The 115,343-nt window shown below is 48.9% G+C and carries 104 protein-coding genes (2 of these 104 running past the window's edge); 59 read left to right on the top strand and 45 right to left on the bottom strand.

Going from position 1 to position 115,343, the window contains the following annotated elements:
* The 3 genes in view from MKA69_RS03580 to MKA69_RS03570 are tightly spaced (at most 28 nt apart) and all read left to right on the top strand, a layout consistent with a single transcriptional unit that may run on beyond the window.
* Window positions 1–702: the 3' end of a sugar ABC transporter ATP-binding protein gene (locus tag MKA69_RS03580; RefSeq protein WP_305847508.1), read on the top strand. The gene continues 780 nt to the left of window position 1, outside the view; the window shows 702 of its 1,482 coding nt (coding positions 781–1,482); its start codon lies off the left edge, out of view; it ends in the stop codon at window positions 700–702.
* Window positions 703–716: 14 nt separating this feature from the next.
* The gene (locus MKA69_RS03575; RefSeq protein ID WP_005524291.1) at window positions 717–1,700 is read left to right on the top strand and encodes an ABC transporter permease; all 984 of its coding nucleotides are present in this window, start codon (window positions 717–719) and stop codon (window positions 1,698–1,700) included.
* Window positions 1,701–1,728: 28 nt separating this feature from the next.
* Window positions 1,729–3,336, top strand: coding sequence for a glycoside hydrolase family 3 N-terminal domain-containing protein (locus MKA69_RS03570; protein ID WP_305847507.1), 1,608 nt, complete (start codon window positions 1,729–1,731; stop codon window positions 3,334–3,336).
* A gap of 57 nt (window positions 3,337–3,393) precedes the next feature.
* Here the strand turns inward: MKA69_RS03570 and MKA69_RS03565 are convergent, their stop codons facing one another.
* Window positions 3,394–4,353 (bottom strand): diguanylate cyclase domain-containing protein, encoded by a 960-nt coding sequence (locus tag MKA69_RS03565; protein WP_305848220.1) that lies wholly within the window; start codon window positions 4,351–4,353, stop codon window positions 3,394–3,396.
* 298 nt (window positions 4,354–4,651) lie between these two features.
* Here MKA69_RS03565 and ompR point away from each other — a divergent pair, with 298 nt between their 5' ends.
* The gene (gene ompR, locus MKA69_RS03560; RefSeq protein WP_000230026.1) at window positions 4,652–5,374 is read left to right on the top strand and encodes a two-component system response regulator OmpR; all 723 of its coding nucleotides are present in this window, start codon (window positions 4,652–4,654) and stop codon (window positions 5,372–5,374) included.
* 68 nt (window positions 5,375–5,442) lie between these two features.
* On the top strand, window positions 5,443–6,759 hold the full coding sequence (envZ, locus tag MKA69_RS03555) for a two-component system sensor histidine kinase EnvZ (RefSeq protein ID WP_055029171.1): 1,317 nt from the start codon (window positions 5,443–5,445) through the stop codon (window positions 6,757–6,759).
* Between the two features lie 24 nt (window positions 6,760–6,783).
* On the opposite strand, the gene MKA69_RS03550 is transcribed toward envZ, so the two are convergent.
* The 5 genes from MKA69_RS03550 to gmk all read right to left on the bottom strand — a co-directional run bounded on the left by MKA69_RS03550 (window position 6,784) and on the right by gmk (window position 13,756).
* A complete protein-coding gene (locus MKA69_RS03550; RefSeq protein WP_055029172.1) occupies window positions 6,784–8,184 on the bottom strand; it encodes a uracil-xanthine permease family protein in 1,401 nt (466 codons plus the stop codon).
* Between the two features lie 218 nt (window positions 8,185–8,402).
* The gene (gene recG / locus MKA69_RS03545; RefSeq protein WP_055029173.1) at window positions 8,403–10,481 is read right to left on the bottom strand and encodes an ATP-dependent DNA helicase RecG; all 2,079 of its coding nucleotides are present in this window, start codon (window positions 10,479–10,481) and stop codon (window positions 8,403–8,405) included.
* 118 nt (window positions 10,482–10,599) lie between these two features.
* Complete coding sequence (spoT, locus tag MKA69_RS03540; protein WP_055029174.1) at window positions 10,600–12,717, bottom strand: bifunctional GTP diphosphokinase/guanosine-3',5'-bis pyrophosphate 3'-pyrophosphohydrolase; 2,118 nt, start codon at window positions 12,715–12,717, stop codon at window positions 10,600–10,602.
* 35 nt (window positions 12,718–12,752) lie between these two features.
* Window positions 12,753–13,025, bottom strand: coding sequence for a DNA-directed RNA polymerase subunit omega (gene rpoZ, locus MKA69_RS03535; protein WP_000135052.1), 273 nt, complete (start codon window positions 13,023–13,025; stop codon window positions 12,753–12,755).
* A gap of 107 nt (window positions 13,026–13,132) precedes the next feature.
* Complete coding sequence (gene gmk, locus MKA69_RS03530; protein WP_000515788.1) at window positions 13,133–13,756, bottom strand: guanylate kinase; 624 nt, start codon at window positions 13,754–13,756, stop codon at window positions 13,133–13,135.
* 367 nt (window positions 13,757–14,123) lie between these two features.
* Between gmk and MKA69_RS03525 the strand changes: the two genes are divergently transcribed.
* The gene (locus tag MKA69_RS03525) at window positions 14,124–14,795 is read left to right on the top strand and encodes a 7-cyano-7-deazaguanine/7-aminomethyl-7-deazaguanine transporter (RefSeq protein ID WP_001015352.1); all 672 of its coding nucleotides are present in this window, start codon (window positions 14,124–14,126) and stop codon (window positions 14,793–14,795) included.
* A 142-nt stretch (window positions 14,796–14,937) separates the two neighbouring features.
* Here MKA69_RS03525 and MKA69_RS03520 read toward each other — a convergent pair whose 3' ends face one another.
* Together MKA69_RS03520 and MKA69_RS03515 are read right to left on the bottom strand one after the other, a co-directional pair.
* Entirely contained in the window at window positions 14,938–16,641 is a 1,704-nt protein-coding gene (locus MKA69_RS03520) for a sodium:solute symporter family protein (RefSeq protein ID WP_305847506.1), read from the bottom strand.
* Between the two features lie 10 nt (window positions 16,642–16,651).
* Window positions 16,652–16,918, bottom strand: coding sequence for a DUF4212 domain-containing protein (locus tag MKA69_RS03515; protein ID WP_000505987.1), 267 nt, complete (start codon window positions 16,916–16,918; stop codon window positions 16,652–16,654).
* Between the two features lie 474 nt (window positions 16,919–17,392).
* On the opposite strand from MKA69_RS03515, the gene MKA69_RS03510 reads away from it, so the two are divergent.
* Entirely contained in the window at window positions 17,393–19,138 is a 1,746-nt protein-coding gene (locus tag MKA69_RS03510; RefSeq protein ID WP_081020300.1) for a potassium/proton antiporter, read from the top strand.
* A 101-nt stretch (window positions 19,139–19,239) separates the two neighbouring features.
* On the opposite strand, the gene MKA69_RS03505 is transcribed toward MKA69_RS03510, so the two are convergent.
* The 4 genes from MKA69_RS03505 to aspA form a co-directional block, all read right to left on the bottom strand.
* Window positions 19,240–19,869 carry a response regulator transcription factor gene (locus MKA69_RS03505; protein WP_055029175.1) on the bottom strand — a complete coding sequence of 210 codons (630 nt, stop codon included), beginning with the start codon at window positions 19,867–19,869 and terminating at the stop codon, window positions 19,240–19,242.
* Window positions 19,870–20,040: 171 nt separating this feature from the next.
* Complete coding sequence (locus tag MKA69_RS03500; RefSeq protein WP_305847505.1) at window positions 20,041–21,849, bottom strand: protein-disulfide reductase DsbD; 1,809 nt, start codon at window positions 21,847–21,849, stop codon at window positions 20,041–20,043.
* Window positions 21,850–21,970: 121 nt separating this feature from the next.
* The gene (locus tag MKA69_RS03495; RefSeq protein ID WP_000638380.1) at window positions 21,971–23,278 is read right to left on the bottom strand and encodes an anaerobic C4-dicarboxylate transporter; all 1,308 of its coding nucleotides are present in this window, start codon (window positions 23,276–23,278) and stop codon (window positions 21,971–21,973) included.
* A gap of 131 nt (window positions 23,279–23,409) precedes the next feature.
* A complete protein-coding gene (gene aspA / locus MKA69_RS03490) occupies window positions 23,410–24,861 on the bottom strand; it encodes an aspartate ammonia-lyase (RefSeq protein WP_000224047.1) in 1,452 nt (483 codons plus the stop codon).
* Window positions 24,862–25,105: 244 nt separating this feature from the next.
* Between aspA and MKA69_RS03485 the strand changes: the two genes are divergently transcribed.
* Together MKA69_RS03485 and MKA69_RS03480 are read left to right on the top strand one after the other, a co-directional pair.
* The gene (locus tag MKA69_RS03485) at window positions 25,106–26,044 is read left to right on the top strand and encodes a GGDEF domain-containing protein (RefSeq protein ID WP_000248219.1); all 939 of its coding nucleotides are present in this window, start codon (window positions 25,106–25,108) and stop codon (window positions 26,042–26,044) included.
* 91 nt (window positions 26,045–26,135) lie between these two features.
* Window positions 26,136–26,621 carry an FxsA family protein gene (locus MKA69_RS03480; RefSeq protein ID WP_000483994.1) on the top strand — a complete coding sequence of 162 codons (486 nt, stop codon included), beginning with the start codon at window positions 26,136–26,138 and terminating at the stop codon, window positions 26,619–26,621.
* 22 nt (window positions 26,622–26,643) lie between these two features.
* Here the strand turns inward: MKA69_RS03480 and trmL are convergent, their stop codons facing one another.
* The 3 genes from trmL to MKA69_RS03465 form a co-directional block, all read right to left on the bottom strand.
* Window positions 26,644–27,120 (bottom strand): tRNA (uridine(34)/cytosine(34)/5-carboxymethylaminomethyluridine(34)-2'-O)-methyltransferase TrmL, encoded by a 477-nt coding sequence (trmL, locus tag MKA69_RS03475; RefSeq protein WP_000459567.1) that lies wholly within the window; start codon window positions 27,118–27,120, stop codon window positions 26,644–26,646.
* Window positions 27,121–27,210: 90 nt separating this feature from the next.
* A complete protein-coding gene (cpxA, locus tag MKA69_RS03470) occupies window positions 27,211–28,599 on the bottom strand; it encodes an envelope stress sensor histidine kinase CpxA (RefSeq protein WP_154139009.1) in 1,389 nt (462 codons plus the stop codon).
* On the bottom strand, window positions 28,599–29,285 hold the full coding sequence (locus tag MKA69_RS03465; protein ID WP_000940147.1) for a response regulator: 687 nt from the start codon (window positions 29,283–29,285) through the stop codon (window positions 28,599–28,601). The genes cpxA and MKA69_RS03465 overlap by 1 nt, the downstream gene beginning before the upstream one ends.
* A 186-nt stretch (window positions 29,286–29,471) precedes the next feature.
* Here MKA69_RS03465 and MKA69_RS03460 point away from each other — a divergent pair, with 186 nt between their 5' ends.
* The 3 genes from MKA69_RS03460 (at window position 29,472) to pfkA (ending at window position 32,208) form a co-directional block, all read left to right on the top strand.
* Window positions 29,472–29,972: a CpxP family protein gene (locus tag MKA69_RS03460; protein WP_055027445.1), complete on the top strand. Its 501-nt coding sequence runs from the start codon at window positions 29,472–29,474 to the stop codon at window positions 29,970–29,972.
* 106 nt (window positions 29,973–30,078) lie between these two features.
* Window positions 30,079–30,984 carry a CDF family cation-efflux transporter FieF gene (gene fieF, locus MKA69_RS03455; protein ID WP_009355365.1) on the top strand — a complete coding sequence of 302 codons (906 nt, stop codon included), beginning with the start codon at window positions 30,079–30,081 and terminating at the stop codon, window positions 30,982–30,984.
* 261 nt (window positions 30,985–31,245) lie between these two features.
* On the top strand, window positions 31,246–32,208 hold the full coding sequence (gene pfkA, locus MKA69_RS03450; RefSeq protein ID WP_000591797.1) for a 6-phosphofructokinase: 963 nt from the start codon (window positions 31,246–31,248) through the stop codon (window positions 32,206–32,208).
* A 71-nt stretch (window positions 32,209–32,279) separates the two neighbouring features.
* On the opposite strand, the gene glpX is transcribed toward pfkA, so the two are convergent.
* Window positions 32,280–33,287 carry a class II fructose-bisphosphatase gene (gene glpX / locus MKA69_RS03445; protein WP_305847504.1) on the bottom strand — a complete coding sequence of 336 codons (1,008 nt, stop codon included), beginning with the start codon at window positions 33,285–33,287 and terminating at the stop codon, window positions 32,280–32,282.
* A 320-nt stretch (window positions 33,288–33,607) separates the two neighbouring features.
* Here glpX and zapB point away from each other — a divergent pair, with 320 nt between their 5' ends.
* Window positions 33,608–33,850, top strand: a complete 243-nt coding sequence (zapB, locus tag MKA69_RS03440; protein ID WP_000007388.1) for a cell division protein ZapB — start codon at window positions 33,608–33,610, stop codon at window positions 33,848–33,850.
* Between the two features lie 62 nt (window positions 33,851–33,912).
* Here the strand turns inward: zapB and metF are convergent, their stop codons facing one another.
* Window positions 33,913–34,800 carry a methylenetetrahydrofolate reductase gene (gene metF / locus MKA69_RS03435; protein WP_000542400.1) on the bottom strand — a complete coding sequence of 296 codons (888 nt, stop codon included), beginning with the start codon at window positions 34,798–34,800 and terminating at the stop codon, window positions 33,913–33,915.
* A gap of 408 nt (window positions 34,801–35,208) precedes the next feature.
* Here metF and tnpA point away from each other — a divergent pair, with 408 nt between their 5' ends.
* Complete coding sequence (gene tnpA / locus MKA69_RS03430; RefSeq protein WP_055027481.1) at window positions 35,209–35,667, top strand: IS200/IS605 family transposase; 459 nt, start codon at window positions 35,209–35,211, stop codon at window positions 35,665–35,667.
* A 130-nt stretch (window positions 35,668–35,797) separates the two neighbouring features.
* On the opposite strand, the gene MKA69_RS03425 is transcribed toward tnpA, so the two are convergent.
* Both MKA69_RS03425 and MKA69_RS03420 read right to left on the bottom strand, forming a co-directional pair.
* A complete protein-coding gene (locus MKA69_RS03425) occupies window positions 35,798–38,209 on the bottom strand; it encodes a bifunctional aspartate kinase/homoserine dehydrogenase II (RefSeq protein ID WP_305847503.1) in 2,412 nt (803 codons plus the stop codon).
* A gap of 12 nt (window positions 38,210–38,221) precedes the next feature.
* Window positions 38,222–39,388, bottom strand: a complete 1,167-nt coding sequence (locus MKA69_RS03420; RefSeq protein WP_305847502.1) for an O-succinylhomoserine (thiol)-lyase — start codon at window positions 39,386–39,388, stop codon at window positions 38,222–38,224.
* Between the two features lie 267 nt (window positions 39,389–39,655).
* Between MKA69_RS03420 and metJ the strand changes: the two genes are divergently transcribed.
* On the top strand, window positions 39,656–39,973 hold the full coding sequence (gene metJ, locus MKA69_RS03415; RefSeq protein WP_000796267.1) for a met regulon transcriptional regulator MetJ: 318 nt from the start codon (window positions 39,656–39,658) through the stop codon (window positions 39,971–39,973).
* 82 nt (window positions 39,974–40,055) lie between these two features.
* On the opposite strand, the gene MKA69_RS03410 is transcribed toward metJ, so the two are convergent.
* Window positions 40,056–41,333, bottom strand: coding sequence for a malic enzyme-like NAD(P)-binding protein (locus tag MKA69_RS03410; RefSeq protein WP_055029186.1), 1,278 nt, complete (start codon window positions 41,331–41,333; stop codon window positions 40,056–40,058).
* 310 nt (window positions 41,334–41,643) lie between these two features.
* The gene (rpmE, locus tag MKA69_RS03405; RefSeq protein ID WP_000643443.1) at window positions 41,644–41,862 is read right to left on the bottom strand and encodes a 50S ribosomal protein L31; all 219 of its coding nucleotides are present in this window, start codon (window positions 41,860–41,862) and stop codon (window positions 41,644–41,646) included.
* A gap of 254 nt (window positions 41,863–42,116) precedes the next feature.
* Here rpmE and priA point away from each other — a divergent pair, with 254 nt between their 5' ends.
* The 7 genes from priA (at window position 42,117) to rraA (ending at window position 50,049) form a co-directional block, all read left to right on the top strand.
* Window positions 42,117–44,321 carry a primosomal protein N' gene (priA, locus tag MKA69_RS03400; RefSeq protein ID WP_305847501.1) on the top strand — a complete coding sequence of 735 codons (2,205 nt, stop codon included), beginning with the start codon at window positions 42,117–42,119 and terminating at the stop codon, window positions 44,319–44,321.
* Between the two features lie 307 nt (window positions 44,322–44,628).
* Window positions 44,629–45,636, top strand: a complete 1,008-nt coding sequence (cytR, locus tag MKA69_RS03395) for a DNA-binding transcriptional regulator CytR (protein WP_032469940.1) — start codon at window positions 44,629–44,631, stop codon at window positions 45,634–45,636.
* A gap of 167 nt (window positions 45,637–45,803) precedes the next feature.
* The gene (locus MKA69_RS03390) at window positions 45,804–46,352 is read left to right on the top strand and encodes an SPOR domain-containing protein (RefSeq protein WP_000013359.1); all 549 of its coding nucleotides are present in this window, start codon (window positions 45,804–45,806) and stop codon (window positions 46,350–46,352) included.
* Window positions 46,353–46,486: 134 nt separating this feature from the next.
* A complete protein-coding gene (gene hslV / locus MKA69_RS03385; RefSeq protein WP_000208248.1) occupies window positions 46,487–47,038 on the top strand; it encodes an ATP-dependent protease subunit HslV in 552 nt (183 codons plus the stop codon).
* Window positions 47,039–47,094: 56 nt separating this feature from the next.
* On the top strand, window positions 47,095–48,429 hold the full coding sequence (hslU, locus tag MKA69_RS03380) for an HslU--HslV peptidase ATPase subunit (protein ID WP_305847500.1): 1,335 nt from the start codon (window positions 47,095–47,097) through the stop codon (window positions 48,427–48,429).
* Window positions 48,430–48,535: 106 nt separating this feature from the next.
* Window positions 48,536–49,453, top strand: coding sequence for a 1,4-dihydroxy-2-naphthoate polyprenyltransferase (locus MKA69_RS03375; protein ID WP_055064336.1), 918 nt, complete (start codon window positions 48,536–48,538; stop codon window positions 49,451–49,453).
* Window positions 49,454–49,527: 74 nt separating this feature from the next.
* Window positions 49,528–50,049, top strand: a complete 522-nt coding sequence (gene rraA / locus MKA69_RS03370; RefSeq protein ID WP_000456239.1) for a ribonuclease E activity regulator RraA — start codon at window positions 49,528–49,530, stop codon at window positions 50,047–50,049.
* An 83-nt stretch (window positions 50,050–50,132) separates the two neighbouring features.
* Here rraA and MKA69_RS03365 read toward each other — a convergent pair whose 3' ends face one another.
* Together MKA69_RS03365 and tpiA are read right to left on the bottom strand one after the other, a co-directional pair.
* Entirely contained in the window at window positions 50,133–51,509 is a 1,377-nt protein-coding gene (locus tag MKA69_RS03365) for an MATE family efflux transporter (protein ID WP_095469640.1), read from the bottom strand.
* A gap of 117 nt (window positions 51,510–51,626) precedes the next feature.
* Window positions 51,627–52,400 (bottom strand): triose-phosphate isomerase, encoded by a 774-nt coding sequence (tpiA, locus tag MKA69_RS03360; protein ID WP_055029191.1) that lies wholly within the window; start codon window positions 52,398–52,400, stop codon window positions 51,627–51,629.
* Between the two features lie 243 nt (window positions 52,401–52,643).
* Between tpiA and MKA69_RS03355 the strand changes: the two genes are divergently transcribed.
* Both MKA69_RS03355 and MKA69_RS03350 read left to right on the top strand, forming a co-directional pair.
* Window positions 52,644–52,991, top strand: a complete 348-nt coding sequence (locus tag MKA69_RS03355; protein ID WP_001133283.1) for a 5-carboxymethyl-2-hydroxymuconate Delta-isomerase — start codon at window positions 52,644–52,646, stop codon at window positions 52,989–52,991.
* Window positions 52,992–53,013: 22 nt separating this feature from the next.
* On the top strand, window positions 53,014–53,454 hold the full coding sequence (locus MKA69_RS03350; RefSeq protein ID WP_305847499.1) for a DUF805 domain-containing protein: 441 nt from the start codon (window positions 53,014–53,016) through the stop codon (window positions 53,452–53,454).
* 62 nt (window positions 53,455–53,516) lie between these two features.
* Here the strand turns inward: MKA69_RS03350 and MKA69_RS03345 are convergent, their stop codons facing one another.
* Both MKA69_RS03345 and MKA69_RS03340 read right to left on the bottom strand, forming a co-directional pair.
* On the bottom strand, window positions 53,517–53,876 hold the full coding sequence (locus MKA69_RS03345) for a DUF3135 domain-containing protein (RefSeq protein ID WP_000188674.1): 360 nt from the start codon (window positions 53,874–53,876) through the stop codon (window positions 53,517–53,519).
* Window positions 53,877–54,008: 132 nt separating this feature from the next.
* Window positions 54,009–54,626 (bottom strand): metalloregulator ArsR/SmtB family transcription factor, encoded by a 618-nt coding sequence (locus MKA69_RS03340; protein ID WP_055033441.1) that lies wholly within the window; start codon window positions 54,624–54,626, stop codon window positions 54,009–54,011.
* Window positions 54,627–54,932: 306 nt separating this feature from the next.
* Between MKA69_RS03340 and MKA69_RS03335 the strand changes: the two genes are divergently transcribed.
* The 3 genes from MKA69_RS03335 to MKA69_RS03325 all read left to right on the top strand — a co-directional run bounded on the left by MKA69_RS03335 (window position 54,933) and on the right by MKA69_RS03325 (window position 57,682).
* Complete coding sequence (locus MKA69_RS03335; RefSeq protein WP_001026274.1) at window positions 54,933–55,223, top strand: co-chaperone GroES; 291 nt, start codon at window positions 54,933–54,935, stop codon at window positions 55,221–55,223.
* Between the two features lie 53 nt (window positions 55,224–55,276).
* Window positions 55,277–56,911 (top strand): chaperonin GroEL, encoded by a 1,635-nt coding sequence (gene groL / locus MKA69_RS03330; RefSeq protein ID WP_000729139.1) that lies wholly within the window; start codon window positions 55,277–55,279, stop codon window positions 56,909–56,911.
* A 210-nt stretch (window positions 56,912–57,121) separates the two neighbouring features.
* Window positions 57,122–57,682 (top strand): VC2662 family protein, encoded by a 561-nt coding sequence (locus MKA69_RS03325; protein WP_055027436.1) that lies wholly within the window; start codon window positions 57,122–57,124, stop codon window positions 57,680–57,682.
* A 37-nt stretch (window positions 57,683–57,719) separates the two neighbouring features.
* On the opposite strand, the gene epmB is transcribed toward MKA69_RS03325, so the two are convergent.
* Complete coding sequence (epmB, locus tag MKA69_RS03320) at window positions 57,720–58,742, bottom strand: EF-P beta-lysylation protein EpmB (RefSeq protein WP_305847498.1); 1,023 nt, start codon at window positions 58,740–58,742, stop codon at window positions 57,720–57,722.
* A gap of 32 nt (window positions 58,743–58,774) precedes the next feature.
* Here epmB and efp point away from each other — a divergent pair, with 32 nt between their 5' ends.
* Complete coding sequence (efp, locus tag MKA69_RS03315; RefSeq protein ID WP_000246892.1) at window positions 58,775–59,341, top strand: elongation factor P; 567 nt, start codon at window positions 58,775–58,777, stop codon at window positions 59,339–59,341.
* Between the two features lie 124 nt (window positions 59,342–59,465).
* Here the strand turns inward: efp and frdD are convergent, their stop codons facing one another.
* Genes frdD through frdA form a run of 4 tightly spaced genes read right to left on the bottom strand, consistent with a single transcriptional unit; the run spans window position 59,466 to window position 62,791 of the window.
* The gene (frdD, locus tag MKA69_RS03310; protein ID WP_000611150.1) at window positions 59,466–59,828 is read right to left on the bottom strand and encodes a fumarate reductase subunit FrdD; all 363 of its coding nucleotides are present in this window, start codon (window positions 59,826–59,828) and stop codon (window positions 59,466–59,468) included.
* A gap of 10 nt (window positions 59,829–59,838) precedes the next feature.
* Window positions 59,839–60,222, bottom strand: coding sequence for a fumarate reductase subunit FrdC (gene frdC, locus MKA69_RS03305; RefSeq protein ID WP_000071092.1), 384 nt, complete (start codon window positions 60,220–60,222; stop codon window positions 59,839–59,841).
* Window positions 60,223–60,224: 2 nt separating this feature from the next.
* On the bottom strand, window positions 60,225–60,983 hold the full coding sequence (locus MKA69_RS03300; RefSeq protein ID WP_001276015.1) for a succinate dehydrogenase/fumarate reductase iron-sulfur subunit: 759 nt from the start codon (window positions 60,981–60,983) through the stop codon (window positions 60,225–60,227).
* A complete protein-coding gene (gene frdA / locus MKA69_RS03295) occupies window positions 60,983–62,791 on the bottom strand; it encodes a fumarate reductase (quinol) flavoprotein subunit (protein ID WP_305847497.1) in 1,809 nt (602 codons plus the stop codon). The genes MKA69_RS03300 and frdA overlap by 1 nt, the downstream gene beginning before the upstream one ends.
* A gap of 306 nt (window positions 62,792–63,097) precedes the next feature.
* On the opposite strand from frdA, the gene epmA reads away from it, so the two are divergent.
* The 5 genes from epmA to cysE all read left to right on the top strand — a co-directional run bounded on the left by epmA (window position 63,098) and on the right by cysE (window position 67,381).
* Entirely contained in the window at window positions 63,098–64,069 is a 972-nt protein-coding gene (gene epmA / locus MKA69_RS03290; protein ID WP_371131852.1) for an elongation factor P--(R)-beta-lysine ligase, read from the top strand.
* 129 nt (window positions 64,070–64,198) lie between these two features.
* The gene (locus MKA69_RS03285) at window positions 64,199–64,633 is read left to right on the top strand and encodes a rhodanese-like domain-containing protein (protein ID WP_001158892.1); all 435 of its coding nucleotides are present in this window, start codon (window positions 64,199–64,201) and stop codon (window positions 64,631–64,633) included.
* A gap of 166 nt (window positions 64,634–64,799) precedes the next feature.
* Window positions 64,800–65,264: a protein-export chaperone SecB gene (gene secB / locus MKA69_RS03280; protein ID WP_000796509.1), complete on the top strand. Its 465-nt coding sequence runs from the start codon at window positions 64,800–64,802 to the stop codon at window positions 65,262–65,264.
* Window positions 65,265–65,452: 188 nt separating this feature from the next.
* The gene (gpsA, locus tag MKA69_RS03275) at window positions 65,453–66,487 is read left to right on the top strand and encodes an NAD(P)H-dependent glycerol-3-phosphate dehydrogenase (protein WP_305847496.1); all 1,035 of its coding nucleotides are present in this window, start codon (window positions 65,453–65,455) and stop codon (window positions 66,485–66,487) included.
* Between the two features lie 72 nt (window positions 66,488–66,559).
* Entirely contained in the window at window positions 66,560–67,381 is an 822-nt protein-coding gene (gene cysE, locus MKA69_RS03270) for a serine O-acetyltransferase (protein WP_055027432.1), read from the top strand.
* 79 nt (window positions 67,382–67,460) lie between these two features.
* On the opposite strand, the gene MKA69_RS03265 is transcribed toward cysE, so the two are convergent.
* From MKA69_RS03265 to argE, 3 genes are all read right to left on the bottom strand, one after another.
* Complete coding sequence (locus tag MKA69_RS03265; protein ID WP_000056567.1) at window positions 67,461–68,000, bottom strand: PadR family transcriptional regulator; 540 nt, start codon at window positions 67,998–68,000, stop codon at window positions 67,461–67,463.
* A gap of 359 nt (window positions 68,001–68,359) precedes the next feature.
* Entirely contained in the window at window positions 68,360–70,990 is a 2,631-nt protein-coding gene (gene ppc, locus MKA69_RS03260) for a phosphoenolpyruvate carboxylase (RefSeq protein WP_055032066.1), read from the bottom strand.
* Between the two features lie 206 nt (window positions 70,991–71,196).
* Window positions 71,197–72,333, bottom strand: coding sequence for an acetylornithine deacetylase (gene argE, locus MKA69_RS03255; RefSeq protein ID WP_001130856.1), 1,137 nt, complete (start codon window positions 72,331–72,333; stop codon window positions 71,197–71,199).
* Between the two features lie 155 nt (window positions 72,334–72,488).
* Between argE and argC the strand changes: the two genes are divergently transcribed.
* The 4 genes from argC (at window position 72,489) to argH (ending at window position 77,061) form a co-directional block, all read left to right on the top strand.
* Window positions 72,489–73,490, top strand: a complete 1,002-nt coding sequence (gene argC, locus MKA69_RS03250; protein ID WP_305847495.1) for an N-acetyl-gamma-glutamyl-phosphate reductase — start codon at window positions 72,489–72,491, stop codon at window positions 73,488–73,490.
* A 9-nt stretch (window positions 73,491–73,499) separates the two neighbouring features.
* Window positions 73,500–74,288: an acetylglutamate kinase gene (gene argB / locus MKA69_RS03245; protein WP_001281565.1), complete on the top strand. Its 789-nt coding sequence runs from the start codon at window positions 73,500–73,502 to the stop codon at window positions 74,286–74,288.
* A 75-nt stretch (window positions 74,289–74,363) separates the two neighbouring features.
* The gene (locus tag MKA69_RS03240) at window positions 74,364–75,578 is read left to right on the top strand and encodes an argininosuccinate synthase (protein ID WP_000049170.1); all 1,215 of its coding nucleotides are present in this window, start codon (window positions 74,364–74,366) and stop codon (window positions 75,576–75,578) included.
* Between the two features lie 106 nt (window positions 75,579–75,684).
* On the top strand, window positions 75,685–77,061 hold the full coding sequence (argH, locus tag MKA69_RS03235) for an argininosuccinate lyase (RefSeq protein ID WP_305847494.1): 1,377 nt from the start codon (window positions 75,685–75,687) through the stop codon (window positions 77,059–77,061).
* 277 nt (window positions 77,062–77,338) lie between these two features.
* Here argH and MKA69_RS03230 read toward each other — a convergent pair whose 3' ends face one another.
* From MKA69_RS03230 to MKA69_RS03220, 3 genes are all read right to left on the bottom strand, one after another.
* Complete coding sequence (locus MKA69_RS03230) at window positions 77,339–77,593, bottom strand: DUF3624 domain-containing protein (RefSeq protein WP_000742073.1); 255 nt, start codon at window positions 77,591–77,593, stop codon at window positions 77,339–77,341.
* A 233-nt stretch (window positions 77,594–77,826) separates the two neighbouring features.
* Window positions 77,827–79,281, bottom strand: coding sequence for a dihydrolipoyl dehydrogenase (locus MKA69_RS03225; protein WP_305847493.1), 1,455 nt, complete (start codon window positions 79,279–79,281; stop codon window positions 77,827–77,829).
* A 67-nt stretch (window positions 79,282–79,348) separates the two neighbouring features.
* The gene (locus tag MKA69_RS03220; protein WP_198301215.1) at window positions 79,349–80,080 is read right to left on the bottom strand and encodes a glutathione peroxidase; all 732 of its coding nucleotides are present in this window, start codon (window positions 80,078–80,080) and stop codon (window positions 79,349–79,351) included.
* Between the two features lie 139 nt (window positions 80,081–80,219).
* On the opposite strand from MKA69_RS03220, the gene oxyR reads away from it, so the two are divergent.
* A complete protein-coding gene (gene oxyR / locus MKA69_RS03215) occupies window positions 80,220–81,113 on the top strand; it encodes a DNA-binding transcriptional regulator OxyR (RefSeq protein WP_001025913.1) in 894 nt (297 codons plus the stop codon).
* 96 nt (window positions 81,114–81,209) lie between these two features.
* On the opposite strand, the gene MKA69_RS03210 is transcribed toward oxyR, so the two are convergent.
* A complete protein-coding gene (locus tag MKA69_RS03210; protein WP_305847492.1) occupies window positions 81,210–83,687 on the bottom strand; it encodes a penicillin-binding protein 1A in 2,478 nt (825 codons plus the stop codon).
* 141 nt (window positions 83,688–83,828) lie between these two features.
* On the opposite strand from MKA69_RS03210, the gene pilM reads away from it, so the two are divergent.
* From pilM to xds, 14 genes are all read left to right on the top strand, one after another.
* Complete coding sequence (pilM, locus tag MKA69_RS03205) at window positions 83,829–84,845, top strand: type IV pilus assembly protein PilM (protein WP_305847491.1); 1,017 nt, start codon at window positions 83,829–83,831, stop codon at window positions 84,843–84,845.
* A complete protein-coding gene (locus tag MKA69_RS03200) occupies window positions 84,835–85,413 on the top strand; it encodes a PilN domain-containing protein (protein WP_000903040.1) in 579 nt (192 codons plus the stop codon). Before pilM ends, MKA69_RS03200 begins: the two co-directional genes overlap by 11 nt.
* On the top strand, window positions 85,406–85,996 hold the full coding sequence (locus tag MKA69_RS03195) for a type 4a pilus biogenesis protein PilO (protein ID WP_000135851.1): 591 nt from the start codon (window positions 85,406–85,408) through the stop codon (window positions 85,994–85,996). Before MKA69_RS03200 ends, MKA69_RS03195 begins: the two co-directional genes overlap by 8 nt.
* Window positions 85,986–86,504 (top strand): pilus assembly protein PilP, encoded by a 519-nt coding sequence (locus MKA69_RS03190; RefSeq protein ID WP_095469632.1) that lies wholly within the window; start codon window positions 85,986–85,988, stop codon window positions 86,502–86,504. The genes MKA69_RS03195 and MKA69_RS03190 overlap by 11 nt, the downstream gene beginning before the upstream one ends.
* Before the next feature lie 25 nt (window positions 86,505–86,529).
* Window positions 86,530–88,245: a type IV pilus secretin PilQ gene (locus tag MKA69_RS03185; RefSeq protein ID WP_055029207.1), complete on the top strand. Its 1,716-nt coding sequence runs from the start codon at window positions 86,530–86,532 to the stop codon at window positions 88,243–88,245.
* A 186-nt stretch (window positions 88,246–88,431) separates the two neighbouring features.
* On the top strand, window positions 88,432–88,956 hold the full coding sequence (gene aroK, locus MKA69_RS03180) for a shikimate kinase AroK (RefSeq protein WP_000818614.1): 525 nt from the start codon (window positions 88,432–88,434) through the stop codon (window positions 88,954–88,956).
* 27 nt (window positions 88,957–88,983) lie between these two features.
* Complete coding sequence (gene aroB / locus MKA69_RS03175; RefSeq protein ID WP_305847490.1) at window positions 88,984–90,069, top strand: 3-dehydroquinate synthase; 1,086 nt, start codon at window positions 88,984–88,986, stop codon at window positions 90,067–90,069.
* A gap of 53 nt (window positions 90,070–90,122) precedes the next feature.
* Entirely contained in the window at window positions 90,123–91,601 is a 1,479-nt protein-coding gene (locus MKA69_RS03170; protein ID WP_305847489.1) for an AAA family ATPase, read from the top strand.
* A 69-nt stretch (window positions 91,602–91,670) separates the two neighbouring features.
* Window positions 91,671–92,504, top strand: coding sequence for a Dam family site-specific DNA-(adenine-N6)-methyltransferase (locus MKA69_RS03165; protein ID WP_305847488.1), 834 nt, complete (start codon window positions 91,671–91,673; stop codon window positions 92,502–92,504).
* 126 nt (window positions 92,505–92,630) lie between these two features.
* Window positions 92,631–93,305 (top strand): ribulose-phosphate 3-epimerase, encoded by a 675-nt coding sequence (gene rpe / locus MKA69_RS03160; protein WP_000651336.1) that lies wholly within the window; start codon window positions 92,631–92,633, stop codon window positions 93,303–93,305.
* A gap of 19 nt (window positions 93,306–93,324) precedes the next feature.
* Window positions 93,325–94,005 carry a phosphoglycolate phosphatase gene (locus MKA69_RS03155; protein WP_113590941.1) on the top strand — a complete coding sequence of 227 codons (681 nt, stop codon included), beginning with the start codon at window positions 93,325–93,327 and terminating at the stop codon, window positions 94,003–94,005.
* 127 nt (window positions 94,006–94,132) lie between these two features.
* The gene (gene trpS, locus MKA69_RS03150; protein ID WP_305847487.1) at window positions 94,133–95,149 is read left to right on the top strand and encodes a tryptophan--tRNA ligase; all 1,017 of its coding nucleotides are present in this window, start codon (window positions 94,133–94,135) and stop codon (window positions 95,147–95,149) included.
* A 137-nt stretch (window positions 95,150–95,286) separates the two neighbouring features.
* The gene (locus tag MKA69_RS03145) at window positions 95,287–96,051 is read left to right on the top strand and encodes an ABC transporter substrate-binding protein (protein ID WP_001249577.1); all 765 of its coding nucleotides are present in this window, start codon (window positions 95,287–95,289) and stop codon (window positions 96,049–96,051) included.
* A gap of 288 nt (window positions 96,052–96,339) precedes the next feature.
* Entirely contained in the window at window positions 96,340–98,949 is a 2,610-nt protein-coding gene (xds, locus tag MKA69_RS03140) for a GlyGly-anchored extracellular endonuclease Xds (RefSeq protein WP_305847486.1), read from the top strand.
* A gap of 73 nt (window positions 98,950–99,022) precedes the next feature.
* On the opposite strand, the gene rimO is transcribed toward xds, so the two are convergent.
* Both rimO and MKA69_RS03130 read right to left on the bottom strand, forming a co-directional pair.
* A complete protein-coding gene (gene rimO, locus MKA69_RS03135; RefSeq protein WP_305847485.1) occupies window positions 99,023–100,435 on the bottom strand; it encodes a 30S ribosomal protein S12 methylthiotransferase RimO in 1,413 nt (470 codons plus the stop codon).
* A 207-nt stretch (window positions 100,436–100,642) separates the two neighbouring features.
* On the bottom strand, window positions 100,643–101,914 hold the full coding sequence (locus MKA69_RS03130) for an NAD(P)/FAD-dependent oxidoreductase (RefSeq protein WP_305847484.1): 1,272 nt from the start codon (window positions 101,912–101,914) through the stop codon (window positions 100,643–100,645).
* Window positions 101,915–102,215: 301 nt separating this feature from the next.
* Here MKA69_RS03130 and MKA69_RS03125 point away from each other — a divergent pair, with 301 nt between their 5' ends.
* The 5 genes from MKA69_RS03125 (at window position 102,216) to MKA69_RS03105 (ending at window position 107,958) form a co-directional block, all read left to right on the top strand.
* Window positions 102,216–102,794, top strand: a complete 579-nt coding sequence (locus MKA69_RS03125; protein ID WP_055029212.1) for an aminodeoxychorismate/anthranilate synthase component II — start codon at window positions 102,216–102,218, stop codon at window positions 102,792–102,794.
* Window positions 102,795–103,189: 395 nt separating this feature from the next.
* A complete protein-coding gene (locus MKA69_RS03120; protein ID WP_000215473.1) occupies window positions 103,190–104,401 on the top strand; it encodes an aspartate aminotransferase family protein in 1,212 nt (403 codons plus the stop codon).
* A gap of 131 nt (window positions 104,402–104,532) precedes the next feature.
* A complete protein-coding gene (gene astA, locus MKA69_RS03115; RefSeq protein ID WP_000962038.1) occupies window positions 104,533–105,552 on the top strand; it encodes an arginine N-succinyltransferase in 1,020 nt (339 codons plus the stop codon).
* Between the two features lie 9 nt (window positions 105,553–105,561).
* Window positions 105,562–107,019 (top strand): succinylglutamate-semialdehyde dehydrogenase, encoded by a 1,458-nt coding sequence (gene astD / locus MKA69_RS03110; RefSeq protein WP_305847483.1) that lies wholly within the window; start codon window positions 105,562–105,564, stop codon window positions 107,017–107,019.
* 147 nt (window positions 107,020–107,166) lie between these two features.
* Window positions 107,167–107,958: a DUF1338 domain-containing protein gene (locus tag MKA69_RS03105; RefSeq protein WP_055030908.1), complete on the top strand. Its 792-nt coding sequence runs from the start codon at window positions 107,167–107,169 to the stop codon at window positions 107,956–107,958.
* A gap of 62 nt (window positions 107,959–108,020) precedes the next feature.
* On the opposite strand, the gene crp is transcribed toward MKA69_RS03105, so the two are convergent.
* The 6 genes from crp to MKA69_RS03075 all read right to left on the bottom strand — a co-directional run bounded on the left by crp (window position 108,021) and on the right by MKA69_RS03075 (window position 113,566).
* On the bottom strand, window positions 108,021–108,653 hold the full coding sequence (gene crp, locus MKA69_RS03100; protein ID WP_000242749.1) for a cAMP-activated global transcriptional regulator CRP: 633 nt from the start codon (window positions 108,651–108,653) through the stop codon (window positions 108,021–108,023).
* A 242-nt stretch (window positions 108,654–108,895) separates the two neighbouring features.
* A complete protein-coding gene (locus tag MKA69_RS03095) occupies window positions 108,896–109,765 on the bottom strand; it encodes a phosphoribulokinase (RefSeq protein ID WP_001274669.1) in 870 nt (289 codons plus the stop codon).
* A gap of 94 nt (window positions 109,766–109,859) precedes the next feature.
* A complete protein-coding gene (locus tag MKA69_RS03090; protein ID WP_000586572.1) occupies window positions 109,860–110,069 on the bottom strand; it encodes a YheU family protein in 210 nt (69 codons plus the stop codon).
* A 108-nt stretch (window positions 110,070–110,177) separates the two neighbouring features.
* Entirely contained in the window at window positions 110,178–111,167 is a 990-nt protein-coding gene (locus MKA69_RS03085) for a hydrolase (RefSeq protein ID WP_305847482.1), read from the bottom strand.
* Window positions 111,164–111,649, bottom strand: coding sequence for a TIGR02444 family protein (locus tag MKA69_RS03080; protein WP_305847481.1), 486 nt, complete (start codon window positions 111,647–111,649; stop codon window positions 111,164–111,166). Before MKA69_RS03080 ends, MKA69_RS03085 begins: the two co-directional genes overlap by 4 nt.
* Entirely contained in the window at window positions 111,650–113,566 is a 1,917-nt protein-coding gene (locus tag MKA69_RS03075; protein WP_305847480.1) for an ABC transporter ATP-binding protein, read from the bottom strand. It abuts the gene before it with no gap.
* Between the two features lie 122 nt (window positions 113,567–113,688).
* On the opposite strand from MKA69_RS03075, the gene kefG reads away from it, so the two are divergent.
* Both kefG and kefB read left to right on the top strand, forming a co-directional pair.
* Window positions 113,689–114,279: a glutathione-regulated potassium-efflux system ancillary protein KefG gene (gene kefG, locus MKA69_RS03070; RefSeq protein ID WP_001245310.1), complete on the top strand. Its 591-nt coding sequence runs from the start codon at window positions 113,689–113,691 to the stop codon at window positions 114,277–114,279.
* Window positions 114,260–115,343, top strand: the 5' portion of a protein-coding gene (gene kefB / locus MKA69_RS03065; RefSeq protein WP_055043507.1) for a glutathione-regulated potassium-efflux system protein KefB. 719 nt of this gene lie beyond the right edge of the window; 1,084 of the gene's 1,803 nt are visible here — the first part of the coding sequence; its start codon is at window positions 114,260–114,262; the stop codon falls past the right edge of the window. The genes kefG and kefB overlap by 20 nt, the downstream gene beginning before the upstream one ends.

Here is a 115,343-nt window from a genome sequence, read left to right as displayed (position 1 = left end):
GAGCTGCGTGATGTGACCACCGAAGAATTAGATGCGATTTCGCTCAAAGTGATGCCGGGACAAGTCGTGGGCTTGGCGGGCTTGCTCGGCAGTGGTCGCACGGAAATTTTGCAAGCTATCTACGGTTTAACTCCTTTAGTGAAGGGCGAAGTGCTGGTGGAGGGAAAACCAGTTCAGATCCGTTCCCCGCGGGATGCGATTGAAAATGGCATCAATATGGTGCCGGAAGAGCGACGCTCTCAAGGATTAGTGCTCGATTTTTCTGTGTTCGATAACCTACTGATGGCCTCTTTTGATCGCATCTCCCACTCCTTGGTGATTGATAAACATCAAGGGCAAGACATTGTGGATACCGCGATTCGTCGCTTAGGCGTGAAAACCTCCGGTGCCTCGCAGGCGGTACGTTATCTCTCAGGGGGCAACCAGCAGAAAGTGGTGATTGGGAAGTGTTTATCCACTCAAGCCAAAGTGCTGTTGCTTGATGACCCGACATTTGGCATCGACATCAATGCCAAATACGAAATTATGAAAATCGTGAACCAGTATGTGCAACAAGGCAATGGAGTGATTTTTGTCTCCAGTGAATACGCCGAAGTGGGCAGTTTTTGCGATGTGATTTATGTAGTGAATAAAGGCCGGATTGTGAAGCAAATCCAGGGACAACGAATGACAGAAGAGGAGTTGCTGGCGGCCGTCCAGTAATAAGGAAATCAGCTATGAGCGAAAAAACCATTCCCAAACCAACGCCAAAGGCAAAGCCGATTCAGTGGCGCGACTATATTATCTACTTTGTGTTTGTCGGCATCTTCATCTTCTTCTCGGTGATGTTGCACGATAAAGGCTTTTTGAGTTCGGTGAACTTAATGAACATCGCACGTCAAACGGCCACTATCGCAATCATGGCGGTGGGGATGACTTTTGTCCTCAGCGCGGCAGAAATTGATCTCTCCTTTGGTGCAACAGTGGCCTTGGCGGCCATCGTCTCCGCGCTGACCTTGCAAGAAACCGACAGCATTTTAATGGCGGTTTCGGCTGCGTTACTGGTTGGCACTATGATTGGTTTTATCAATGGCATTTTTGTCACTCAAGTTGGCATTCCGTCTTTTCTCGTCACGTTAGGTACCACCGGCATCATCACGGGGATTGCTCGTTGGTCTACGTCTTTGCAATCCATCCCGATTGATAACGACACTTACGCTTTCATTTTCGGTTCTGGTGATATCGGCCCCTTCTCGGTGTTGTTTATCTGGACGTTATTGGTTGCGGCAGTGGGCGCTTTTGTGCTGCGTAATACCACTTTTGGCAAGCATGTGCTGGCAACGGGCGGTAATAAAGTCTCGGCCATGTATTCAGGGATCAACGTCAATCGCATCAAGCTGTATGTGCTGATGCTCAACGGCTTTCTCGCTGCATTAGCGGGCATTCTTTATTCCGGTCGTCTTTACAGCGCTCGTTACACCTTGGGTGAGAGTGACCTGATGCTGGTGATAGCCGCAGTCATTATCGGTGGAACCAGCTTGTTTGGCGGTAAAGGGACGGTGATTGGCTCGGTGATTGGTGCGCTGATCATGGGCATGGTGAATAACGGATTGATCTTGATGGGGCTTAACGTTGACCAGCAATTAATCCTGCGCGGCATCATCGTCATTGTCGCCGTAACCTTCACCATGGGACAGATTCGTCAGCTGCGTAAAAAATAGCAGCACAAAAAATTAAGGAGAATAGACAATGGTAAACCAACAACAGATCACTGAGCAGATTGCCAAATGGAGCCTAAAGGAAAAAGTCGGTCAACTTTTTATCTTGGCGTTTCCCGGTAAATCGGCGCAGGCGGCGCAGCAGATGATTGCGGAATACAACCTAGGCGGCTGCTATTTAAGCCAAGATAACGCTGAAACTTTTGTGCAGGCACAAGAGCTAAACCGAGGCTTGCAACAGATCCTCGATCAACATCAGCGTTTGCCTTTGCTGCTGGGTGTCGATCAAGAAGGGGCATGGGGCGTGTTGGTGGGCGAATCCACCACGGGGCCGGGCAATTTAGCGTTAGGAGTGTCAGATCAAACAATTGGTACTGAACGCATGTATCAAGTGTTTGGTGAAGAGATGCGTGGGGCGGGTTTTAACTGCATTCTTGGTCCTTGCTGTGATGTGAACTTAAACCCCGCATCACCGATTATTGACACTCGCTCGTTTGGTGACAAGCCGGAGAAAGTCGCTCTACACTCAGCGGCCGCGGTGCGTGGGTTGCATCAAGGTGGGATCACGGCTTGTGCGAAGCATTTCCCCGGTCACGGAGATACGCATGGTGATACTCACCGTGATATTCCACGCGTGGATAAATCTTACGCAGAACTCAAACTCAATGACTTAGCGCCATTCCAAGCCGCGATTGATGCGGGTGTGGATCTGGTGATGACCAGTCATATTCTCTACCCACAGTTGGATGCCAATGCGCCCGCAACCTTATCGGCGACGATTTTGCAGCAAGTGCTGCGTCAAGATATGGGCTTTGATGGCGTTATCATTTCAGACAGCATGAACATGGGCGCGATTGTAAACCACTACACGCCAGTGGATGCGGCGGTAAAAGCGGTGCAGGCGGGCATTACCATGATTATGCTCTCTGAAGAACATTACGATCACTCCGATGCTTATCTTGATAAGCAATTAGCGATGATTCATGGCGTGATCGATGCCGTTGAGCAAGGTGTGCTGGCAGAATCGGTGATTGATCAAGCCTTGGAAAAAGTGGTACGTCTCAAACTGGAAAAACTGGTGCCTATGGCACTTTATGGTGAGTGGAACACTCTTAATAATCAGAAAGTGGCGGCCGAAGTTTCTCAAGCCGCTGTGACTTGGGTGCGTGGTGGCTTAGATTTAAGTGACAAGAAACTTTACCTACTCAACGCGACGCCTTCATCCAACTATCACAATTTAATGAACCCACGCGGCATAGGCCCTAACCAAGCGCTGCCCGCATTTAGCGCTTTATGTCAGGCATTAAATGCGCTGAATGCAGACTGGCAGCCGATTACCCTTGATCAGCTTGAGCTGATCCAAAACGGGTATTTGGTGGTGGTGACCGAAAATCATCCATTACCGGGAGAGGATTTCGCTCAAACGGAAGCACAAGCCAGAGTGCAGCAGTTGATTCAGGATTTCTCCAATCTGGTGGTGCTTGCTTTGCGCAGCCCTTACGACGTATTGCAATACCCTCAAGTACAGCATTATCTGTGCGCGCACTCCGCAAGACCCGAGAGCGCGTTTGCTGCCGCCCTTGTATTGACTGGCGAAGCATTGCCAGCTCAGGGTTGTGCAGTGAGTCGCGTCGAGTAAAAATAACACAGTTATTTTGAGCTTATCAGGTTGAACGAATTACTGAAGACCACAATCTTAGTCAATCAGCTCGTTACCTAAAGCTTCGGCGGCTACTGTGTGAGGGGCGGTGGAGAGAGTGGTCAGTAAGTAGCTGTTTTTTGTACCTCGTTTGACCTGATAGAGGGTCTGATCGGTTTCATTTATCAATAAGTGGCTACTGATTTGAGTCTCACCTGAGATAAATATGCCGCCAATACTGGCGGTGACTTGCAGTTTGTTGCCGCACAGTAATCTTAATTCTTGGATGCGTTGGCTGACGCTTGCAGCGATATCTTGGCTTTGTTGTTGTGTCAGGTGAGAAAGCAACAAGGCAAACTCGTCACCGCCTAACCGATAAGCGGTACAAGGTACAGAAAAGTTATGTTGTAGAGTTGCGGCAATCCTTACTAAACAAAGGTCGCCCGCTTGATGTCCATGAGTATCGTTAAAGTGTTTGAAGTTATCCAAATCAATCATCATTAAACAGAGCCCTGCCTGTTGCTGCTGATTTTCCAATAGTAAGGCTTCGAGTTGTTGATGAAAGTGGCGTCGATTGGCTAATCCCGTCAGTGGATCGTGAGTGGCTTGGAACTCACTGCGCATTTCCGCTAATTTACGCTGAGTGATGTTGTGATGAGAAAGAACCCAATACTGATATTGCTCGATCTTCAAGGGTACAACACGCATGAGAAACCAACGCTGCTCGTTAGGACTATGGCATGGATACTCATGATAATAGCTGTCGGATTGGCCTTGGATGACGGCTTGTATGCCTTGATAAGCCTCGAAAGCTCGAGTTTCTCCGGCCTGTGAAGCTTTATAGAGAGCGTCTAAATAATTGATGTTTATCCAATCATACTGTTCATCGACACCATTATTTTGTCCAAACTCAATCCACGCACGGTTCACATCCACGATTTGACCTTGTGCATTAATTACAGCAATTTGCTCCATCAACGAGTGATAGATTGCAGTGTGTAAAGAACAGATATCCATAGTCGCCAACGTTTTATCTTATATCCCTTTACCAGCATGAAACTGGTGGGAGGAATCTCATCTAGCCTGACAACGCTTATGCTCTTTTTTGCGTATAGATTTGGTTGTCAGTATGAGTGTAGATTATTTTTTAAATAGTCATTAAAGAAATAATCTGCGGGTGAGTGAGCTTGCTAGTCAGTATCTATTCCGCTACAAAGACATAAAGATTAACAATTCTTTATGCGCGGTGAGCGGTAACGATGTTACATTTTACTCGCCCGAAGAGTCGGGAATTGAACAACAGTTAGGTGGGATCATGGTGGAAAATCATAAAGTTTTAGTGGTAGATGATGATGCGCGTTTGCGTGCGCTGCTTGAGCGTTACCTGTCAGAGCAGGGGTTTCAAGTTCGCAGCGTTGCTAACGGCGAGCAGATGGATCGTCTGCTGACGCGCGAAAACTTCCATTTGATGGTGCTTGATTTGATGTTGCCGGGTGAAGATGGCCTTTCTATCTGTCGTCGTCTGCGCAATTCCAACAACATGATCCCGATTCTGATGCTCACAGCTAAAGGTGATGAGATTGACCGCATTGTCGGCCTAGAAGTTGGCGCGGATGATTATCTGCCTAAGCCGTTTAACCCGCGTGAACTATTGGCGCGTATTAAAGCGGTGCTGCGCCGTCAAGTGATTGAAGCACCAGGAGCACCAAGTTCGGAAGAGACCATCATTGAATTTGGTGATTTCCGCCTGAACCTTGGTACCCGTGAAATGTTCCGAGGTGAAGAGGCGATGCCACTCACATCGGGTGAATTTGCCGTATTAAAAGCCTTGGTGACCAATGCCCGTGAGCCTTTGTCGCGTGATAAACTGATGAACATGGCGCGTGGCCGTGAATATTCAGCAATGGAGCGCTCGATTGACGTACAGATTTCGCGTCTGCGTCGTATGCTCGAAGTTGATCCAAGCAAACCGCGCTATATTCAAACCGTCTGGGGGCTGGGTTACGTCTTCGTCCCCGATGGTAAAGCCGCCAACTAACTTCTTTTAGGCACGCCGAGCAAGGGCGTCCTCGCTCCGCGCGTGCCCTTGCTATATCTAGGTGCCTTATGCGAATTCGCAGCTCATTTACTCAATCGATCCTGCTGTTTTTTTCTCTGCTGATCGCTAGTCAAATCTATTCCTACTACGCGGTATTCAACTACGCCTTGCTGCCGAGTTTGCAGCAGTTCAACAAAATTCTCGCCCATGAAATCAGCTTAATGCTGGATGACACCAGTAATCCTGAAGTGAGTTCGGAAATGGATGCGCTGCTGAAACGGCGCGTACTGGATCAGCTTGGGGTGACGATTCACAGTGAGAGTAGCCCCGAATCTTTGGATTTTCAGCACGCCATCAGCCTTGATTTGATGAGTGAAGAGATGAGCAGCGAGCTGGGCTCGCCCACCGAAGTGCGCATGGCGCTGGGCGAGGAGAGCTACATCCTGTGGATGAAGATCGATTCACTGCCCGGCCAGTTGCTGCGTATTCCGCTCTCTGAACTACAAGAAGAAGATTTTGCTCCGCTGTTTCGTAACAGCATCATCATGGCACTGTTAATTGTGATTGGTGGCTGGCTGTTTATTCGTTTGCAAAACCGGCCACTGATTGCGCTAGAAAAAGCCGCCAAATTGGTTGGGCGGGGGGAAACGCCCCCACATCTGCCAGAACAAGGGACGTTAGAAATCCGCTCGGTAACGCGCGCGTTTAATCGAATGTCGAAAGGCATTCAAGCTCTGGAAGAAGATCGCGCGCTGCTAATGGCGGGGATCAGTCATGATATCCGCACCCCCTTGACCCGAATTCGCTTGGCAACCGAGATGATGTCGCCAGAAGACAGCTATCTTGCTGAGAGCATCATCAGTGATACCGAAGAGTGTAACCAGATCATCAGCCAGTTTATGGATTACTTGAAACCGGTGAACCGTGAAGCGTTTGAGGCGGTAGATCTGAATGATATTGCCAGCGATGTGGCAAGCTCTGAAGGGGGCTACGAAGTGCGGATTGAAACCGATCTGCAAGCGGATCTCACGCCCGCCTTTGGTAACCCGATTGCGATTAAACGTTCACTGAGTAACTTGGTCGTGAATGCGCTGCGCTACGGCAACGGTTGGGTCAAAGTGAGTAGCGGCATGACGGCCGATAAGAAGCTAGTGTGGCTGTCAGTGGAAGACAATGGGCCGGGTATCGATCCAAGCCAAGTCAATAAAGTGTTTGAGCCTTTTACTCGTGGGGATACCGCGCGCGGCAGTGAAGGAACTGGCTTGGGGCTGGCGATTGTGAAACGGATTGTCAGCCAGCATCATGGTGCGGTGTCGGTGAGCAACCGCAGCCAAGGTGGGTTACGTGCTCAAATCAGTTTCCCAACTAAGCAGCAAAAGGGCTAACTGAAGTTAGCCCTGAATAAACTGTTAGTTTGATTCTTGCGCCGTTTCGGTTACCGAAGCGGCGTTTTCATCTCGGCGCACTTCGGGCAGTAGCAGGTTAAGCAAAATTGCAGTAATGCCGCCAGCCGCGACACCTGAAGAGAATAAATTCTTAATAAATTCAGGCATAAACTGCAGAATTTCTGGTTTTTGTGCAATACCCAAACCCATCGAGAAAGACAGTGCCATGATCAGAATCGCGCGGCGATCTAAGTCGACACGAGAGATGATGCGTACGCCTGCGGCAGCAATCGTACCAAACATTACGATGGTCGCACCACCGAGTACAGGCTCTGGGATCAATTGAACAAAGCTTGCTACGCCGGGGAATAAGCCAAGCAGCACTAGCATACCCGCAATAAAGTAACCCACATAACGGCTGGCAACGCCGGTCAGCAGGATCACGCCGTTGTTTTGGCTGAACGTTGAGTTCGGGAAGCTGTTAAACACGGCGGCTAATGCGGAATTGATGCCATCCGCCAGTACGCCACCTTTGATGCGCTTCATATACACGGGGCCTTTCACGGGTTCACCAGAGACTTCGGAAGTCGCAGTTATATCACCAATCGCTTCGAGTGCGGTGATCAGGAAAATCAGCACCAGAGGGATAAACAGCGACCAGTCAAAACCTAAGCCATATTGCATCGGGATAGGCAGTGCGATGAGCTGGGTTTCCGCCAAGTTGTCGGTATTGATCATGCCCATTAGGTACGCCATCACATAACCCACCAGCATCGCAATCACAATCGAAGCCACACGTACGTAAGGGTTGTGCGCTCGGTTCAGCAGCACAATGATCGCTAATACGGTTCCAGCCAGTGCGAGTTTATCAAGGCTACCAAAAGTGCCTTCCGCCATTGCAGCGTAGCCGCCACCCATTGAAATCAAACCAACTTGTACTAGCGTCAGGCCAATCAAGGTCACCACAATCCCAGAGACCAGCGGCGTAATCACGCGTTGGGCAAATTGCAGGACGCGAGAAAGTAAAATTTCAGCGAATGAAGCGACCAAAATCGTCCCGAAAATCGCGGCCATCATGGTTTCGATGTTCGCCCCACCGGCTTTGAGCGCGAGTCCTGCACCAATAATTGGGCCTAAGAAGTTAAAGCTGGTGCCTTGAATCGAAAGCAAACCTGAGCCAATTGGGCCAAAGGTGCGGATTTGAATAAAGGATGACAAACCCGAAGCAAACAGTGACATGCTGATGATGGTGTTGGTTTGATCCGCAGGCACACCAAGGGATTGGCAAATGATCAGTGATGGCGTTATCACCGCGACAAACATCGCCAAAAGATGTTGCAAAGCGGCAAAGACAGTTTGTGGTAGAGGTGGACGATCATTGAGTTGATAGACCAGATCTGCCTTGCGCGAAGTGGATTGTGTCATAACGATTTTCCTGATGGTCAGTAACACCTTGTGCACGCTGAATGGGTGGTTAAGGTGGAGCAGAAGCCGCATCTGTGATTGCTGTTAATCAGACTCTGCTCTAGGTAGAGAGGTAAACGTTTGCGTCTACCAGAAAATGGCGGCGATTATAGAGGTTTTACTCAAGAAAGCAAACGTTTGCTCACGAGGTTTTCGATCGATTTGATGAGGATCAAAAGCTAAGCTTTGGCGTAAATATCGCGTTCGCCTAACCAACGGTCGATGATGGCTTGTGCATTCTGTGGGTAGCGCTCATGGATATGGCGTGCGATGCGTTGCACTTGCGGAACCAGTTGTTGGTCGCGTACTAGATCGGCAATTTTGAAATCGGCCAAACCGGTCTGTTTAGTGCCTAATAGCTCACCTGGGCCACGAATTTCTAAGTCGCGCTGCGCGATGACGAAGCCGTCATTGCTTTCACGCAGAACACCTAAGCGTTTTTGTGCGGTTTTGGAAAGCGGGGCATGAAACAGTAGCACACAATGACTGGCGATGGTGCCACGCCCAACACGCCCACGTAGCTGATGTAGTTGAGCCAGCCCCAAACGTTCCGGGTTTTCAATGATCATCAAGCTGGCATTGGGGACATCCACGCCCACTTCAATCACGGTGGTGGCGACGAGCAGATGTAGCTCATTATTTTTAAACGCTTGCATCACAGCTTGCTTCTCGGCCGGTTTCATCCGGCCATGCACTAAGCCAATGTTGACTTCGGGCAGTTTACGTTGCAGCTCTTCTGCCGTTTCTGCGGCCGCTTGTGCTTCCAGTACTTCGGATTCGTCAATTAAAGTACACACCCAATACGCTTGCTTGCCTTCATTGAGGCAGGCGTGACGAATGCGCTCAACAATGTCGTCGCGTTTGGTATCAGGAATTGCCACAGTTTGGATCGGAGTGCGTCCGGGTGGCAACTCATCAATCACTGAGGTTTCCAAATCGGCATAAGCCGTCATCGCCAAAGTACGCGGGATCGGAGTAGCAGTCATGATGAGCTGATGCGGATACGCGCCTTGTTTTGCGCCTTTCTCGCGCAGCTCTAAACGCTGATGCACCCCGAAGCGATGCTGCTCATCAATAATGACCAAGGCAAGATGGTCAAACGACACTTGCTCTTGAAACAGAGCATGGGTGCCAACCACCATTTTCACTTCGCCACTGGCGATGCGTGCCAGCTCCGTTTCCCGCGCTTTGCCTTTAAGCTTACCCGCGAGCCACCCCACTTGAATGCCCATCGGCTCTAGCCACTGCGCAAAATTGAGCGCGTGCTGCTCGGCCAGTAGCTCGGTAGGAGCCATCAAGGCGACTTGATAGCCATGCTCAATCGCCCGCACTGCCGCAAGCGCTGCGACTAAGGTTTTGCCTGAGCCGACATCGCCTTGCACTAAGCGCATCATTGGATGTGGTTTTTCTAAATCCGCTTCAATTTCGGCGACCACGCGCTGCTGCGCCTTAGTCGGTGAAAAGGGCAGTTGTGCCAAGAGTTGTTGTTTGAGTTGGTGGACGGGGGCCAGTGGCAAGGCCACATCTTGCTGGCCTTGGCTGCGAATCGCCAGCATCGAGAGATTCTGCGCCAGCAGCTCTTCCATGATCAGCCGAACTTGCGCCGGATGTCGCCCTTGTTCAAACAGACGTAAATCGATATCCGCCGATGGGCGATGAATGATCTTCAGCGCTTGGGCTAAGGTCATCTGCTGATCGTAAAGCCCTGACGGCAGTAATTCTTGCACAGCGGATTTTTCTAGTAGCGCCAACGCTTGGTCGGTGAGATTACGCAGGGTGAGTTGGCGTAGCCCTTCGGTGGTCGGGTAAACCGGAGTCAGGTTCGGTTCGACATCGGGTGTTTGCGCAGGGGCAAAGAATTTGTAGTCAGGATGGATGATCTCTAAGCCTTGATTACCGCGTTTGATCTCCCCATAAGCATGCACAAATTTGCCTTCCGCAAAGTTGTTTTTCATCGCCGCCGTGAAGTTAAAAAAACGCAGTGTCAGCGTGCCGTTGCCATCACTGATTTTCACGGTGAGCATTTTGCGTTTGCCAAACAGGGTATCCACCGCCATCACTTTACCTTGCACCGCAGCCCATAAACCGTGGTGCAGTTGGACTATCGGATAAACGCGAGTGCGATCTTCATAACGCAGCGGAAGATGAAACAGCAGATCCTGCACGGTGTGCAAGCCGACTTTCTCCAGTTTTTCGGCGACTTTGGCCCCGACACCGGAGAGTTCACAAAGAGGAACGGCTGAGAGGAGTTGTGACATGCGCGTTTGATCTAACCATTTGACTTAACGGCTATTCAAACATCGAGCTGTGTTTTTGTACAGGAAAAATTGCCCAAGAGAGGCATGAAACGCGGGTCTATCCCTCTCTTGGTGTTGATCAGTTCTTACGGCGTCGTACTTTAAGCGCGTGGGGCATGGTGCGAATTTTGCGCATGATGCCAGCTAAATGCACCCGATCTTTGGTGGTGAGCAGAACGGTGACTGTGTACAAGCGACCGTCGCGTTCTTCCGTTGACAGGCCATGAATATTTGAGCCGGTTTTGGAGATCACATTGGTCAGTTCAGCCAATGCACCTTGGCGGTTGTGCATATCGACTTTCAGCTCAGTAATGAACTCTTGATCGTAATCTTTGGTCCATTCTACAGCCATGTACTTGTCTGGCTCTTTTTGGTAGCCACGTACGTTTGGACAGGTTTCACGGTGTACTACTAAGCCGCGACCCGGTGAAACGTGAGCGATGATGTGATCGTCTGGGATCGGGTGACAACAGTTGGCAAAGGTGAGCAGAATGCCTTCTGCCCCACGGATCGGCAGTTTATTTTTATTACCATCTTGTTTGCTGGTTTCCGTCAATTCGTCGGCATTGCCAAGCAGGCGGCGAGCAATCACGATGCTCATCAGTTCACCCAAACCAATGGCGGCCAACAGGTCATCCATCGAGGCGATTTTTAGATCGCTCAAGACTTTGCTGATGTTCTCAGGTGCAATCTCGTTGATCGAATGTTCGCCTAAAGCATGGTTAAGCAGGCGACGGCCCAGAGTAATCGAGTCTTCGCGGCGCATGGTTTTCAGCACTTGGCGAATTTTGGTACGCGCGCGGGAGGTCACCACATAGTTGAGCCATGCTGCGTTCGGGCGTGCGCCTGGTGCGCTGATGATTTCTACCGTCTGACCACTTTTCAGTGACTGACTGAGCGGATACGGCGTGCGATCCACTCGCGCACCCACACAAGTATTCCCGATGTCGGTATGTACCGCGTAGGCAAAATCGACCGCAGTGGCGCCCATTGGCAGTTCAACGATACGACCTTTGGGGGTGAACACGTAAATCTCATCTGGGAACAGATCGGATTTGACGTTTTCGATAAATTCAAAGGAGTTACCCGCACTTTGCTGTAACTCAAGCAGGCTTTGCATCCAACGCTGCGCTTTAATCTGCGCAGTGGTGCCGCCTCGTTCACTATTGGCCTTGTACGACCAATGTGCCGCCACCCCTTTATCTGCCATCTGATCCATATCTTCGGTACGGATCTGCACTTCTACGGGAACACCGTGGGGGCCAACCATGGAAGTGTGCAGCGATTGATAGCCGTTGGCTTTCGGGACGGCAATGTAGTCTTTCATCCGTGCTGGGCGTGGCTTGTACAAACTATGCACCTGACCCAATACGCGATAGCAAGTATCCGCCGTGTCTACCACGATGCGAAACGCGTAAATATCCATAATGGTGTGAAAGCGCTGCTCTTTGGTTTTCATCTTGTTGTAGATGGAGAACAGGTTTTTCTCACGACCCACGACGCGAGCGGGTAAGCCGACATCTTGCAGACGACCTTCGATTTCACTGTGGATGCGTTGGATCATCTCTTTCCGGTTACCACGCGCGGCTTTCACCACCTCTTTGAGGACGCGATAACGATTCGGATAGAGTGCTTCAAAGCCTAACTCTTCGAGTTCGGTTTTGATGTTATGGATACCCAAACGATGGGCGAGGGGGGCATAAATTTCTAAGGTTTCTCGGGCAATGCGGCGTTTTTTATCCGGACGCAGTGCACCGAGTGTACGCATGTTATGCGTGCGGTCGGCCAGTTTGATCAGGATAACCCGAATATCCTGCACCATGGCCAACACCATTTTGCGAAAGTTTTCCGCCTGAGCCTCTTTGCGATCGCGAAATTTGAGCTTATCGAGCTTAGAAACCCCATCCACCAATTCGGCGACAGAGTTGCCAAAATGGGCATCTAAGTCTTCTTTGGTGACATCACAATCTTCAATCACATCATGCAGCAGTGCCGCTTGTAGTGTTTCCAAGTCGAGACGCATCTCAGCGAGGATCCGTGCCACAGCAACAGGGTGAATGATATAAGGTTCGCCGCTTGAGCGGGTTTGCCCTTCATGGGCATCTCTGGCTACCACATAAGATTGGCGCAGAGCCTCAATTTGAGGCTCTGTGAGGTATTCTTGGGCAACGTCTTTTAGACTATCGAATAGATACAAATTTCAGGCCCGGCGGGTTAAATCGCGATTGGTGATTAACGGTTGTGCATGATGCTGCTAACTGCAGCCAGCTCTGCCGCTTCTTGCTCTTGCTGTTCTTGACGCTCACGTGCATCCAGAACATCTTTCGTGATCAGCCCTTCTTCGATTTCGCGTAGAGCGATAACCGTTGGCTTATCGTTCTCTTCCGGCACTAGAGCATCTTTACCGCCAGATTGCATTTGACGAGCGCGGCGAGCCGCAACCAGAACTAGGTCGAAACGGTTGCCAATTTTTTCAACAGCGTCTTGAACTGTTACGCGTGCCATGAGAACTCCAAAATTTAGTTAACTGATAAGTTGAATGACGAGAAAGTATACAGCCTAACCTGTTGAGATTCTAGCAACGGGCTGAGCTTATAACCCACGTTGGCTTATTAATCCGCCAACAGAGCAGAAAGCATAGAGCTATATTTAGCAGCTTGCTTGTCCTGCTTCAATCTTTCTGCACGAATGATGGCTTTGAAATCCATTAACGCGACATCAAAATCATCATTAATGATGACGTAATCGTATTCGCGGTAATGGGAAATTTCTGATTTTGCCTCACCCATGCGTTTAGCAATGACCGCTTCGCTGTCTTGGCCGCGCGTATTTAAGCGGCGTTCCAGCTCTTCTTTGGAAGGCGGCAGGATAAAGATGCTTTTCGCTTCTGGCATTTGGGTGCGGATTTGACGCGCGCCTTGCCAGTCGATATCGAGAAACACATCAATCCCTTTATTGAGCGTGTTTTCAATCCATACCCGTGAAGTGCCGTAGTAGTTACCAAACACTTCAGCGTATTCGAGGAATTCTTTTTTGCCGATCAGCTCTTCAAAGTGCTCTTTTTCGACAAAATGGTAATGAACGCCATCTTGTTCACCTGGGCGCATACCACGTGTGGTATGTGAGACCGACACTTTCATTGCATAGGTTGGATTTTGCTCCAACAGGGCTGCAATTAAGCTCGATTTGCCTGCGCCACTGGGTGCAGAAACGATATAAAGAGTACCTTTGCCCATCGATTCGGTTCCACTTAGGTTGGGATTGAGTCTTTGCCTTAGCTGGCAATGATTTAAAGATAGCACTGGCTGGATCCAGATTGGATGATTTTTCAGCCAGAAAAATGGAGGCGAAGAGTAGCACGATCTACAGGATCTTCTCAAGCTCTGCTATAGCTTGCTCGCTAAAGTTGCTTGGCAAAAAGATCATGAATGAATGGGAAACGGCATCATTATTTGTTCAAGAAATACCCTTGCACCCAATAGCGTTTGGGATATAATCGCCGCCCTTGTGAATTGGCCGTTGGCCAACCACGTAAAATTTGAGCCGGAAGCGTGCTTCCAATTTGGGTTCCCTCGCCCCCAAACCAAACTAAAAAGGTACAGTATGAATCACTTTACCCCTGCGCAGCAGCGCAAAGCCCTTGGCTATCTTGTTTTGTTTCACCTCGTGATCATTGCGTCAAGCAATTATCTGGTGCAAATCCCGTTTACCATTTTCGGTTTCCACACTACGTGGGGCGCATTTACTTTTCCGTTTATCTTTTTAGCCACCGATCTCACCGTACGTATTTTTGGTGCTGGCTTAGCACGTAAAATCATTTTTTTTGTGATGCTCCCTGCATTGGCGGTCTCTTACTTGCTTTCCGTGGTGTTTTTTGAAGGCCAATATCAAGGCTTAGCACCGCTGAGTGAGTTCAATTTGTTTGTCGCGCGAATTGCGATTGCAAGCTTTATGGCGTACCTGCTTGGACAAATACTGGATGTGCACGTGTTTAACCGCTTGCGTCAAATGAAGCAGTGGTGGGTTGCGCCAACCTGTTCGACTCTGTTTGGTAATGCGCTGGATACTATCGCTTTCTTCTCGATCGCTTTCTACCAAAGCAGCGATCCATTTATGGCTGAGCATTGGACTGAAATCGCATTGGTGGACTACACTTTCAAGCTCATCATTAGCTTAGGTCTGTTTGTGCCTATGTATGGTGTATTGCTCAACTACCTGATCAAAAAGCTGACTGCGGTAAACCCAAATTTTGCGGTAGCGAGCGCTAAAGCATAGTGAAGTTTACGGCTCCAGCAACGCACTCATTTTATGAGCGCGTTACTCAGGAGAGGCGAGGAAAAAGAAAAGCCCGAGCAGTTGTCTCGGGCTTTTTGCTAGTAGAATCCCTACCATTCTTTAGCTCTGTACATTTTAAGCATTAGTGGTCGTGAGCCGCGCCCGCGCCTTTTGGATAGCGGATGGATTCCACCATTTCCTGTACATCTGCAGGGACTTCTGCAGTGAATTTGTTCACGACAATCGCTACCACAAAGTTCAAGCACATACCGAGTGTACCAATGCCTTCTGGGCTGATACCGAACCACCAGTTGGCTGGAACGCTCGCGGTTGGGTTAATGAACTTAAAGTAGATGATGTAAGCCGCGGTAAAGGTAATACCTGCCAACATACCGCTGATCGCCCCTTCTTTGTTCATCTTCTTGTAGAAGATGCCAAGAATGATGGCTGGGAAGAAGGAGGAAGCGGCTAAACCGAAGGCGAAGGCTACCACCTGAGCCACGAATCCGGGCGGGTTAATACCCAGATAACCGGCACCGACGATAGCAAGCGCTGCAGCAACCCGTGCGGCGAGCAACTCCTGTTTATCGGTCATGTTGGGTTTAAAGCCTTTCTTCAACAAGTCATGAGAAATCGCGGTTGAGATAACCAGTAGCAGACCCGCTGCGGTAGAGAGTGCTGCCGCAAGGCCACCCGCTGCCAGTAGCGCGACAACCCAGTTCGGCAGTTTAGCAATCTCAGGTGAAGCCAAAACGATGATGTCGTTATTGATGGTCATCTCGTTGCGCGCATCGCCTGAGTAGAACAAGCGTCCGTCGCCGTTCTTATCTTCCCATTTCACCAGACCTGTACTTTCCCAGTTGTGGAACCATGCTGGAGCTTCAGCTGCAGGCACACCTTGGAGATCTGGGCCGTTTAACGTATCAATCATGTTCATACGAGCAAACGCGGCAACCGCAGGTGCTGTGGTGTACAAGAAGGCGATAAACACTAACGCCCAACCTGCAGAGATACGAGCATCCGATACTTTTGGTACCGTGAAGAAACGGATAATTACGTGAGGCAGACCCGCAGTACCTACCATTAAGCCAGCACAGATGAAGAACACGTCAACCATACTCTTCGAGCCGTCGGTATAGGCAGTAAAGCCGAGTTCTTGGGTTAAACCGTCCAGCTTGGTCAGCAGATATTGATCCGTGCCTGAGAGGGTAGAACCAAAACCGATTTGTGGAATTGGGTTGCCAGTCATCATCAGTGAAGTAAAGATCGCCGGAACCAAGAAAGCGAAGATCAGTACGCAGTACTGCGCAACTTGGGTATAGGTGATGCCCTTCATGCCGCCCATAACCGCATAGAAGAACACGATTGCCATACCGATCACGATACCGACGTTGATGTCGACTTCAAGGAAGCGCGCAAACACCACGCCTACACCACGCATTTGGCCTGCAACATAGGTGAACGATACGAAAATGGCACAGAATACGGCAACCATACGCGCAGTTCTTGAGTAGTAACGATCCCCGATAAAATCAGGCACAGTAAACTTGCCGAACTTACGCAAGTAAGGGGCTAGGCAAAGTGCAAGCAGCACATAACCGCCCGTCCAACCCATTAGGTAAACGGTGCCGTCATAGCCGATAAAAGAGATGATGCCTGCCATGGAGATGAAAGAAGCGGCTGACATCCAGTCGGCAGCGGTCGCCATGCCGTTGGCGACAGGGTGTACACCACCGCCCGCGACATAGAATTCACTAGTCGATCCCGCACGCGCCCAAATCGCAATACCGATATAGAGCGCAAAAGTGATGCCGACCAGAATAAACGTCCAGGTTTGAATATCCATGTTCAGCCCCTTAGTCTTCTTGTACGTTATATTTTTTGTCGAGCGCATTCATGCGCGCAACATAGATAAAGATCAGAGCAACGAAGGTGTAGATAGAGCCTTGTTGCGCGAACCAGAAGCCGAGTTTAAACCCAGCAAATTGAATCGTGTTGAGCGCATCGACAAACAAAATTCCCGCGCCGTATGAAACTAAAAACCACACTGCAAGCAGTGAGCCCATGATCCCCAAGTTTTCCTTCCAGTAGGCTTGAGCATGTTCAGTTGATTTGAACCCCATGGCCTTCTCCTTTGTTTTGTTATCCCGTAAAAGCTGTTAACACAATGTTACGCATCTTAGGTTAGCAGCCGAATGGCAAGGGATCTGTGCAACTTTAGTCGGGGGAGAGGAGGAGAAAAATAACCTGAAATCGAGAGCTTACGAAAACGTGTTTTTATGTGGCACAGGGGTTCTGCCAGCTAGATTTTTGGGTGCATTGTCATCATAGGCTTATATTGATAGTGAGCATTATTACTCGTGATATTGCGGCATTTTTACCACCGCTTGCTGAGGATTTTATTGTTAATTAAATGTTAAATTAGCCAAAAGTATAAGAGTAAAGGGATATTCATTGGCGTTTTATCGATAAAAGCTCGGTAAAGCGTGATTTGTTTACATAAACTTTTCTCAGTGACGTCACAAATTCGTGCACAATAGACGCTCAAATGACTTGATTAAACAAGACAATCTGTTGATAGCTGATTGGGAGGGAGAGTGGACGCCGTTACGATTAACAGTTTTTTTATGATAGGTGCCTTACTAATAGGCATCAGCGTATTGCTCAGCCCGGTATCTTCCAAGTTAGGGATCCCGATTCTGTTGGTGTTTCTCGCGGTTGGAATGTTAGCGGGAGAAGATGGCATCGGACAGATTGCCTTTGATAATTATCCCGTTGCGTATTTAGTCAGTAACTTGGCTTTGGCGATTATCTTGCTTGATGGCGGGATGCGTACTCGAGTGGCGAGTTTTCGGGTCGCATTTTGGCCTTCTGTATCACTGGCGACTTTAGGTGTTGCCGTGACCACCTTGCTGACTGGTTTACTCGCGATGTGGTTGTTTAATCTGAGCCTGTTACAAGGCGTATTAGTGGGGGCTATTGTTGGCTCGACGGATGCGGCGGCGGTATTTTCTCTGCTCAAAGGGCGCAGCCTCAATGAACGGGTTGGCGCAACCTTAGAAATTGAATCGGGTACCAACGACCCGATGGCGGTGTTTTTGACCGTCACCTTGATTGCGATACTCAGTAGTGCCGAAGCTAACTTAAGTGCGGGCTTTTTATTGCTCAGTTTTGTGCAGCAGTTTGGCGTGGGGGCGCTGCTAGGGTTGGCTGGAGGCTGGATTTTATGGTGGCTAATCAATCGCAACCAACTGCCGGAAGGCTTGTACTCGATTCTGGCGGTGAGTGGCGGTTTGATGATTTTTGCCCTCTCTAATGCGTTGGGTGGCAGTGGCATTCTTTCGATCTATCTGGCGGGTTTATTGCTGGGCAACCGCCCAACCCGAAGTCGGCACGCGATCCTCAATGTGCTTGATGGTATGACTTGGCTGGCGCAAATTGGCATGTTCTTGGTGCTTGGCCTGTTAGTGACCCCGTCTGAGCTCATGGAGATTGCGGTTCCTGGTTTAGCGCTAGCGGTGGGGATGATCCTCTTCGCTCGCCCGATAGCGGTATGGATTGGCCTTGCGCCGTTTAAAAGTTTTACCGCGCGTGAGAAATGGTTTGTCTCTTGGGTTGGCTTACGTGGTGCTGTGCCGATCATCCTTGCGGTGTTCCCAATGATGGCGGGTTTGCCCAACGCTCAGCTTTACTTCAACCTCGCATTCTTCGTGGTCATGGTGTCATTGGTGGTGCAGGGCGGAACGCTGACCAAGGCGATGGCTCTCGCCAAAGTTGAACTGCCACCCAAACCGGAGCCCATTTCGCGCACGGGCGTGGAAATTTACCCGACCAGTGAGTGGGAGCTGTTTATCTATAAACTCAAAGCCGACAAATGGTGTATTGGTGAGCCGCTGCGCAATCTGTTTATGCCTGAAGGTACGCGGATTGCCGCCGTATTTCGGGATAATCAACTGCTGCACCCTTCGGGCAGTACCGAATTGTGTGAAGGCGATACCTTGTGTGTGATGGCGCAAGAGCGCGATCTTGAGCCGTTGAGTCGCCTATTCAGTGAAGCGCCAGAAAAAGCATCATTAGTTCGCTTCTTTGGTGACTTCTTCTTAGATATTGAGGCGAAACTGCAAGATGTGGCTTTGTTGTATGGCCTAGATTTAGGCGAGCTCACCGCAGAAGCGACACTGAAAGATTTGGTGCTAGAGCATTTAGGTGAAACGCCGGTTTTAGGTGACTACTTTGAATGGCACGGTTTGCAATGGGTAGTGGCAGACGTAGTGGATTGGAAAGTGACCAAAATCGGTTTGCGTTTGCCTCCAGAGGAAGAGTTACAGGAAAGTGCAGAGTAAATATCCCCTTGCTACTTGAGGTTGCAGGGGTGTGCTCACCGCCGACCCGCAACGCTAAGAAGTTTGGGTAGAGCGCGAGTAACAAGAAATGAGCGAGTGGATCACTCGCTCATTTCTTTTAGTAAGATCACCGCTTGAGTGCGGTTTTTTACCCCAAGTTTGCGGAAAATCGCCGTCATATGCGCTTTGATGGTCGCTTCCGACACATTCAATTCATAAGCAATCTGCTTGTTGAGCAAACCATCGGACAGCATTCCCAGTACCTTGTATTGCTGCGGGGTGAGCGCCGCCACTTTTTCTGCTAAGTCGTTACCTACAAATCCTTCTACCAATAAATGGGCGGGGAAATAAGGCTCGCCGTTGAGTACCTGATTCAGTGCGGCAATCAGGCTGCGCATATCGCTCGATTTTGGAATAAAGCCGAATGCGCCGTGGCTTTTCACCTGAGAAACGACACTGGGTTCTTCGCTGGCGGAGATCACTACGATGGGCAAATCTGGGTATTCGGAGCGCAGGTGAATCAATCCTGACATGCCGTTGGCGCCGGGCATTTTGAGATCCAGCAGCAGCAGATCGGGTTCCGATTCTTTATTGAGTAGAGTTAACAAGGCATCTAGCGAATCCGCTTCCAGCAAATTCGCGCCACTGATCGCCATGTGCACCGATTGAAACAATGCATTACGAAACAGGGGATGGTCATCAGCAATGATGATGGTGTAGGTCGAGTCCATGACGTCACAACAGGTTACCAAACAGTTAAACAAATTATTGTTCGCTTTAGGTCAGCGAACAATCTTTACCCACTAAAAGTCTGAACTGTATCCCTTTTTAAATGCATAGGTTTGAATAGCGAGCACGATTCCTGTTGAGTCGCCCCATCACCGTGCGAATGGGGCTGCAACTTATAAACCCTGTTGTGTGAGATGGTCGAGAAACGGTTGCTCCGCCATAAAACCGGTAATGCGGGCATTGGGTACGGGCTCGCCTTGCGCGTTCCAAAACTCAATGGTTGGCAAACCGAGCACATTCAGCGCCTTGAGTAACTCAATATCCTGCGGCTGATTTTTAGTGACATCCGCTTGCAGTAGAACAAAGCCGCTGAGCTTGTTTTCGACTCGCTTAGCGTGAAAGGTGTATTTCTCAAACTCTTTACATGCCACGCACCAATCCGCGTAGAAATCGAGCATCACAGGTTTACCTTGCGCTTTGGCTTGTGCCAGAGCAGTTTGTAGCTCGCTTAAGTTGGCGATGCGAGTAAACGCGATCTGTTTGACCTGCTCGGTCGTTTGGGTTGGGGCAAACCAGTGGTTGAGCGCAGGTTGCGCGGAAGCCAATAACCCTAAAATCGCGATAATGCCAATCAAGCTCTGCTTCCAACCACCAAACGGGAGGCTATTTTTCACATGGTATAACCAGCCAAATGCCGCTAAACCGAGTGCCGACCACAGCACACTGGACCAAAACTCAGGCACAATGCGCTCAAGCAGAAAAATAGGCGCCGCGAGCAGTACAAAACCAAACAGGGTTTTCACCCGTTCCATCCAGTTGCCGGCTTTTGGCAGCAATTTGTTGCCAAACACCGCGACCAAAATCAGTGGAATGCCCATACCCATTGCCAGTGCATACAGAGCGATGCCGCCAGTGAGCAGATCGCCGCTTTGTGCCACATAAAGCAGTGCGCCAGAAAGTGGCGCAGTGGTGCAAGGCGAGCAGACCAAGCCTGAGATTACGCCCATAGCAAACACGCCGGGAAGGCTGCCGCCCTGTTGGGCATTACTCAGAGCATTGAGCCGAGTCTGTAGGCTGCTAGGCAGTTGTATGCTGTACAAGCCAAACATGGAAAGAGCTAAGGCGATGAACAGCACACTCAACCCAATCAGCACATAAGGGTGTTGTAGTGCTGCTTGAAACTGCAAACCAGCCGAAGCGACCACTAACCCAAGTAAGGTATAAGTGAGTGCCATGCCTTGTACGTAAATCACACTGAGCAGTAGCGCGCGGCGTTGGGTGAGCTTGGCGCCACCAAGTACGATACTGGTTAAAATTGGATACATCGGCAGCACACAAGGAGTGAAAGCGAGGCCAACCCCAAGTGCTAAAAACAGCAGTGGCGTCCACCAATTTTGCGCCAGTTTGTTGGCCAGCGAATCTTGGGCTGAAACGGGGGAAGAAATGTTCGTCGTCGGTGCAATGTTACTGGTGCTGAGCGTTTTTGAATGGTTTGAGTCAGAGGTCTGACTATTAGAGTTTCCACTAAATGGAGCGATATTGATCACTCGGGTTTCGGGTGGGTAACAAAACCCAGCCTTTGCGCAACCCTGATATTGAACGATCACCTTGGCACCGCTTTGGAAAGCCGTAAGAGGCAGCGGGACAGATAACGGTGTCGTGTAGATTTTCACATCACCAAAAAACTCATCGTGATAAGGCTCACCTTCGGTCAGTGAGTACTCACCGATCTCAAGATTTTCAGCACTGATGCTGATCCGGTCTTGATAGAGGTAGTACCCCTCTTTGACTTGCCAATCGATAAACAAGGTGGAGTCTTGCTGGAACGTATTAAACGGAAATGCTTCATCGACCGGAACAAAACGGTTTTGGTTTGAGGCAAAACTGGAAGTGTTGTTCGAGGCGTTATTACCAAACAGCGCCCAAGCGGGTTGAGTAAGCAGGGCGAGCAGCAATGAAAAGCAAAGTAACAGTGTGCGCATGGGTCAAATCGTTATCAATCATTTGGTTGTCATAGTAACCCAATCAGACCTTAGGATGCGCCAATAAGTTTCACAACAATAAAAAAGGGAGCCGAAGCTCCCAGACTTTTGCACTTTATCCTTAGATAAATAGGCTGCCGAATGCAAAGCCAAAGGCTACTGCACTGGCGATGGTGGCGACACCCGGAATAAAGAACGGATGGTTAAACACATATTTCCCAATACGCGTTGAGCCTGTGTCATCCATCTCCACCGCCGCCAACAAAGTTGGATAAGTTGGCAGTACGAACAGTGCACTGACCGCCGCAAAAGAGGCGACCGCAGTCAGAGGTGCCACACCAATTGCAAGAGCTGCAGGCATCAGTGCAACCGTTGTTGCACCTTGTGAGTAAAGCAACATAGATGCAAAGAACAGCACTAGCGCCAGCATCCATGGGTAGTCAGCCAGTAGAGTACCAGCCACTTCTTTAATGCCATCGACGTGCGCGTTAACAAATGTTGAACCAAGCCAAGCTACACCCAGTACGCAGACACAGGCTGTCATACCTGAACGGAAAGTGGAAGCGGCTGGAATTTTGGCTGCATCAATTTTGGTCAGCATCACAATACCCGCTGCGGCGGCTAGCATGAACGTCATGATGGCTTCGTTACGGCCAAGTGCAGGGTTTTCAATTAAACCTACTGAGCTTGAAATCGCCGCGGCGTAGCACACCACCAGAATGATCGCGGTGAGGAATACGTAAGTCGCGGTTTTCGCGGTTGGCAGAATTTCACGCTTTTGTGTCCCCGCCAGTTTGATCAAACCTTGTTCCAGACGCTCTTGATAAATCGGGTCGTCTTTCAGTTCGCTACCCATAAAGTTAGAAACAAACGCACCGACCATACAAGCAGCAAAGGTGGTTGGGATACAGATCGCCAGCAGCGTTAAGTAATCCACACCAAACGGCACCAACATCGCGGCAAAGGCAACGACGGCCGCAGAAATCGGTGATGCGGTAATGGCAATTTGTGAAGCCACAACAGCAATCGACAGTGGACGTGAAGGACGTACACCTTGACCTTTGGCCACTTCGGCGATCACTGGCAAGGTTGAGAATGCCGTGTGACCCGTACCCGCCATCAGCGTCATCAGGAAAGTGACAATAGGGGCATAGAAGGTGATTCTTTCCGGATGTTTACGTAGGAAGTTTTCTGCCAGTTGTACCAGCCAGTCCATGCCCCCCGCCACCTGCATCGCCGCGATAGCTGTGATGACTGACATGATGATCAAAATCACATCGACAGGAATAAAGGCTTGTTTAGTCGGTACACCAAGGATTAATGACAAGGCGATCACACCGGCACCACCGGCAAAACCAATGCCGATACCGCCAATCCGTGCGCCCAGGAAGATGAAGAGGAGAACAATAGCCAGTTCGACCCAAATCATAATGATTACCTCATGTTAAAGATGAAAAAATTATCTCAACACTCACACTACGAGCGTTCAAATAATGTTTTCACCATCTAAGTTGAGTGCTATGAGAAAAGCCCCCAAATAAGGGGGCTTTCACAGCGCGATTACTCGTAACGTTTCGCTTTGTATTGAGGATGCATCAGGTTCTCAACAGAGAAGATGTCATCAAGCTGCTCTTCAGTGAGCAAGCCGCGCTCAAGTACTACTTCACGTACGCTCTTACCCGTTTCGGCACAGATCTTACCGACAATGTCACCTTCATGGTGGCCAATGTATGGGTTCAGATAAGTTACGATACCGATAGAGTTGAAAACGAAGTTTTCGCAGATTTCTTTGTTCACGGTGATGCCATCAATGCACTTGTCACGTAGGTTCACACACGCGTTAGTCAGCAGAGAGATAGACTCAAACATTGCTTGAGCAATCACTGGCTCCATCACGTTCAATTGCAGTTGACCTGCTTCTGCAGCGAAAGTGATTGTGTTGTCGTTACCGAACACTTTAAAGCAAACTTGGTTAACCACTTCTGGGATAACTGGGTTTACTTTCGCCGGCATAATAGAAGAACCTGCTTGTAGTTCAGGCAAGTTGATTTCGTTCAGACCTGCGCGAGGACCAGAAGAGAGCAGGCGTAGATCGTTACAGATCTTAGACATCTTCATTGCTAGACGCTTCAGAGCACCGTGCGTCATCACGTAAGCACCACAGTCAGAGGTGGCTTCGATCAGATCTTCAGCTGGTACTGTTTCTAGGCCAGTCACTTGCGCTAGATATTTTACCGCGAGTTCTTGGTAACCAGGTGCTGCGTTCAGGCCAGTACCGATCGCTGTTGCGCCCAAGTTCACTTCCAAAAGCAGTTTTGAAGTGTATTGCAGAGCACGGATCTCTTCATTCAGAGTCACAGCCCATGCGTGGAATTCTTGACCTACGGTCATCGGTACTGCGTCTTGCAACTGAGTACGACCCATTTTTAGGATGTTTTTGTACTCAACCGCTTTAAGTTCGAATGCGCCTTTCAGGTATTCAATCGCATCGATCACTTTCAGGATGCTGTTGTAAACCGCGATGCGGAAACCCGTTGGGTAAGCACAGTTGGTTGATTGGCTTTTGTTCACGTGGTCATTCGGGTTGATGAACTCGTATTGACCTTTTTCTTTGCCCATCAGCTCGAGTGCAACGTTAGCAATCACTTCGTTGGTGTTCATGTTCACCGAAGTGCCTGCACCGCCTTGGAATACATCTGACGGGAATTGATCCATGCACTTACCTGTTTCAAGAATCAAATCACACGCTTGAAGGATGTAGTTCGCCACATCTTTTGGAATTACGCCCAGCTCTTTGTTCGCCAAAGTCGCCGCTTTTTTGGTCATAATCATGCCGCGTACAAATTCAGGTACGTCAGAGATCGTAACGTTAGAGATGTTGAAGTTTTCGACAGCGCGAAGGGTATGAATACCGTAGTAAGCATCAGCAGGAACGTGACGTTGACCTAACAGATCTTCTTCAATGCGGGTAGCCGGAGTCGCTGTTTTAGGCGCTTCAGATAGGGTAGCCATATGGGGATCCTTAGATAATTATTCTGGTAAAAAACTAAATTAATAGCCATTTCTGTAATTTAAGAATCCATTCGTCAGAGTTTTTGGCTGGAAATCCGTCCTGACTTGCGAAGCACATAATACTGTAAATGCATATTAAAAATAGTAACTGGATCACCTTTTAATACAATTTGATGGAAAATTTGCTGAGAGTTTTATCTATAGCTATATAAAGAGAGAAGGCGGTATAAAAAGGATCTGATTTATGGTGAATAGTGCCGATTCAGCAAGATTGTTGTCGGACCAAGATCTACAAGGATATGTCAGCCGCATACTGGATGTAATTCCGTTGCCGATCATTATTTCTAAATCTTCCGCGCTCGGACAAGGTGAGCGTGAACATATGCATTTTAATAAAGCCTTTGTGAAAGAGCTGGGGTATTCCATTGCACAAATCCCCGATATTGCAACTTGGTTTGAAAAGGCTTACCCACAAATAGCCTATCGACAGGAGATTATTGCTCAATGGCAGAAGACGGTCGATGAGGCGCGAGCGCAAGGCGAAGATGTCGCGCAGATGCCGGCTTTGATCATGTGCGCCGATGGGGTGCAGCGCTGGTTTTCCGTCTCAGCACAAATCGAACCGGCCTGCCGTGACGATCTGCATATCATTACCTTTCGCAATATTCATGACTATAAAACCTCGATCGCTGAAGCCGAGCGTCAATCACAGATTGATCCATTGACCCAATTGAAAAATCGTCGAGGCTTTTATACTTGGTGTGAACCATTGGTACCTGAGACGCGATTGGGGATGATCATATTCGACATCGACCATTTTAAGCAGATCAACGATACCTATGGTCACCCCGCAGGAGATTATGTGCTACGCCAAATTGCGGGGTTATTGGAACAAAACTTACCCTCGCTTTCGTGTTGTGTGCGTTGGGGGGGCGAAGAGTTTTTGGTCTGCTTTGAATGCGATGAAATGGCTAATGTCATTGGCTTGGCGGAAACGATACGACGCTATGTGGAGAGTAATACCTTGATGTGGCAAGGACAGCAGATTGCTTTAACACTCAGTGCTGGGTGTACGGTGGGAGCGATGACGAGCAACAATTGGGATAATTTGTTACAAACTGCTGATCAAGCGCTGCTGTCGGCGAAACGCTTGGGGCGCAATCGGGTGATTGCCGATCGGTAAACAAAAAGTGCTCGTTGGGGTGGGTTTTATCTCAGGGTGACTTGTCAGCCATCTCGGTTGTGGTTAACGTGACCAAAACCAAGGAGGCATTGTGTTCCCGATATTATTGTTTTTATTTATTGCAGTCCCAGTGATTGAAATTGCGTTGTTCATTCAGGTTGGGGGTGTGCTCGGCCTGTGGCCAACCATCGCTTTAGTGTTGCTGACGGCGGTGATGGGTGCATCCCTAGTGCGCAGCCAAGGTTTGCAAACGTTACTGACTGTGCAACAGCGTTTGGCGCAAGGCCAACTGCCTGCACAGCAGATTTTAGAAGGGGTGATGCTTGCCGTTGCGGGCGTGCTGTTACTGACTCCCGGCTTTTTAACCGACATGATGGGCATGCTGATTTTGCTGCCAGCACCAAGGGCTTGGCTAGCCAAGTATGTCATGAGCCGTGTGGTGGTAAGCAGTCTTCACACTCGTGGGCAAAATTTTGAACAGGCGAATTCCTTCCGCGATCATTCAAACCCGAATGGCAGCACCTATGACGGTGAATTTGAGCGTAAAGACGATCAAGATCAGCACCGTTTAAAGTAAAGCTATCTCTATTAATGGCGCATTAGATTGCGCCATCAAACCCCATTTGACGCCACGCCTCAAAAGCAATAATTGCAACGGCATTGGAAAGGTTAAGGCTGCGTGCTTCCGGCATCATCGGGATGCGAATGCGCTGCTCGGCAGGCAAACTGGCAATCAGCTCGGCCGGTAAACCGCGAGTTTCTGGGCCAAACATCAGTACATCGCCTTGTTGAAATTGGGCATCTACATGGTGTTGTGTGGTTTTGGTGGTGCAAGCAAATAAGCGGAAAGTCTCGCGTTCGCGCTGTAAATAGTCGATAAACGCCGCGTAATCTTTATGGCGTGTTACACGCGCTAAGTCATGGTAATCCAACCCTGCACGACGCACTTTTTTCTCTTCCAGATCAAATCCCAATGGTTCGATCAGGTGCAAGTTTGCGCCACAGTTGGCACATAAACGAATAATGTTGCCCGTGTTGGGGGCGATTTCTGGTTCGTAGAGAGCAATATCAAACATAACCGACGTTCAGTGAATGCAAAGAAGGGGCGAGTATAGCCCCTTCTGTGGTGAGTTGCAGCGATTGGTCAATCGGGGGGCACAAAATGCTTACGCCGCCTGCAAAGGTAAAGTGAAGGACACGCGTAAGCCACCTAAACCACTGCGTGTTGCGCTGATGGTGCCGCTGTGCTGGCGAATCGCACTTTCAGTGATGGCGAGCCCTAACCCAGTACCGCCGCTGTGCCGATCTCGCGCGGTAGAAACTCGATAAAATGGGCGGAAAATGTCCGTTAATTGTTCGTCCGGTACGCCTTCTCCATCATCATCCACACTAACGGTGAGTTGGTTATCTTGCACGATAAACGCCACGTGGATTCGTTGTTGTCCATAGTGAATGGCGTTTCGCACCACATTTTCTAGTGCACTCATGAGCAGCTTCGGAGTCCCGTTGATGTTGCGTTCTGGAATCGCTTCAAAAGTCAGCGTTTTGTCCATTTGTTCTGCTTCAAACTCGGCATCTTTAAGCAGTTCTTCCCATAGGCTGCTGAGTGGCTGTACTTCACGCATCAGGTGGCTGTTGGTTTGCATGCGAGAGAGCGCGAGTAGATCACCGATCATCTGTTCCAAACGCTGTGCTTCGGTATCAATCCGTTCTAACTCGCTGCTGCTGCCTTGTTTGCGCATCGCTAATGCATTGGCCATGCGCAGGCGAGTCAACGGTGAGCGTAGTTCGTGTGAGATATCGGAGAGCAGCCGCTGTTGCCCTGAAACCATTTGATTTACGGCATCCACCATTTGGTTAAAGCTGCGACCTGCCTGCTGAAATTCAGCGGTACCGCGTTCTAATTTCGGGTCATGCACAAACTCCCCACGCGCGACGCGCTGCGCGGCTTGTGCAAGATTTTGTGCTGGCTTACTCAATGCCCAAGCGAGCCACAATAACAAGGGAGTGCTGACCAGCATGATTGCCAACAGCAGTTGGAATGGCTTATCGAATAGGCGCAACAAAAAGGGTGGCGGTTCATCCCAACGCATCCCGACGTATAGCAGTAAATCTTGTTTGGCCAACGTAATGGGAACAGGGCCCGCCAGCATATAGCGGCCATAGAGTCGTTGCTGTGGTTTTTCGATCGATTCAATGCTGGAAGAGAAGTTTTGCAGGGCTTTTAGGCGAAAATCAGCATGCTTGGAGGAAGTCAGCACATTGCCTTCCAAATCAGTCACAAAAAATTGTGGTCGGCCATCATGTTCACGCTTCGACATACCTCGACCTTCTAGCTGATAGAGAATTTTGCCTAACTCGGTGGTGTTTTGGTACTCCGATTCAAAACGTGCTTTGCTTTCTAGCAGGCGTTGGTATGCCTCTGGTGACAGATCGCGCGATTTACGTGGGTCAAGGTGTGGTAGGGTGAGTACTGCGAACAAGACCAACAGCATGGTAAACCAGAAAATCGCAAAAATTCGCCCATACAGGTTATTGAGTTTCGGTAGGCGCATCACTCCTCCTGAACCATTAAATAGCCGCGGCCACGCAAGGTTTTGATGCGGGCTTTACCATCCTGCCGCTCTGGCAGTTTTTTGCGCAGGTTAGAGACATGCATATCAATGGCGCGATCAAACGCAGCAAGGCGTTTGCCTAACACTTCTACACTGAGCATCTCTTTGGTGAGTGTTTCTCCCGGTGACTGCACAAAATGGGTCAGTAGTGCAAATTCAGTGGTGGTGAGGTCGAGCAATTGCCCCTGACAGTAGGCTTCTTGCTTGCCAGGATAGACTTGGAGATCCTGACATTCGATGACGTCTGAGTTTTTAGGGGGAAGCGCATTTTGCGTGCGACGTAAAATAGCCCGAATACGCGCCAGCAGCTCTCGATCACTAAAGGGTTTGGGGAGGTAATCATCTGCGCCCAACTCTAGGCCAATCACGCGATCGATCTCCTCGCCTTTGGCGGTCAGCATCAAAACCGGAGTTGCCCATTTTTCACGCAGGCGCTTTAAGGTCTCCATACCATTGAGCTTGGGCATCATCACATCAAGGAGGATCAGATCGACCTCATCGCTGACCGCCGCCAATCCTGCTTCACCGTCATTGGCTTCAGAAATATCAAAGCCTTCATACTGTAAAACTTCCGTTAATAGGCTGGTCAGTTCAGTGTCATCATCGATCAAAAGGATATGTGCCATAGCTGCCTCGTAGATTTGCTTAATTGCCTTCAGTTTACCGTGAAAAAAGTACCGCAGTCAGTGAGCAATCAGCTCTTTACGATTCTTTACGCTCCCTATACGTCACTTGACCTTGCAAGTCGTAATCTATGTTCAAGCGCTGCAGAACAGCCATGTAATCCATAACGTCATGTAGAGGAACGAATTATGAAACTTGCCAAAAAAATGATTTTAGCCGCCGCTATGCTTCCACTTACTTTGGGTACGACCGCTGCGTTTGCCTTTGGTGGTCATGGTTGGGATAAGGAAGGGGATGGCTCTTGTGGTGGTAAAGGCGAGCGCGGGATCTGGAAACAGCTCGATTTAACGTCGGAACAGCAGGCTCAGCTGAAAGATATGCGTGAGGCGAACCGTGAAGAAATGCGCGCTAATCGTGGACAAAATCGTGATGCGATGAAAGCACTACATTCACAAGAGCGTGCTCTGGTGTTAGCCGCCGATTTTGATCAGGCTGCCGCCGAAAACCTTGCAAAACAGATGGTGGATCAACAAGTGACTCACCGCGTAAAAATGATGGAAAAACGCCATCAAATGATGAGTATTTTGACCGCGGAGCAGAAAGCCAAATTGCAGACCCTGCAACAGGCACAAATGGATCAATGCATGATGGACGGTTCTCACGGTAAAGGTAAGCCTCGTCATCAATAAGGGCATCGCCCATTCCATCACCACAAGGTAGCCTCGCGCTGCCTTGTGGTTTTTTGCATCTCGGTTATATACTCGGGCTTCTTTAACTTAATGAATTGGTGAGGCGATGAAAAAGGAATACGCCCGTTTAGTCACCATGGCAGCATGGACGGCAACGTCAGTCGCGACGCTGCTACTGGTGGTGAAAGTGGTTGCGTGGTGGGTGACAGGTTCGGTCAGCTTATTGGCTTCCTTAATCGACTCGGTGCTGGATATTGCCGCCTCTGTGGTTAATCTCATCGTATTGCGTTTTGCTCTGCAACCTGCTGATCAGGAGCATGCTTTTGGACATGGCAAAGCGGAATCACTGGCCGCACTCGCTCAAGCCATGTTTATCTCTGGCTCCGCTTGTTTTCTGATCCTTAATGGTGTCGATCGTTTCTTCCGCCCACATGAACTGAATGCACCTGAGCTAGGCATTTATGTCAGTGCGTTGGCGATGGTGGTGACTTTTGGCTTGGTGTTATTCCAACGTCATGTGGTGAAAAAAACTGGCAGTCAGGCGATTGCGGCCGATTCACTTCACTATCAATCGGATCTACTGATGAACGCGGCAATCATGGTGGCACTAGGATTAAGCTGGTGGGGCTTTGGTCAAGCGGATGCGATATTTGCGATCGGCATCGGCCTCTATATCTTACTGAGCGCCTTTAAAATGGTGCATGATGCGGTGCAGACGCTGCTCGACCGTAAATTACCCGATGAAGAGTTGGAGCAGATCCTCGCGATCTGTCTGAGCGTAGAAGGGGTGATTGGGATGCATCAATTACGGACGCGAATGTCAGGGCCGGTAAGATTCATCCAACTTCATTTGGAATTGGATGACAACATTTCATTGCTCGAAGCGCATCATATTTCGGATCGGGTTGAGGATAAGCTGTGTGATGCCTTTAAAGGCGCGGATGTTTTGATTCATCAAGATCCCCATTCCGTGGTACTTGAGGCAGAACAGCGACAAAAATCTCAATGGTGAGGCGACAAAAGAAGTCAGTTTGGCTATCTTTTCCCCAAGTTAACAAAAAAACGCCAATCCTGACATGAATCAACACTGGGTCAGTACAAAACTGTAATACTCTTACATAAGTAGAAAACTTACAGAATTTAGTGCAAATAACAGTAGTATTCCTAATCGGGAAAGGTAACATTACGCACAGTTTTTGAATTTTTCTGTCTGGTTCCTACAAACCAGACGGCGTAGAAATTGATATTCGATTCGCAAAGTTCGAGGGTGAGCATGATTAAAAAAATCGGTGTTTTGACGAGTGGTGGCGATGCCCCAGGTATGAACGCGGCTATTCGTGGTGTAGTGCGTACGGCACTCGGCGCAGGTCTAGAAGTGTTTGGTATTTATGACGGTTACCAAGGTCTGTACGAAGATCGTATCAAGCAACTAGACCGTTCAAGCGTGTCTGACGTGATCAACCGTGGCGGTACTTTTTTAGGCTCTGCACGTTTCCCACAATTTCGCGAAGTAGAAGTTCGTGAGAAAGCGATTGAAAACCTGAAAAAACACGGCATTGAAGCGCTGGTTGTGATCGGCGGTGACGGCTCTTACATGGGGGCAAAAAAGCTGACTGAAATGGGTTTCCCATGTATCGGTCTGCCAGGCACCATCGATAACGATATCGCGGGTACCGATTACACCATCGGCTATTTGACTGCTCTGAACACGGTTATCGAAGCGATTGACCGTCTGCGTGATACTTCTTCTTCACACCAACGTATCTCTATCGTTGAAATCATGGGTCGTCACTGTGGTGACTTGACGCTGACTTCTGCGATTGCGGGTGGCTGTGAATACATCATCACGCCAGAAACAGGTCTGAATATGGAACAGTTGATCTCTAACATCAAAGACGGCATCACCAAAGGCAAAAAGCATGCGATCATCGCGCTGACTGAGCTGATGATGGATGCCAACAAGCTGGCGAAAGAGATTGAAGCGGCGACAGGTCGTGAAACGCGCGCAACCGTATTAGGCCACATCCAACGTGGTGGTAAACCAACCGCATTTGACCGCGTACTGGCATCACGCATGGGTAACTACGCAGTGCATCTATTGATGGAAGGTCACGGTGGTCGTTGTGTGGGTATCCAGAAAGAGCAACTGGTTCACCACGACATCATTGATGCGATTGAGAACATGAAGCGTCCTGTGCGTACTGATCTGTTCAAAGTGGCAGAAGAGCTGTTCTAAGCACACTCCGCTTTGTATCCAGAGACAAAAAAGACCGCCTTGGCGGTCTTTTTTATGCGCGGAAATCTTAGTTAGAGAATGATGTCTCGCACTTGTGGATCTTTGCGCTCTAAATAGTGAATGGAGCGGATGCGGCGGATCGTACGGCAGCGGCCACGGATCAGCAGCGTTTCGGTGGTCGCGATATTGCCCTTGCGGCTGATGCCATCAAGTAGATCACCCTTGGTGATGCCGGTGGCGGCAAAAATCACGTTATCACTGCGTGCCATGTCTTCCATCTTCAGCACTTTGTTTGCCTCAACACCCATTTGTTGGCAACGTTCAAGCTCTTTGGCGCCCCAAATACGGTTATCTTCCGTATCACCTTTGACTTGGTGACGAGGCAGCAGGCGACCTTGCATATCACCATCCAGTGCGCGGATCACCGCTGCAGACACCACACCTTCTGGCGCGCCGCCAATGCAGTACATCATGTCTACTTCGCTATCGGGCATACAGGTCAGAATCGAAGCTGCCACATCGCCATCCGGCACCGCAAACACACGCACGCCCATTTGTTGCATCTCGGCGATGACGTCATCGTGGCGTGGTTTGGCAAGCGTGATCACCACTAAATCGGTTAATGGTTTACCGAGTGCTTTGGCGACATTGTTTAGGTTATCTTTCAGTGGTAAATGCAGATCGATACAGCCTTTTGCACCGGGGCCGACCACCAATTTTTCCATGTACATATCAGGGGCTTTTAAGAAACTGCCTTTTTCGCCGGCCGCAAGCACGGCTAACGCGTTAGATTGTCCCATGGCGGTCATGCGAGTGCCTTCGATAGGGTCGACCGCAATATCAACCGCATCGCCCCCCAGACCGACTTGCTCGCCAATGTACAACATAGGCGCTTCATCGATCTCGCCTTCACCAATCACAATTTCACCGCTGATCTCCGTTTGGTTGAGCAGGATGCGCATCACTTCTACCGCAGCACCATCAGCGGCATTTTTATCACCACGTCCTAACCATTTATAGCCTGCGAGTGCGGCACCTTCGGTGACGCGGGAAAAAGCCATTGCTAAATCGCGTTTCATGTTTGCTTTGCTCCAAACCCAAGAGAGAAATTTTGCGCGGCATTCTACCACACTCCCAAGTAAACGTTTGCCTTTTGCGGCGATTCGCCTTTGCCTTTGATCAAAAACGCGCAAGAAAAGCCGATGTTTGCTGGTAAATGCACTTAGCCAGCGGGCGTGACGGTCAGTTAAGTTAAGCTTGCGTCAAATTGCGCGGTTTTTTTAACCGAATAGCGAAAAAGATCGAACTTAGGGCGTGTTTCTGTGCACAGGGCTGAGTAGAATGAACTCAATCAGTGAAGTCCACTTCACCTCAACCGAATCAACAAGGGTAAAACGTCATGTCTTTTGAAGTATTAGAGAAACTGGAAGCGAAAATTCAAACCGCAGTAGACACTATTGCATTGCTGCAAATGGAAGTTGAAGAGCTGAAAGAAGAAAAACAACAACTGCAAAATGAAGCACAAGAGCTGCGTGAAGCGCGTGAGGCACTTGAGCAACGTGCACAGCAAGTTCAGCAAGAGCATGCGGCATGGCAAGAACGCATCCGTAGCCTGCTAGGCAAAATGGAAGACGTGGAGTAATTCTCCTCATGAAAACGCCGACAGTGATGTCGGCGTTTTTGATCGTGGCGAGGCGTTTTCGCTTAAACTTGTGGTCGAACGCCCAAGGTGTGACATAACGCGTAAGTCATTTCGGCACGGTTGAGTGTGTAGAAGTGGAAATCTTTCACGCCTTCACGGCACAGCACGCGCACCATATCGATCGCTTGGCTTGCTCCTACCAATTGACGAGTCACCGGATCCTCATCCAACCCTTCAAACTGCTTCACCATCCAATTCGGAACTTTCACGTTGTTTTGCGCAGCAAAGCGCGACGCTTGTTTAAAGTTAGACACCGGCAAAATTCCAGGAACGATTTCTACGTCAATCCCAGCTGCAACACAGCGATCGCGAAAACGCAGGTAACTTTCGACATCAAAGAAAAACTGAGTGATAGCACGATTCGCACCCGCATCGACTTTACGTTTTAAATTGAGCAGATCCGCTTGTGCGCTTTTGGCTTCTGGGTGTACTTCGGGGAATGCTGCAACCGAAATATCAAAATCGTGACGGGATTTGAGCAGCGTCACCAGATCGGAGGCGTACATGTCTGGCTTACCGCCACCAGCAGGAATGTCACCACGCAGCGCCACAATATTCTGGATGCCATTATTCCAGTAGTCATCGGCGATCTGGATCAGCTCATCACGAGTGGCATCAATACAAGTCAGGTGTGGCGCGGCAATTAAACCGGTTTGGTCTTTGATGGCTTTAATGATCGAGTGAGTACGATCACGCTCGCCAGAGTTGGCACCATAAGTCACCGAGACAAATTTGGGTTGGAGAGTCTTCAGGCGATGAACGGAGTTCCACAGCGTCTCTTCCATTTGAGGAGAACTGGGTGGAAAAAACTCAAACGAAACATTGATGTCGGAAAGCTCTGCAATGTTTTGGTTCAATGCATCGATATGGCTAGCGTGTGTGTATCCCATCTTGTACTCCCTGTGACTGAGTGTCACTGCCTGAATCCGAATTGACGTTTAGACGTCTATATGGCTGTAGAATGTCGTGAATGCGCTTTGATGTCAACCTCACCATTATGAAGATTACTCATGTTGATCGTGAAGCAGATTCAAGCTTGAAAAAGTAATTGAGTGCTATGTGTGGTTCAAAAAGCCAATCAATAGAAGATGATACTTTTAATGCAAGAAAGTATAGAAGATCGATGCAAAAGCTCGCCATTTCGGCGAGCTTTGTTGTATAGAGAAAACCCCCAGCTAGGCTGGGGGTTCCGTAAAGCTTTCAGCTATAAGTCAGTTATAAAGCCCCTTTCAATTTGTTAAAACACTCTTGCGGTCTGGCAACTGCGAGAGTTAAACAGAAATTGAAAGGGGGTCCCAATGGGGGACGAAAAGAGCTTAGCGCACACGCGCTGGAACTGTAAATACCACATAGTCTTTGCACCGAAATATCGACGTCAGGTGTTCTACGGAGAAAAACGTAGAGCAGTGGGAGAAATATTGAGGAAACTATGTGAATGGAAAAATGTGAACATTCTTGAAGCAGAGTGCTGTTCGGATCATATCCACATGCTTTTAGAAATTCCGCCGAAAATGAGCGTTTCAGCTTTTATGGGATACTTGAAAGGTAAAAGTAGCCTAATGCTTTATGAACGATTCGGAGATTTGAAATTTAAATATCGGAATCGGGAATTTTGGTGCCGAGGGTATTATGTAGATACGGTTGGTAAAAATACGACCAAGATACAGAACTACATAAAGCATCAGTTGGAGCAGGATAAAATGGGAGAGCAATTGTCGATCCCATATGCAGGAAGCCCGTTTACGGGCCGTAATTAATCGTCATATGCAAATGTCAGATCGTAATGCGCCTGTTAGGGTGCTGCTTGTAAGAAAGCCTTATAGGCGCATATGAAAAACCTCCGGCTATGCCGGAGGATATTTTTTTTTAGGGGACTGAACGTGAGGGCTAGAGTAGGCTCGCGAGCAGATTCAAATCGGACTGAATCGCACCGGCTGTGACTTCACGCCCTGCGCCGGGGCCACGGATCACCAGTGGGTTATCACGATACCATTTGCTCTCGATGGCAAAGATGTTGTCACACGGCAGTAAGTTAGCCAGTGGATGGTCTTGCTCTAGCGCTTCAACGCCAACGCTGGCTTTGCCATTTTTCTCCAATCTTGCTACGTAGCGCAGTACCTTGCCTTGTTTCTGAGCACGGGCGAGGCGCTCAGCGAGCTGCTCGTTGAGCAGTTTGCTGTTGTCGAGAAAATCATCCAGTGATACGGAGCGTAGCTCCGCAGGGACGAGGGACTCTACTTTTACGTTGTGCGGTTCGATCTCAAGACCAGACTCACGGGCCAAGATCACCAATTTACGCATTACATCAGAGCCATCCAGATCGCAACGTGGATCGGGTTCAGTCAAACCTTGTTGCCAAGCTAAATCAACCAGTTCACTGAACGGTAAGCTGCCGTCGTATTGCTGGAACAGCCATGAAAGTGTGCCAGAGAAAATGCCCGAAAGTGCCATGATGTCATCACCACTTTCTCGTAGGTCACGCACCGTATGGTTAATTGGCAAGCCTGCGCCCACTGTGGCGTTATACAGCCAGTGGCGGCCAATTTTGTGAAAGGCATCTTTAACTTGATAGTAATAATTCCCCGCAGCAGAGCCAGCCACTTTATTGGCCGAAATGAGGTGCAAACCTTGTTCGGCAATCTCAAGATACTGCTGGGCTAGTTCTTCACTGGCTGTGACATCAATGACAACACCTTCATCGTAGCCGTCCAACGCGCCAAGCTTTTTCAGCCAGCTTTGTTCTTGATGTGGCTGTGCTTCATCTTGGAAATGAGTAGCAACTTGGTTTGGATTAATGCCTTGCTCATTAAACCAGTAGGTTTGGCTATCGACTACTGCAACCAACTCAAAATTCATGCCGTGGCGTTGCTCCAATTTCTCTTTTTGTTCAGCAAACAGTTTGAGCCAACTTGAACCGATATTGCCTTTGCCACACAGTGCAATCGCCACGCGTTTTTGGGCTTGGAATAACTGTTTGTGGATACCATTCACCAATGAATTGATTGGGGTTTGGCGCAGTATGGCGACTAAACTGAGGCTTGATTCCGAGGCGCTGATAAATTCGACCGGCAAAGCATTCAGTTGTTGGTAGAAACCATAGCAGTGGTTCGGGTTTTTGGTGACGCCGGCACCAACCGCGGCAATCAGGTCATAGCCTTCTTTGAGCTTGATTTCGGCTTCAAAAGCAGCATCTTGCAGGGCAGAAAATGCTCCGGGTGCGATTTCTGCTGTGTAAGCTAAGTGTAAGCGGTATTGATCTGGCTGCGCTTCGTAAGTCAGAGGTTGCAGTTGCACGCGCTGCAAATGCTGTAACACATCTTCTTGCAAGCGTTGGAAATCATGGTGATGGGCAAAACTTAGCTCAATTAGCAGCACATCATCGAGTGAAGTAATGATTTTCGCGCCGCGACCAGAAGCCAGTACCCGCTCAATGCGAGTAGAACCCGATTCCGGCTGGTGGCTGCAACGCAAGTGAAGCTCCATGGTGCTTTGCGCGACAGGTTGTAGTGTGCGGCTATGTAGCACGGGGGCGGCTAAGCGTGCTAGCTCATTGGCCTCATCAAGTCTCAGCAGTGGCAGTAAACAGGCATCACTGACAACGCGTGGATCGGCGCTGTACACGCCAGCCACATCACTCCAAATGGTCACGCGTGACACTTCAGCCAGTGCGCCAATCACGGTGGCAGAATAATCAGAGCCGTTACGACCGAGCAGGACAGTATCGCCCTGTTCGTTTTGTGCCATAAAACCGGTGATGACGATTCGGCGTTGGCTATGTTGTGCCAACACGGCTTTCAGTAGCGGGTAAGAGCGCGCGCGATCCACTTCCGGTTGTGTGCCCGCTTCGGCACGTAAGAATGCACGCGCATCTTGCGCGACGGCCGGTAAATCTTGCTGATTCAGTAATGCGGCAAGTAAACGAGCCGACCATTGCTCGCCATGTCCTAAAACCCAAGCGTATTGTGCGTTACTAAGAGGAGCCGTGAGCTCGCCTAACACGCTGATCTCTTGTTGCAGTTGGCTAAGTAGTGGTTCAGCCGCTTCGTTGTTGAGTAGCTTAGTAATCAATTCAGACTGATATTGGCGCAGCGCATGTAAGGTTTCATGGGCAACGCGACCATCTTTACTGAGTGCTTCGACAAAACTGATCAAACGGTTCGTGGTTTTGCCAGCCGCAGAAACCACCACCAAATCATCACTCTTGGAATAACTTTTAAGAATTTTCGCGACACGCAGATAACACTCTGGATCGGCAAGGCTACTACCACCAAATTTGTGCAGTTGACGAGCGTGAGTCATTCACTGGCCTCCTTAATACGCGGCAAGAGTTTGTTGAAAGGCTTGGTCAAGGTCGGCAATGAGATCAGAGGCATCTTCAAGACCGACGGAAAGACGCAGCAACTGTTGTGATACCCCAGCTTCAGCGAGCGCTGCTTCACCCATTGCACGATGAGTCATGGAGGCGGGGTGACAGATCAGGCTTTCTACCCCACCGAGCGATTCGGCGAGTGAGAATAGCGCCAACTTGCCCACAAAGAATTTCAGCTGCTCAAAACTACCGGCAAACTCGAAACTGAGCATCGCGCCAAAGCCCGATTGCTGTTTTTTGGCAATCTCATGACCCGGATGGTCGGGCAGACTTGGATGGTAAATTTTGCCAACCAATGATTGAGTCTGCAGATAGGCCAACATCTGCTGTGCACTCTCTTCATGCACGCGCATCCGCGCGCCCAGCGTGCGAATGCCACGCAAGGTCATGTAGCTATCAAATGGAGTGCCGGTTGAACCTAAGCAGTTACCCCACCAAGCGAGTTCTTCGGCATGTTGCTTGTGTTTACAGATCAACACGCCGCCAATCACATCCGAGTGACCATTAATGTATTTGGTGGTGGAGTGCAGCACAAAATCTGCACCTAAGGTGAGCGGCTTTTGGAATACTGGTGTCAAAAAGGTGTTATCTACAGCCACCAAAGTACCTTGTGCTTTCGCTAACTGACAAAGATGAGCGATGTCCACCACACGCACTAAAGGGTTGGATGGGGTCTCAATCAGTAACAGCTTGGGTTTGCGGGCTAAAGCTTGGGTGAGAGCCTCTTCGTTGGATTGATCCACAAACTGTACGTTGAAGTCGCCTTTTTTAGCGCGCGTGTTGAGCAAGCGATAAGTGCCGCCGTAGCAGTCGTGTGGTGCCACAATCAGATCGTTAGGGCCTAACAGCGCGGTGACCCACAAATTGATGGCCGAAGTACCGCAGTTGGTCACCACCGCACCTTCACCACATTCAAGCTCATACAGGGTTTGCTCTAATAGACCACGGTTAGGGTTGCCTGAGCGGGTGTAATCGTATTTTGGCACTTCACCAAAGGCGGGAAAACCATAGTTGGTCGAAAGATAAATCGGTGGTACAACGGCATGGTATTGAGTGTCCGATTCAATCCCGGTACGAACCGCAATGGTGGCTGGCTTGCGTGTGGTCATGGAGTTTCCTTGCTGGCTATTCTGTCCTAGAGAGCATCATCATATACCTTTCCTGCTTTAAGCTGCAGTGTCGGTTGTCGCATCGCAACTTTCCCTAACTGGGGGATGAGGTTTATCCGTTGCCCATAAATTACTCGACACTTTACTGATGTTAAATAAAGACGTCAACACTTCTAGACGTCTATATGTCTTTGCTTATGGCAGTAAATCCCGCTAAAATTAGGGCCTTTGAAATTTCGATTCGAACCACAATAACGAAGGTGCGCAATGGCAGACTGGAATGGCGAATACATCAGCCCCTATGCAGAGCATGGGAAAAAGAGCGAGTTGGTAAAAAAAATCACGGTATCCATTCCGCTAAAAGTTCTCAAAGTGCTAACGGATGAGAGAACACGCCGTCAAGTCAATAACTTACGTCACGCAACCAACAGTGAATTGCTGTGTGAGGCCTTCTTGCATGCTTATACTGGCCAGCCGCTGCCGACGGACGAAGACCTGCGTAAAGATCGCCCTGATGATATTCCTGCCGAAGCCAAACGTTTGATGACCGAAATGGGGATTGAGTTCGAATCTTACGATGAGTAGCTAGCGACATTGGCTAAGTGAAAGATTAAGCTCATAAAAAAGCCCCTCGTGCGAGGGGCTTTTTGCTATCCATGCAAACAGATTACGCCTGCATATAGTTTTCTGGCATTGGAATACGAGCCACACCCGATTCCACCGCGGCTTCCGCCACCGCACGCGCTACACGTGGCAATAAGCGTGGGTCCATTGGTTTTGGAATGATGTACTCAATACCGAAACTGAGCTTATCCACTCCCGCTGCGGCCAAAACTTCTGCCGGTACGGGCTCTTTGGCTAATTGACGAATCGCTTCTACGGCGGCGAGTTTCATCTGATCGTTGATTTCACTGGCGCGAACATCCAGCGCACCGCGGAAAATAAATGGGAAGCAGAGAACGTTATTAACTTGGTTTGGATAGTCGCTGCGACCAGTACCCATGATCATGTCATTGCGGACTTGATGGGCAATTTCCGGTTTGATTTCTGGATCGGGGTTGGAACAGGCAAACACCACTGGTTTGTCGGCCATCAGTTTGAGTGCGTCGGCTGGCAGTAGGTTCGGGCCAGAAACGCCCAAGAACAGATCGGCACCGGCAATCACATCTTCCAGCGTGCGTTTGTCGGTGTTGTTGGCAAACAGCTGTTTGTATTCGTTCAGATCATCACGGCGAGTGTGGATCACGCCTTTGCGATCCAGCATGTAGATTTTCTCACGCATTGCACCGCATTTGATCAATAGTTCCATACACGCTACCGCAGCGGCACCCGCCCCAAGACAGACGATCATACAGTCTTTCAGTTGTTTACCTTGCAGCTCTAATGCGTTGAGCATACCCGCAGCGGTCACAATCGCGGTGCCGTGTTGGTCATCGTGGAACACAGGCACATCACAACGTTCAATCAGGCGGCGTTCAATTTCAAAGCAGTCTGGCGCTTTGATGTCTTCTAAGTTGATGCCACCGAAAGTATCCGCGATGTTCGCTACCGTATCGACAAATTCATCGATGGTGCGGTGTTTGACTTCAATATCAATCGAATCCAGTCCTGCAAAGCGTTTAAACAGCAGCGCTTTCCCTTCCATGACAGGCTTGGAGGCCATTGGTCCTAAATTGCCCAGCCCCAAAATAGCGGTACCGTTAGAAATGACTGCAACGGTGTTACCTTTCGCGGTGTACTTGTACACATTTTCCACGTTTTGTGCGATTTCACGAACCGGTTCTGCTACGCCTGGGCTGTAAGCCAGCGCAAGATCGGCGGCGGAGTCTGCAGGTTTGGTCAGTGCGATACCAATTTTTCCCGCGGTTGGGTAAGCATGGTAATCGAGAGCACGTTGGCGAAACTGTTCTTCCGGTGTTGGGGTGAGGTGATTGTCATCGGACATAGGGCTGTTCTCTTATAGTTATTTATGGGAAAGGTCACAAATTCTAATGTATGTCTTGCAAGCTGCCTAGGTTAGACACTGAGCAAAGGGTACAAAAAAAGCGAAGATCTTGCTGATAAGACCAGTGAAAATGTGAAATGCGGAGAAGAAATAGCCAGAATGTGCCGCTTAAAAGCGTTTTATATGCAGATAAGTGAGTGAAGAAATGGGTATTGATAACGACGATGAATCTTGTCACTCATTTCAGAATGCGACATATGAAAAAAGGACGCCGAAGCGTCCTTTTTCAAAATCTTGCGTAAAGCAGAAATTACTTCTTCGCAGACAGTGCGCCGAAACGCTTGTTGAAGCGCTCAACACGACCACCGGTGTCAACGATACGTTGCTTACCAGAGTAGAATGGGTGGCACTTGTCACATACGTCTAGGTGCATTGAATCTTTACCTAGAGTAGAGTTGAAAACGAAAGAGTTGCCGCAAGAACAAGTTGCGTTTACTGCTTTGTATTCTGGGTGGATACCAGCTTTCATGGGATAACCTCAATTTAGGCCGTGTCGCCATCCGAATCGATTGTCGTCGGACACCACACGTAGTGTTAAAAATAACGATTTTGCATATCCAGAGAGGTCAACCCTCTAGGATGCCGTAAGGCGCGATATATTAATGAATCTCGGGGTTCGGATCAACCGATCTCGCTGATTATTTCACCAAAAGCGCAGGTCGAATTTCTGCTACGCTTCCAGTAGACTGTGATCCGTTTGATTTTTCGCTGTTTTGGACCCTGATGCGCCCCACCATTGCCCGAGTTTGCCTGCCTGTACCTCTGGATAAGTCCTTTGACTATCTGATCCCTGCTCATCTATTTCCTGTGCTGGGTGGACGTGTACAAGTGCCGTTTGGGCGGCAAACCTTGGTGGGTATCGTCCAGTCGCTCACGCATCAATCTGATTTTCCTATCGAACAGCTTAAATCACTGCAAGCGGTATTGGATGAAGTACCAGTGTGGCCAGATAAACTTCAGTCTCTGCTGCACTGGTGTAGTCAGTTTTATCATTATCCGCTCGGTGAGACTTATGCGAATGCGTTGCCCGGCGCTCTGCGCAAAGGCAAAGCCGCTGAACTGACTAGCCATAAAGAGTGGCGTTTGACCGCGCTTGGTCAAGATCAGCTCATGCTTGGTGTGAAGCGTGGTGCGGTAAAACAAGCCCAAGTTCTTCATTTGCTGCAACAGGGTGCCTTATCTCACCAAGCCTTACTTGATGAAGAGGTGAGTAGTGCAACACTCAAAGCCCTCGTGGAGAAAGGCTGGATTGAGTGTGAAGAGCGTAAGCCGATTGCACGACCTTGGCCGCAAGAGCTCGAAGCCAAAGTGGATAAACCTAAGCTCAATCAAGAACAGGCAATTGCGATCGCCGCCGTCAATAGCCACCAAGGGTTCGGCTGCTTTCTGTTGGATGGTGTGACGGGCTCTGGAAAAACCGAGGTATACCTCAACCTTATTACGCCTGTGCTAGCACGCGGCGAGCAAGCCTTGGTGTTGGTGCCTGAAATTGGTTTGACACCACAAACCATCAACCGTTTCCGTCAGCGTTTTAATGTATCAGTGGAAGTGATGCATTCGGCGCTTAATGATACCGAACGGCTCAATGCTTGGTTGGCGGCACGCGATAAAGTGGCGGGCATCGTGATTGGTACCCGCTCAGCGCTGCTCACGCCCTTTGCCAAGCTCGGCATCATTATTGTTGATGAAGAGCATGATGGCTCTTACAAACAGCAAGATAGCCTGCGTTATCACGCGCGCGATGTCGCGGTGATGCGCGCGCATTTGGAGAACATTCCGATCGTGCTTGGCTCGGCAACGCCAGCCTTAGAGACTTTGCATAATGCACTCAGCGGTAAATACCATCACTTGCAACTGACGCAGCGCGCCGGTAATGCGCTACCCACGCGTAACCACGCTCTGGATGTGAAAGGGCTGTATCTGGAAAGTGGCCTGTCTGCCCCTTTGATTGCAGAAATGCGCCGCCATTTATCGGCGGGCAATCAGGTGATGCTGTTTTTAAACCGCCGCGGTTTTTCTCCGGCGTTGATGTGTCATGAGTGTGGCTGGATTGCGGAATGCCAGCGCTGTGATGCCTATTACACCTACCATCAACATAGCAATGAAATGCGCTGCCACCATTGTGGTTCACAGCGTCCTGTTCTCCATCAATGTAAAGGGTGTGGCTCAACCCAGTTGGTAACGGTTGGCGTGGGGACTGAGCAGCTTGAAGCGCAATTGCAAAGTTTATTCCCCGAGTATCGATCGGTACGGATTGATCGTGACAGCACACGGCGTAAGGGCAGTTTGGAATCCGCATTAACTGCGATTCGCAAAGGCGAATATCAGATTCTGATTGGTACGCAAATGCTCGCGAAAGGGCATCACTTCCCCGATGTCACCTTAGTCGCGTTGTTGGATGTCGATGGTTCACTGTACAGCAGTGATTTTCGCGCTGCTGAACGTTTAGCTCAGCTGTTTATTCAAGTGGCAGGGCGGGCAGGACGAGCCAGTAAACCGGGCGAAGTGGTGTTACAAACGCATCATCCGGAGCACAGCTTGCTACAAGCCTTGCTGCACAAAGACTACCACCACTTTGCCTTAACCGCGCTAGAAGAGCGTAAACTGGCTCAACTGCCGCCTTATTCCTTCCTGAGTTTATTTCGGGCGGAAGCCAATCACAGCGGGCAAGTGGAAGACTTTCTGCGCCAAGTGCGCGAAACATTGCGCTGCAATCCTTGGTTTGACAGTGAATGTATGGTGCTAGGCCCAACGCCAGCGCCACTCGCGAAAAGAGCGGGAAAATTCCGTTGGCAACTCTTGTTGCAAACGCCTAACCGCACCTTGATGCAGAAAATTTTGCAAAGTGCGCGTCCGGCGCTGCAACAACTGCCATTAGCCAATAAAGTGCGCTGGTCGATCGATATCGATCCGCAAGATCTGAGTTAACCTATCGGCCATCAACGAAAGTCAATGTGTGTTAATTTTGTCAGCAAATTAATGCTTATTATCGTGATGGATGTCACGGTGACTATGCAAAATTTGTTAATCTCGCCGTAACTTTCTGTTCTGAATCCCTTAGACTATCGGTAAAATCTGCTCAGTGAATCGTTTTCGCTAAGCCAAACGTGATCGATCTCAGTGCTATCGACAGCATGGAAGCCTGCATTGAGAAAGGTTTAGAGCAAAACAGCATAGTCATCATAAGGGTGTGATGGGATCCCATCACCGAATCAAGACAAGAGGGTTAAAAGAAATGGCGACAATGAAGGATGTTGCCCAGCTTGCAGGTGTTTCAACCGCGACGGTGTCGCGTGCGTTGATGAATCCTGAGAAAGTTTCTTCATCGACGCGTAAGCGTGTTGAAGAGGCGGTGCTGGAAGCGGGTTACTCACCGAATTCTTTAGCGCGCAATTTGCGTCGTAATGAGTCAAAAACCATCGTTGCTATCGTGCCGGATATCTGTGATCCCTACTTTTCTGAGATCATTCGTGGGATTGAAGATGCGGCAATGGAGCACGGTTATCTGGTGTTATTGGGTGATAGTGGCCAGCAAAAGCGTCGGGAAAACTCCTTCGTTAATCTGGTGTTTACCAAACAAGCTGACGGGATGCTGCTACTTGGCACGGATTTGCCATTTGATGTGAGTAAACCTGAGCAGAAAAACCTGCCGCCAATGGTGATGGCGTGTGAATTCGCCCCCGAACTTGAGCTGCCTACCGTTCACATTGATAACCTGACTTCAGCGTTTGAAGCAGTGAACTACTTGACCCAACTGGGGCATAAGCGTGTGGCGCAGATTTCTGGCCCTCAAAATGCTGCATTGTGTCAATTCCGTCATCAAGGCTATCAACAGGCGCTACGTCGTGCTGGCATCACCATGAACCCGACTTACTGCACTTTTGGCGATTTCACTTTTGAAGCAGGGGCGAAAGCGGTGCGTCAGCTCTTATCGTTACCGGAGCAGCCTACCGCGATTTTCTGCCACAATGACACGATGGCAATCGGTGCGATTCAGGAAGCGAAGCGACTTGGTTTGCGCGTACCGCAAGATCTGTCGGTTGTCGGTTTTGATGATATTCAGTTTGCACAATACTGCGATCCGCCATTGACGACGATTTCTCAACCTCGCTATGAAATTGGCCGCCAAGCCATGCTAATGATGTTAGAACTTCTGCGTGGACATGATGTGCGTGCTGGCTCGCGTCTCTTGGAGACCAAGTTGGTCGTACGTGAGAGTGCTGCACCACCCAACAAGAAATAGATCACAGCACGAACCGAGCTTTGGGGTTATGACTCAAGCTCGGTTTATTTGTTTTCTATCGCAGCAGTGATGTCGGCAACAAGGTCAAGTTGTTTGGGTATAACTCTGTTATCTGGTCGAGATCTGCTTTAACATGTGGGCAATTTTGTTAATTTCCGAACAACAACGTGGCGAATAGAGATTATGTAAGAGGCGGTCGTAGTCCCAAGAAGCCGACCCGAAAAAAAGCAGCGCCGCGCCGTAAACCTTGGCGCAGTGGGTTAGTCGCTTTAGTGCTATTGGCAGGCTTTGGTTATGGTTTGTATCTACTCAATAACGACCCAGAACCTAAGCCGAGCAAAGCCGTTGCGACGCCATCAACCTCATCGAGCAAAACCAAACCTGCGGAAACGTTGCCACCGCCACCAACTGAAAAGTGGGATTACGTGGACACCTTGCCTAATCGTGAAATTGAAGTAGTAGCGAAAGAGCAAGCGGTGTCGGATATTCCCTACGTGATGCAATGTGGGGCGTACAAAACCGCTGAGCAAGCCGAAGCGCGTAAGCTGGATATCGCTTTCCAAGGCATCAGCAGCAATATTCGCAAAAAAGCGGACAGCAGTTGGTATCGTGTGGTGCTTGGTCCTTACAAATTTAAGCGTGATGCGGAGCGTGATAAGCACAAACTGCAGCGTGCGAAAATTGAGCCCTGTGCTATCTGGGCTGAGAAGCAGTAAATCCTCCCTAAAAGCCTGATGTTGATCAGGCTTTTTTGTTGGCAGCTTGTCAACTTTCCTCTATTGGCTTGAAATTGTTTTCCGATAGCCGCATATAAGCGTTAACTCTCCGATAAACAATAAAGAGGCCTCTTGTGACTACTATCGTATCAGTGCGTCGTAATAATAAAGTTGTCATCGCCGGTGACGGGCAGGTATCGCTAGGTAATACCGTCATGAAAGGCAATGCACGTAAAGTGCGCCGCCTATACAACAACAAAGTGCTGGCGGGTTTTGCTGGTGGAACCGCGGATGCGTTTACCCTGTTTGAGCGCTTTGAAAGTAAGTTGCAGATGCACCAAGGCCACTTAACGAAAGCGGCGGTCGAACTGGCCAAAGATTGGCGCAGCGACCGCGCATTGCGCCGGTTGGAAGCGATTTTGGCCGTTGCCGATGAAACCGCCTCGCTGATCATCACCGGTAATGGCGATGTATTGCAGCCAGAGCACGATCTGATTGCGATTGGCTCTGGTGGCAACTATGCACAAGCCGCCGCGATTGCTCTATTAGAAAACACCGAGCTTGATGCACGCACGATCGCCGAAAAAGCCCTGAATATCGCGGGTGATATCTGCGTATTTACCAACCATCATCACACTATCGAAGAACTCGAAATTCCGCAGGCAATGTTGCCGCAAGGCGCATAAGCGCAGATTAATAATCACAAGATAGTGCCTGATAAGCTGAGTGAAGGATTTGAATCATGTCTGAAATGACTCCCCGCGAAATCGTGAGCGAGCTAAATCGCCACATCATAGGTCAAGATAAAGCCAAACGTGCCGTGGCGATAGCGCTGCGCAACCGCTGGCGTCGTATGCAGCTTGAAGAGAGCTTGCGCGTTGAAGTGACCCCAAAAAATATTCTGATGATTGGCCCAACAGGCGTGGGCAAAACCGAAATTGCTCGCCGTTTAGCCAAACTAGCGAACGCGCCTTTCATTAAAGTTGAAGCGACCAAATTCACCGAAGTTGGTTATGTAGGTAAAGAAGTGGAGTCGATCATCCGCGATCTGACCGATGTTGCGGTAAAGCTAACTCACCAACAAGCGATGGAAAAAGTGAAATTCCGCGCCGAAGAGTTGGCCGAAGAGCGGGTATTGGATGTATTACTACCACCCGCGCGTGATGCATGGGGACAGGCAGAGCAGAAAGAAGAGAATTCCAGCACTACTCGCCAAGTGTTCCGCAAAAAGCTGCGTGAAGGCCAACTGAACGACAAAGAGATCGAAATCAATGTGGCAACACCACAGATGGGCGTGGAAATCATGGCGCCTCCTGGCATGGAAGAGATGACCAACCAGCTGCAGGGACTGTTCCAAAACCTCGCGGGCGACACCAAGAAAAAGCGCAAAATGAAAATCAAAGATGCGCTGAAAGCGTTGGTGGAGGAAGAAGCCGCTAAGCTAGTTAATCAAGAAGAGCTGAAAGAGCAGGCGATTTACAATGTCGAAAACAACGGCATCGTGTTTATCGATGAAATCGACAAAATCTGTAAACGCGGTGAAGTATCGGGTCCTGATGTGTCTCGTGAAGGGGTGCAGCGCGATCTGCTGCCTTTGATTGAAGGTAGTACGGTATCGACCAAGCATGGCATGGTGCGTACTGATCACATCCTATTTATTGCTTCTGGTGCATTCCAAGTAGCGAAACCGTCGGATTTGATCCCAGAATTGCAAGGCCGTTTGCCAATTCGCGTTGAGCTGGAAGCGCTGTCGAGTGATGACTTCAAACGTATTTTGACTGAGCCGAAAGCATCGCTCACCGAGCAATATGTTGCGTTGATGAAAACCGAACAAGTGGATGTGCAGTTTACCGAAGATGGCATCAAGCAAATTGCGGATGCCGCATGGCAAGTCAACGAAACCACTGAAAATATCGGTGCGCGTCGCTTACATACTGTGCTGGAGCGCTTGATGGACGAAATCTCGTTCGATGCGACTGAAAAAGCGGGGCAAGCCTTTGTGATCGATGCCGCTTACGTGAAAGCACGCTTGGGTGAGCTAGTCGAGGACGAAGATCTGAGCCGTTTCATTCTTTAGACAGATCGACTTTTTATAAATGAAAAGCCCACCCGAAATAGGTGGGCTTTTTTATCTGGGTGATTTGCGCGTATACTGACGCCATGTTGATCGTACTCTCATTATCATGAATAACTCTGTGCAAATTTGGTTGGATGCCGCGCGTCCGAAAACCTTGCCTCTGGCTTTGATCTCAATTTTAACTGGGAGCGCATTAGCGTTTTCGGCTGGACATTTTCACTGGCTTATCGCCGTATTGGCGCTACTGACCGCGACTTTGCTGCAAATTTTGTCCAATCTCGCCAACGACTATGGGGATGCGGTGAAAGGCACCGATAACCATGCTCGTTTGGGGCCGATGCGCGCGATTCAATCGGGTGCGGTGAGCTTAAGTGATATGAAGCGGGCGATGGGCATCAATGTACTGCTGACCATGGTTGCCGGCTTGGTGTTAGTGCTGTATGCCTTTGACAATTTGCAAAATATTCTGATGTTTATCGCCTTGGGCGTGCTGGCGATTCTGGCGGCGATTGCGTATACCGTAGGCAATAAACCCTATGGCTATGTTGGGCTTGGCGATTTATCCGTATTCCTGTTTTTTGGCTTGCTTGGTGTTTCAGGCAGCTTCTTTTTGCACACGGGCTACATTGAATGGAGCCTGTTATTGCCCTCATTAGGCTGCGGTTTACTGGCGGTGGCGGTACTCAACGTCAACAACATGCGCGATATTGAAAATGATGCGAAGTGCGGCAAACGTACTGTTGCGGTGCGCTTAGGACAAGTGCGTGCCAAGCAGTACCATTTTGCGCTGTTGTTTGGCGCCGTTGCGGCGTTTGCTGCTTACTTAGTGCTACAAGATAAACCGCTGTGGATCAGCTTGCCATTTCTACTTTGCCTGTCGGTGGTGACGCGTCATGGTCGAGAAGTGTGGTTTACCGAGCAGCCTGCACAAATTGCTCCGATGATGCCTGTTGTCGTGAAAACCTCGGTGATCACCAACCTTTTGTTTGTAGGAGTGATCATTGCCCAAACTCTGACAAGTTAATTTGCACTCTGTCATTGCAATGACTCAATCACTCTATATACTCGATGGAAGACTTTCGCTAAGAGAACAAAGCTATGGAATACAATACTTCAGCGCTGTGTGATATCTATCTCGACCAAGTCGATGTCGTGGAGCCAATGTTCAGCAACTTTGGCGGCTGTGCATCTTTTGCCGGTCAGATCACGACGATCAAATGTTATGAAGATAATGGCTTGATTCGTGAAACGCTTGAGCAAGATGGTCTTGGCCGTATTTTGCTGATTGATGGCGGTGGTTCGCTGCGTCGTGCATTGATTGATGCCGAGTTGGCCGCTCTAGCGGAAGAAAATGAGTGGGAAGGCATTGTGGTGTATGGCAGTGTCCGTGAAGTGGATGAATTGGAAGAGATGAGCATCGGCATTCAAGCCATCGCTTCTATTCCTGTTGGTGCAACCTCGCAAGGCATCGGTGAAGTGGACATTCCAGTTAACTTTGGCGGTGTGACTTTCCTACCTGAAGATTATCTGTATGCCGATAATACCGGCATCATCATCTCGCAAGAACCGCTGAGTGCGGATTTGGGTGAGCAAGAAGAAGAGGAAGATGAGCTGCTGTAAGCGCCCTCATTTTTCCTAACCGTTGTAAAAGCCGATGTGACTGCATCGGCTTTTGTCATTTATCGGCTTTAGTATGCTGATCCTCAATCGGGAGTAAGTTGCTGACGCCGTAATCTCAGCGCATACAAATAACCTAATAAACCGCCCAGCACGTTACCTACTGCAATACCAATAAATAAGCCTTCAATGTTGTACAGCGTGCCGCCAATCCAGGCGACAGGTAGGGTGAACACAAACAGGCGCATGAAACTCCACTGAAAGGCTTTGAGTGGCTGATGCAAGGCGTTGAGCGCTGAAACTAACATCATGACTACGCCTTGGAAGCCGTAGCTGACAGGCACGACTAACAGATAGTGCCACAGCAGATCGCGCACCGCTTGCTCTTGAGAAAACAGCGCTGCCAGTGGAATGCTCAGCGGCACCATCATGATAAACACGATGAGTTGAAACAGCAGAGAAAAGCGCAGGCTCAGAAAGAGTCCGGCAAAGCTGCGTGCTGGATTTTTCGCCCCCAGATTTTGCGCCATAAAGGGCGTGAGCGCTGAAGTGAGCGACATCAGTACCAAGATCAGAATCGACTCAATGCGCTGCGCCGCACCATACGCAGCCACCGCTGCGGTGCCGTGGCTTGAGAGCATGATCATCAGCAGTGCGCCAGAGATCGGGTTCATTGCGGTGGAAAGGGCGGCCGGAGTGCCAATTTTTAAAATCTGCTGCCAGTCATGACGTAGATGCGGTAGTGACGGTATGGCGAGCAATTTTTCACGCTTAATCAGCAGATACAGTGAGCCGATTAATGCCCCTAGCCAAGAGAAGGCGCTAGCAATCGCAGCGCCTTGAATGCCGAGCTCAGGAAATGGGCCATAGCCAAAAATCAGCAGTGGATCGAGCGCTCCATTGATAAAACCCGCTAGCATCATAATTTTGGCGGGTGTTTTGGTATCGCCAGTGGCGCGAATCGCGCTATTACCTGCCATCGGTAGCACGAGCAGTGGAATGGTGAGATACCACACCACCATGTACTCTTTGATGAGTGGGATCAGATCGTGGCTAGCACCAAGCAGTAAAAACAGTGGCTCAATGGTGAGTAAGCCGAGTGTCGAAGCGGCGGCAACCAGCAATAACGCTAGCAATAATCCATGACTAGACACGCGCGCCGCTTGTCGTCCATCGCCTTGTCCGAGCAAGCGGCCTATGCAGGTGGAAAGCCCAACTCCAATCCCCATGGTGATACAGTTGACCGCAAACGTAACCGGAAAGGTATAACTGATCGCCGCCAACGCTTGTGTCCCCAGTAGAGAAATAAAGAAAGTATCGACAAGGTTGAACATCAGAATTGCCACCAAACCGAAAATCATCGGTACGGTCATTTGCCGTAAAACGAGGGGGATGGGGGCAGAAAGCAGGCCGTGTTTATCTTGCATAGGATGGTGTGCGCGAAGGAACAAGGTGCCTAGCATACCTGAACTTAAAAACAGGGACTAGGGAAGGGGGCCTAGCGAGTGAATCGTGAGGTATTAAAAATAATAAGGCCAGCATTATGCTGGCCTTGAACGATACGTTGCGAGAGTCGCAAATTACGCTTTTTTCGCTTCTGCGGCTGCTTTCGCGATCGCGGCAAAGCCTTTCGCATCCAGTGATGCACCGCCAACCAGCGCACCGTCGATGTCTGGTTGTGCAAAGTAAGAAGCTGCGTTTTCTGGTTTCACGCTGCCGCCGTACTGGATGATCACTTGCTCTGCCACTGCAGCATCTTTCGCTGCGATCAGTGCACGGATAGATGCGTGAATACGTTGTGCGTCATCTGCGGTTGCTGCTTTACCCGTACCGATTGCCCAGATTGGTTCGTAAGCGATGATCGCGCCGTTCAGAGCTTCAACGCCGTAAGCGTCGATCACTGCGTTGATTTGACGAGCACATACTGCTTCTGTTTCGCCCGCTTCGTTTTGCGCTTCAGTTTCACCGATACAGAATACTGGCGTTAGGCCGTTTTCTTTCAGGAACGCAAATTTCTTGGCAACGAACTCGTCCGATTCTTTGTGGTAATCACGACGCTCAGAGTGACCGATGATGATATGAGAAGCACCGAAATCTTTCAGCATCGCTGGAGACATGTCACCGGTGTACGCACCGTTGTTGTGAGTATCGGTGTTTTGTGCACCTAGGATCAGCTTGTTGCCGCCTTCTTTGATCAGGCGCTCTGCCAGATCCAAATACATTGCTGGTGGAGCAATAACCACATCAACACCCGCAACACCTTCAAGTTCTGCATTCAAGCCGTTTAGCAGGTCAGTGACCATAGCTTTGCTGCCATTCAGTTTCCAGTTACCCATCACAACAGGACGACGCATAGGAATATCTCCATATCTAATCAATGTAAAAAATAAACTCGCAGGACTATAGCAGAATAAATTCGTCAGATCATGACTCGTATCATGTCTTTATTGGATCTCACTGACGCGACAAATCAGCAATCGAGTGATCTGAGTGACAGATTATTCGGTAGTAGCTCGGTTTTTGTGGTTTAACTTGTTATTACTATCCCTCTCTCTAAGTCGGAACCACTTTTATCCATCGTTAGCAAGGAACTGCCAATGCCCAATCTCGTTATGGAATACTCAAACTCAGTCGATGAACGCATCAACGTGCAAGGATTATTGGAAGATTTGCATCAAGCCGCGATTGATTCAGGACTGTTTGAAACAAGTTCGGTAAAATCTCGTGCACTGCGCTGCCACCATTGGTTGATTGGTGATGAGGGCGATAGCGTCGATTTTATTCATATCAGTTTTGAGCTGCTGGCGGGACGTAGTGCGGAGCAAAAACGTGAATTATCGCGTAAGCTAATGGAAATTTTGGCTGCGAAAGCCAGCCATGTACGCAGTTTGACCATTAATATTCGAGATATGGATACGGACTGCTTTCAAAAAGTCATCAATTGATGATCTTGTTTAGGTAAAAATCATGTCGTTACAAACACTGTTGTTTTCTTTTCAGGGGCGTATTGGGCGTCAAACCTTTTGGCTGTGGAACATTTGTTACTACGCGATGATCGCGGGGTTTGCGATTGGGTCTAATCAGTTGTTTCCCGATGTCGCTCATCTGATCTTGCCGGTTTTTCTGCTGTTGGTTTTGGTGCCGGATTTGGCGATTACCGCCAAACGGTGGCATGACCGTGATAAATCCAACTGGTGGCTACTGCTGAATGTCCCCTTGGTGATTGGTCGTATGACATTGCCAGCCGGAGAGCTAGCGGCCAGTGCGCAACCGGGCGTGATGGAAACGCTAGTGTCGTTAGTCGCACTGCTGTGTGGGGCATGGATTCTGGTGGAGTGCGGATTTCTAGCTGGGAGTGATGGCAATAACCGATTTGGCCCACAACCCCAAGGACTGAAAAAAGCGTAAGTGTATGATTGAGTTGAAGAGGAGGCGAATGCCTCCTCTTCGTTTATTCTGTGCAAGCGCGATTAACGCCAACCATCGTCCTGAACGGTTCGTGGGCGAAATGGCACAATGTCAGCAACAGCATTTTGCTGCAAATCTCCATCCAAAGCATTACGAAAGCGTACCATTTGTTGGCTGAGCTCGCGCATCAAAATGACGTTGGTGTGTACTGGGTTTTTGCACTGGCCTACGACTCGATCGATATGGCTTTGTTGCGCCCAGAGTCGATTTTGCATGGCAAGTGACGCGGAGAGAATCATCTCTTCACACATCTCTTTTTTGAACTGATCAAAAGCATCGGGATGATGTTTCGCAAGGGCTACCAACTCATCAAAAGGTGGTAATACTTGGTTATAGGGTTCGGGTAAATGAGGGGGTGTCATGTTTCGATCCTCCGCCTTTTGGCAAACTGATGCTTTTATCAACAGTTCAAGCTTAAGCGATTTTTATTGAGCTTGGCGGAACGAATGTCGAGCTTCTTATAAATAAGACAGAAGCGGTTGGAATGGTGTTTGTCACCGCCCTGAAATGAAGTAAGTACAGCGGCGTTCACCGGCAACAATGTGTTCACGACGTTCGATGTGGCAGCCTTCACCCAACAAGCGACGAAAAACATTTAACTCTGATTGGCACAGGTTTGGGCAGCGAGTCGCGGCTTTACAAATTGGGCAGTGGTTTTCGATCAAGATAAATGCTTGATCCCGGATTTCTAGCTCAGCCATGTAGCCCTCTTGCTCACGTAGCGCGACTAATGTTTCGAGCTTATCTTGTAAAGAATGGCAGTGGGTTAGGGCCTGTTGATAAGCGGCGAAAGTTTGCGCTTCACGTTCAGCGGCGACTTTGGCTAATCCTTCTTGTCCAAAAATATGCTCAACAGCATCAATCACTTGAATGGTCAGTTCACCATGACGATCGGCAAACTGATTGTGTCCTTTCGCTGTTAAAGACCAGTGACGAGTCGGGCGACCGACTTTCACTTTCACATCATAAAACGAGAGCACACCATCCTCCTCCAAACTTTGCAAATGCTGACGAGCGCCCATGGTGGTAATGCCTAGGTCTTCAGCAAGTTGTTTGGCGGTTACGGAGCCTTCACGTTTGATGGTGTGAAGAATGCGGTCAACCGTTTTCATCGTCTCTGGTTATCCTTGTTCTTAAAAAGGTTGGGGCGCTGATTTGGGTGAGTGTTCGCGCATCTCTTTTGTGTCGTTATTATGGAACGCGAATTTAATAAAGCAAACCATTTACTATATCGATGATCGCCGTCGCTCACTGACGAAGGAAAGAAGCGGCGTTGGTGTTTGAAAATGTTAATTTAATCACGTTTTTTTACGCTTGCCCCCTTGGGATATGGCACAACTTCCCCCACATAAGTGACACATGCTGATGATCAGCGTTTTTATCAACCATACGGAAAATTAAATCAGGAGAGACGACCGATGAATATTCGTCCATTACATGACCGAGTGATCGTTGAACGCCAAGAAGTTGAATCAAAATCTGCTGGTGGAATTGTTCTAACTGGTTCTGCGGCGGAAAAATCAACGCGCGGTAAAGTGTTGGCTGTTGGTAAAGGCCGCATTCTAGAGAACGGTTCTGTTCAACCTTTGGACGTCAAAGTAGGCGACACCGTGATCTTCGCAGAAAGCTACGGCACAAAAACAGAAAAGATCGATGGCAAAGAAGTGCTGATCTTGGCTGAACATGACATTTTGGCAATCGTTGAATAATTGATTCTGAATCCCAACGAAATCAATAACTGAATTTAGAAAGGAAATGAAAAATGGCTGCTAAAGACGTACGTTTTGGTAATGACGCTCGTGTAAAAATGCTAGAAGGCGTAAACATTCTGGCCGATGCGGTAAAAGTAACCTTAGGCCCTAAAGGCCGTAACGTGGTTCTCGACAAATCTTTCGGTGCACCAACCATTACTAAAGATGGTGTATCGGTTGCGCGTGAAATTGAGCTGGAAGACAAATTCCAGAACATGGGCGCACAAATGGTGAAAGAAGTGGCTTCTCAAGCCAACGACGCGGCGGGTGACGGTACCACCACAGCCACCGTACTGGCTCAAGCGATTGTGAACGAAGGCCTAAAAGCGGTCGCGGCAGGCATGAACCCAATGGATCTGAAGCGCGGTATCGATAAAGCGGTTATCGCTGCAGTAGAAGAGTTGAAAGCACTGTCAGTGACTTGTGCGGATACTAAAGCGATTGCTCAAGTAGGTACTATCTCTGCTAACTCAGACTCTAGTGTGGGCAACATCATTGCTGAAGCGATGGAAAAAGTGGGTCGCGATGGCGTGATCACCGTTGAAGAAGGCCAAGCGCTGCAAGACGAGCTGGATGTGGTTGAAGGTATGCAGTTTGACCGTGGCTACCTGTCACCGTACTTCATCAACAACCAAGAATCAGGCAGTGTAGAACTGGATAACCCATTCATCCTGCTGGTGGATAAGAAAATCTCTAACATCCGCGAACTGCTGCCAGTACTGGAAGGCGTAGCGAAAGCGTCTCGTCCACTGCTGATCGTGGCTGAAGATGTGGAAGGCGAAGCGCTGGCGACTCTGGTTGTCAACAATATGCGCGGCATCGTGAAAGTGGCAGCGGTTAAAGCCCCTGGCTTTGGCGATCGTCGTAAAGCGATGCTACAAGATATCGCGATCCTGACTGGCGGTGTTGTGATCTCTGAAGAGATCGGTCTGGAGCTGGAAAAAGCAACTCTGGAAGACCTAGGTCAAGCGAAGCGCGTTTCTATTACCAAAGAAAACTCCACCATCATCGATGGTGCAGGCGATCAAGCTGCGATCCAAGGTCGTGTTGCACAGATCCGCCAACAAATTGAAGAAGCCACGTCTGACTACGATAAAGAGAAACTGCAAGAGCGTGTGGCTAAACTGGCCGGTGGCGTTGCTGTAATCAAAGTGGGCGCTGCGACTGAAGTTGAAATGAAAGAGAAGAAAGACCGCGTAGAAGATGCTCTGCACGCGACTCGCGCTGCGGTAGAAGAAGGCGTGGTCGCCGGTGGTGGCGTAGCCCTGATCCGTGCTGCATCTAAGCTATCTTCTCTAGAAGGCGACAACGAAGAGCAAAACGTAGGTATCCGTGTGGCACTACGTGCAATGGAAGCACCACTGCGTCAAATCGTGAAAAACGCCGGTGACGAAGAGTCAGTGGTTGCCAACAACGTACGCGCTGGCGAAGGTAACTACGGTTACAACGCAGCTACGGGCGTTTACGGTGACATGATCGAAATGGGTATTCTGGATCCAACCAAAGTAACCCGTTCTGCTCTGCAATTCGCAGCGTCTGTTGCGGGTCTGATGATCACCACTGAGGCGATGATCACTGAACTGCCGAAGAAAGATGCACCAGCAATGCCAGACATGGGCATGGGTGGCATGGGCGGTATGATGTAATTATCCCCCTTAGCAGGAAAAGCCGGAGCCCAAGCTCCGGTTTTTTTATGCCGTGGTTATGCTAAAGCATGGTTAAAATTAGCCAGAATGACCAAGAACATGACCATAAACGGCGCGGAAAACTGACACAATATTCACATTACCTTATGCAAGATATGGATAATGTTGCTCAGTTTTCCCCCTTGTCCATCCTGATTGGAGGTTATTTTTATGAACAAGCCGTTTGCTTTGATGGCGCTTACTGCAGCGATGGCTGCTCCGGCCGCACTGGCTTCAACCCCAGTTATGTTCTCTTCTATCGACAACTTCAACACGCCAGATGCGAACCAAGTTGCGGGTGTGCGTTTGTCGGCACTGCACGGTAAAGTGAATGAAGTCAAAGGGGTCGATTTTTCGATTCTTGGCCTGTCTGAAACCGACAAAACCACAGGTGTGAACTTTGGCTTATTGTTCGGTGCGAGCAAGGTCAACCAAGAGATGACCGGTGCATCACTGGGTCTTTTGAACTGGAACACCGGTAATACTTACGGTGCGAACTTAGGTTTTGTGAACCTGACTCACGATGTGAAAGGCGCGAACTTGAGCTTTGTGAACTACTCAGAAGGTAACACTCTCGTTGACCTAGGTGCGGCCAACTTCTCGAACACTTCAACAGTGCAGTTTGGCCTATTCAACAAAACGGAAAAAATTGAAGGCGTACAGATTGGTTTGATCAACTGTGCGGACAACGGTTTCTTTAAGTGTTTCCCAATCATTAACTTTGCGAAGTAATGATGCAAAAAGCGTTGCCTAGGCAACGCTTTTTTCTTTACTCAAGATGCAGATCAAGCGGTGTTTTGCTAGGTCTGCCACCGATTTCTCGGGTTAATTTTGGCACCAGATAGCCGGAAACCCGCTCAATCAAGCCTGCCATAATCTGCCGTGCTTCCCCATCACTCACGTAAAAATGCGCCGCACCTTGCACCTTATCCAACACATGCAAGTAATAAGGCAGAATTCCCGCATCAAACAAGGTTTCGCTGAGGGCGACTTGCGCGGCAACGGTATCATTTACCCCTTTAAGCAGCACTCCTTGGTTAAGCAACGTCACGTTTACTGCGCGTAAGCGTGCCATTTGCTGTTTGAGTTCTAAATTGATTTCATTGGCGTGGTTGATGTGTGTTACCAGCAGGATTTGCAAGCGCGTTTGCGCGAACAGTTCAACCAATTCCTCGGTGATACGCGCTGGGATCACCACCGGCAATCGCGAGTGAATGCGCAGTCGTTTGATGTGCGGGATCGCTGCGATACGCTCTATCAGCCACGCAAGCTCATGATCTTTGGCCATCAAAGGATCACCACCGGAGAAGATTACTTCATTGAGTTGCGGATTCTGCGCAATGTAATCAAGACTTTGCTGCCAAATAGCTTTGCTGCCTTTGTTATCTTCATAAGGGAAATGGCGACGGAAACAGTAGCGGCAGTTGATGGCGCAGCCGCCTTTTACGATCAACAAGCAGCGATTTTTATACTTGTGTAGCAAGCCTGGAATCGCGTTGTTTTGCTCATCCAGAGGATCATTGGAATAGCCGGGATGTACTTCAAATTCTGCATTTAAGGGCAAAACTTGACGTAAAAGTGGATCGTAAGGATTGCCTTTTTGCATGCGATCGACAAAACTTTGCGGCACCCGCTGCGCAAACAGTTTGCGCGCTTCAAATCCGTCTTGCCATGGCGAAGGATTGATCTCAAGTTGCTGCAACAATTGCAGAGGATCGGAGATCGCGTTTGCCAGCTGTTGCAACCAGTTTTGCTCAACAGAAATGACTTTTCGGGTTATGATGTGCGGCATTGATTTTAACTCGAAGATAGTAAGAGGAAAAAATGGCTACTGTTAGCACGAATGAATTTAAAGGCGGTCTCAAAATTATGCTTGATAACGAGCCTTGTGTCATTCTCGAAAACGAGTATGTAAAACCAGGTAAAGGTCAGGCATTCAACCGCGTGAGAATCCGTAAGCTGCTTACTGGTAAAGTTCTGGAAAAAACCTTTAAGTCAGGTGACACCGCAGAAGTTGCAGATGTTATCGATATCGATCTGGATTACCTGTACAACGATGGCGAATTCTACCACTTCATGAACAACAGCACATTCGAACAGCTTGCTGCAGATGCAAAAGCAGTGGGTGAGAATGCGAAATGGTTGGTAGAAAACAACACTTGTATGCTGACGCTGTGGAATGGTAACCCAATCGCGGTAACTCCACCAAACTTCGTTGAGCTAGAAGTGACTGAAACTGATCCAGGCGTAAAGGGTGACACTCAAGGTACTGGCGGTAAACCTGCAACTCTGTCTACTGGTGCTGTCGTTCGTGTACCTCTATTCGTACAGATTGGTGAAGTGATCAAAGTGGACACTCGCTCTGCAGAATACGTTGGCCGTGTGAAGTAATCACCTCGGTAACAAGAAAAAACCAACCTTGCGGTTGGTTTTTTTATGCGTGTTTTGCTCTTGTTGCTTGAACACACCAATAAAAAAGCTGGCCTGTAAGCCAGCTTTTTTGATACTTCACATATTAGATCATGAAGATAAACACGACCGCCAGTGCTGAGATGATAGTCGCAAAGCCGTAGCAAGCGATTTTCCCTGCCACACCGGTGTGGAATTTCAGGTCATGCATACCGTGGTGAACACGGTGCATGGCATGCCACATTGGTAGAGCTAAAGTTCCGATGATGAACAATGCGCCAATGATGCTGGTTGCAAAGCTAGCAACACGCTCATAGCTCAGCGCTTCGGCATCAATCACGCCTAGCGGAGCAAGAATGCCCAGCACTAGAACCGTAATCGGGGTGATCATGGCAAACCAAGTGCCACCAGCACCAAACAGGCTCCACCATACGGGTTCGTCTGAACGTTTTGGGTTGGTATTAATCACAATAAGCTCCTTACACCACAATAAGAACGATCAGTGAGATAAAGGCCACGGCCGCCCACTGTGCTAGCACGATGATTTTTTTATCAACCAGTTTGCCGCCTAAACGAATAGGCACGACTTGTGGCATCATGCTGAAGAAGGTTTGCGCATGGAACAAGCTACCCGCCAGTGCCACAATGTTGATCGCAACGATGAGTGGGTTGGCCATAAAATCCAACCAGGTTTGCCATGCTTCAGGGCCTTTCACCAGAGAACCCAAGCCAACGGTTAGGAACAAGGTAAACAGGATCAATGGCAGAACCGTTGCTTCACGCACCATGTAGAAGCGGTAGAAAGGATGATCCTTCCACCAAGTACGTTTCATTTCACGAACATAAGGTTTACGGTTACTCATCCTTAAGCCTCCACTTTCTTCGGTGAACCATCTGGGTTCAACATCGCGATCACGAAGTCTAATGATGACTCCACTTTGCCTTGGTTCACTGCGGCGGCTGGGTCAACGTGTTTTGGACACACTTCTGAACAGTAACCCACGAACGTACAGCCCCAAGCGCCATTTTCACCGTTGATCAGCTTCATACGCTCGGCTTTACCGTTGTCACGGCTGTCGAGGTTGTAGCGATGCGCCAGAGTTAGGGCTGCTGGGCCAATGAACTCTGGGTTCAGGCCGAACTGCGGGCAGGCTGCGTAACACAAACCACAGTTGATACAACCAGCGAACTGTTTGTACTTCGCCATTTGCTCTGGCGTTTGCAGGTTAGTGCCGTCTTCAGGTTTACGATCGTTACCGATGATGTAAGGCTTGATGGCTTCCAGACGTTCAATGAACGGTGTCATATCCACGATCAGGTCTTTCTCAATCGGGAAATTCGCCAGTGGCTCGATTTTTACGCCTTCTGGATAATCACGTAAGAAGCTCTTACACGCCAGTTTTGGCACGCCGTTGACCATGATGCCGCACGATCCACAGATCGCCATACGGCATGACCAGCGGTAAGAAAGATCTTTATCTAAGTGATCTTTCACATAACCAATCGCATCCAGTACCGACATGGTTTCATCAAACGGTACCTCAAAGCGTTGCATGTGTGGCTCTGCATCTTTAGCTGGGTCGTAGCGCAGAATGTCCACTTTTTGAATACGTTGTGCTGACATTAGTTTTGCTCCTCTACGCTTTTTCCGGCCGCTTCAGCTGCCGCAGCTTTTTCTGCTGCCTCACCGTACAGACGCGCTTTTGGCTGCGACTTGGTGATTTTCACTGGGCTGTAATCGATCTTCGGTGTTTGGCCTTCTTGGAAGAACGCCAAAGAGTGCTTGAGGAAATCTACGTCATCACGCTCAGTGCAACCTTCGTCAAGACGTTGGTGTGCGCCGCGAGACTCTTTACGTAGGATAGCTGAGTGAACCATGGCTTCTGCCACGTCCAGACCGTAACCCACTTCAATCGCGTACAGCAGGTCAGTGTTGAACACTTTGCCTTTGTCTTTGATGCTGATGCGCTTGTAACGCTCTTTCAACTCGGCCAGTTTGTTGATGGTTTCTTGCATCAGATCTTCTTGACGGTAGATACCACAGCCCGCTTCCATGGTGTGACCCATTTCAGTACGGATGGTTGCCCAGTTTTCATCGCCTTCTTGTTGCATCAGTGCTGCGATACGATCTTCAACCGCTTTAACTTGAGTCGCGATTGCTGTGTCATTCCAGCCTTTGAATTGTGCTGCGCGCTCAACCGCTTTTTCACCAGCAACGCGACCAAAGACCACAAATTCCGCTAGTGAGTTAGAACCTAAACGGTTCGCACCATGCAGACCCACAGACGCACATTCGCCGACAGCGAACAGACCTTTAATGCGGGTTTCACATTCGCCATTGGTTTCAATACCACCCATGGTGTAGTGCACGGTTGGACGAATTGGAATCGGCTCTTTCGCTGGGTCAACGTTGACATACGCTTTCGCCAGTTCGCAGATAAATGGCAGACGCTCTTGCAGGTATTCTTCACCTAAGTGGCGCAGATCCAGCAGCACAACATCTCCTAATGGGTGTTTAATCGTGTTGCCTTTTTGCTGTTCATGCCAGAACGCTTGGGAAACTTTGTCACGCGGACCCAGTTCCATGTATTTGTTCTTCGGCTGGCCCACTGGAGTTTCAGGTCCCATGCCGTAGTCTTGTAGGTAACGGTAGCCATTTTTGTTGACGATAATACCGCCTTCACCACGACAACCCTCGGTCATCAGAATGCCGGTACCAGGCAGACCCGTTGGATGGTATTGAACGAATTCCATATCACGCAGAGGAACGCCGTGACGGAAAGCCATGGCCATGCCATCACCAGTCACAATACCGCCGTTGGTGTTGCAGTGGTAAACGCGACCCGCACCGCCAGTAGCCAGTACCACAGATTTCGCTTTGATGGTAACCAGTTCACCTTCTGACATGTGAATCGCGATCAAACCTTGGATTTCACCGTTATCAACCAGCAAATCCACCACAAAGTACTCATCCAATCGCTTGATTTGTGGGTACTTCATTGAAGTTTGGAACAGGGTGTGCAGCATGTGGAAGCCGGTTTTATCGGCAGCAAACCATGTGCGCTCAACTTTCATACCGCCGAAGCGACGTACGTTGACTTCACCATTCTCTTTACGGCTCCAAGGACAACCCCATTGCTCCATCTGGATCATTTCGCGGGTTGCATTGGCAACAAAGTATTCAACAACATCCTGTTCACATAGCCAGTCACCACCGCCAACGGTATCGTTGAAGTGGTTATCTAGACTATCTTCATCCTTGATAACTGCTGCGGAGCCACCCTCGGCTGCGACGGTATGAGAACGCATTGGATAAACTTTAGAAATCAGAGCAACTTCTAAATGAGGGTTTGCTTCTGCCGCTGCAATAGCAGTACGAAGACCAGCGCCGCCAGCGCCGATGACTGCGATATCTGTGGTGATAATTTGCACAGTTATCCTCCAGTGTGATTATTTTTATGTGAGGACTGGGTTGAGACCCGGTTCCTGGAATCGTCAGATGCGGTTCAAACGCATGTCACCATGGTTTTCCTGCCATCCTTCCCACCCATTAAGTGGTAGCCGTAGTGTAAAAGAGCTTGAAGAAGGAAAAATTGATTCTGTTGGGTTTTTGCTGTGGTATTGCAAACTTAGGCATACTATTTGCCCTATATGTGACTGGTGTCACAATTGAGTTTGGCTTTTTATTCTGAACGAGTACAATTCGTTATCTCTGTTGATTTGCTGAGCGATATCATGATGACTGCTGACTGGATGCCAACTGCATCAATAAACCAATTAAAACAACGCGCTACCTTACTGCGCCAGATCCGAGAGTTCTTTGCTGAACGTGATGTATTGGAAGTGGAAACCCCAGCCATGAGCCACGCGACGGTAACGGACATTCATTTGCATACTTTTCAAACCGAATTTGTGGGGCCAGGCTATGCACAGGGCCGTTCGCTGCACCTGATGACTAGCCCTGAGTTTCATATGAAGCGTTTATTAGCAGCGGGCAGCGGTTGTATTTATCAACTCGGCAAGGCGTTTCGTAACGAAGAAAATGGTCGTTACCACAATCCCGAATTTACTATGTTGGAATGGTACCGGATCGGTTTTGATCACCATGCTTTAATGGATGAGATGGATGCCTTATTGCAATTGGTGCTGCGCTGTGGCTGTGCCGAGCGTATGACTTACCAAGAAGCATTTTTGAATGTGCTTGGTGTTTGTCCACTCGAAGGCGAGATGCGTGAGTTAAAACAAGTCGCAGCAACGCTAGGGTTAAGTGACATTGCCGAGCCTGAAGAGGATCGTGACACCTTATTGCAACTGCTGTTTAGCATTGGGATTGAGCCGAAAATCGGTCAAGTTACACCTGCATTTGTGTATGATTTCCCCGCTTCGCAAGCGGCGTTGGCCAAAATTAATCCAGCAGACCCACGTGTAGCCGACCGTTTTGAAGTCTATTTCAAAGGGATTGAACTGGCTAACGGTTTCCATGAATTGGATAACCCAGCAGAACAGCTTGCCCGCTTTAAAGCCGATAACGCCAAACGTTTAGAAATGGGCTTAGCAGAGCAACCGATCGATTATCATTTGATCGCAGCGTTGGAAGCGGGTTTGCCTGAGTGCGCCGGTGTGGCGTTGGGCATCGATCGTCTGATTATGTTGGCGTTGGATGAAGACCATATTGATAAGGTCACTGCGTTTCCATTTCCACGAGCCTGATCGGTTTCTCAGTTTGCAACATATTCACCCTTTGCAGACCCGGTTTTAACGAGGTAAGCGCTCGCGTCATGCAGCCAACCTCGTTATACTCCTTGTCTGATTTGAATCCCCATTGCAAGAGCACAGGATATGCAAGAGTACATTGAGTTTTTCCAGCACAATATGATCCTTTCACTGGCTTGGATCGGTATTTTGGTGGCGCTAATTGCCAGCATTTATAAATCGGCCACCGCGGCTTACCAAGAAGTGACCGCCACCCAAGCGACCCATCTGATCAACCGTGAAAACGGCATCGTGGTTGATATTCGTAGTAAAGATGAATTCAAACAAGGCCACATTACCGACGCAATTCACATTTTGCCGTCAGACATTAAGGCTGGAAACTTGGCAGGACTTGAAAGCCACAAAACGAGCCCCATTATCGTGGTATGCAAAACGGGTCAAACTGCACGTGAAAGTGCTGATCTACTGACCAAAGCCGGATTTGAGAAGGTGAGCCTTCTGAAAAATGGCCTGATTGCTTGGAATGAAGCTAACCTGCCTTTGGTACGCGGTAAACGCTAAATCCTTAGAGCACCCCGTCGGCGCTGATGAAAAGATCAGCGCTTGACGCTCAGAGTTGTGATATCTACCACGTAATGGCTTGCCCACCTAGTGATCATTCACACTCTCAGTTAGTCTCAGGACACATTGACCTTTGAATCAAATTATCTGAATTAAGGATGAAACCATGGCTGAAGCAGCACAAGCCCCGCAACAACAGTTTGCTATCCAACGTATCTATCTGAAAGATGTCTCTTTCGAAGCACCAAACTCACCAGTGATGTTCCAAAAAGAATGGAATCCTGATGTGAAACTGGATCTGGACACGCAAAGCCGTGAACTGGGTGAAGGTGTTTACGAAGTGGTTCTGCGTCTGACCGTAACCGTGAAAAACGCAGAAGAAACCGCATTCCTGTGTGAAGTGCAACAAGCGGGCATCTTCAGTGCAGAGCAGATGGAAGCGGGCCAATTGGCACATTGCTTGGGTGCTTTCTGCCCGAACATCCTGTTCCCATACGCACGTGAAACCATTTCAAGCCTCGTAGTGAAAGGTACTTTCCCACAACTGAACTTGGCTCCAGTCAACTTTGACGCGCTGTTCATGAACTACCTACAACAGCAAGCTCAAGAAGGCGCAACGGCGAACGCATAATTCGCACGATTGAGTTTTCACTACAGCAAAATGCACAGCGCCACCGCGATGTGCATTTTTTGTTTATCATTCGAGTATTGGTTTTTGCAGTCTTTATCTAACAGATGGGGCGTGAATCGGGTGCAGACTGCAATAGCCTATGTTTGGGTATAGAATAGAGCACAACTTCGTTATCGATAGGCGGAACAATGAGCGAAACACAGAACCACAATAGCTACGGAAAACCTGTTGAAATGACCGTGATAGGTGCGGGCTCCTACGGTACCTCACTGGCGATCTCTTTGGCGCGCAATGGCGCGAATATCGTCCTGTGGGGACATGATGCAGAGCATATGGCGCGCCTTGACGCTGACCGCGCTAACCATGAATTTTTGCCCGGAATTGCTTTTCCTGACACTCTGATTATCGAAACAGACCTACAAAAAGCCGTGCAAGCTAGCCGTGATCTGCTAGTGGTGGTGCCTAGCCATGTGTTTGGTATCGTGTTGAAAAGTTTACAGCCACATCTGCGTGCTGATAGCCGCATTTGTTGGGCAACCAAAGGGCTAGAGCCCGAAACTGGACGTCTACTCCAAGATGTCGCCCATGATGTGCTGGGGGATAGCTATCCACTCGCGGTACTGTCTGGGCCTACCTTTGCTAAAGAGTTGGCGATGGGCATGCCAACCGCGATTTCAGTGGCCTCTCCGGATGTGCAATTTGTACGCGACCTGCAAGAGAAGATCCATTGCAGCAAAACCTTCCGCGTGTACGCCAACAGTGACTTTATCGGTATGCAGCTTGGCGGTGCGGTAAAAAACGTGATTGCGATTGGTGCGGGGATGTCCGATGGCATTGGCTTTGGCGCGAATGCACGTACAGCCCTTATCACTCGTGGTTTGGCTGAAATGACGCGTTTAGGCGCCGCCTTAGGTGCGCAACCGGAAACCTTTATGGGTATGGCCGGATTGGGTGATTTAGTTCTGACCTGTACTGACAACCAGTCGCGTAACCGTCGTTTTGGTTTGGCACTGGGTCAAGGTAAAGATGTGGATACCGCGCAAACCGATATCGGCCAAGTCGTTGAAGGGTATCGCAACACCAAAGAAGTGTGGATGCTGGCAAAACGCATGGGCGTTGAGATGCCGATAGTTGAACAAATTTACCAAGTATTGTATCAAGGAAAAGATGCGCGACTCGCGGCTCAGGATCTGCTGGCGCGAGATAAGAAGATGGAGCGTTAATCCGCAGCGCAAGAGATGGAATTGAATCGATAGGGTATAGCTTGCCCGATCTTGATTAGGACAGAGTAAGTCATGAAACAGTGCGCACACACCAAGGTCTGGCAAACCATTGTTGCTGAAGCTCGCGAGCAATCAGAGCAGGAGCCGATGCTCGCCAGTTTTTATCACGCCACCATTATTAAACACGACAGTTTAAGATCGGCGCTGAGCTACATTCTCGCCAACCGTTTGAACACGGCTTCTATGCCGGCTATGGCGGTGCGCGAAGTGATCGAAGAAGCGTTTGCAGCTGATCCCAAGATTACTGAAGCGGCGGCATGTGATATCTGCGCGACCGTGAACCGAGATCCGGCAGTTTCGATGTACTCTATGCCGCTGCTGTATCTCAAAGGTTACCACGCTCTACAGGGCTATCGGGTCGCGAACTGGTTATGGCAACAAGGGCGTAAGGCTCTTGCCACTTATTTCCAAAATCAGATTTCGGTCGCTTGTCAGGTGGATATTCATCCAGCCGCGCGTATTGGTCGCGGCATCATGCTCGATCACGCGACGGGCATTGTGATTGGTGAAACCGCCGTAGTCGAAGATGATGTCTCGATTTTGCAGGACGTCACGCTTGGCGGTACAGGTAAAGAGTGCGGCGATCGCCACCCGAAAATTCGTGAGGGGGTGATGATTGGTGCGGGTGCGAAGATCTTAGGCAACATCGAAGTGGGAGAAGGAGCGAAAATTGGCTCTGGCTCCGTGGTACTGCAAGCGGTACCGCCACATACCACCGTTGCGGGAGTGCCGGCTCGTGTGGTTGGTCGCCCACAATCGGATAAGCCTTCTCTGGATATGGATCAGCAGTTTAATGGCCGCTCACAGACCTTTATTGGTGGTGATGGCATTTAACGCCCTATCCCTGAATGACTCCAAATAAAAAAGGATGATGGTGACATCATCCTTTTTCACATCAGCAGGTTGCGTGGGCTTATGCCATCGCGTTCAATTCTGCCAACACTTCGTCCGCCCATTGAATCCATGCTTGGCGAACCAGTAAATTACGACGTAGCGTTAAACGCTCTAAACGTTGCTGCTTATCTAACACGGAAGGGTTCGCGTAGTAAGCGGCTTCGATTTCCTGATAATGAGCGACCAGTTTGCGCGACTCTTCAACCAGTTCAGCCAATTGCAGACGGTAAGGTTCCGCTGATTGTACTGAGCAAGCCATCAATTTAGCGCTGAACTCGTCACGCACGGTTGGGTGTGCGGTTGGTTGATCAAACCACTCACCTAAAGCGCTGCGACCAGCTTGGGTAATAGAATAAACCTTGCGATCTGGTTTGCCTTCCTGTGGTTCCAGAACACAAGTTACTAAACCCTGTTCCCCCATTTTATTGAGTTCACGATATACCTGCTGATGACTGGCTTTCCAGAAGTAGCCAATGCTGGCAGAAAATTCTTTTGTTATATCGTACCCGGTTGCATCGCGTGTGCTAAGAACAGTAAGGATAACGTGTGGTAATGACATGTCTTCAATCCAAAAATTAAGTCAACATAAACTTCTATCTAAACGTCTGTTGTGCTTCTTGTGGCACTCATATCAGTTCGTTTAAATACCCGCAGCTCAACGTTCTGGCTGCTTATGTCACCTTATAAAGCCGGTTATCACCTAGATTGGCGTATGTCTTTGCATACTTTGACTGTGAAATTGGTTTGCAGTACTTATCACAGAGGGGACGTAGTATATCTAAATAATAAGCATAAAGTGGAATACAAATGTGTCTGATAAATAAAAAACTGACATTATTCTCAATAATACGAAAATGTAAAACAAAAGGCCGCCAAGTTGCAGCCTTTTGGTTTTTTATACTGACATTTTGCGATTTGTTAACCAGTATTGCGCATTCCCGCCGCAATTCCCGCGATAGTCACCATCAAGGCTTCTTCAAGCTCTGGTGCTAAGTGCTCCGATTGGCGAGTGCGATACAGCAGTTCGGCTTGCAGCATGTTGAGTGGTTCCACGTAAATATTGCGCAGGCGAATCGATTCTTGTCCCCAAGGATCGCTTTGCATCAGGTTCTCGTTGTTTTCCACATTGAGCACCGTTTTGATGTCTTTTTGCAGTTGCGCCCGCAGTTTTTCACCGAGTGGACGCAAAGCAGGCTCGACTAAACGCTCATCGTAGTAACGGGCAATTTCCGCGCTGCACTTGGTGTACACCATCTCAAGCATACCGAGGCGAGTTGAGAAGAATGGCCATTCGCGGCACATCTCTTCAAGTAGCGCTTGGTGGCCTTTATCAATCGAGAATTGAATCGCTTCACCTGCCCCTAGCCATGCCGGCAATACTAAGCGGTTTTGGCTCCATGAGAAAATCCATGGGATCGCACGCAAGCTTTCTACGCCACCGTTAGGATTACGTTTTGATGGACGTGAACCGAGTGGCAGTTTGCCCAATTCTAGCTCTGGTGTGGCTTGACGGAAATAAGGAACAAAATCTGGCTCTCCACGCACTACATGGCGATAGGCTTCACAAGACACTTCCGACAGCACATCCATTAGATCGCGCCATTCTTGTTTTGGCTCTGGTGGTGGCAGTAGGTTGGCTTCCAAAATCGCACTGGCGTACATGTTGAAGCTGTTCACCGCTACTTCAGGCAGACCCAGTTTAAAGCGGATCATTTCGCCTTGTTCTGTTACACGCAGGCCGCCCTTTAAGCTCTTTGGTGGCTGAGAAAGCAGTGCTGCATGCGCAGGAGCACCGCCACGGCCAATCGTGCCGCCGCGGCCATGAAACAGCGTCAGCTCAATGCCGGCTTCTTCACTGACTTTGACTAAGGCATCCATTGCGCGGTACTGCGCCCAACCCGCCGCCATGACGCCGGCATCTTTCGCTGAGTCTGAGTAACCAATCATCACCATTTGGTGGTTCTGAATAAAGCCGCGATACAGATCGATACTCATCAACTGACGGATCACTGATTCGGCGTTGTTCAAGTCATCTAAGGTCTCAAACAGCGGGCAGACATCCATACGATAAGGGCATCCCGCTTCTTGCAGTAGCAGGTGAACTGCGAGGACATCCGATGCAGTACGTGCCATCGAAATCACATACGCACCAAACGCATCTTTGGATTGCGCTGCAATTATCTTACAGGTATCCAGCACTTCTTTGACGGGTTCTGAAGGTTGCCAATCCCGCGGAAGTAGAGGGCGCTTGGAGTTAAGCTCGGTGGTCAGGAAGGCGATCTTGTCTTGCTCGCTCCACTGATTGTAATCACCGATGCCGAGATGACGGGTCAGTTCTGAGATCACTTCTGCATGGCGTGAACTTTCTTGACGAATATCGAGACGCACCAGATGCACGCCAAACGCTTTGATGCGACGCAGAGTATCGAGCAGTGAGCCATCAGCAATCACGCCCATGCCACACTCATGCAGTGATTGGTAACAGGCGTAAAGTGGCTCCCATAGCTGATCAACATTTTGCAACGGTGCTTTCACTGCCAGTTTTTGACCGTTCAGTTTGGCTTCAAGAATATCAATCGTCTCTTGCAGCAAACCGCGCAGCTGTTTGAGGATAGCGCGATAAGGTTCGTGTTCTTCGCCCGCTAATACGCGGACTGCCTCATTACACTTGGTCATCGAAAGTTCACTGACCAGCTCATTGATGTCGGTCAGATAAAGGTCTGCGGCTTTCCAACGTGACAGCAATAGCACTTCGCGAGTGATAGTGTGGGTCACAAAGGGGTTACCATCGCGATCTCCTCCCATCCATGATGAGAAATGCACAGGGCGTGCATCAATCGGTAGGCCTTCTCCTAAGTGCGATTTCACTTGCTCATCCAGCTCGCGCAGAAACTCTGGCACGGCATTCCACAGCGAATTCTCCACCACCGCAAAGCCCCATTTGGCTTCATCCAGTGGTGTTGGACGTTGCTGACGGATCACATCTGAGTGCCAGCTTTGAGCGATTAGCTGCTCAAGACGACGCTCGGTTTTATGGCGCTCTTTTGAAGAGAGTTCGCTCAGTTCGAGTTTGGACAAGCACTCGTTAATTTTGACCAGCTTGTTGATCATGGTGCGACGAGTGATCTCAGTTGGGTGAGCGGTTAATACCAACTCAATGTTGAGATCACGAATGGCTTGTGCGGTGTCGAATTTACTGACCGAGTTTTGCGCGAGTTTGGCAAATAAGCTACCGATCGCATCCAGCTCATTCACGTGGCTCTCACAGTGGCGAGAGATGGTGTGATACTGCTCGGCAATATTGGTCAGGTTTAGGAATTGGTTAAAGGCGCGAGCAACTGGGGTTAGTTGGTGATTGGGAAGATTTTTGATCTCTTCGATGAGGAGCTCGCGGTCTGCTTGGTTGCCAGTTCTGGCGGATTTCGAAAGTTTTCGGATGGTTTCCACTTTCTCCAAAATAACGTCACCATCGGCGGCTTGAATCGTCTGGCCGAGTAGTCGTCCTAACATGCTTACGTTACTTTTGAGCGCAGCGTATTTTTCGTTCATTGTCATCCTGCCTTGAAAAAAAATTACATCCAGTGTGAGTCCAGTTAATTACACAATCTTGACCATTTTGTCCAGTGGGCTTGCTGTTAAGACTAAGATTCCATTTATTATCATCCCAGCTTGGTACAGAGATTGTTTAACCAAAAACGTAAAATTGTTGAAAATTTCTTACAAAAAGCCCCAAAACTCGGTTTGGGGCAATCGGTTTAGAAACAATATTTCTGCATGGCGCGTGACAGCACACGCACGGTTGGATCGATGAATTCAAAGGCTAAAAACTCATCCGGCTGATGGGCTTGATCGATCGAACCTGGGCCAAGCACTAACGTTGGGCAAACTTGCTGCAAGAAAGGCGCTTCGGTGCAGTAGTTTACGGTTTGTGCTTCTTGCTCACAGATTTCGCTAATGCCATGAATAAACGGGTGATCATGGGCGCACTCATAACCGGGGATCGGGTCATGCAGCGGGACGAGTTCAATACGTCCCGGCCACTTTTGCTGTACATCACGTAGTGCGTCACGCATCAGGTTATCTAAACCATCTAAGCTAATGCCTGGAAGAGGGCGAACGTCATAATGCAGTTCGCAGCAACCACAAATTCGGTTTGGGCTATCACCACCATGAATGTGACCAAGGTTCAGCGTTGGAGTCGGAATTTCAAATCCCGGATGATGATATTCCTTAATTAAGCGATCGCGCAGCTGCATGAGAGCAAACAACACTTCGTGCATGATCTCAATCGCATTGACGCCTAGAGCTGGATTGGATGAATGGCCGGATTTACCGGTAACACGGATGGCATTCGCCACATGGCCTTTGTGTGCGCGGATCGGCACCAAGCTGGTGGGTTCACCGATGATGCAGTAATCCGGCTTAAACGGGGCGTTTTCGGTAAAGTGGCGCGCACCGAGCATGGTGGTTTCTTCATCGCAGGTCGCGAGTACATATAATGGTTTGGTTTGCTTGCTCCAATCGACGTTTTTCACCGCTTCATAAATAAAGGCGAAGAAACCTTTCATATCCGCGGTTCCTAATCCATAGAAGCGATTATTGGCTTGCGTGAGCGCATGCGGGTTGTAATTCCAGCGGCCTTCATCAAACGGCACAGTATCACTGTGTCCTGCCAATAATAAACCGCCTTCACCGCTACCGAGTTTGGCAATCAAATTCTGCTTATTGGGGGCGACTTGCTCAATCTGAATCGAAAAACCGAGCGCGCTGAGCCAATCGGCTAATTTTGCGATCACCTGCTCATTACCTTCATCCCAGCGCGCATCGGTCGAACTGATTGAAGAGGTTGAAATCAGGCCTTCATAGACCTCAAGGAAACTGGGTAACGGCATTTTATCTTTGCTCCTGCTATTGACAGAGTGTCGGTGAAATTGTAAAACACATATTAAATCACTTTAAGTGAATAAAAAACCAATTAATCGCAATTTTGAAAGATGAATAATCAGCGTTATCCGCTCTCTTTCACCACTTAATACGGATGTTTTTGATGTTAAAAACCACCATCATCGGCGCAAGCGGTTACACCGGAGCAGAACTGGCTCTTATGGTGCACAAGCACCCACAACTCACGCTATCAGGTTTATACGTTTCCGCCAACAGTGTGGATGCGGGCAAATCACTGGCGCAGTTGCATGGTCGAGTGGCTGGGTTGATTGATATGCCAGTGCAAGCCTTGACTGACGTGGATGCTGTTGCGGCCGAGTGTGATGTGGTTTTTCTGGCCACTGCGCATGAAGTGAGTCATGACCTCGCGCCGCAATTTCTCGCTCAAGGCTGTCAGGTGTTTGATCTGTCTGGTGCATTTCGGGTGCAGAGCGAATCGTTTTATCCAACCTTCTATGGCTTTGCGCATCAGCATTCTGAATGGTTAGAAAAAGCGGTGTATGGTCTTGCTGAGTGGAATGCCGAAGCGATCAAAACCAGCCCTATGATTGCCGTTGCGGGTTGCTACCCAACCGCATCGCAACTGGCGATTAAGCCTCTGTTGGCGGATGGGTTAATCGACACGACCCAATGGCCAGTGATTAACGCGGTGAGTGGTGTTTCTGGCGCGGGGCGTAAAGCCACCATGACCAATAGCTTCTGCGAAGTGAGCTTGCAGCCCTACGGTGTGTTTAACCATCGTCATCAGCCAGAAATTGCGACTCACCTAGGCTGTGAAGTGATCTTCACTCCGCATCTTGGCAACTTTAAGCGCGGCATTCTGGCTACCATCACCATGAAGTTGGCGGATGGTGTCACCGAGCAGCAAGTCGCAGAAGCCTTTAGCAAGGCGTATCAAGATAAGCCGTTGGTGCGTTTCAGCAATGGTTTACCACGGATTCAAGATGTCGAGTTCACCCCATTTTGTGACCTCGGCTGGAAGGTACAAGGACGTCACATCATAGTGGTGTCTGCTATCGACAATTTATTGAAAGGCGCATCGAGTCAAGCGATGCAGTGTTTAAATATTCACTACGGTTTCGATGAATTAACCGCGTTGGTGTAAGGGTTCAACATGTCAGATCTTAAGCTCAGTCCTTTAGTGATTAAGTTAGGCGGTGCGGCGCTCGATTGCGCAGAGACACTTAGCAAATTGTTTGGTGCGATTGCCCAATACCAGAACCAAGCCCAACGACGCATCGTGATCGTGCATGGCGGTGGTTATCTGGTCGATGAGTTGATGGCGAAGCTGCAACTCAAATCGGTTAAGAAAGATGGTTTACGCGTTACGCCATACGATCAAATTCCGATCATTGCCGGCGCTCTGGCTGGTACAGCGAACAAGATGCTACAAGGCCAAGCGATCAAAGATGGCATCAATGCTGTCGGTTTGTCACTGGCGGATGGCGGTTTGTGCCATGTCGAGGAGTTAGATCCTGAACTGGGTGCGGTCGGCAAAGCCACGCCGGGCGATTCCACTTTGCTGCAAGCGATTTTGGCAACCGGTGCGATGCCCATCATTAGCTCGATAGGCCTAACTGCGCAGGGGCAGATGATGAACGTCAACGCAGACCAAGCGGCGGTTGCTGTAGCGGGTGCTCTGGATGCGGAATTGGTCCTGCTCTCGGATGTCAGCGGTGTACTGGATGGCAAAGGCCACCTCATCGCCACCTTAGATGTCAAACAAGCGGATGCACTGATTGCTGGCAAAGTCATTACCGACGGCATGATCGTCAAAGTGAAAGCGGCATTGGAAGCGGCGCAAGATTTAGGACGTCCGATTGAAGTGGCTACCTGGCGTTACCCAGAGAAGCTCGCCAAGTTATTTGGCGGCGAAAGCATCGGCACCCGTTTTCTACCTTAAGATTTTAAGTCACTAATTTGATTAAACCTGAGCACTGACCGCCAAGCGCAGAGCCAGGAATATGGAGATACATCAATGAGTAAAGTACAAGTTAAAAAAGTAGTTGTGGCATATTCTGGCGGTCTGGACACGTCGGTGATCATTCCATGGTTAAAAGAAAATTATGACTGTGAAGTGGTGGCGTTTGTGGCTGACGTTGGTCAAGGTGATGAAGAGCTGAAAGGCGTTGAAGCCAAAGCGCTCTCATCGGGGGCCTCGGAATGTTACATCGTTGACCTGAAAGAAGAGTTTGTTAAAGAGTACATCTACCCAACGCTGAAAACCGGCGCTTACTATGAAGGTAAATACCTGCTTGGTACTTCCATGGCGCGTCCGGTGATTGCTAAAGCGCAAGTTGAGATCGCGCGTAAAGTGGGGGCGGATGCACTGGCGCACGGTTGTACTGGTAAAGGTAACGACCAAGTGCGTTTTGAAGGGGCTTTTGCGGCACTGGCTCCAGATCTGCATGTGATTGCGCCTTGGCGTGAGTGGGATCTGCGTAGCCGTGAAGCGTGTTTGGATTACCTTGCCGAGCGCAACATTCCTTGTGCAGCGTCATTGACTAAGATCTACTCGCGTGATGCCAACGCATGGCACGTTTCTACCGAAGGTGGCGTTTTGGAAAGCACATGGAATGCGCCAAACGAAGATTGCTGGGTGTGGACCGTCGATCCTGAGCAAGCGCCTAACGAAGCCGAATATGTCACGCTGCAAGTCGCGCATGGCGAAGTGGTCGCCGTTGATGGTGAAGCCATGACCCCTTACAACGCTTTGCTGTACCTCAACCAAAAAGGTGCGAAGCATGGTGTAGGTCGTATCGACATCGTGGAAAACCGTTTGGTAGGTATGAAATCTCGCGGCTGTTACGAAACCCCAGGAGGCACCATCATCATGGAAGCGCTGCGTGCCGTTGAACAACTGGTGCTGGATAAAACCTCATTCGAATTCCGTGAAGAGCTGGGTATTAAAGCGTCACACCTTGTTTATGATGGTCGTTGGTTCACTCCACTACGTCAGGCCGTATTTGCGGCAGCCGATGAGCTGGCGAAAGATGTCAACGGTGAAGTGGTGATCAAACTGTACAAAGGCCAAGCCGTGGCAACGCAAAAACGTTCGGCTAACAGCCTCTACTCAGAAGATTTCGCGACCTTTGGTGCAGATGAAGTGTATGACCACAGCCACGCAGGCGGCTTCATCCGTCTTTACTCGCTGTCGAGCCGCATCCGCGCTCTGAGCAAAAATAAGCAGTAATCAGCGTAGTCATTCGTTTATAAAATAAGGATCGCACTGCGATCCTTATTTTTCAGTTATCACATTCTGACTGTGGTCGCAGTCAAAGGAAAGCAGGAGATTAAGCATGGCATTATGGGGCGGAAGATTTACCCAAGCGGCAGACAGTCGGTTCAAAGCATTCAATGATTCCTTACGTTTTGACTATCGATTGGCTGAGCAAGATATTGTTGGATCAATCGCTTGGTCAAAAGCCTTGGTCTCCGTCAATGTCTTGAGCGTGCAGGAGCAACAACAGTTAGAGCAGGCGTTAAATCAACTATTGCAATCGGTGCAGCAAGATCCGGAGCAAATCTTAGCGTCTGATGCGGAAGATATTCACTCTTGGGTCGAGCAGAAGCTGATTGAGCAAGTCGGTGATCTCGGTAAAAAACTGCACACAGGGCGTTCGCGTAACGATCAGGTCGCGACCGATCTTAAGCTCTGGTGTCGTGATCAGGGCGTTCATCTGCTGCTTGCTCTGAAAACACTACAACAACAGTTGGTGGCAGTGGCGGCTAAACATCAAGCGACAGTTTTGCCGGGCTACACCCATTTGCAACGCGCGCAACCGGTGACGTTTGCCCATTGGTGTTTAGCTTATTTGGAGATGTTTGAGCGTGATGAATCCCGTTTGACTGATGCTCTAGCGCGTTTAAACACCTCACCGCTTGGTTCTGGGGCATTAGCAGGAACCGCTTACGCGATTGATCGTGAGGTGTTAGCCGCGGATCTTGGTTTCACTCGCGCGACACGTAACTCGCTGGATGCGGTCTCCGATCGCGATCATGTGATGGAGCTGATGTCAGTCGCATCGATCTCTATGCTGCATTTGTCGCGTCTTGCGGAAGATATGATCTTCTACACCACAGGTGAAGCGGGCTTTATTGAATTAGCCGATACGGTGACCTCAGGTTCTTCACTGATGCCACAAAAGAAAAACCCCGATGCTCTGGAGTTGATCCGCGGTAAAACCGGACGCGTCTACGGTGCGTTGGCTGGGATGATGATGACAGTGAAAGCTCTGCCTCTCGCGTACAACAAAGACATGCAAGAAGACAAAGAAGGGTTGTTTGATGCGCTCGACACTTGGTTTGATTGTTTGCAAATGGCGGGACTCTGCTTTGATGGCATTAAAGTGAATGCGGCGCGTACGTTAGAAGCGGCTAAGCAAGGCTACTCAAACGCGACTGAATTGGCAGATTATCTCGTTGCGAAAGGGATTCCATTTCGCGAGGCGCACCATATTGTCGGGGTGGCGGTGGTCGCGGCTATCAGCAAAGGCGTGGCGTTGGAAGAGCTCTCTCTGGCCGAACTGCAACAGTTTTCGCCTTTGATTGAGCAAGATGTCTATTCAATCCTGACTATTGAGTCTTGTTTAGAGAAACGTTGTGCACTGGGTGGGGTATCGCCAAAGCAAGTGGCGCATGCGGTACAACAAGCTCAGACGCGAGTAAAATCTTAAGCAGAGTGTGAATGACGCATTCAATACCGGTGAGTCATAAACAAAAAGTAGTGTGTTAACGGATTGATGAATAAGTGAAAAATCACTTAAGGAAAAAGATCGTAAAAAAGATCATTTTTTTGTGAACCTTTCAGTGAAAGCTCGGTCTATTACAATACCACTGCTTTTTCTTAGAAGACTCTAAGAAGGCCCTAAATCTGTACTAGGTTTAGGGCTTTTTTCTTTCCTATAGCATTGAAGTAGTACAGAAGCCTTAGCAAAGACGCTTGGTGCTGCTTTAGTCCTCTTTTCCTTGCCGTTTTCGCCAAGGTAAGATCACGTACTTCATCCATAAATGCAGAAAAAGTAAACCGTTAAAAGCAAAACCGGCGAAGATCAGAGTGATCGATTCAATGCTCGTTGGATCATCCTTAAACCCCCAAAACCAAACGATCCAGGCAAGCACGGATAACACCGTGAGTTGATCCATACAGCGTTGACAGCGGCCAATTTTTTTCCAAAACCAATGTTCGCTGCACTCTCCACAAGCCATACGCTTCACCTTAAGCCAAAAGATGTGATTGTCAGTCGGTGAACAACACCGAGTTGCTAAAACATCAAGGAGTATAACTCAGCGCAAGTATGATGCCGAAGCCTGAGTGCAGAGTTAAGGAAAGTTAGAAGTGAATGAATTCAACGGCAAATGCAATCTAATCCAAAAAGCCTGAGGTTGACCTCAGGCTTTGGCATTTTTACCGAAAGAATCGATTCTGAGTGCGCGGGAAATTAACAGCCCGGACCACAATCCAAACAATGTTTGATCATCTCAGGACCTAAGTGTAGCTTCGCGTTTAGATCACGCAGAGCAGTGCGTACTCCTTCCTCAATCACCGGATGGTAGAAAGGCATATCGAGCATCTGAGAAATGGTCATCTGGTTTTGGTGCGCCCAAGCCAGCAAGTGTGCTAAATGCTCAGCATTCGGTCCCATCATCTCCGCGCCAAGGAAACGGCCAGTACCTTGCTCGCCATACACATGCAGCAAGCCTTTGTTGCGCAGCATCACGCGTGAACGGCCTTGGTTTTCAAACGACACTTCACCTACCGCAAAACAGCCACAGTTACCCAGACGCTGAGTCAATTGTTTATAGGTTTCCCCGACCATAGCGATTTGTGGGTCCGAAAACACCGCAGAAATTGGCGAGCGGCGCAAACCAGCACGAATATCAGGGAAGCGGCCTGCGTTATCGCCGGCAATGCGTCCTTGATCTGCGGCTTCATGTAGCAGCGGGATCTGGTTGCTGGCATCGCCTGCAATAAAGATCGACGGTACCGAGGTTTGCAATGTGTAGTGATCTGCTTTGGGGATACCACGCTCATCGAGCGTCACGTTGGTATTTTCCAGAGCCAATTTGTCAACGTTAGGACGACGGCCTGTTGCGGCAAGCACATAATCTACGATGAAGGTTTCTAGCTCACCTTGCTGGTTGATAAATTGGATTTCCACTTTATCACCAGCGATACGTTTCATGCTTTCGACTTTCACGTCTGCATCAAGATAAAATTCTTGTTGGAAAGCACGATTCGCGTAAGCCATGACTTCAGGATCAGTGAGTGGTCCCACTTGGCCGCCTAAGCCAAACACTTTCACTTTCACCCCTAAACGATGTAGGGATTGGCCAAGTTCTAAACCGATCACACCCGGACCAAACACAGCGACCGCTTGTGGAAGATCGTCCCACTCAAATACATCATCGTTGACTACAAGGCGATCACCGAGTTCATTCCATACTGCTGGATAAGCAGGACGTGAGCCTGTTGCAATAACTACACGCTTGGCATGAATGCGAGTGTGATCATCGACTTGCAGCGTATGGTTATCAATAAACTTCGCGTAGCCTGCAATCTTGTCTTGCTCTGGAATGGAATCCACCCCTTCCAGTACAAAACCGACAAAGCGATCACGTTCGCGTTTGACGCGATCCATCACTTCACGACCATTAATGACAATTTCACCTTGTGGGTAAACTCCAAAGCCGGGCGCTTTTTCAATTTGGTGTACGCTTTCTGCGGCAGCAATCAGCAGTTTGGAGGGCATACAACCCACACGCGCGCAGGTGGTGCCGTAAGGGCCGCCTTCAATCATCACCACATTCTGAGTGTAAGCTTTCGCTGCACGATAAGCGCCAAGGCCAGCTGTGCCACCGCCGATAATGGCGACGTCAACGTGAATCTGTTTCATTATGGTTCCTCAATCGGTTTTATTGGTCTGCAGGAGAGTGAGGCTCCCTAGCGGGAGCCTTCGGAGCTTATTGATTTAGGTAGACTTCTAAGTCATCGCTACCACCAATGTGCTTACCACCGATAAACACTTGTGGCACCGTGGTGCGGCCAGAAACAGCGCGCAGGCTCACGGTGGTGGCGTCTTTACCTAAAATCAGCTCTTCATACTGTAGACCGGCATCAATCAATGCTTGTTTCGCCTTGGCGCAATAAGGGCAACCTGGCTTAGTGAAAATGGTCACTGATTCTTGCACCTTGTATTGAGGGGCAATGTATTTGAGCATGGTATCTGCGTCCGATACTTTGAACGGGTCGCCCGGCTCATTCGGTTCGATAAACATTTTTTCTACGACGCCGTTTTTAACCAGCATGCTGTAGCGCCATGAGCGTTTACCAAAGCCAAGATCATTTTTATCTACCAGCATGCCCATGCCATCGGTAAATTCACCATTACCATCAGGAATGAAGGTGATGTTGTCGGCGTTTTGGTCATCTTTCCAAGCATTCATCACGAAAGTATCGTTCACCGATACGCACAGAATGCTGTCGACACCATGTTCTTTAAAGACAGGAAACAGCTCGTTGTAGCGCGGCAGATGAGTGGATGAACATGTTGGAGTAAAGGCACCCGGCAAGCTAAACACGATAACGGTTTTGCCTTTGAACAGTTCATCGGTAGTCACATTGACCCAAGCGTCACCTTGGCGAGTAGGAAAAGTAACCTGTGGAATAGTTTGACCTTCTTTAGATGTAAACATTGTGTTCCTTATTTGTGAAATTTAATTTTAAATCAATAGGATGTGTTTCATTGTTGATGGCTATTGTTAAAGAAAAGCTTTGATAGCTCTAATCGTTTAATGCTATGGTTTTAATAGATGCATTCTATCTGGGGAAGCTATGAACATTCGTGATTTTGAATACTTGGTCGCATTAGCTGACCACAAGCATTTCCGTAAAGCGGCAGAAGCGTGCTTTGTCAGCCAACCCACCTTGAGTGGCCAGATCCGTAAGTTGGAAGATGAAATTGGAACGACTTTACTTGAGCGCAGTAGCCGCCGAGTTCTGTTTACTGAAGCTGGGCTACAACTGGTTGATCAGGCAAAGAAAATCCTTTCGGAAGTGAAAACGTTTAAAGATATGGCTAATCAGCAAACCGGAGCCATGACAGGGCCATTGCACATTGGCTTTATTCCGACCTTAGGGCCGTATTTGCTGCCTCGGATTATCCCAACACTGAAAGAACGTTTTCCTGAGTTGGAGCTGTATCTGCATGAAGCGCAGACCAGCCAATTAGTGCGTCAGCTTGAAGAGGGCAAACTGGATTGCTTGGTGCTCGCTTCGGTGGAAGAGACGGCACCTTTTAAAGAAATTGAGCTGTATAACGAAGTGATGAGTATTGCCGTACCTTGCGATCATGCTTGGGCTGAGCGCGATGAAGTTGAAATGCTCGAATTGAAAGGTAAAACCGTACTCGCGTTAGGAGATGGTCACTGCTTGCGCGATCAAGCGTTAGGCTTTTGTTTTGCGGCGGGAGCGAAAGATGATGAACGCTTTAAAGCCACCAGTTTAGAAACGTTGCGTAATATGGTGGCGGCGGGGGCGGGTATTACCCTGCTTCCAGAGTTGGCGCTACCGGAAGATAAAACGAAGGACGGTGTGTGTTATTTGCGTGCGGTAAACCCGATCCCTTCTCGTCGTCTCGTATTGGTTTATCGCCCTGGATCGCCTTTGCGTCAACGTTTCGAGCAATTAGCGGCAGTGATCAAACAGCGTCTGCAACAAGCACATTGAGCGAAAGAGAAAATAAAAAAAGAGGCTTTTTATCAGCCTCTTTTTATTTCCATCCCTAAACCACCGCTTTCCGCGGTGGTGATTATTTACGTGAAACTAGAACAGCTCTTCACCTGAGCTGGATGAATAAATCGATTCATTCACATGTTCACTGACGTATTCCGTTGGTTCAGTACCCGCTTCGAAATATTCGAACATAGAACTTGAATCTAGTTTGTTGGTGAGAAGGCCTGAATCACGATCAATTCGGACACGCACAATATTGTCTGGCACAACTTTCTCTTGCACAGGAACACCGTCTAAGGCGAGTGACATAAACTCAACCCAAGCTGGGAGTGCGGTTTTACCACCCGACTCCGCACCAGAAACATCATCTTCGATATTTGGGTTTGGCGCGGTTTTACCTAAGTTGCGGCTGTGATCATCAAAGCCAACCCAAGCAACCCCAACAATGCCGGGGCCATAACCGTTGTACCACGCATCTTTAGAATCGTTGGTGGTACCGGTTTTGCCACCGATATCACGACGTTTGAGTGCTTGTGCGCGCCAGCCCGTACCATTCCAGCCAGTACCTGCACCCCATTCGCCACCACCCCAAATATTGCTGTACAGCATTTCACGAGTTAAAAACGCATTTTGTTCGGAAATGACTTTCTGTGCATACGGGCTTGCCGCATCTTGTTCAGCAAATTCGTTCAGTTCAGAAGTGCATTGGCTATGGCAAACCACTTTAGGCGTAGCACTAAATTCGATCTTACCAAACGGATCTTCAACGCGACTAATGTAGAACGGCTCAACGTAGTAACCATTATTGGCAAACACTGAAAACCCTTGTGCGACTTTGACTGGCGTTAAACTGCCAGCACCTAGCGCAATGGTTTCAGAGCGGGGGAGCTGCTCTAAGTCAAAGCCAAAGCGAGTTAAGTATTCGCGAGTTTCATCCAAACCCACTTCGCGGAGAACACGTACCGCCATTACGTTTTTGGATTGCGCTAAGCCAATTCTCAGGCGTGTTGGCCCGGTATAGGTCGGTGGTGAGTTTTTCGGACGCCACGCAGTGCCTTGGCTTTCATCCCACTGGTTGATCGGCGCATCGTTGATCAAAGTTGCTAACGTCATCCCTTTATTGAGGGCTGCAGAGTAGATAAACGGCTTGATACTTGAGCCCACTTGACGTACTGACTGCGTTGCACGGTTAAATTTGTTGTGTACGAAGTTGAATCCACCCACCAAGGCCAATACGGCACCATTGTCGGGATTCATTGCGATAAATGCCGTGTTGGCATTGGGAACTTGACTGAGCTTCCAGCCATTCAAAGGGCTATCCCCCATGCGTGGACGAACCCAAATTTGTTGCCCTGTCGCTAAAAATTCCGTCGCGCTGCGGGGCTGTGGTCCTTGACGATCATCATTAATAAATCGGCGCGCCCAGTTCATGTCTTCCCAAGCGATGGTTTGTTCACCATAGCTTTTTACCCAAACTTGTGCAGATTTATCGTTAACTTCTAGCACAACAGCAGGGAACATGTCGCCATAAGTAGGTTCATTACTTAAGTAATTCGTCAGTTGTGAGCTGCTCCACGCTGGCTGATTTGCTTTCCACAGCTCTTTTTCTGCACCGCGATAACCATGGCGTTCATCATAAGCCAGTAGGTTATTCACCGCTGCTTGGTTGGCGGCTTTCTGTAACTTGGATTCAACCGTGGTATAGACATTCATACCTGAGGTATAAGCGGCTTCTTCACCATAACGCTCGACCATCCAAGCACGAGCAATTTCTGCTACATAAGGGGCGTTCAGCTCAATTTCGGCACCATGGTATTTTGAGGTGACCGGTTCGGCACGTGCAGCGTCGTATTCGGCTTGAGTGATGTATTTCTCATCGCGCATACGCAGTAACACCACGTTGCGGCGGTTCGTTGCACGTTCTACCGAATAAATAGGGTTCATGGTGGAAGGCGCTTTCGGCAAGCCTGCAATCAGTGCGATTTCGCCTAGTGTGAGATCCTTCACTTCCTTACCAAAATAGGCTTGAGCGGCTGCGCCTACACCATAAGAACGGTAACCGAGGTAAATTTTGTTGAGGTAAAGTTCGAGGATTTCTTGTTTGCTGAGCAGCTCTTCAATATGGATCGCAATGAAAATTTCTTTAATTTTCCGCATCACTTTCTTCTCATTAGAGAGGAAAAAGTTACGCGCTAGCTGCTGAGTAATGGTACTCGCACCTTGAGAAGCACTTCCTGATGCGACTACGGCAAATGCCGCACGAGTGATTCCAATCGGATCAAATCCGTAGTGCTCATAGAAGCGAGAATCCTCGGTCGCAATCACCGCTTCAATTAACTCTTTTGGCATCTCTTCCAGTTTGAGAGGAATGCGGCGCTTCTCTCCAAATTGCGCGATGAGCTTGCCATCTTGACTGAAGACTTGCATCGGAGTTTGTAACTGGACGTCACGTAGAGTGGCGACATCTGGCAACTCTGATTTCACATAAAAATAGAAACCAAAGATTGTTGTGACTCCAAGAATAATGCAAATCAATGAAAATACTAATAAACGCTTTATGAACTTCACCGGAGAATCCCTGTTTAGTTGAGGCTGCACTAATGCAAACCCTTGTACTCTAGGCTAAAACCTTAGCTCGCAAAATATCATCTGCTTATTTACTGAGAAATAGGCATGTCGAGCTGAAACTCTTTACTGGAGCTTAGCCTCATGGGTAAATCATTAGTTACGGGTATTGATATCGGCCACCACAGCATTAAAGCAGTGGTGCTCAAACCTATGGGCGACACCTATGCGCTTATGGGGTATGAGGAGTTGCTCGTTACCGCTGATATTTTCACCGATAATCACACGCTCGATTATCAGAAAATTGTAAAGAAACTCAAAGAACTAAAAAAGGGGTTACCCCTATTTAGTCAGAAAGTCGCGATTGCAATCCCGGATAACGCGGTAATTAGCAAAGTATTACAAATAGATAGCGATCTTGAGCTGCGAGAGCAGGAGTTCGCTATTTATCAGGCTTTTTCCCACCAATCTCCATTTCCCGTTGAAGATCTTAGCCTTGATTTCGTCAAAGTGGCGGAAAAAAATCTCGCACGCAGTAGTACGACGACGTTTCAAGTCTATGCCACTAAGAAAGAAGTGGTTGAAAGCCGCTTACAAGCCAGTAAAAAAGCAGGTTTTGAGCCGATCTTAATGGATGTGCAAGTGCACAGTTTGTTGCATCTATGGCAGTTGGCTAGCCGCGCGTATCGCCGTGCGGACTGGATGCTGATTGATATTGGACACACACAAAGCTCTTTGTGTTTGGACTTTCCAGACAAAATGCCTTTTTACAAAGATGTGCCACTAGGAACTCGATTGGTCGATTTAGACTCTGCCAGCCCTGCCATACTCAATCCTCCCCAGTTGCAGGACTCGTCACAGCGTTTTATCAATGAGTTGGTGGATAAAGTGGCGCGTCAAATCCAACTGTTTACGTCGGTGCATGGAACACAAGGCCTCAGTGGCTTATGGCTATCAGGCGGTGGTGCGGCGATGGAGGGATTGCCAGAAGCGTTGTCCCAGCGTTTATCTTTGCCTTGTGAAGTGCTGAATCCTTTTGCGTTGTTCAAAATGCAGGTCTCAAAACGTAAACGCCAAGTGGTTGATGGTCAGCGTTTTAGCACTGCAGCAGGGCTCGCTTTGCGTGGTTTAGCATGGCTGGAGAGTGAACATGCTGCATAACATTAACTTATTGCCATGGCGAGATGAGCGGCGCGAAGCACATAAACGGCGCTTTTTGGGGTTAGTGATTTTAGGCGTGCTGTTGGCAGTATTGATGCAGTTTGGTGCTGGAGAATATTTAAGTGGTCAGGTCGCCAAACAACAAGAACGGATTGGTTATTTGAAACAACACATCTTTTCGTTGGATCAGCAAATCGCCAAACTCAAAGTGACGGAAGAGGAACACAAGGCATTGTTGACTCGCCTCAATGTTGTTGAGCAGCTACAGCAAAAACGCAATAAAACCACGGACTTTATGAATCAGATGCCGCTGCTGATCCCTGAAGGCGTGTACGTCGATAAGATCAAAATGAATGGGCATGAAATCGAGATCACGGGGATCAGTGACTCTACAGCTCGCTTAGCGACCATGCTCGACAACTTAGAAAAATCCCCCAAGCTCAGTGACGTAGAAATGCATGAAATTGTCTCGGGTAACAAACGCTTTGGTAAGCAATTTCAGAGCTTTAAAGTTTCCTTTCAATTCTTGAGGTCAGACTCGACACAAGGTGGGACGAATAATGGCTAGTTTTCAAGAGTTAGAACTGGACGAAATGGCAGAATGGCCGGTGTTACCCCAATTGTTGGTGATCTTGCTGCTGATGCTATTGGTGCAAGGCGCAGGATACTGGTTTTATCTGATGCCCAAACAAGATGAGATCGCAGCACTCAAGCAGGAGGAAGAAACCGTCAAAGCCACGTTACGCATCAAAGCGAACAAAGTGGCTGCTTTACCACAGATCCAAGCTCAATTGGATGAATTGAATGAGCGTTACGATTTCTTACTACGCCAACTACCAGTACAAAAAGAGCTAGCCAGTATGCTGGCATCGGTAAACCAACTTGGTCTGGATAATTCCCTAACATTTACTCGGATTGATTGGGGGGAGCGTCAGGCTCAAGAGTTTTTGTATCGCCTTCCTCTCAATATTGAGCTGACTGGGAATTATCACGATATCGGAGATTTTTCCGAGGCAATCGCCAAGTTACCGCGGATTATCAACTTCGATGACATCGATTGGCAGCGGGTTAGCCAAGAAAGTAGCACGCTGCATTTTCGGGTAAAAGCCTACACCTATCAGTTTAAGCAGGAGGTGGAAGATGAAAAATAACCGGTTCTGGCTGCCACTGATGGTGATGTCGCTGTTGGTGGGATGCAAAGCGAACCAAGACGATTTGGTGGGGTTTGTCGCTCAGGTTGAGCGGGATGCGCGTAAGGATGTCAGCAAACTCAAGCCGATTTTGGAATTTCAAGTGACGACTTACCAAGAGCGTAAAGCGCGTGAGCCGTTTGTGTTGCCCAGAGAAGCCTTGGTGCAAAGTCAACCTGTTGTTAAAGCCGACTGTTGGCAGCCCATGCCTCGGGCGAAAAATGGTCCTCTGGAACATTACCCACTCAGTCAATTGCGCTTAAAAGGTGTGATGAGTAGCGGTGGCTCCATCTCTGCGCTGGTTCAAACACCAACCGGTAATGTGGTGAAAGTAAAAGCAGGACAATATCTAGGTAACAATAATGGAAAAGTAACCCGTGTTGATGATAACTATTTGTTAATTAATGAAACCTTGCCTGATGGCTTAGGGTGTTGGAATCAGCGTAACGTCAAGCTGGCTTTAAAATAATAGGTTGAAGTATAGAGATATAACGATGAGAAATGGATTGAAAACTTATGTCGCACAGGCTTGGCTGACCTTATGGGTTGGTTTGGTGCTTTGTGCTGCTTCCGTAGCGCATAGCGCGGAGTCGGCTTCTACCAATCAACTGCAAAATATTGATTTTCGGGTCAATAAAGACAAAGCCGCAGTGCTGATTGTGGAGTTGGCTTCCCCCTCTGTTGTCGTGGATGTTCAAAAAGTCCAAGAAGGGCTGAGTATTGAACTGCTAAAAACGGATGTGGCAGATGACAAACTTTACTTATTGGATGTAAAGGACTTTTCTACGCCAGTGCAAAGCATAGAAGTGTTCCGCAAAGAACCCAGCACTCAATTGATTGCGACCATTGATGGTGAGTTTAAACATGACTACAGCTTGAAAGGAAAATATTTGGAGGTGGTGATCAGTAAGCTTAAAGCGGATGAAAAACCACAGCCGAAAAGTATTCTAGAGAAAGAAGGTAAGCTCATTTCAATTAACTTCCAAGATATTCCAGTGCGTAACGTGTTGCAGCTGATTGCCGATTATAACGGCTTCAACTTAGTAGTATCGGACTCGGTGGTCGGTAACCTGACGTTACGCTTGGATGGGGTACCTTGGCAGCAAGTTCTCGACATTATCTTGCAAGTTAAGGGCTTAGATAAGCGTGTTGATGGTAACGTTATTCTCATCGCACCCAAAGAAGAACTGGATTTACGAGAAAAGCAGGCCTTAGAGAAAGCGCGTTTAGCGGAAGAGCTGGGTGATTTAAAATCAGAAATCATCAAAATCAATTTTGCTAAAGCTTCAGATATCGCCGCCATGATCGGGGGAGAAGGTAACGTTAACATGCTCTCTGAGCGTGGTTCGATCAGCATCGATGAGCGTACGAACTCACTGTTGATCCGAGAGTTACCCGATAATATTGCCGTGATCCGTGAGATCATCGAATCGCTGGATATTCCGGTTAAGCAAGTGCAAATTGAAGCACGTATCGTCACCGTCAAAGAAGGTAATTTGGATGAGCTGGGTGTGCGTTGGGGCGTAATGTCAACCAATGGCAGTCATTCGGTCGGCGGGAGTATTGAAAGTAACTTATGGCAACAAGGGCTTTTGGCTGACGATAAGTTTCCGGTCGATCAGTTCTTAAACGTCAATTTGGCATCCACATCAGCGAACGCTTCCTCCATCGCTTTCCAAGTGGCTAAGCTAGGGTCCGATACCTTGTTGGATTTGGAGCTCTCCGCATTACAAAACGAGTCGAAAGCAGAAATTATCTCTAGCCCCCGTTTGATTACGACCAATAAACAGCCTGCGTACATCGAACAGGGTACTGAAATCCCGTACCTTGAGTCCTCATCGAGTGGGGCCTCTACGGTATCGTTTAAAAAAGCGGTATTGAGCTTGAAAGTTACCCCACAAATTACACCTGATAACCGTCTGGTGTTGGATTTGAGTGTGACTCAGGACCGCCGTGGTGAAACGGTGAAAACCGGTACAGGGGAAGCGGTCTCGATCGACACTCAGCGTATTGGCACACAAGTGTTAGTGAATAATGGAGAAACTGTCGTCTTAGGTGGCATTTTCCAACACAGCATCAATAATTCAGTGGATAAGGTGCCATTGCTTGGAGACCTGCCAGTTTTGGGGGCGCTATTTAGACGAACGTACGAGCAAATGGGCAAAAGTGAGCTGTTGATTTTCGTCACGCCGAAAGTGGTCATTCAATAACTTAGCGTGTGTGTAACAAGCGAACAAAAATTAAAGTTGCAATAGTGGCACCATATCTAGATAATTTCGGGTCTTATCACGAAATATCGGTGAGGAATAGGTGCCACAAGCATTCCTATGGTTGGCTGATGTCCAACAACTCTTGTGGCGATGTCATTGAATTAACGTTGTAAATTACTGCTGAACATGGCTGAGAAACGCAATATTTTCCTTGTTGGCCCTATGGGCGCTGGCAAAAGCACAATTGGTAGACACCTAGCTCAACAACTGCACATGGAGTTTATCGACTCTGATACGGTTATCGAAGAACGTACCGGAGCGGATATCGCATGGGTGTTTGATGTTGAAGGTGAAGAAGGCTTCCGCAAGCGCGAAGAGGCCGTCATTAATGATCTAACCGAGCAACAGGGTATCGTACTGGCGACGGGTGGTGGCTCAGTAATTAGTAAAGAGAACCGCAACCGACTGTCTGCTCGCGGTATCGTTGTATACCTTGAAACTACTATCGAAAAACAATTGGCACGTACCAATCGCGATAAAAAGCGCCCACTACTGCAAACCGATTGCCCACGCGATGTGTTAGAACAATTGGCAGAAGATCGTAATCCTCTGTATGAAGAGATTGCCGATATCACGGTACGTACCGACGATCAAAGTGCAAAAGTGGTAGCCAACCAGATCGTAAAAATGCTAGAAGAACACATAATGTAATGTTTCTTCGAATTGGAGTGCAAAACCATGGAGCGGATTACGGTCAACTTAGGTGAACGTAGCTACCCAATCTCAATCGGTGCCGGATTGTTTACCAATCCGGCCCTTCTTTCCCTTTCTGCTAAGCAGAAAGTGGTGATCATCACCAATCAAACCGTCGCCCCTCTCTACGCGTCCGCGATGACAGCTTTACTGGATCAAATTGGTTGCCAGCATGCCTTGCTTGAGCTTCCCGATGGTGAACAGTACAAAACACTCGAAACCTTTAATACCGTGTTGAGCTTTTTGCTTGAGCACAATTACAGCCGAGATGTGGTGCTTCTTGCTCTTGGTGGTGGTGTGATTGGCGATTTGGTCGGTTTTGTTGCCGCTTGTTATCAACGTGGCGTCGATTTTATTCAGATACCGACCACGCTGTTATCACAAGTGGATTCATCGGTTGGTGGCAAAACGGCAGTCAATCACCCCTTAGGGAAGAACATGATTGGCGCTTTCTATCAACCGAAAGCGGTCGTGATTGATACTCACTGTCTAGCCACTTTACCTACGCGCGAATTTGCCGCTGGCATGGCGGAAGTGATCAAGTACGGCATCATTTACGACCAAGCGTTTTTCTACTGGTTAGAAGAGCACATGGATGCGTTGTATGCGTTGGACGAGCAAGCGTTGACTTACGCGATTGCACGTTGTTGCCAGATCAAGGCTGATGTTGTAGCCCAAGACGAGAAAGAATCAGGGATCCGCGCTCTGCTCAATCTCGGTCATACCTTTGGCCATGCGATTGAAGCTCATATGGGGTATGGTAACTGGCTACACGGTGAAGCCGTGGCGGCTGGTACGGTGATGGCAGCAAAAACCGCTTGGTTACAAGGTCTTATCGATCACGTTCAGTTTGAGCGTATCGTCGCTATACTGAAAAAAGCACAACTGCCGATCCGCACACCGGACGACATGACCTTCACTGACTTCATGCAACACATGATGCGCGACAAAAAAGTCTTGGCGGGTGAACTGCGTTTAGTGTTACCGACTAGCATCGGTACTTCTGAAGTGGTGAAAGGTGTGCCAGAAGCGATCATCTCACAAGCTATTGAATACTGTCGCACGGTATAAACTAGGTTGTTGCAAATCATTTTGAATTTTGACCATTGTCATAGGATGGCCCAATGAGTTTGGCACATGAACTGGATTTAGAGTCACAAACTGAGTTATTGGAGCGGCTACAATTGCTGACCCGCTTTGGTTCTAACTTGGTGAATGTTTGTGGTCGCCAAGGCGCGGGCAAATCTTGGCTAGCGCAGCGCTTTTTAGAGGGTTGGGCACAAGATAAAAACCAGTCGTTACTCATGTGTCATCCGAATCAAAATGATGAGCAACGCCGTGTCACTGTCTTGTCACAGCTTTTTTCTGAGCCATTGTATAACCCGAAAGATTCATTAGCCGAGAGTTTTGCTCGCCTGTTTGAGGAGCAAAGCTGTGATATCGCGATTGTGGTCGATGATGCGCATCTGCTATCCGAATCATTAGTGTCTGAGTTGTGGATGCTGGTGTTAGAAGCCCAAGCGAACCCTCGTTGGAACGTCAATGTGGTGCTGTTTGCTCAAGACAATGGTCTGGATGCTTTGCTGACGCGGCTAAGTTATGGGCAAGAACATAAACCGGTCGATTTAGAAATTGAGATGCTCTCCGAAGAGGAAGCGGATCGTTTATTCGAAAATCGAGTCATGCGCTATGTTGATCCGCAACTTGAGCGTAAAGTGCGTAATGCTTATAAAAAAGTGAATCCGTTACCGGGGGAAATTATGGCGTTGGCGGAAACGAAAAATGAAAAACGGGTGGTGATCCGCTCGATTATCGGTTCACCGTTTAATATTGCTCTGGTTGTGTTGCTACTGCTGTTGCTACTTGGTGGTGGCTACTGGTGGCTGCTCTCTAAACCCGTACCGGAAGAGATGCAGACCACGGAAAGTGCTACCGGTGAGCAAACGGCGATTCCTACACTCAATTCAAATGCCAGTGCCGGCGATCCTACTCAAGAAGGCAGCGCTGCCAATGGTGAGCCAGATTCAACGACTCATGGTCAAGGAAGTGGTGCGGATGATGATACGGCCGCTTTACCGCCGGATGTAGTTGATACTACCGCTAGTGTCGGTATTGAGGATGATGGTAAGCGCGTGGTGATCAATTCTGATGTTGTGGATGCCTTGCTGCAAGGCAAAGTAGAGGCCACCGATACTTCAGCGATCAATAACGTTGTTGAGTCAACGCAAGCGGTGACTGAGTTGAAAACCAAGACGCTAGAAACAGCCCCGGCTCAAGCGTCGCAGTCTAAACCGGTGAGTTTTTCTTTTGCGCGTGATGAGCTAAAAGCCATGTCGCCGCGCAGTTACACTTTGCAGTTGGCGGCCATGAATTCGATGCAGGATGTTCAAGCATTTCTTGATGAGCATAAGCTGCAAAATAAAGTGTATATCTACCCAACTCAACGCAATGAGGTTGAGTGGTTTATTGTCACCATGGGTAATTATCCGACCATCCAAATGGCGCGCGATGCTTCAGAAAAACTCTCTGCACCGTTACAAGCACTTGGCCCTTGGGCAAAATCACTTAGCCAAGTACAGCGGGAAATTGAGCGTAAGAAATAAACCTGAGCTTCACTGAAAAATATGTTACATTCCGCAGCCTTATTTTGTGGCGAAAGATTAGAGCAGTAGATGAAAAAGCAGCGTGCCTTTCTGAAATGGGCTGGGGGTAAATATAGCCTAGTAGAAGACATTCAACGTCATCTACCAGAGGCTTGTGAGCTCGTGGAGCCTTTTGTTGGCGCAGGTTCGGTTTTTCTGAATACGGATTTTGAGCGCTATCTGCTGGCGGACATCAATCCGGATCTGATCAATTTCTACAATTTGCTGAAAGTGCAACCACAGCATTATATTGCGGAATCTAAGCGTTGGTTTGTGCCAGAAAATAACCGCAAAGAAGCCTATCTCGACATTCGTAAGCAGTTTAACCAGAGCGATGATGTGATGTTTCGCTCGTTGGCTTTCTTGTATATGAACCGCTTTGGCTTTAACGGCCTGTGCCGTTACAACAAAAAAGGCGGGTTCAATGTACCGTTTGGTTCCTACAAAAAACCCTATTTCCCAGAGCAAGAACTCGAGTTTTTTGCTGAAAAAGCGCAGCGTGCGACGTTTATTTGTGCCTCTTACGGTGAAACGTTTGCCCGTGCGCAAAGCGATAGTGTGATTTATTGTGATCCTCCCTACGCACCGCTATCGACCACCGCCAATTTTACCTCTTATGCCGGTAATGGTTTTACGCTAGATGATCAAGCGGCGTTAGCCGATATCGCCGAGAAAACCGCCAAGGAACGTGGGATTTCGGTACTGATCTCTAACCACGATACCACTCACACTCGACGCTTGTATCGCGGAGCACAGCTCAATGTGGTCAAGGCCAATCGCACGATCAGTCGTAATGGCGCAGGGCGCAATAAAGTGGATGAACTGTTAGCGTTATTCACCCCGACTCTTCCAAAGAATCCGTGATCTTGTGGGCTAAGCGGCAGATTTCACCGCTTAGCGGCAAGCTGTGCGCTAGGATCTCATCACGAGCTTAGGTAGAATGGCGGCCACATTGTGTTCAGCTCGCATTCCATTCCACATGAGGTCGGTATGAAAGATTTTCTCATTGCTCCATCCATTCTCTCCGCAGATTTTGCTCGTTTAGGTGAAGACGTTGCCAAGGTACTGGCCGCTGGCGCGGATGTGGTGCATTTCGATGTGATGGACAACCACTACGTACCGAACCTGACGTTTGGCGCGCCGATTTGTAAAGCCCTGCGCGATTACGGCATTACGGCTCCGATTGATGTGCATTTGATGGTCAAGCCGGTCGATCGCATCATTCCGGATTTTGCTAAAGCGGGTGCCTCGATGATCACTTTCCACGTCGAAGCGTCAGAACATGTGGATCGTACTTTACAACTGATCAAAGAGTGCGGCTGTCAGGCGGGCGTGGTACTGAATCCTGCGACACCTCTGCACCATCTCGATTACATCATGGATAAAGTCGATTTGATTTTGCTGATGTCGGTGAACCCAGGCTTTGGCGGACAATCTTTCATTCCGCATACCTTAGATAAACTGCGCGCGGTGCGTGAGCGTATTAAGCAAAGCGGCCGCCCAATTCGTTTGGAAATTGATGGTGGTGTGAAAGTGGACAATATCCGTGAAATCGCCGAAGCGGGTGCGGATATGTTTGTCGCAGGCTCGGCGATTTTTGGCCAGCCAGATTACCAAGCGGTGATTGAGCAGATGCGCGCTGAGCTGGCGAAAGCCAAGATTTAATCTGATTTAGGATCGTGTTTTGAAATCCATAAAATTAATTGCTTTTGATTTGGATGGTACGCTGCTCGACAGTGTGCCGGATTTAGCGGTAGCGGCGGATCAAGCGGCCCGTGCGGTGGGTTACCCTGCCGTGAGTGAAGCGCAGGTGCGTGATTATGTCGGCAACGGCGCCGATGTACTGATTGCGCGTGCACTCAGCCAGAGCTTAACAATCAATCCTGAATTAAGCCCAGAGCTACGTGCTCAAGCGCGTCACCTGTTTGATGAGTTTTATGAACAAACGGGGCACAAGCTGAGCCACCTGTACCCTAATGTTAAAACCACGCTTTTAGAGCTGCATCAAGCTGGCTTTATTCTGGCGCTCGTGACCAATAAGCCTTCTAAGTTTGTGCCAGACGTTTTAGAGCAACACGGTATTGCGCACTTTTTTAGTGATGTGATTGGCGGTGATACGTTCCCGAATAAGAAGCCGGATCCGATGGCGCTGAATTGGTTATTAGAGAAACATCAGTTGAACGCTGAGCAAATGTTGATGGTCGGGGATTCGAAAAACGACATTCTGGCGGCAAAAAATGCTGGGTGTTATTCCTTCGGTTTAACCTATGGCTACAACCACGGTGAACCGATTGCCAATGCAGAGCCAGACTTCGTTTCTGATGACATTGGTACTCTGCTTGAAGTGGTGCTCGTTTCGGCGTAAAAGTTGCCGTTCACACTAGTAAAATACTCGTTAATGAGTACACTGCTTGAACCGCGCCGACTCTGTGCGCGGTTTTTGTCACTTTGTTTTGTGTAATTTCAATTTCAGTCACAAGGAAATCAAACCCATGAGCAGACCCATTGTATTGAGTGGTGTTCAACCGTCAGGTGAACTAAGTATCGGTAACTACTTGGGTGCTCTACGTCAATGGCAACAGATGCAAGATGATTATGACTGCCAGTACTGTGTTGTGGATTTGCATGCGATTACGGTTCGTCAAGATCCGAAAGCACTGCATGAAGCGACATTAGATGCTTTGGCTATCTGTCTCGCGGTTGGCGTTGATCCGAAAAAGAGCACGCTATTTGTTCAGTCACACGTACCTGAGCACGCTCAACTCGGTTGGGTTTTGAACTGCTACACCCAAATGGGTGAACTGAGCCGTATGACCCAGTTTAAAGACAAATCGGCACGTTACGCCAACGATGTGAATACCGGTCTGTTTGGTTATCCGGTGCTGATGGCGGCAGATATTCTGCTGTATGGCGCACACCAAGTACCGGTGGGCAGTGACCAGAAACAACATCTGGAACTGGCGCGCGATATCGCCACCCGTTTCAACAATATCTATAGCCCAGAGCAGCCAATTTTCACCATTCCTGAACCTTACATTCCTTCCGTCAATGCGCGGGTAATGAGTCTGCAAGATGCGACTAAGAAAATGTCCAAATCAGACGATAACCGCAAAAACGTGATCACCTTGTTGGAAGATCCGAAATCGATCATCAAGAAGATCAACAAAGCGCAGACTGACGCCGAAACCCCACCGCGTATCGCTTACGATGTTGAAAACAAAGCCGGCATTGCTAACCTGATGGGACTTTACTCGGCCGCAACGGGCAAAACATTTGCTGAGATTGAAGCCCAGTACGCTGGCGTGGAAATGTACGGCCCATTTAAGAAAGATGTGGGTGAGGCGATTGTTGCCATGCTGGAGCCTGTTCAGGCGGAATACCAACGCATTCGTCATGACCGTGAATACCTCAACAGCGTAATGCGTGATGGCGCAGAAAAAGCTTCAGCCAAAGCACTGCAAACTTTGAAAAAAGTGTACGCTGCCGTTGGTTTTGTGGCTCGCCCTTAATCAAGCGATTTTCCCCTGATAAAAATAAAGCTAGGTTTCCTAGCTTTATTTTTATCAGGTAAGCGGTTGGCTGATTTCCCCGCGTGAAGGATTGAAGGCTACACTTTACAACATTGTAACGGTGAAGAGTTTGGTGGATGAGACAACTTTGGTTATGGCTTTTGATTGTTGTTGCGCAGAATGCTTGGGCTGAGCCGCTGCGGATTTGCGTAGGGGACATGAATGTTTGGCCACCTTTTACCTATTGGCAAGGCGAATCAGATCAAGAGAAAGTGGCATCATTAACCGGCTCTGCCACCACGTTGGTGTTGGAAGCGTTACAAGCTCAGCATCTGGATTATCAAATAAACTTCATGCCTTGGGCGCGTATTCAGCATGAGCTGGCCCACGATAGTGGCCGCTGTGACCTGACTTGGGATGCAAGCCATCGCGCGGAACGAGAAGCTTACAGCTATTTTTCTGTGCCGCTTTACACCATACAACTCGGGTATTTCACCTTACCCGAACAACCCAAGGATTTGCAGTCGTCTAAAGACAGTGGGGTTTTGTGTGGGGTAAACGGATTTAACTATGAGCGGTTTGCCTTATCAAGAGAACCTTCGTTGTACTTAAATTCGGTTCAACAAGCACTGAATATGCTGCAAAAAGAGCGCTGTGATTGGTTTGTCAGCGAAATTGAGCCGATTTATGGCGGTATTCAGCTAGGGGTTTATGTGCTGCAGCGCCAAATTATCCACCATTCGCTGGGTAAAAATAAGCAGTACCATGTGCAGGTTCGGCGCAGCTTGCCGAATGCTTTACCTTTGATTAACGGCTTGAACCAATACTTTCTCAATGCCCAAAAAACCGGACATGCACAAACCGTGTTTGACCGTTACCTCTCTTTACCTCTTGCTCACTAATGTCATTTTTTCTCTATGAGAGTTGCCTCTCCTCGTGAAGTGAAATGTTAATCCTATTGAAATCGGATGGTTGCAAAGCCTATTTACTCTGCTTGTTGAAACTTTGCGATGCATTCAAGTATTTGCTCTATTGATGAGATGAATATCTCGATATTAATGCTGAATATTTCCGTGTTGCATGAAAAACAGCAACACTCATCGCGCAAAGTGGTTTTGCTTTAATACAAACAGTGACTCAACACACCCTGTTTGCCAATCGACAATCAAGCAGGGAGGATAAGGTGCATCATGGAAATGAGATCAACCCCGAATTTAACGCGTTCGACTTTAGCTCTGGCTATCAGCTTTGGCTTAGTTGCGCCAACGTATGCCGACGTATTGATTTCTCAATACGTTGAAGGCAGTAGCTTTAATAAAGCGATTGAAATTGCTAACACCTCCGATCAAGCCGTGAGCTTGAATGGCTTCCAATTGGCGATGTCGACCAACGGCAGCGGCACTTGGGATAAAACCTTACCGCTCGATGGTCAAGTGATTGCAGCGCACGATGTGTTGGTACTTGCCCACGGCAGCGCCAACAGTGCGATTCTTGCGACCGCTGATATCACCAACAATACGGTTGTCAACTTTAATGGCAATGATCCGATTGCGCTGCTCAATAGTGATGGCAGTGTGCATGATGTGGTCGGCAATATGGGCGGGGCGGATTTTGCGAAAGACAATACGCTCGCTAGAACGAAACTGACACCAAGCGCCACTTACCAAGCTTCCGATTGGGCGACCCAAGGCAAAGACAATATTGATGGTCTGGGCGCACTGGATACCACCACGCCACCGACTGCCTTCAATTGTACGCTAGATGGGGCTGAGCCAAGCTTTACCACCATCCAACAAATTCAGGGTGAAGGCAGTACTTCTCCCTATATCCAAGGTTATCCCTACATCACCAATGAGGATTTCTTTGTTAAAGGTGTGGTGAGTGCAGTAACGACCGGACTGACTAAAGGCTTCTATCTGCAAGCGCTGGAAGATGACTACAACCCGAACACCTCAGAAGGCCTGTTTGTGTTTACCAACCAAAGCAGTTCGGACTTAGCGCCGGGCGATGTGGTGTGCGTGAAGGGCAAAGTGCAGGAGTATTACAACCTGACGCAGCTCAAAGCGGAAAACAATCAGTGGGTGAAACAAGGTCAGCAAGCTGCGCCACAAGCGCAAGCCATCGAGATCTTGCCTTCGGATGAACACTTTGCCCAGACGCTAGAGCGCTACGAAGGCATGTTGGTGAAAACCACGCCTGAATTGGATATGCGTGTGACTCGCACCTTTGGTTATGACTATGATTCGCGTCGTAACAACATGGTGTTGGCGCAAGGTCGCATCAATATGCAGCCAAACCAGCAGCATCCCGCCGGTTCAGAGCAAGCTTCGCAACAGAAGCTGGATAACGCGCAGCGCCGCTTGTTTGTGGAATCCGATGCCAAAGCAGCTGATGGGCAAATTCCTTATTACCCGACATTTGGCCGCACCGATGTCGATCAAGATGGTTCAACCGAAGACTATATCCGAATTGATGATACGGTTTCGGGCCTCGAAGGGGTTGTGAGCTACAGCTACAACGAATATCGCCTGATTGCGACCAATACCCTTTCGGCGGAAAACTTGGTGCATAACGCGCCGCGTCAAGCTAAGCCAGATATGGATGAAGGTGATTTACGCATTGCCACTTTCAACGTACTCAACTACTTCAACTCGCCGTTTGGTGGTGACGCTAACCAACATGGTGATAACCGTGGTGCCAACAATCTGGCTGAATTTGAAGTGCAGCAAGCCAAGATTGTGAATGCGATTGTGCGCTTGGATGCCGATATCGTGGGTTTGATGGAAATTGAGAACAACGGTTTTGGTGAAGGTTCAGCGATTGCCCAATTGGTTAATCAGATCAATAGCCAAATTGCGGATAAGAAAAAACACTACCGCTTTGTGGCGATTGATTCGAATGGCGATGGCAAAACCGATGCCGCCGATTCACTCGGTACGGATGTGATCACCACTGGTGTCATCTACCGCGATAAAGTGGTGAAGCTGGCGCAAAATCGTGTCATCCCAATGCCAAGCCAGCAAGCACCAGAGGTGGTAGATGCCAATGGTAAAGTGATTGAAGATGGCAAAAACTACCAGCGTGATACGCTTGCCCCAACCTTTAAAGTGAAAGGCGGTAACGAGAAAATCACCGTCGCGGTCAACCACCTCAAATCGAAAGGTTCAGCGTGTTGGGAAGATGCCGCGCCCGTTGAGCAAGGTGGACAAGCAGGCCAAGATTTGGATTACCAAGGTGCGTGTGAAAACTTCCGCGTCGCCGCTGCGGTAGCGTTGGGTGATGCGTTGGCAAAAATCGATGGGCATAAAGTGATTCTCGGTGATATGAACTCGTACGGCATGGAAGATCCTATGCTGGTTTTGACCAACTATACGCCAGAGAAATACGGCAAAACCATTCGCGCGGCACGCAATACTTACATTGCCGGTGTAGAGCAGTTTGGAGATGCAGGCGCAGAGATCAAACACAGCTACGGTTATCTCAACGCGGTTGCCATCAAACATCCAGACAGTTGGAGTTACTCATTTAATGATGAAGTCGGAGCGCTGGATCATCTGTTAGTTAGCCCAAGCCTCAAACACAAGGTCGTGGATGCGACCGATTGGCACATCAACGGTGCTGAGTCGACCTTGTTTGACTACAACGATGAGTTCAAAGGCAACCTGCCGAAATACAAGGATCAGTTCCGCGCGTCGGATCATGATCCTGCGGTATTGGAACTTAACATCTACGGTGGTTCATTCGGTTTAGGCGCATTGCTTGGTCTATTCGGTCTTGGAATGTGGCGTCGCCGTCGCTAGAAAGCAGCATTATCGATAAACAAAAGGCTAGCGTGCGCTAGCCTTTTTACTTTCTTACCTTGATGGGGGGAACTTACTGCGCTTCGTGCAGTACGCTGCCCCACAGGTCATATTCATCGGCGTGTTCAATCACAACGTTGACCAATTCACCCGGTTTCAGGTTGGTTTCACCGTTGAGGTAAACCAAGCCATCGATCTCCGGTGCATCCGCGTAGGTACGGCCGATCGCGCCTTCTTCATCGACTTCATCAATCAGCACTTGCATGGTGCTGCCGATGCGTTTTTGCAGTTTGGCAGCACTGATCTCTTGCTGCACTAGCATAAAGCGCTCGAAACGATCTTGTTTCACGTCTTCTGGGATCTGATCTTCAATCTCATTGGCTGCTGCGCCTTCAACAGGCGAGTACTTAAAGCAGCCCACGCGATCGAGTTGTGCTTCTTTCAGCCAATCCAGCAGGATTTGGAAATCTTCTTCGGTTTCGCCCGGGAAGCCCACGATAAAGGTGGAGCGGATCACGAGCTCTGGGCAGATCTCTCGCCATTTTTTGATGCGCTCTAAAGTGCGCTCCGCTTGCCCCGGACGCTTCATCATTTTCAGAACACGAGGGCTGGCGTGTTGGAATGGAATATCCAAGTAAGGCAGCACTTTTCCTTGTGCCATCAATGGGATGATTTCATCCACATGTGGGTAAGGGTAAACGTAGTGCAGACGAACCCAAATGCCCATCTTGCCCAGCTCTTCACTGAGCGCTTTGATGTTATGGCGCACCGGTGAACCGTTGGCAAAACCTAGGCTGTGTTTGGTATCCACGCCGTAAGCACTGGTGTCTTGGCTGATCACGAGCAGCTCTTTCACGCCAGCGTTTTTCAGGCGTTCCGCTTCACCAATAATTTCACCTACAGGGCGGCTGACTAAGTCACCACGCATTGATGGAATGATGCAGAAAGTACAACGGTGGTTACAACCTTCAGAAATTTTTAGGTAGGCGTAATGCTTGGGTGTCAGTTTTACCCCGTGATCAGGCACTAGACTGGTAAACGGGTTGTGCGCTGGTTTTGGCGCGTATTGGTGTACATGCTCCAACACGTTTTGATAAGCGTGTGGGCCTGTAATACCGAGTACGTTCGGGTGTACTTGGCGAATTTCATCCTCACGTGCACCTAGGCAGCCGGTCACAATGACTTTGCCATTTTCTTTCAACGCTTCGCCAATGGTATCCAGAGATTCTTGTACCGCACTGTCGATAAAACCACAGGTGTTGACGATCACCACATCAGAATCGTGGTAGCTGTTGACGATCTCATAACCTTCGGTACGCAGTTGGGTCAGAATGCGTTCTGAGTCCACTAAGTTTTTTGGGCAACCTAAGGAAACAAAACCAATTTTATTGCCAGTCGTTTGGCTGCCTTGGCTTTGCTCTGCGATGGTTTTTTTCGCCGTTTCCAGAGTCGTGGTTTGATTTGGCGTAAAAGTCTGAACTGTCATTGCTCTGTGTGCTACCTAATTATGTTTATTCGCCCGCTGATTCGATGTTGCAAACGTAGGCAACAGAGAACGTGAGCGGGGTCTAAAAAGTCGGCGAATTATAACTGACGAGAAAAAATTGAATAGAGGCGAAGTGGAAAAAATGAACAAAAAACGGACAAAAAAGGAGGCGGCGAAATGCCGCCTCAAGTTGAGGACAACGCATTGCTATTTTGTTCGATGAATTCCTACCGCACCCATGATGTATTTTTCATAAATTGGCTCGCTAGTCCCGTGTTTGACCTTATAAATGAAGTATTTTTCAACGGCGATTTTCGCGATGTGTACCCATTGTCCCATCGAGGTCCAGTTAGTATTGCGTGGAGGATTTTGTGGTAGCGCCACAAACGCAGCACCTTTATCGCCCATATCGGCAAGACACACCGCATTCAGGGTTGGGCGGGTGGCCATCGGTTCGCCTCTTTCCAAGCTGAGAATATTCTCCACAATACTGGTGGTCATGGATTCAATCATAAAGCCGGTTTTGGGCGCGCCGACAGGGACTGGCGTTTCTTCTAACGGAGGAATGGCAACGCAAACCCCAGCGGCAAAAATATCGCGGTAGGTAGGGTTACATTGGAACTCATCAGTGAAGACAAAACCTTTCGGGTTACACAGTTTCGGCACCGCCGCAATCGCGGGTGAGCCTTTGAAAGGCGGCAAGAACATCGCCATTTTGAAGGGTAGATGGTGTTCAAAATCCACTTCGCCTTTGCGGTTTAGCTCCTCAAAATGCGCGGTATCGGGATCGAAGCTGGTGGTTCGAGCGTTGCAAATCCATTTGATACCACGGTCACGGAACTCATGTTCCATCAGTGCTTTCGAGTCGCCGACGCCACCCAACCCCATATGGCCGACATACGGTTCGCTCGTGACAAAGGTGATTGGAACTTTGTCGCGGATTTTCAGTTTACGCAGTTGACTCTCTAAGGTGAGAATATATTCGTACGCAGGACCAAAGCAGCTCGCGCCTTGCATCGCCCCAACCAATACCGGACCGGGGTTTTCGATTAACGCTTGGTAAGCTTCATAGGCTTTTACGGCATGATCCACCGTGCAGATTGATTGAGTATATCCCGTTTCTGGTCCTGCTCCCGGAACGGTTTCAAAGGCCAGTTTAGGGCCTGTGCAGATGACTAAGTAGTCGTAACTATAGTGGGTACCATCACCCGCGAGTAGGGTTTTTTCATCGGGTAAGATTTGCGTGACCCCTGATGGGTTAAAAGGGATTTTGAATTTTTTAGCGTAAGGCGTGAGATCCAAAACGACTTGTTCTTTGGTTCTTTCTCCCAAGGCAACCCAAGGGTTGGAAGGAATAAAGTGAAACTCGTTGTGTTCATTGATCAAGATGACTTCATGATCTTTTGGGAGTTTTTGTCGTAACTCGTAAACGACTGACATCCCCCCTAAGCCTGCACCGATCACTATGGTTCTTTTCATGGTTGCCCCCTAATGGATTTAAGACTTATCTATATTAGTTAAGACTAAATTAATGCTAGTCGATATTAGCCAGGTCGCCATAAAGAAAATGCAGATCAGTGAGTTCCGTCATTTCGACAGCATCAAGTGACTTAAAGTGTAGGTGGCTATTTAATGTTTTATGTGTGATTGATTTCATATTTTCCTTTAGTAATCAATGAAATTTCAGCAGAGCTGTTGGGGGCGATGAGGAGGTTTAGATTGAAAGTGTGGGTGAGATTCGTAGAATGCCACTGATTTCCCGTCACCAAGAAGGATGCTTATGCTACTGATGATCGATAACTACGATTCATTCACCTACAACTTGTACCAATACTTTTGTGAGTTAGGGGCGCAGGTTAAAGTGGTGCGCAATGATGAGATCGATCTGGATGGGATCCGTGCTCTGGCTCCGACACATTTGGTGATTTCTCCGGGACCATGCACGCCTAATGAAGCGGGGATCTCACTCGCGGCGATTGAAGCATTTGCAGGACAACTGCCCATCCTTGGCGTTTGTTTAGGGCATCAAGCCATTGCCCAAGCATTTGGTGGGCAAGTGGTACGTGCTCGGCAAGTGATGCACGGCAAAACCTCACCCATTCGTCATACGGGGCAAGGCTTATTTAGCGGATTGAATAACCCGCTAACGGTGACGCGTTACCATTCCTTAGTAGTGAAAAATGACACTCTGCCTGAGTGCTTTGAGTTGACCGCATGGACTGAGCTCAGTGATGGCCGCATTGATGAAATCATGGGCTTCCAACATAAAACTTTAGCGCTTGAGGCCGTGCAGTTTCACCCTGAGTCAATTAAGACTGAGCAAGGTCACCAATTGCTCGCTAATTTTTTACGCCGCTAAGCATTTTGCACGCAAAGTACCGTTTGAGTGATTCTGACCGCGATCACTTTTTTCGCTTTCTATCAAATATTTATCTGTGATTGGCAAGTTTTTACGCTTATTCATAGTGAATTGTGCTGTCTTTGCCAGTCCTTGATTTTCCTACCTCATCCATTCATTTCTTATTTCCTTATAAAAATCACTTCATAATTAATCTGTTTTGTTGCATAAATACTCGTTCGTGGTGTGGTGTTTATGGCATTGTCCTGTACATACGAGATAATCCACCATTGAAATGGTTAAATAAATGTAAATACAATGCTGCAAATGATTTAAGGAAATTCATAATCTAACACAGAGCCATTTTGTGGAAGAATCGCTTATCTCAGAGCATGCGGTATCGAGAGGGAATGGGAATGACGGTGGAAATGAGTGTGGATCGTGGTTCGTTTGATGAGGTGATGGTGCCTTGTTACAACCCGATGGAGTTTATTCCGGTAAAAGGTTTTGGGTCACGTATTTGGGATCAGCAGGGTCACGAATACATCGATTTTGCAGGTGGTATTGCGGTGAGCTGCTTGGGGCATTGCCATCCTGTGATGGTGCAAGCGCTGACCACCCAAGCCAATAAGCTGTGGCATTTAAGCAACGTAATGACTAACGAGCCAGCACTGCGTTTGGCGAAAAAACTGACTCAGGTGAGTTTCGCTGAAAAGGTCTTTTTTGCGAACTCTGGTGCTGAAGCCAACGAAGCGGCGCTCAAACTGGCACGCCGTTATGCAGCTGATGTGTATGGTCCTGAGAAATCAGAGATTATTGCCTTTAATCAAGGTTTCCACGGTCGTACTTTCTTTACCGTGTCAGTTGGTGGCCAAGCCACTTATTCCGATGGTTTTGGTCCTAAACCGGGCGATATCGTGCACCTGCCTTATAACGATCTGGCTGCACTGCAAGCGCAGATTTCGGATCGCACTTGTGCTGTGATGATGGAGCCGCTGCAAGGTGAGGGCGGTATTGTTTCTCCGAGTGCTGAATTTGTTCAAGCCGTACGTGAGCTGTGTGACAAACACAATGCGCTACTGATTTTTGATGAAGTGCAGACGGGGAATGGCCGTACTGGTGATTTCTATGCTTACCAAGGGATTGGTGTGACGCCAGATATTCTGGCGACCGCGAAATCACTCGGTGGTGGTTTCCCGATCGGCGCCATGTTGACCACTGCGAAAGTTGCTGAGCACATGAAAGTCGGCGTGCACGGCTCGACTTATGGCGGTAACCCATTGGCGTGCGCCGTGGCAGAAGCCGTGGTGGATTTCGTCGCTCAGCCGGAAATTCTCGCCGGTGTGAAGCAGCGTGAGCAGTGGATGCGCGCAGAGCTCTCCAAGCTCAATGATAAGTACCATATTTTCAAAGAGATCCGCGGTAAAGGCTTATTGCTTGGCGCGGCACTCAACGATGAATGGCAAGGCCGTGCGCGTGACATTCTGGTTGCCGCAGGCAAGCAAGGTTTGATGGTGTTGGTGGCGGGGGCGAGTGTAGTTCGTTTCACTCCGTCACTTATCATCAGCCAACAAGAAATAGAAGAAGGTATGGCTCGCTTAGACAAAGCGATCGCCACACTGATGTGATAGCCACGAGCTTGTTGCCCAAGCTCTAAATGATGAACCACGGAGGTTCGTCGCTATCACTGACTGCATTAGGGTGAACGGAGACATCGGTTCGCCCTAATGTGGAGAATACGCATCGGGAGGGAGTAAAGATGCTGGTTGTTCGTCCGATTAGCCTGGCTGACTACGAGGCGTTGCATACTTGCGCTGTCGAGTCTGGTCATGGCTTCACCTCATTACCTGTAGATCAAGAGCTACTGACCAATCGCATTACCCATTCAGAGTACAGCTTCATTAAACCGAGTGTCACCGCGCCGGGCGATGAAGGCTATTTGATGGTGGGAGTGGATAGCGAAACCGGACAAGTAGCGGGTACCACGGGTATTGAAGCTTCTATTGGTTGGGATGTGCCGTTTTATTCCTATCACATCAGTACCATAGTGCACTCTTCGCCCAAATTGGGCGTCAACAATGTGGTGAAGTTGCTGACGTTTGGTAACAACTACACCGGATGTAGCGAAATCTGCACTCTGTTTTTGCGCCCACAGTTTCGCCAAGGCTTGAATGGACGTTTAATGTCGAAATGCCGTTTTTTGATGATGGCAGAACACCCGCATCGCTTTTCAAAAACCATTTTTGCCGAGATGCGTGGCGTTTCGGATGCCGATGGTAACTCGCCATTCTGGAAATGGCTGCAAGAGCACTTTTTCTCAATCGATTTTACTTTGGCCGACTATCTCACAGGGATCGGTAAGAAAGGGTTTATTGCTGACTTGATGCCTAAATTGCCAATTTACGTCAACTTGTTGAGTAAAGAAGCGCAAGCCGTGATAGGGCAAGTGCATGAAAACACGCGGCCAGCCTTGGTATTGCTTGAGAAAGAGGGCTTCACCTGCCGCAATTATGTCGACATTTTTGATGCAGGCCCAACCGTTGAATGTGAGCTGAGTAATATCGAATCGGTGCGTCACTCGGTGCGTGCGATTGTCGAAGTGGCGGAGCACTCAAGTTCGCAGAATTTTATTATGTGTAACACCTCGTTTGAAAACTTCCGTGCTACCGCCGCCAAGGCCGCATACAGCCAAGAAGAGAACGTGGTGATCATCTCTCCCAAAGTGGCAGCAGCATTAGAAGTGAGCACGGGAGATTATTTACGGATTTTGGCGCAGTAGGGGATAACCATGACACATTGGATAGCCGGTGAATGGGTTGCGGGTACGGGTGACAAGCTAGAATCGCATACCCCTTATAGCCATGAGCTTTTATGGCAAGGAAACAGCGCCAGTGGCGAGCAAGTGGAAGCGGCGGTGAATGCTGCTCGCCGAGCATTCGTGGACTGGAAAAAATGCCCATTTGCCGAACGTGAACAGAAGGTGCTGGCTTTTGCGGAATTGGTGAAAGCCAACAGCGAACAGATTGCGCAAGTGATTGCTAAAGAGACGGGGAAGCCTTTGTGGGAAACGCGCACGGAAGCGGCTTCAATTGCTGGAAAAATCGCAATTTCGATTCGTGCTTATCATGAGCGTACCGGTGAAACCGTGCGTGAAGCGGCGGGTAATCAACTGGTATTACGTCATCGTCCTCTGGGCGTAATGGCGGTGTTCGGGCCGTATAACTTCCCCGGCCATTTGCCGAATGGACACATAGTGCCTGCTCTGCTGGCGGGCAATACCGTGGTGTTTAAGCCTTCTGAACAAACCCCGTGGACGGGGGAAGTGTTGATGCGCTTGTGGCAACAGGCTGGCTTGCCTGCTGGCGTCATCAATCTAGTACAAGGCTCAAAAGAAACAGGAATCGCACTAGCGCAATCACGCGGGATAGATGGTTTGCTGTTTACCGGTAGTGCGAATACGGGGCATCTGCTGCATCGGCAATTTGCTGGTCAGCCGGACAAAATGCTGGCACTGGAAATGGGCGGCAACAATCCGATGTTGATTTCAGAGCACTATGGCGATCTGGATGCGACGGTTTACACCATTATTCAATCGGCGTTTATCAGCAGTGGCCAGCGTTGCACCTGTGCGCGCCGCTTGTATGTCCCGAGCGGGACGAAAGGCGATGCGCTGCTCGAAAGATTGGTATCTGTGACGGCTAAGCTGCGCATTGATCAGCCATTTGCTGAACCGGCACCCTTTATGGGGCCGTTAGTTTCTGAGGCTGCGGCACAAGCGATCCTCAATGCGCAATCCCATCTACAAGCGTTAGGCGGTAAAAGTCTGCTTGAAGCTCGCGCTTTGCATGCGGCGTTTATCACTCCGGCCATCATCGATGTTACCGCGATTGAGTTTTTACCGGATGATGAATATTTCGGGCCTTTGCTGCAAGTGGTGCGTTACCAAACCTTGGCGCAAGCGGTCGAGCTTGCTAATGACACCCGCTTTGGCTTATCCGCCGGACTCGTCTCGACTGACGATGACGAGTGGGATTACTTTGTCGATCATATTCGTGCGGGCATCGTCAATCGTAACCGCCAATTAACCGGAGCCAGTGGTGATGCACCGTTTGGTGGCCCAGGAGCGTCGGGCAACTTACGCCCTAGCGCTTTCTATGCTGCTGATTATTGCGCTTACCCGATGGCTTCTATGGAAGGGGAGGCAACTCAGTTGCCCGCCACCTTGAGCCCAGGAATTGAACTTTAATCATAATTTATTTTGTGCCTGCTCAGCCAAGTAGGCACTTTTTCGTCACAGGTTGAACGCTTAATCGTGTCAGCGTTGGGAGTCTTGCGCTGCACCTAAACTTAGAATGAATTCGTTTGCTGGTCACTGGATTAACAAGGAGGCGTTATGACGCCAACCGCTTTATTTCAATCGCTCTGGAATGATTATATTGAGCGCCTCTGCCCGTCGGCAGAGAAGGTGCATCAACTCTTACAAGAGGATGAGGCTCTGATTAATGATCATATCGCACTGCGTACCTTTAATGTTGCGCCACTAGGATTAGAGACGTTGGCAAAGCCATTTTTGGCACTAGGCTATCAGCCGTGTGGTGAGTATGAATTCAAAAGTAAAAAGTTGGCCGCCAAACATTTTGAGCACCCTGACCCTTTACAACCAAAAGTCTTCATCAGTGAACTGAAAGTGGAAGAGTGCTCGCCTGAATTGCAAGCGATAGTGGCGAAGTTGGTTGCACAGGTGGATGCCACGGCTTTAGCGGGAGAGGGTTTTCTGTATGGCGGCCGTTTATGGAGCTTAAGCCATGCTGATTATCTTACGTTGGCCAAAGAGAGTGAATACGCAGCTTGGCTTGCGGCGCACGGCTATGGTGCAAACCACTTTACAGTCAGCGTGAATCAGCTCAACGCGCTACATGAAGTGAAACAGGTCAATGACCATCTGCGCCAGCATGGCTTTAGCATCAATGAATCCGGTGGTGAAGTGAAAGGTTCGCCAGAGGTTCTACTGGAGCAATCCTCCACCATGGCAGATAAAGTGTTAGTGCGTTTTAACGAAGGTGCAGAAATGATTCCCGGTGGTTTCTATGAATTCGCTAAACGCTATCCAATGGCGAATGGTCAGCTTTATCCCGGATTTGTCGAAGCCTCAGCAGATAAGATTTTTGAAAGCACGAACCGCTAAATTTAGCGCCTCGTACAAATAAAAATAGCCACCGCAGGGTGGCTATTTTTTATCGGGAATGCTTAGCGAGTGCCGTAAACCACGATGGTTTTACCGTGGGCAGAGATCAGGTTCTGCTCTTCCAACATCTTCAGGATGCGACCAACGGTTTCACGAGAACAGCCAACAATTTGACCGATCTCTTGACGAGTGATCTTGATTTGCATGCCGTCAGGGTGAGTCATCGCATCTGGCTGACGCGCAAGGTTCAGCAGAGTTTGAGCGATACGGCCCGTTACGTCTAGGAACGCAAGGTCGCCAACTTTCTGGCTGGTCACTTGCAGACGACGAGCCATTTGACCTGAAAGGCGCATCAAGATATCTGGGTTTACTTGGATCAATTGACGGAATTTCTTAAATGAGATTTCAGCCACTTCACAAGGTGTTTTAGCACGAACCCAAGCGGTACGTTCTTGGCCTTCTTCAAACAAGCCAAGTTCACCGATAAAATCACCTTGGTTCAGGTAAGAGAGGATCATCTCTTTACCTTCTTCATCTTTAATCAGTACCGCCACTGAACCTTTCACGATGTAGTACAGCGTTTCCGCTTTTTCACCGGCGTGGATCAACGTGCTTTTTGATGGGTACTTATGAATGTGACAATGTGAAAGAAACCACTCTAGTGTTGGATCGGTTTGAGGTTTACCTAGAACCATAATAATCTCACTTCCTCTGCAGGGTACGCTTGCCGCTATCCATATTTTAGCGAAGCCTCAATTGGGCTTACTAGAATAAGAGGTGTTACCCAACGCTGCAAGCTCTCTTGTGTTTCGGTTAAGAATAGTATCCTTTTTCGGAAACGATTTCTTGATTTTAATCGTGTCACTAGTCTGATTTGCTACGCAAAACTGTGCACATGATCACGGTATGAAAAGTAAGCATTCATAACTGGTCGGATCTAGCCAATTTTCCCCGTTTCAATCAATTGTTGCAGCAGTGGGCGCACAATCAAATCCATCGCAAAACTCATTTTGCCGCCGGGGACAACAATGGTGTTATGGCGTGACATGAATGAGCCATCAATCATCGCCAACAAGTATGGGAAATCGACGTTTTTGATCCCACGAAAACGGATCACCACAAAACTCTCATCCAATGTCGGAATACCTTTGGCGTTGAGTGGGTTCGAGGTATCGACCGTGGGCACACGCTGAAAGTTAATGTGGGTGCGTGAAAACTGTGGGGTGATGAATTTGAGGTAGTCGTCCATTGAACGGACGATGGAATCCATCACCGCTTCACGTGAATGGCCGCGGTCGCGCGTATCACGTACGTATTTCTGAATCCACTCAAGGTTAACAATCGGCACCATACCAATCAAAAAGTCGACGTGTTGTGCAACATTGACATCACCATCGACCACGCCGCCGTGCAAGCCTTCATAAAACAGCACATCTGAGTTTTCGGGCAGTGATTGCCAAGGCGTAAACGTACCGGGCATTTGGTTATACGGAACTGCTTCATCAAAGGTGTGTAAGTAGCGGCGCACTTGGCCGGTGCCTACTTTTCCGTATTGGCGGAAGAATTCTTCAAGGGTTGGGAAATCGTTGGCTTGGGGACCAAAGTAACTGATATGGCGACCTTGCTCGCGCGCCTTGCGGATTTCTACATCCATTTCTGGACGAGTGAAGCGATGAAAACTGTCCCCCTCAACCCAAGCAGGCTTGATGCTCATCATATTGAACATCTTGCGAAAGGCTTCAGAGGTGGTTGTAGTACCGGCGCCGGAAGAACCCGTCACCGCAATAATCGGATGTTTGGCTGACATGACAAACCTTGTCCTTAAGTCCTTGATTTTGGTGCTAACTCAGGCACCACCCGGAAATGACTATAGCACGGAAAATGAAGCCGTCACTGCTTGGCTAAAACGGATGGCATTTAATATCGACGGTTTCATGCAATTCTGAATAGACGATCACAGCTTGCCCAGATTGTAACTGGGTACGTACTTGCGCGATTTTCTCCTCTAGCGAGATTTCAATATCACCATAGTCGGTGCCTTCACGCAGTACAAACTCGCGGATCAAATTGTCGAGTGTGTCTGGCGCAATTTGTTGCCATGGAATGATCATAAATACCTCTTTATTTTATGACGGTTCTCAACACGATTCGAAGCGCTTACTCCAAATCGTGTGAGCGTTTCCCCTTAAATGATACGGCATTAAAAGGAGAGGGGAGCGTTAGGATTGATGCAGAAAGTCATCACGCAGATGGGCGTAATATTCGGGCAGGGTTTGCTCTAGCCAAAAGCGCGGTTTTAGCCATGAGCCACAAAGAAAGCCCACATGCCCGCCATGCTCAAATAAACGATAATCGATATTGGCAGGCAGTGTGAAATTGGGGATCACGGCTTCGGTCATAAACGGATCGTCTTTGGCGTGGATGATCTGCGTCGGGACGCGGATCTGAGTGAGTTGCTTGAGTCCCGAACATTGCTGGTAGTAATCGGCGGCGTCTTGAAAGCCGTGTAGTGGTGCGGTGATCACATCATCAAACTCGGCCAGTTTTGCAATCGCGTGGATCCGTTCTGGGCGAATGGGAAAGGTGCTTTCTGGTAGTGAGTATTTTGCGATGGCATTTTTCTTCAAAGAAGAGAGTAAATATGCGCGATACACTTTAGAAAAACCTTGCTCAATACGTTGTGAGCAGGCGGCTAAATCCAGTGGTGCGGAAACTAAAGTGGCGGCACTGACGATAGGATCATCGCGATATTGCGCAAGGTAGTTAGCAAGCATGTTGCCGCCGAGTGAAACACCGACGGCAACGATCGGACGCTCTGGTAATTGTTTACGTAGGTACTCCAACACAAAACGCGCATCACCCGTTTCACCGGAGTGGTAAGCGCGCGCTAAATGGTTGGGTTTGCCGCTGCAGCCGCGAAAGTGCATCATGACGGAGAGCCAACCTTGCCGTGCAAAGGCGTACATCAAGCCGTTCGCGTAAGGGCTTTTAAAGCTACCTTCTAGGCCGTGGAACAACACAAACAGCGGTTTACGCTGGGCGTGTGGTGTGCGCCAATCTTCGCTCCAAGCCAGATCAAGAAAGTCACCATCCGGAGTGAATAGCGTTTGCCATTCGGCACTAAACAATGGCTGCTTACGCAGCAAGCGTGGCAACAGCGTTTGTAAGTGGGGATTAGCAAGCCCCTTGGCAGCGATAAATGGAGTCATGATTTTGAGTTGTCGGGTTCACAGTGCGGAGCAGAAAAAAGCTCGGCTAAGTATTCAGCGCCAAGCATTTTACAGTATTGCTGAGTGAGTGGTAGCGCTTGCGAGGGATAGAGTGTTAAACGATTGAGACAGTCAACCAAATCCGCTTGCTGCTGCTTTTCCAGTTGCAGTTCAAACTGCAGCGCTTCGCGATAAAGCGTATCTGGCAGATGGGTTTTAAGCCGACGTCGTAAATCACGAAAGCTGTGCAACAGTGTTTCTGATTGATTGAGACATTCGAGCACGGTTGGCCAGTCGGCTTCGGTTAAGGTGAGCTGCTGTTCATCTAGCCATTTGAGTAACAGCAGCAGATTAACATTGCCGTGATGGCTATTTTGCAATCGTAAGCACGCCTCTTTCACCTCGCGCACACTGTAATACTGCAAGCTGAATTGCCAGAGTCTTTCCAGTGTTAATCTTGGTTTGACGTGCTCATCACTCATTTAACCGTTGAACTCCTGTTCCATCTCTTCCAAGGTTTCCTGCTCGGCCATCCATTCTAGCTCGACTTGCTCTAGCTCGGATTTGGCGGCGGCTTGTTTCGCCAACACCTCAGTCAGTGTCGCTTTATTCTGTGCTTCGTACAGTGAGGTATCCGACAATTGCGCTTCCATCTCACTGATGACGTGGTTCAACTTATCGAGTTTCTCTTCTAACTGTGTCAGCTTTTTGCGAATTGGCGCAGTGAACTTACGAAAATCTGCTTCACGGCGCTTTTGCTCTTTTTTCGCGGCAGCACTGTTGGTGTTGTTTACAGTATTGCTTGGTTGTGCCTCTTTGCGTTCAGCTTTTTGTTGATCGGTGAGCCATTTGTAGTAGTCATTTAAGTCACCATCAAACGGGCCGACTTGGTGATCATGCACTAAATAGAGATCATCGGTTGTGGCACGCAGCAAATAGCGATCGTGGCTGACGATCACCATCGCCCCTTCATAGCTTTGTAGCGCAAGGGTCAGTGCTTGACGCATGTCCAAATCCAGATGGTTGGTGGGTTCGTCAAGCAGCAGTAAGTTGGGCTTTTGCCACACAATCAGCGCCAGCACTAAACGGGCCTTTTCACCACCCGAGAAGGGCGCGACTTTTTCGAGTGCTTTCTCACCATGGAAACCAAAGCTGCCTAAGTAGTTACGCAGTTCGAGCTCATTTTTGTCTGGCGCGATTTGCATCATGTGTTGCAGCGGCGTCTCTTCCGGATGCAGTGTTTCCAACTGATGCTGCGCAAAGTAACCAATTTTCACCCCTTGCGAGTAAGTGCAGTCACCCGATTGTGGTTTGAGCTCACCCGAGAGCAGTTTGATCAAGGTGGATTTACCTGCGCCGTTACGACCCAGTAGGCCGATACGACTGCCCGGCACCAGATTGAGGCGGATCTTCTCAAGGATTAAGTTATCGCCGTAGCCCGCCGCGACCTGATCCATCATCAGGATTGGGTTCGGCAGTGCTGCAGGTTCACGAAATTCAAAACTGAATGGGTTATCAAACTGTGCAGGCAGCACTTTTTCCATCCGTTCCAGTGCTTTGATCCGACTTTGTGCTTGGCGAGCTTTCGACGCTTTATAGCGGAAGCGATCAATGTAGCTTTGCATGTGTGCCATCTGCTTTTGTTGTTTTTGATAGATGGCTTGTTGCTGAAGCATTTTTTGCGCGCGCTGAGTTTCAAACGACGAGTAGTTCCCCGTGTATTCGTTCAGCGTCTGATTTTCAATATGCACAATGCGATTGACGATCGGATCGAGGAAATCGCGGTCATGCGAAATCAAGATTAGCGTGCCGGGGTAGCTTTGCAGCCAACGCTCCAGCCACATCACGGCATCCAAATCCAAGTGGTTGGTCGGTTCGTCGAGCAGCAGTAAATCTGAGCGACAAATCAGTGCTTGTGCCAAGTTCAGACGCATGCGCCAACCACCAGAAAATTGGGTCAGACTCCAGCTCATCTGTTCTTGAGTAAAGCCTAAACCGTCAAGCAGTTCTGAGGCGCGGGCGCGAATGCTGTAACCACCGACCATCTCGATTTTGCCATGCAGTTCGGCCACTTTGGTACCATTGTCGGCTGCTTCTGCATCCATCAATTGGCGTTCTAATTCGCGATATTCGCGATCGCCATCGATGACGTATTCCAATGCTGTGCGATCCAGCGCCGGTGTTTCCTGCGCTACCCAAGCCAGCTCCCAGTAGGCGGGTTTGCTGAAAGAGCCGGCATCGATGGTGAGTTCATCTTTCAGCAAGGCAAATAAGGTGGATTTACCACAGCCGTTTTTGCCCACTAAGCCGACTTTATCGCCGGGATGGATGGTTGCCGAAGCTTGCTCAAGGAGTGGTTTGCCGCCGCGCAGTAGCTGAATCTCAGAAAAGGTAATCATAAAAATCGTTTTATCGCCCGTTGAATTTTCGCCCGGAATAGTAGGAGGAATAAGGATAAATGTCGATCATTATACAAATTGGGTTATGATGCTGAGTAACGGATTAGTAACAAATAAGCGGAGTGCGCAACTTGGTCAACCGAGAGCAAACCAAAGCCAAAGTGTTGGTGGTGTATGCGCACCCCGATCCGCAACACTCCGTTGCCAATCAGGTGATGATTGAACACATTGCGGATTTAGAGCATGTCTCGATTGTCGACCTCTACGCCACTTACCCCAATTTTTTTATTGATGTGCATGTCGAACAGCAACGCCTGCGTGAGCATGATGTGCTGGTTTTGCAGCATCCGCTGTATATGTATTCCTGCCCTGCGCTCTTAAAAGAGTGGATCGATCGCGTGCTGAGCAAAGGCTTTGCGTTTGGCAAGCATAGTGAACTGAAAGGTAAATTGTGGCGCAGCGTGATCACCACCGGCGGTAACCATACCGCTTATGATCAACGTGGTTATAACCGTTACCCGCTGAATGAAATCCTACAGCCGTTTGAACTCAGTGCCGCTTTGTGTCAGATGCACTGGGTCGAGCCTTTGGTGCTGTATTGGTCACGCAACATCAGTGATGAAGAGCGTGCGCAACATGCAAAGCGTTATCGGCAATGGTTACAAGAGATCGCCCACTGGCAAGGAGAGTCCGATGACGCCACTGACCAGTGATTTTCTCAGCAGTAGTGTCGTGTTTCTTGCCGCGGCGGTGATTGCAGTGCCTATTGCACAGCGCGCTGGCTTAGGAACCGTATTGGGTTATTTGCTCGCAGGTGTTGCGATTGGTCCATGGGGATTGGGCTTAATTCGTGATGTGGAAGCCATCATGCACTTTGCCGAATTTGGGGTGGTGCTGCTGCTGTTTTTGATTGGCTTAGAACTGAACCCGAAAAAACTGTGGAATTTGCGTGGGCCTATTTTAGGTTTAGGTGGCGCGCAGGTGGTGGTAACGACCGCTGTACTGGCCAGCGCGGCACATTTGCTTGGCTTGAGTTGGCAAAGCGCATTAGTGGTCGGTATGGGGCTGGCGCTTTCTTCCACGGCCATTGCACTGCGCGTCATTGAAGAGCATGAATTGACACGTACTGAGGCCGGGCAGTCTGGGTTTGCGGTGTTGCTGTTTCAAGATATAGCGGTAATTCCCATGTTAGCTTTGCTACCGGTTCTTGCTGGTAACAGCAGTGGTGATTGGCTGAGTGCACTCTGGATGATGGGCGGGATCGCCGCTTTATTGCTGGGTGGGCATTTTTTACTGAATCCGCTGTTTCGGTACATCGCGTTGAGCGGAGTGCGTGAACTGTTTACTGTCGCGGCTTTACTGCTGGTAGTGGGCATTGCCTTGATGATGCAAAACCTCGGTCTTTCCATGGCTCTTGGCACTTTTTTGGCGGGCGTGATCCTTGCGGAAAGTGAGTTTCGCCACGAATTAGAAATTGCGATCGATCCCTTTAAAGGACTGCTACTAGGACTGTTTTTTATTTCGGTCGGTATGGCGGTAGATGTTGGGCTGTTACTCGTCAAGCCGCTGCAAATTATGTTGGCAGTGCTGGGTTTGGTGATCGTCAAAGGGCTGATCTTATATCTACTGGCTCGGCTCTCTGGAACGGTGGCTAAAGCACGCAGCAAAATGGCAGCGATTTTAAGCCAAGGGGGGGAATTCGCCTTCGTGATCTTTACTGCCGCCAACACGGAAGGCTTGTTGAACCATGCGCAAGTCTCCTTTTTGTTGGTGGTGG

It is taken from the genome of Vibrio sp. AH4 (assembly GCF_030710545.1).
GTDB lineage: Bacteria > Pseudomonadota > Gammaproteobacteria > Enterobacterales > Vibrionaceae > Vibrio > Vibrio metoecus.
Note: the sequence above shows the minus strand (reverse complement) of the source record. Positions and strands in the feature narration are given on the sequence as shown.

Excerpts from the sequence above, each read along its gene's own strand:
- MKA69_RS03575 (WP_005524291.1), top strand. The coding sequence starts at position 717 with ATGAGCGAAAAAACCATTCCCAAACCAACGCCAAAGGCAAAGCCGATT.
- MKA69_RS03570 (WP_305847507.1), top strand. The coding sequence starts at position 1,729 with ATGGTAAACCAACAACAGATCACTGAGCAGATTGCCAAATGGAGCCTA.
- MKA69_RS03565 (WP_305848220.1), bottom strand. The coding sequence starts at position 4,353 with ATGGATATCTGTTCTTTACACACTGCAATCTATCACTCGTTGATGGAG.
- ompR (WP_000230026.1), top strand. The coding sequence starts at position 4,652 with ATGGTGGAAAATCATAAAGTTTTAGTGGTAGATGATGATGCGCGTTTG.
- envZ (WP_055029171.1), top strand. The coding sequence starts at position 5,443 with ATGCGAATTCGCAGCTCATTTACTCAATCGATCCTGCTGTTTTTTTCT.
- MKA69_RS03550 (WP_055029172.1), bottom strand. The coding sequence starts at position 8,184 with ATGACACAATCCACTTCGCGCAAGGCAGATCTGGTCTATCAACTCAAT.
- recG (WP_055029173.1), bottom strand. The coding sequence starts at position 10,481 with ATGTCACAACTCCTCTCAGCCGTTCCTCTTTGTGAACTCTCCGGTGTC.
- rpoZ (WP_000135052.1), bottom strand. The coding sequence starts at position 13,025 with ATGGCACGCGTAACAGTTCAAGACGCTGTTGAAAAAATTGGCAACCGT.
- gmk (WP_000515788.1), bottom strand. The coding sequence starts at position 13,756 with ATGGGCAAAGGTACTCTTTATATCGTTTCTGCACCCAGTGGCGCAGGC.
- MKA69_RS03525 (WP_001015352.1), top strand. The coding sequence starts at position 14,124 with ATGAATCACTTTACCCCTGCGCAGCAGCGCAAAGCCCTTGGCTATCTT.
- MKA69_RS03520 (WP_305847506.1), bottom strand. The coding sequence starts at position 16,641 with ATGGATATTCAAACCTGGACGTTTATTCTGGTCGGCATCACTTTTGCG.
- MKA69_RS03515 (WP_000505987.1), bottom strand. The coding sequence starts at position 16,918 with ATGGGGTTCAAATCAACTGAACATGCTCAAGCCTACTGGAAGGAAAAC.
- MKA69_RS03505 (WP_055029175.1), bottom strand. The coding sequence starts at position 19,869 with ATGGACTCGACCTACACCATCATCATTGCTGATGACCATCCCCTGTTT.
- MKA69_RS03500 (WP_305847505.1), bottom strand. The coding sequence starts at position 21,849 with ATGCGCACACTGTTACTTTGCTTTTCATTGCTGCTCGCCCTGCTTACT.
- MKA69_RS03495 (WP_000638380.1), bottom strand. The coding sequence starts at position 23,278 with ATGATTTGGGTCGAACTGGCTATTGTTCTCCTCTTCATCTTCCTGGGC.
- aspA (WP_000224047.1), bottom strand. The coding sequence starts at position 24,861 with ATGGCTACCCTATCTGAAGCGCCTAAAACAGCGACTCCGGCTACCCGC.
- MKA69_RS03485 (WP_000248219.1), top strand. The coding sequence starts at position 25,106 with ATGGTGAATAGTGCCGATTCAGCAAGATTGTTGTCGGACCAAGATCTA.
- trmL (WP_000459567.1), bottom strand. The coding sequence starts at position 27,120 with ATGTTTGATATTGCTCTCTACGAACCAGAAATCGCCCCCAACACGGGC.
- cpxA (WP_154139009.1), bottom strand. The coding sequence starts at position 28,599 with ATGCGCCTACCGAAACTCAATAACCTGTATGGGCGAATTTTTGCGATT.
- MKA69_RS03465 (WP_000940147.1), bottom strand. The coding sequence starts at position 29,285 with ATGGCACATATCCTTTTGATCGATGATGACACTGAACTGACCAGCCTA.
- MKA69_RS03460 (WP_055027445.1), top strand. The coding sequence starts at position 29,472 with ATGAAACTTGCCAAAAAAATGATTTTAGCCGCCGCTATGCTTCCACTT.
- fieF (WP_009355365.1), top strand. The coding sequence starts at position 30,079 with ATGAAAAAGGAATACGCCCGTTTAGTCACCATGGCAGCATGGACGGCA.
- pfkA (WP_000591797.1), top strand. The coding sequence starts at position 31,246 with ATGATTAAAAAAATCGGTGTTTTGACGAGTGGTGGCGATGCCCCAGGT.
- glpX (WP_305847504.1), bottom strand. The coding sequence starts at position 33,287 with ATGAAACGCGATTTAGCAATGGCTTTTTCCCGCGTCACCGAAGGTGCC.
- zapB (WP_000007388.1), top strand. The coding sequence starts at position 33,608 with ATGTCTTTTGAAGTATTAGAGAAACTGGAAGCGAAAATTCAAACCGCA.
- metF (WP_000542400.1), bottom strand. The coding sequence starts at position 34,800 with ATGGGATACACACACGCTAGCCATATCGATGCATTGAACCAAAACATT.
- tnpA (WP_055027481.1), top strand. The coding sequence starts at position 35,209 with ATGGGGGACGAAAAGAGCTTAGCGCACACGCGCTGGAACTGTAAATAC.
- MKA69_RS03425 (WP_305847503.1), bottom strand. The coding sequence starts at position 38,209 with ATGACTCACGCTCGTCAACTGCACAAATTTGGTGGTAGTAGCCTTGCC.
- MKA69_RS03420 (WP_305847502.1), bottom strand. The coding sequence starts at position 39,388 with ATGACCACACGCAAGCCAGCCACCATTGCGGTTCGTACCGGGATTGAA.
- metJ (WP_000796267.1), top strand. The coding sequence starts at position 39,656 with ATGGCAGACTGGAATGGCGAATACATCAGCCCCTATGCAGAGCATGGG.
- MKA69_RS03410 (WP_055029186.1), bottom strand. The coding sequence starts at position 41,333 with ATGTCCGATGACAATCACCTCACCCCAACACCGGAAGAACAGTTTCGC.
- rpmE (WP_000643443.1), bottom strand. The coding sequence starts at position 41,862 with ATGAAAGCTGGTATCCACCCAGAATACAAAGCAGTAAACGCAACTTGT.
- priA (WP_305847501.1), top strand. The coding sequence starts at position 42,117 with ATGCGCCCCACCATTGCCCGAGTTTGCCTGCCTGTACCTCTGGATAAG.
- cytR (WP_032469940.1), top strand. The coding sequence starts at position 44,629 with ATGGCGACAATGAAGGATGTTGCCCAGCTTGCAGGTGTTTCAACCGCG.
- hslU (WP_305847500.1), top strand. The coding sequence starts at position 47,095 with ATGTCTGAAATGACTCCCCGCGAAATCGTGAGCGAGCTAAATCGCCAC.
- MKA69_RS03375 (WP_055064336.1), top strand. The coding sequence starts at position 48,536 with ATGAATAACTCTGTGCAAATTTGGTTGGATGCCGCGCGTCCGAAAACC.
- rraA (WP_000456239.1), top strand. The coding sequence starts at position 49,528 with ATGGAATACAATACTTCAGCGCTGTGTGATATCTATCTCGACCAAGTC.
- MKA69_RS03365 (WP_095469640.1), bottom strand. The coding sequence starts at position 51,509 with ATGCTAGGCACCTTGTTCCTTCGCGCACACCATCCTATGCAAGATAAA.
- tpiA (WP_055029191.1), bottom strand. The coding sequence starts at position 52,400 with ATGCGTCGTCCTGTTGTGATGGGTAACTGGAAACTGAATGGCAGCAAA.
- MKA69_RS03355 (WP_001133283.1), top strand. The coding sequence starts at position 52,644 with ATGCCCAATCTCGTTATGGAATACTCAAACTCAGTCGATGAACGCATC.
- MKA69_RS03350 (WP_305847499.1), top strand. The coding sequence starts at position 53,014 with ATGTCGTTACAAACACTGTTGTTTTCTTTTCAGGGGCGTATTGGGCGT.
- MKA69_RS03345 (WP_000188674.1), bottom strand. The coding sequence starts at position 53,876 with ATGACACCCCCTCATTTACCCGAACCCTATAACCAAGTATTACCACCT.
- MKA69_RS03340 (WP_055033441.1), bottom strand. The coding sequence starts at position 54,626 with ATGAAAACGGTTGACCGCATTCTTCACACCATCAAACGTGAAGGCTCC.
- MKA69_RS03335 (WP_001026274.1), top strand. The coding sequence starts at position 54,933 with ATGAATATTCGTCCATTACATGACCGAGTGATCGTTGAACGCCAAGAA.
- groL (WP_000729139.1), top strand. The coding sequence starts at position 55,277 with ATGGCTGCTAAAGACGTACGTTTTGGTAATGACGCTCGTGTAAAAATG.
- MKA69_RS03325 (WP_055027436.1), top strand. The coding sequence starts at position 57,122 with ATGAACAAGCCGTTTGCTTTGATGGCGCTTACTGCAGCGATGGCTGCT.
- epmB (WP_305847498.1), bottom strand. The coding sequence starts at position 58,742 with ATGCCGCACATCATAACCCGAAAAGTCATTTCTGTTGAGCAAAACTGG.
- efp (WP_000246892.1), top strand. The coding sequence starts at position 58,775 with ATGGCTACTGTTAGCACGAATGAATTTAAAGGCGGTCTCAAAATTATG.
- frdC (WP_000071092.1), bottom strand. The coding sequence starts at position 60,222 with ATGAGTAACCGTAAACCTTATGTTCGTGAAATGAAACGTACTTGGTGG.
- MKA69_RS03300 (WP_001276015.1), bottom strand. The coding sequence starts at position 60,983 with ATGTCAGCACAACGTATTCAAAAAGTGGACATTCTGCGCTACGACCCA.
- epmA (WP_371131852.1), top strand. The coding sequence starts at position 63,098 with ATGACTGCTGACTGGATGCCAACTGCATCAATAAACCAATTAAAACAA.
- MKA69_RS03285 (WP_001158892.1), top strand. The coding sequence starts at position 64,199 with ATGCAAGAGTACATTGAGTTTTTCCAGCACAATATGATCCTTTCACTG.
- secB (WP_000796509.1), top strand. The coding sequence starts at position 64,800 with ATGGCTGAAGCAGCACAAGCCCCGCAACAACAGTTTGCTATCCAACGT.
- gpsA (WP_305847496.1), top strand. The coding sequence starts at position 65,453 with ATGAGCGAAACACAGAACCACAATAGCTACGGAAAACCTGTTGAAATG.
- cysE (WP_055027432.1), top strand. The coding sequence starts at position 66,560 with ATGAAACAGTGCGCACACACCAAGGTCTGGCAAACCATTGTTGCTGAA.
- MKA69_RS03265 (WP_000056567.1), bottom strand. The coding sequence starts at position 68,000 with ATGTCATTACCACACGTTATCCTTACTGTTCTTAGCACACGCGATGCA.
- ppc (WP_055032066.1), bottom strand. The coding sequence starts at position 70,990 with ATGAACGAAAAATACGCTGCGCTCAAAAGTAACGTAAGCATGTTAGGA.
- argE (WP_001130856.1), bottom strand. The coding sequence starts at position 72,333 with ATGCCGTTACCCAGTTTCCTTGAGGTCTATGAAGGCCTGATTTCAACC.
- argC (WP_305847495.1), top strand. The coding sequence starts at position 72,489 with ATGTTAAAAACCACCATCATCGGCGCAAGCGGTTACACCGGAGCAGAA.
- argB (WP_001281565.1), top strand. The coding sequence starts at position 73,500 with ATGTCAGATCTTAAGCTCAGTCCTTTAGTGATTAAGTTAGGCGGTGCG.
- MKA69_RS03240 (WP_000049170.1), top strand. The coding sequence starts at position 74,364 with ATGAGTAAAGTACAAGTTAAAAAAGTAGTTGTGGCATATTCTGGCGGT.
- argH (WP_305847494.1), top strand. The coding sequence starts at position 75,685 with ATGGCATTATGGGGCGGAAGATTTACCCAAGCGGCAGACAGTCGGTTC.
- MKA69_RS03230 (WP_000742073.1), bottom strand. The coding sequence starts at position 77,593 with ATGGCTTGTGGAGAGTGCAGCGAACATTGGTTTTGGAAAAAAATTGGC.
- MKA69_RS03225 (WP_305847493.1), bottom strand. The coding sequence starts at position 79,281 with ATGAAACAGATTCACGTTGACGTCGCCATTATCGGCGGTGGCACAGCT.
- MKA69_RS03220 (WP_198301215.1), bottom strand. The coding sequence starts at position 80,080 with ATGTTTACATCTAAAGAAGGTCAAACTATTCCACAGGTTACTTTTCCT.
- oxyR (WP_001025913.1), top strand. The coding sequence starts at position 80,220 with ATGAACATTCGTGATTTTGAATACTTGGTCGCATTAGCTGACCACAAG.
- pilM (WP_305847491.1), top strand. The coding sequence starts at position 83,829 with ATGGGTAAATCATTAGTTACGGGTATTGATATCGGCCACCACAGCATT.
- MKA69_RS03200 (WP_000903040.1), top strand. The coding sequence starts at position 84,835 with ATGCTGCATAACATTAACTTATTGCCATGGCGAGATGAGCGGCGCGAA.
- MKA69_RS03195 (WP_000135851.1), top strand. The coding sequence starts at position 85,406 with ATGGCTAGTTTTCAAGAGTTAGAACTGGACGAAATGGCAGAATGGCCG.
- MKA69_RS03190 (WP_095469632.1), top strand. The coding sequence starts at position 85,986 with ATGAAAAATAACCGGTTCTGGCTGCCACTGATGGTGATGTCGCTGTTG.
- MKA69_RS03185 (WP_055029207.1), top strand. The coding sequence starts at position 86,530 with ATGAGAAATGGATTGAAAACTTATGTCGCACAGGCTTGGCTGACCTTA.
- aroK (WP_000818614.1), top strand. The coding sequence starts at position 88,432 with ATGGCTGAGAAACGCAATATTTTCCTTGTTGGCCCTATGGGCGCTGGC.
- aroB (WP_305847490.1), top strand. The coding sequence starts at position 88,984 with ATGGAGCGGATTACGGTCAACTTAGGTGAACGTAGCTACCCAATCTCA.
- MKA69_RS03170 (WP_305847489.1), top strand. The coding sequence starts at position 90,123 with ATGAGTTTGGCACATGAACTGGATTTAGAGTCACAAACTGAGTTATTG.
- MKA69_RS03165 (WP_305847488.1), top strand. The coding sequence starts at position 91,671 with ATGAAAAAGCAGCGTGCCTTTCTGAAATGGGCTGGGGGTAAATATAGC.
- rpe (WP_000651336.1), top strand. The coding sequence starts at position 92,631 with ATGAAAGATTTTCTCATTGCTCCATCCATTCTCTCCGCAGATTTTGCT.
- trpS (WP_305847487.1), top strand. The coding sequence starts at position 94,133 with ATGAGCAGACCCATTGTATTGAGTGGTGTTCAACCGTCAGGTGAACTA.
- MKA69_RS03145 (WP_001249577.1), top strand. The coding sequence starts at position 95,287 with ATGAGACAACTTTGGTTATGGCTTTTGATTGTTGTTGCGCAGAATGCT.
- xds (WP_305847486.1), top strand. The coding sequence starts at position 96,340 with ATGGAAATGAGATCAACCCCGAATTTAACGCGTTCGACTTTAGCTCTG.
- rimO (WP_305847485.1), bottom strand. The coding sequence starts at position 100,435 with ATGACAGTTCAGACTTTTACGCCAAATCAAACCACGACTCTGGAAACG.
- MKA69_RS03130 (WP_305847484.1), bottom strand. The coding sequence starts at position 101,914 with ATGAAAAGAACCATAGTGATCGGTGCAGGCTTAGGGGGGATGTCAGTC.
- MKA69_RS03125 (WP_055029212.1), top strand. The coding sequence starts at position 102,216 with ATGCTACTGATGATCGATAACTACGATTCATTCACCTACAACTTGTAC.
- MKA69_RS03120 (WP_000215473.1), top strand. The coding sequence starts at position 103,190 with ATGACGGTGGAAATGAGTGTGGATCGTGGTTCGTTTGATGAGGTGATG.
- astA (WP_000962038.1), top strand. The coding sequence starts at position 104,533 with ATGCTGGTTGTTCGTCCGATTAGCCTGGCTGACTACGAGGCGTTGCAT.
- astD (WP_305847483.1), top strand. The coding sequence starts at position 105,562 with ATGACACATTGGATAGCCGGTGAATGGGTTGCGGGTACGGGTGACAAG.
- MKA69_RS03105 (WP_055030908.1), top strand. The coding sequence starts at position 107,167 with ATGACGCCAACCGCTTTATTTCAATCGCTCTGGAATGATTATATTGAG.
- crp (WP_000242749.1), bottom strand. The coding sequence starts at position 108,653 with ATGGTTCTAGGTAAACCTCAAACCGATCCAACACTAGAGTGGTTTCTT.
- MKA69_RS03095 (WP_001274669.1), bottom strand. The coding sequence starts at position 109,765 with ATGTCAGCCAAACATCCGATTATTGCGGTGACGGGTTCTTCCGGCGCC.
- MKA69_RS03090 (WP_000586572.1), bottom strand. The coding sequence starts at position 110,069 with ATGATCATTCCATGGCAACAAATTGCGCCAGACACACTCGACAATTTG.
- MKA69_RS03085 (WP_305847482.1), bottom strand. The coding sequence starts at position 111,167 with ATGACTCCATTTATCGCTGCCAAGGGGCTTGCTAATCCCCACTTACAA.
- MKA69_RS03080 (WP_305847481.1), bottom strand. The coding sequence starts at position 111,649 with ATGAGTGATGAGCACGTCAAACCAAGATTAACACTGGAAAGACTCTGG.
- MKA69_RS03075 (WP_305847480.1), bottom strand. The coding sequence starts at position 113,566 with ATGATTACCTTTTCTGAGATTCAGCTACTGCGCGGCGGCAAACCACTC.